This is a genomic window from Sulfitobacter sp. D7 (assembly GCF_003611275.1).
Classification (GTDB): Bacteria; Pseudomonadota; Alphaproteobacteria; order Rhodobacterales; family Rhodobacteraceae; genus Sulfitobacter; species Sulfitobacter profundi.
In genome coordinates, this window is record NZ_CP020698.1 from 1 (window position 1) to 85,454 (window position 85,454).

73 protein-coding genes and 4 pseudogenes are annotated in these 85,454 nt (G+C 57.5%); 43 read left to right on the top strand and 34 right to left on the bottom strand.

What is annotated here, in order from left to right; genetic code table 11:
- Positions 1-100: 100 nt before the first annotated feature.
- The 6 genes from repA to B5M07_RS19535 all read left to right on the top strand — a co-directional run bounded on the left by repA (position 101) and on the right by B5M07_RS19535 (position 7,116).
- Positions 101-1,294 carry a plasmid partitioning protein RepA gene (gene repA / locus B5M07_RS18535; protein ID WP_120352559.1) on the top strand — a complete coding sequence of 398 codons (1,194 nt, stop codon included), beginning with the start codon at positions 101-103 and terminating at the stop codon, positions 1,292-1,294.
- Positions 1,278-2,210, top strand: coding sequence for a plasmid partitioning protein RepB (repB, locus tag B5M07_RS18540; RefSeq protein ID WP_120352560.1), 933 nt, complete (start codon positions 1,278-1,280; stop codon positions 2,208-2,210). Before repA ends, repB begins: the two co-directional genes overlap by 17 nt.
- A 213-nt stretch (positions 2,211-2,423) precedes the next feature.
- A complete protein-coding gene (repC, locus tag B5M07_RS18545; RefSeq protein ID WP_120352561.1) occupies positions 2,424-3,638 on the top strand; it encodes a plasmid replication protein RepC in 1,215 nt (404 codons plus the stop codon).
- 169 nt (positions 3,639-3,807) lie between these two features.
- Positions 3,808-5,991 (top strand): ParB/RepB/Spo0J family partition protein, encoded by a 2,184-nt coding sequence (locus B5M07_RS18550; RefSeq protein ID WP_120352562.1) that lies wholly within the window; start codon positions 3,808-3,810, stop codon positions 5,989-5,991.
- Between the two features lie 99 nt (positions 5,992-6,090).
- On the top strand, positions 6,091-6,564 hold the full coding sequence (locus B5M07_RS18555; RefSeq protein WP_120352563.1) for a hypothetical protein: 474 nt from the start codon (positions 6,091-6,093) through the stop codon (positions 6,562-6,564).
- A 387-nt stretch (positions 6,565-6,951) separates the two neighbouring features.
- Complete coding sequence (locus tag B5M07_RS19535) at positions 6,952-7,116, top strand: hypothetical protein (RefSeq protein ID WP_162931916.1); 165 nt, start codon at positions 6,952-6,954, stop codon at positions 7,114-7,116.
- A gap of 164 nt (positions 7,117-7,280) precedes the next feature.
- Here B5M07_RS19535 and B5M07_RS18560 read toward each other — a convergent pair whose 3' ends face one another.
- The 3 genes from B5M07_RS18560 to B5M07_RS19635 form a co-directional block, all read right to left on the bottom strand.
- Complete coding sequence (locus tag B5M07_RS18560) at positions 7,281-8,624, bottom strand: IS1380 family transposase (RefSeq protein ID WP_120352564.1); 1,344 nt, start codon at positions 8,622-8,624, stop codon at positions 7,281-7,283.
- A 258-nt stretch (positions 8,625-8,882) separates the two neighbouring features.
- Complete coding sequence (locus B5M07_RS18565) at positions 8,883-9,977, bottom strand: Fic family protein (RefSeq protein ID WP_120352565.1); 1,095 nt, start codon at positions 9,975-9,977, stop codon at positions 8,883-8,885.
- A 203-nt stretch (positions 9,978-10,180) separates the two neighbouring features.
- On the bottom strand, positions 10,181-10,336 hold the full coding sequence (locus B5M07_RS19635; RefSeq protein WP_240910506.1) for a hypothetical protein: 156 nt from the start codon (positions 10,334-10,336) through the stop codon (positions 10,181-10,183).
- Between the two features lie 432 nt (positions 10,337-10,768).
- Here B5M07_RS19635 and B5M07_RS18575 point away from each other — a divergent pair.
- The 6 genes and pseudogenes from B5M07_RS18575 to B5M07_RS19640 all read left to right on the top strand — a co-directional run.
- Positions 10,769-11,169, top strand: a pseudogene (locus B5M07_RS18575) (single-stranded DNA-binding protein).
- Between the two features lie 157 nt (positions 11,170-11,326).
- Positions 11,327-11,581 carry a type II toxin-antitoxin system ParD family antitoxin gene (locus B5M07_RS18580; RefSeq protein WP_120352621.1) on the top strand — a complete coding sequence of 85 codons (255 nt, stop codon included), beginning with the start codon at positions 11,327-11,329 and terminating at the stop codon, positions 11,579-11,581.
- Complete coding sequence (locus B5M07_RS18585; RefSeq protein WP_302649205.1) at positions 11,523-11,870, top strand: type II toxin-antitoxin system RelE/ParE family toxin; 348 nt, start codon at positions 11,523-11,525, stop codon at positions 11,868-11,870. Before B5M07_RS18580 ends, B5M07_RS18585 begins: the two co-directional genes overlap by 59 nt.
- 61 nt (positions 11,871-11,931) lie before the next feature.
- Positions 11,932-12,318, top strand: a complete 387-nt coding sequence (locus B5M07_RS18590; protein WP_120352567.1) for a hypothetical protein — start codon at positions 11,932-11,934, stop codon at positions 12,316-12,318.
- Between the two features lie 213 nt (positions 12,319-12,531).
- Complete coding sequence (locus tag B5M07_RS18595; protein WP_120352568.1) at positions 12,532-13,422, top strand: cation diffusion facilitator family transporter; 891 nt, start codon at positions 12,532-12,534, stop codon at positions 13,420-13,422.
- Between the two features lie 192 nt (positions 13,423-13,614).
- Positions 13,615-13,889 (top strand): annotated as a pseudogene (locus B5M07_RS19640) (DUF932 domain-containing protein); the annotation flags it as partial.
- Positions 13,890-14,043: 154 nt separating this feature from the next.
- On the opposite strand, the gene wrbA reads toward B5M07_RS19640, so the two are convergent.
- From wrbA to B5M07_RS18630, 6 genes are all read right to left on the bottom strand, one after another.
- The gene (wrbA, locus tag B5M07_RS18605; protein WP_120352622.1) at positions 14,044-14,637 is read right to left on the bottom strand and encodes an NAD(P)H:quinone oxidoreductase; all 594 of its coding nucleotides are present in this window, start codon (positions 14,635-14,637) and stop codon (positions 14,044-14,046) included.
- Positions 14,638-14,684: 47 nt separating this feature from the next.
- Positions 14,685-15,593 carry a pirin family protein gene (locus B5M07_RS18610; RefSeq protein WP_120352569.1) on the bottom strand — a complete coding sequence of 303 codons (909 nt, stop codon included), beginning with the start codon at positions 15,591-15,593 and terminating at the stop codon, positions 14,685-14,687.
- A 121-nt stretch (positions 15,594-15,714) separates the two neighbouring features.
- Positions 15,715-16,692, bottom strand: a complete 978-nt coding sequence (locus B5M07_RS18615; protein WP_120352570.1) for a glutathione S-transferase family protein — start codon at positions 16,690-16,692, stop codon at positions 15,715-15,717.
- Between the two features lie 39 nt (positions 16,693-16,731).
- The gene (locus tag B5M07_RS18620) at positions 16,732-17,559 is read right to left on the bottom strand and encodes a VOC family protein (RefSeq protein ID WP_120352571.1); all 828 of its coding nucleotides are present in this window, start codon (positions 17,557-17,559) and stop codon (positions 16,732-16,734) included.
- Positions 17,560-17,621: 62 nt separating this feature from the next.
- Complete coding sequence (locus B5M07_RS18625) at positions 17,622-18,065, bottom strand: DoxX family protein (RefSeq protein WP_120352572.1); 444 nt, start codon at positions 18,063-18,065, stop codon at positions 17,622-17,624.
- Positions 18,066-18,094: 29 nt separating this feature from the next.
- Complete coding sequence (locus B5M07_RS18630) at positions 18,095-18,673, bottom strand: NADPH-dependent F420 reductase (RefSeq protein ID WP_120352573.1); 579 nt, start codon at positions 18,671-18,673, stop codon at positions 18,095-18,097.
- Positions 18,674-18,800: 127 nt separating this feature from the next.
- Between B5M07_RS18630 and B5M07_RS18635 the strand changes: the two genes are divergently transcribed.
- Positions 18,801-19,697 carry a LysR family transcriptional regulator gene (locus B5M07_RS18635; protein ID WP_120352574.1) on the top strand — a complete coding sequence of 299 codons (897 nt, stop codon included), beginning with the start codon at positions 18,801-18,803 and terminating at the stop codon, positions 19,695-19,697.
- A gap of 12 nt (positions 19,698-19,709) precedes the next feature.
- Here the strand turns inward: B5M07_RS18635 and B5M07_RS18640 are convergent.
- A pseudogene (locus B5M07_RS18640) lies at positions 19,710-19,894 on the bottom strand (transposase); the annotation flags it as partial.
- A 52-nt stretch (positions 19,895-19,946) separates the two neighbouring features.
- On the bottom strand, positions 19,947-20,339 hold the full coding sequence (locus B5M07_RS18645) for a hypothetical protein (RefSeq protein ID WP_120352575.1): 393 nt from the start codon (positions 20,337-20,339) through the stop codon (positions 19,947-19,949).
- Positions 20,340-20,701: 362 nt separating this feature from the next.
- Here B5M07_RS18645 and repC (B5M07_RS18650) point away from each other — a divergent pair, with 362 nt between their 5' ends.
- Positions 20,702-21,007, top strand: a complete 306-nt coding sequence (repC, locus tag B5M07_RS18650; RefSeq protein ID WP_254694026.1) for a replication initiation protein RepC — start codon at positions 20,702-20,704, stop codon at positions 21,005-21,007.
- 302 nt (positions 21,008-21,309) lie between these two features.
- A complete protein-coding gene (locus B5M07_RS18655) occupies positions 21,310-21,816 on the top strand; it encodes a hypothetical protein (protein WP_254694024.1) in 507 nt (168 codons plus the stop codon).
- On the opposite strand, the gene B5M07_RS18660 is transcribed toward B5M07_RS18655, so the two are convergent.
- Positions 21,762-22,442: an IS6 family transposase gene (locus B5M07_RS18660; RefSeq protein ID WP_120352576.1), complete on the bottom strand. Its 681-nt coding sequence runs from the start codon at positions 22,440-22,442 to the stop codon at positions 21,762-21,764. The two genes, B5M07_RS18655 and B5M07_RS18660, sit on opposite strands and share 55 nt — an antisense overlap.
- 102 nt (positions 22,443-22,544) lie before the next feature.
- On the opposite strand from B5M07_RS18660, the gene tsdA reads away from it, so the two are divergent.
- Genes tsdA through B5M07_RS18675 form a run of 3 tightly spaced genes read left to right on the top strand, consistent with a single transcriptional unit; the run spans position 22,545 to position 25,454 of the window.
- A complete protein-coding gene (tsdA, locus tag B5M07_RS18665) occupies positions 22,545-23,531 on the top strand; it encodes a gamma-resorcylate decarboxylase (protein WP_120352577.1) in 987 nt (328 codons plus the stop codon).
- A gap of 1 nt (position 23,532) precedes the next feature.
- A complete protein-coding gene (locus tag B5M07_RS18670) occupies positions 23,533-24,615 on the top strand; it encodes a maleylacetate reductase (RefSeq protein WP_120352578.1) in 1,083 nt (360 codons plus the stop codon).
- The gene (locus B5M07_RS18675) at positions 24,612-25,454 is read left to right on the top strand and encodes a dioxygenase family protein (RefSeq protein WP_120352579.1); all 843 of its coding nucleotides are present in this window, start codon (positions 24,612-24,614) and stop codon (positions 25,452-25,454) included. The genes B5M07_RS18670 and B5M07_RS18675 overlap by 4 nt, the downstream gene beginning before the upstream one ends.
- Before the next feature lie 15 nt (positions 25,455-25,469).
- Here the strand turns inward: B5M07_RS18675 and B5M07_RS18680 are convergent, their stop codons facing one another.
- The 3 genes from B5M07_RS18680 to B5M07_RS18690 form a co-directional block, all read right to left on the bottom strand.
- Positions 25,470-26,330, bottom strand: a complete 861-nt coding sequence (locus tag B5M07_RS18680; RefSeq protein ID WP_120352580.1) for an alpha/beta fold hydrolase — start codon at positions 26,328-26,330, stop codon at positions 25,470-25,472.
- 69 nt (positions 26,331-26,399) lie between these two features.
- A complete protein-coding gene (locus B5M07_RS18685) occupies positions 26,400-27,908 on the bottom strand; it encodes a GMC family oxidoreductase (RefSeq protein ID WP_254694025.1) in 1,509 nt (502 codons plus the stop codon).
- 75 nt (positions 27,909-27,983) lie between these two features.
- Complete coding sequence (locus tag B5M07_RS18690; protein WP_120352532.1) at positions 27,984-28,676, bottom strand: IS6 family transposase; 693 nt, start codon at positions 28,674-28,676, stop codon at positions 27,984-27,986.
- A gap of 50 nt (positions 28,677-28,726) precedes the next feature.
- On the opposite strand from B5M07_RS18690, the gene B5M07_RS18695 reads away from it, so the two are divergent.
- A complete protein-coding gene (locus B5M07_RS18695) occupies positions 28,727-28,963 on the top strand; it encodes a hypothetical protein (RefSeq protein ID WP_120352582.1) in 237 nt (78 codons plus the stop codon).
- A gap of 15 nt (positions 28,964-28,978) precedes the next feature.
- On the opposite strand, the gene B5M07_RS18700 is transcribed toward B5M07_RS18695, so the two are convergent.
- Complete coding sequence (locus B5M07_RS18700) at positions 28,979-29,791, bottom strand: ABC transporter permease (protein ID WP_120352583.1); 813 nt, start codon at positions 29,789-29,791, stop codon at positions 28,979-28,981.
- Between the two features lie 91 nt (positions 29,792-29,882).
- Here B5M07_RS18700 and B5M07_RS18705 point away from each other — a divergent pair, with 91 nt between their 5' ends.
- The 4 genes from B5M07_RS18705 (at position 29,883) to B5M07_RS18720 (ending at position 34,184) form a co-directional block, all read left to right on the top strand.
- A complete protein-coding gene (locus B5M07_RS18705; protein WP_120352584.1) occupies positions 29,883-31,130 on the top strand; it encodes a sugar transporter in 1,248 nt (415 codons plus the stop codon).
- Positions 31,131-31,146: 16 nt separating this feature from the next.
- Positions 31,147-31,815 (top strand): ABC transporter ATP-binding protein, encoded by a 669-nt coding sequence (locus B5M07_RS18710; RefSeq protein WP_120352585.1) that lies wholly within the window; start codon positions 31,147-31,149, stop codon positions 31,813-31,815.
- Positions 31,816-31,905: 90 nt separating this feature from the next.
- Positions 31,906-32,691 (top strand): sulfotransferase, encoded by a 786-nt coding sequence (locus tag B5M07_RS18715; RefSeq protein WP_120352586.1) that lies wholly within the window; start codon positions 31,906-31,908, stop codon positions 32,689-32,691.
- Positions 32,688-34,184, top strand: coding sequence for a glycosyltransferase (locus B5M07_RS18720; protein WP_120352587.1), 1,497 nt, complete (start codon positions 32,688-32,690; stop codon positions 34,182-34,184). The genes B5M07_RS18715 and B5M07_RS18720 overlap by 4 nt, the downstream gene beginning before the upstream one ends.
- On the opposite strand, the gene B5M07_RS18725 is transcribed toward B5M07_RS18720, so the two are convergent.
- Entirely contained in the window at positions 34,181-40,246 is a 6,066-nt protein-coding gene (locus B5M07_RS18725) for a glycosyltransferase (protein ID WP_120352588.1), read from the bottom strand. The two genes, B5M07_RS18720 and B5M07_RS18725, sit on opposite strands and share 4 nt — an antisense overlap.
- A 117-nt stretch (positions 40,247-40,363) precedes the next feature.
- Between B5M07_RS18725 and B5M07_RS18730 the strand changes: the two genes are divergently transcribed.
- From B5M07_RS18730 to B5M07_RS18745, 4 genes are all read left to right on the top strand, one after another.
- Positions 40,364-41,140, top strand: coding sequence for a hypothetical protein (locus tag B5M07_RS18730; protein WP_162931918.1), 777 nt, complete (start codon positions 40,364-40,366; stop codon positions 41,138-41,140).
- 90 nt (positions 41,141-41,230) lie between these two features.
- A complete protein-coding gene (locus B5M07_RS18735; RefSeq protein WP_120352590.1) occupies positions 41,231-42,094 on the top strand; it encodes an SMP-30/gluconolactonase/LRE family protein in 864 nt (287 codons plus the stop codon).
- Positions 42,095-42,132: 38 nt separating this feature from the next.
- On the top strand, positions 42,133-43,305 hold the full coding sequence (locus B5M07_RS18740) for a hypothetical protein (RefSeq protein WP_120352591.1): 1,173 nt from the start codon (positions 42,133-42,135) through the stop codon (positions 43,303-43,305).
- A 63-nt stretch (positions 43,306-43,368) separates the two neighbouring features.
- The gene (locus B5M07_RS18745; RefSeq protein ID WP_120352592.1) at positions 43,369-44,496 is read left to right on the top strand and encodes a hypothetical protein; all 1,128 of its coding nucleotides are present in this window, start codon (positions 43,369-43,371) and stop codon (positions 44,494-44,496) included.
- Positions 44,497-44,513: 17 nt separating this feature from the next.
- On the opposite strand, the gene B5M07_RS18750 is transcribed toward B5M07_RS18745, so the two are convergent.
- Positions 44,514-45,002, bottom strand: a complete 489-nt coding sequence (locus B5M07_RS18750) for a hypothetical protein (protein WP_162931919.1) — start codon at positions 45,000-45,002, stop codon at positions 44,514-44,516.
- A gap of 129 nt (positions 45,003-45,131) precedes the next feature.
- The gene (locus B5M07_RS18755) at positions 45,132-45,902 is read right to left on the bottom strand and encodes an SDR family NAD(P)-dependent oxidoreductase (protein WP_120352594.1); all 771 of its coding nucleotides are present in this window, start codon (positions 45,900-45,902) and stop codon (positions 45,132-45,134) included.
- A 231-nt stretch (positions 45,903-46,133) separates the two neighbouring features.
- On the opposite strand from B5M07_RS18755, the gene B5M07_RS18760 reads away from it, so the two are divergent.
- The 9 genes and pseudogenes from B5M07_RS18760 (at position 46,134) to B5M07_RS18800 (ending at position 58,515) form a co-directional block, all read left to right on the top strand.
- Entirely contained in the window at positions 46,134-47,096 is a 963-nt protein-coding gene (locus B5M07_RS18760) for a glycosyltransferase (RefSeq protein ID WP_120352595.1), read from the top strand.
- Complete coding sequence (locus tag B5M07_RS18765; protein ID WP_120352596.1) at positions 47,071-47,739, top strand: acylneuraminate cytidylyltransferase family protein; 669 nt, start codon at positions 47,071-47,073, stop codon at positions 47,737-47,739. The genes B5M07_RS18760 and B5M07_RS18765 overlap by 26 nt, the downstream gene beginning before the upstream one ends.
- Entirely contained in the window at positions 47,736-48,665 is a 930-nt protein-coding gene (locus B5M07_RS18770; RefSeq protein WP_120352597.1) for an NAD(P)-dependent oxidoreductase, read from the top strand. Before B5M07_RS18765 ends, B5M07_RS18770 begins: the two co-directional genes overlap by 4 nt.
- A gap of 24 nt (positions 48,666-48,689) precedes the next feature.
- Positions 48,690-49,709: a UDP-glucose 4-epimerase GalE gene (galE, locus tag B5M07_RS18775; protein WP_120352598.1), complete on the top strand. Its 1,020-nt coding sequence runs from the start codon at positions 48,690-48,692 to the stop codon at positions 49,707-49,709.
- A 26-nt stretch (positions 49,710-49,735) separates the two neighbouring features.
- Positions 49,736-52,615, top strand: a complete 2,880-nt coding sequence (locus B5M07_RS18780) for a 6-hydroxymethylpterin diphosphokinase MptE-like protein (protein ID WP_120352599.1) — start codon at positions 49,736-49,738, stop codon at positions 52,613-52,615.
- Between the two features lie 95 nt (positions 52,616-52,710).
- Positions 52,711-53,886, top strand: a complete 1,176-nt coding sequence (locus tag B5M07_RS18785; RefSeq protein ID WP_120352600.1) for a hypothetical protein — start codon at positions 52,711-52,713, stop codon at positions 53,884-53,886.
- Positions 53,887-53,908: 22 nt separating this feature from the next.
- The gene (locus tag B5M07_RS18790) at positions 53,909-55,744 is read left to right on the top strand and encodes a class I SAM-dependent methyltransferase (RefSeq protein WP_162931920.1); all 1,836 of its coding nucleotides are present in this window, start codon (positions 53,909-53,911) and stop codon (positions 55,742-55,744) included.
- 444 nt (positions 55,745-56,188) lie between these two features.
- On the top strand, positions 56,189-57,214 hold the full coding sequence (locus tag B5M07_RS18795; RefSeq protein WP_120350619.1) for an IS110 family transposase: 1,026 nt from the start codon (positions 56,189-56,191) through the stop codon (positions 57,212-57,214).
- Positions 57,215-57,571: 357 nt separating this feature from the next.
- Positions 57,572-58,515 (top strand): annotated as a pseudogene (locus B5M07_RS18800) (IS30 family transposase).
- Between the two features lie 400 nt (positions 58,516-58,915).
- Here B5M07_RS18800 and B5M07_RS19690 read toward each other — a convergent pair.
- Positions 58,916-61,168 (bottom strand): calcium-binding protein, encoded by a 2,253-nt coding sequence (locus B5M07_RS19690; RefSeq protein ID WP_120352602.1) that lies wholly within the window; start codon positions 61,166-61,168, stop codon positions 58,916-58,918.
- 536 nt (positions 61,169-61,704) lie between these two features.
- On the opposite strand from B5M07_RS19690, the gene B5M07_RS18810 reads away from it, so the two are divergent.
- Positions 61,705-62,900, top strand: a protein-coding gene (locus B5M07_RS18810) for an IS3 family transposase (RefSeq protein ID WP_441351389.1) whose coding sequence is annotated in 2 segments (ribosomal slippage) — positions 61,705-61,957 and positions 61,957-62,900 — 1,197 coding nt in all. Because the reading frame shifts where the segments join, the coding sequence is not laid out codon by codon here.
- A 221-nt stretch (positions 62,901-63,121) separates the two neighbouring features.
- The gene (glf, locus tag B5M07_RS18815) at positions 63,122-64,231 is read left to right on the top strand and encodes a UDP-galactopyranose mutase (RefSeq protein WP_120352603.1); all 1,110 of its coding nucleotides are present in this window, start codon (positions 63,122-63,124) and stop codon (positions 64,229-64,231) included.
- A gap of 76 nt (positions 64,232-64,307) precedes the next feature.
- On the opposite strand, the gene B5M07_RS18820 is transcribed toward glf, so the two are convergent.
- The 5 genes from B5M07_RS18820 to B5M07_RS18840 form a co-directional block, all read right to left on the bottom strand.
- Positions 64,308-65,756, bottom strand: a complete 1,449-nt coding sequence (locus B5M07_RS18820) for a mannose-1-phosphate guanylyltransferase/mannose-6-phosphate isomerase (protein ID WP_120352604.1) — start codon at positions 65,754-65,756, stop codon at positions 64,308-64,310.
- Between the two features lie 23 nt (positions 65,757-65,779).
- The gene (gene fcl / locus B5M07_RS18825) at positions 65,780-66,751 is read right to left on the bottom strand and encodes a GDP-L-fucose synthase (RefSeq protein ID WP_120352605.1); all 972 of its coding nucleotides are present in this window, start codon (positions 66,749-66,751) and stop codon (positions 65,780-65,782) included.
- 1 nt (position 66,752) lies between these two features.
- Positions 66,753-67,874, bottom strand: coding sequence for a GDP-mannose 4,6-dehydratase (gene gmd, locus B5M07_RS18830; protein WP_120352606.1), 1,122 nt, complete (start codon positions 67,872-67,874; stop codon positions 66,753-66,755).
- A gap of 115 nt (positions 67,875-67,989) precedes the next feature.
- Positions 67,990-68,859, bottom strand: coding sequence for a hypothetical protein (locus B5M07_RS18835; protein WP_120352607.1), 870 nt, complete (start codon positions 68,857-68,859; stop codon positions 67,990-67,992).
- Positions 68,856-69,215, bottom strand: a complete 360-nt coding sequence (locus tag B5M07_RS18840; RefSeq protein ID WP_120352608.1) for a hypothetical protein — start codon at positions 69,213-69,215, stop codon at positions 68,856-68,858. Before B5M07_RS18840 ends, B5M07_RS18835 begins: the two co-directional genes overlap by 4 nt.
- 167 nt (positions 69,216-69,382) lie before the next feature.
- Between B5M07_RS18840 and B5M07_RS18845 the strand changes: the two genes are divergently transcribed.
- Positions 69,383-69,937: a hypothetical protein gene (locus tag B5M07_RS18845; RefSeq protein ID WP_120352609.1), complete on the top strand. Its 555-nt coding sequence runs from the start codon at positions 69,383-69,385 to the stop codon at positions 69,935-69,937.
- Between the two features lie 51 nt (positions 69,938-69,988).
- On the opposite strand, the gene B5M07_RS18850 is transcribed toward B5M07_RS18845, so the two are convergent.
- From B5M07_RS18850 to B5M07_RS18860, 3 genes are all read right to left on the bottom strand, one after another.
- Entirely contained in the window at positions 69,989-72,091 is a 2,103-nt protein-coding gene (locus B5M07_RS18850) for a M10 family metallopeptidase C-terminal domain-containing protein (RefSeq protein WP_162931921.1), read from the bottom strand.
- A 152-nt stretch (positions 72,092-72,243) separates the two neighbouring features.
- A complete protein-coding gene (locus B5M07_RS18855) occupies positions 72,244-72,678 on the bottom strand; it encodes a hypothetical protein (protein WP_120352611.1) in 435 nt (144 codons plus the stop codon).
- A gap of 120 nt (positions 72,679-72,798) precedes the next feature.
- Positions 72,799-73,815, bottom strand: a complete 1,017-nt coding sequence (locus B5M07_RS18860; protein ID WP_120352612.1) for a replication initiator protein A — start codon at positions 73,813-73,815, stop codon at positions 72,799-72,801.
- A gap of 465 nt (positions 73,816-74,280) precedes the next feature.
- On the opposite strand from B5M07_RS18860, the gene B5M07_RS18865 reads away from it, so the two are divergent.
- The gene (locus B5M07_RS18865) at positions 74,281-75,669 is read left to right on the top strand and encodes an AAA family ATPase (protein ID WP_120352613.1); all 1,389 of its coding nucleotides are present in this window, start codon (positions 74,281-74,283) and stop codon (positions 75,667-75,669) included.
- 139 nt (positions 75,670-75,808) lie between these two features.
- Complete coding sequence (locus B5M07_RS18870) at positions 75,809-76,816, top strand: ParB/RepB/Spo0J family partition protein (RefSeq protein WP_120352614.1); 1,008 nt, start codon at positions 75,809-75,811, stop codon at positions 76,814-76,816.
- Between the two features lie 47 nt (positions 76,817-76,863).
- Here the strand turns inward: B5M07_RS18870 and rfbA are convergent, their stop codons facing one another.
- From rfbA to rfbC, 4 genes are read right to left on the bottom strand one after another with little or no spacing between them, the layout of a single operon-like run.
- On the bottom strand, positions 76,864-77,736 hold the full coding sequence (gene rfbA / locus B5M07_RS18875) for a glucose-1-phosphate thymidylyltransferase RfbA (protein WP_120352615.1): 873 nt from the start codon (positions 77,734-77,736) through the stop codon (positions 76,864-76,866).
- A complete protein-coding gene (gene rfbD / locus B5M07_RS18880) occupies positions 77,733-78,575 on the bottom strand; it encodes a dTDP-4-dehydrorhamnose reductase (protein ID WP_120352616.1) in 843 nt (280 codons plus the stop codon). Before rfbD ends, rfbA begins: the two co-directional genes overlap by 4 nt.
- Positions 78,572-79,609 carry a dTDP-glucose 4,6-dehydratase gene (rfbB, locus tag B5M07_RS18885; RefSeq protein WP_120352617.1) on the bottom strand — a complete coding sequence of 346 codons (1,038 nt, stop codon included), beginning with the start codon at positions 79,607-79,609 and terminating at the stop codon, positions 78,572-78,574. Before rfbB ends, rfbD begins: the two co-directional genes overlap by 4 nt.
- Entirely contained in the window at positions 79,606-80,175 is a 570-nt protein-coding gene (gene rfbC, locus B5M07_RS18890) for a dTDP-4-dehydrorhamnose 3,5-epimerase (protein ID WP_120352618.1), read from the bottom strand. Before rfbC ends, rfbB begins: the two co-directional genes overlap by 4 nt.
- A gap of 135 nt (positions 80,176-80,310) precedes the next feature.
- On the opposite strand from rfbC, the gene B5M07_RS18895 reads away from it, so the two are divergent.
- Positions 80,311-81,186, top strand: a complete 876-nt coding sequence (locus tag B5M07_RS18895; protein ID WP_254694023.1) for a glycosyltransferase — start codon at positions 80,311-80,313, stop codon at positions 81,184-81,186.
- Here B5M07_RS18895 and B5M07_RS18900 read toward each other — a convergent pair.
- Together B5M07_RS18900 and B5M07_RS18905 are read right to left on the bottom strand one after the other, a co-directional pair.
- Positions 81,138-81,830, bottom strand: a complete 693-nt coding sequence (locus B5M07_RS18900; RefSeq protein ID WP_120352532.1) for an IS6 family transposase — start codon at positions 81,828-81,830, stop codon at positions 81,138-81,140. The genes B5M07_RS18895 and B5M07_RS18900 overlap by 49 nt on opposite strands.
- Positions 81,827-84,448 carry an SNF2-related protein gene (locus B5M07_RS18905; RefSeq protein WP_162931922.1) on the bottom strand — a complete coding sequence of 874 codons (2,622 nt, stop codon included), beginning with the start codon at positions 84,446-84,448 and terminating at the stop codon, positions 81,827-81,829. The genes B5M07_RS18900 and B5M07_RS18905 overlap by 4 nt, the downstream gene beginning before the upstream one ends.
- Positions 84,449-84,526: 78 nt before the next feature.
- Between B5M07_RS18905 and B5M07_RS18910 the strand changes: the two genes are divergently transcribed.
- On the top strand, positions 84,527-85,411 hold the full coding sequence (locus tag B5M07_RS18910; protein ID WP_120352620.1) for a recombinase family protein: 885 nt from the start codon (positions 84,527-84,529) through the stop codon (positions 85,409-85,411).
- Positions 85,412-85,454 lie beyond the last annotated feature (43 nt).

Here is an 85,454-nt window from a genome sequence, read left to right on the forward strand (position 1 = left end):
CATATCTAGAAAGAGCTTGCACGAATCTGATAGCTCGGGCAATAGTCTCGATAAATAACGCGCGGTCATATAAAAAACGCGCCCACGAATCGAGGCAGAGATGAGCGAAGCTGAGCAGGACCTAGACATTGCCATCGGGCACTACGCAGAGCTTCTCGCGTCAAACCTTCATGCGCAACGTGCGGCCCGCTTCCCTCCCGACGCCAAGAAAGTCATGCGCAGCCTGACTAGCGGCGAGGCGGCAGAGTTGCTTGGCGTCGATCATACCTACCTTCGCAAGCTTCATCGAGAAGGAAAGATCGCTGACGTCGAAACCACTGCGGGCAGCCACCGTCGGTATACACTCGATGATATCTGGGAGATCCGCCACGCCCTAGAGGCAAACGCGAAGAAGCCTGGGACCTACGTGCCGGGGCGTCGTGCCGGTGACGAGCTTCAGATTGTCTCCGTTGTGAACTTCAAAGGCGGCTCGGGGAAAACGACAACATCAGCTCACCTTGCGCAGCGCTTGGCTCTCAAGGGATATCGTGTCCTTGCGATCGATCTGGACCCCCAAGCATCCTTTTCCGCGCTGCATGGCATCCAACCTGAGCTGGACCTGATGGAGGGTGGAACGCTGTATGACGCAGTTCGCTATGATGAACCGGTCCCGATCTCGGAAGTAATCCGTAAAACCTACATCCGAGGCCTCGACCTTATCCCCGGGAACCTAGAGCTCATGGAATTCGAACATGAGACGCCGGCTGCCATCCAGCGAGGCGGCGCCCGCGCGTTCTTTGCCCGTGTGCGTGATGCGCTCGATAGTGTTGAAGCAGACTATGACGTCGTCGTCATCGACTGTCCGCCGCAGCTTGGCTTCCTGACCATGTCTGCCTTGTCGGCGTCCTCCGGGGTGCTTGTCACCGTTCACCCACAGATGCTCGATCTCATGTCTATGTCGCAGTTTTTGCGCATGACCGCTGATCTGCTTGGCGTCATCCGGGACGCCGGCGCAAACCTTCGCTTTGACTGGCTGCGTTTCCTGCCAACTCGCTACAAGGTGGGTGATGCACCGCAAACTGAGGTCATTGCCTTCATCCGGGGTCTTTTCGGCAGGTCCGTTCTGACCAATCACATGGTCGAATCGACTGCGATTTCGGATGCGGGGCTCACAAAGCAGACGCTCTATGAGGCCGACAAGAAGGAATTCACGCGCCAGACTTTCGATCGCGCGATCGATTCCATGAACGGCGTCAACGACGAGATCGCTGCGATCATTCAGAACACGTGGGGACGCAATGGCAAGAAAGCCTAAACTTGGTCTGCCCTTGCAGACCCTGCGCAACGCGCCCGACGCTCTTGAGGGGCGCAGGCTCCGAGGTGGTGTTTTCGAAATCGACCCCGGTCATATCGAGACTGCAGGTCGGTTAGATGACCGACTTCAGATCGAGATCGAGGGTCTGAGGGCATCGATTTTCAAGAACGGCCAACGTGTTCCGATTCTAGTGCGCCCACTTGAGAGTGATCGCTACAGCCTGATCTATGGCCGCCGTCGCCTTGAGGCTTGCAGAGAACTTGGGATCAAGGTCCGCGCAATTGTCACGGAAATGGAGGGTGATCAGGCGCTTCGCGATCAGTTGCTGGAAAACCAGGAGCGGCGAGATCTGAGCTTTATCGAACGCGCGCTCGTAGCCGCTGCCTTGCTTGATGGGGACCACCTGGGCGAGTCAGAGCGCACCAACAAGGGCGTTGCCGAGGTTCTCAATCTGACCGAGGCTGGGGTTTCGCAGTTGTTAAGCGTTGTCCGCACCGTAGGAGAAGATCTTGTCCTGGCCATCGGTGCGGCACCTGGGATCGGCCGACCCCGATGGGAGGAACTCAAGAAGTGTATTGGGGCTGCAGATGTGGACCACGAGCGACTCGCAGCCTTGGCCAATGAAACCAAGTCAATCCATTCGGGTGGAATAGATGAGAAGTCCGACCGGGCATTTTTGGCAGTCCTTTCTGCGGCAGGGAAGACCGAGCACTCCACTTCCTCGATTCGCTCGCGCAGCCAGCCTGAAACGGTCATTCCAGGGGTCGGTGCTGCAACCGTCACGACCGGACGCCGTGGCAAGCAACTCAAGCTCGAGTTGAAGTCCGAGGATACTGAATTTGTCAGCTGGCTTGAGGGCAACGCCCCGCAGCTGCTTACCGAGCTTCATGAGCGCTGGAAGCGCTCAGAAGACTGAGGAAGAGCAACCAACAAAAAGGAGGCACGATACAGGCAAGAATGAAAAAGGCCCCGAGAAGCTAGCTTCACGAGACCTTAATTAGGTTTCGAACGGGACCAGCCCGCTACAAAACTTCAGTTTTCGCACCTCTGAATGTAGCGATCTGGCCCCTCTCCCGCAAGCGCAAAGCGATTCGCGGGCCACTCAAATTTTGCCTTCGTGAATATTTTCATGGAGTACACACCAATTTCGCCGTTTATGCGGCCGATATCGCACGCCCATCTGCGCGTGATCGAGCGGCCCGAGGCATCTGTTCCAGGCAAGCCCGTCAACAAGTGGGAGCTCCTCCGCGAGTTGTCCAAGGCGCAGGCAGCCTTTGGGGTTTCCGAGCGCGATCTGACCGTTCTTCAGGGACTTCTCAGCTTCTTTCCGGGCGATGCGCTTGGCGGGAACACCGAAATGGTCGTCTTCCCATCCAACAAGGCGATCTGCGAGCGGCTGAACGGCATGCCTTGCTCGACGATGCGCCGTCACCTCGCCCGGTTGGTAGACGCAGGCTTGCTCATGCGGCGCGATAGCCCCAACGGGAAGCGGTATGTGCGCAAGCGTGGCGAAGATCGCGTGGCCTTCGGCTTTGATCTCTCCCCGCTCTATTGCCGGGCAGAGGAGATTGCACGGGCCGCAGAGGCTGTGCGTGAGGCTGAGGACCGTGTGCGGCGACTGAGGGAGGTGGTGAGCCTCATGCGTCGCGACCTGGCCGCTCTGGCGGAGTTCGGCGAGGAGATCCAGCCCGGGCTTGGCCTATGGGACCAGCTCAGCGATACGGCCTCCCTCACAGCCCGCGCTCTTCGCCGCAAGCTTTCGCTTGAGGATCTGTCGGCATTCCGGACTGAACTGGAGACCCTCCTTGACCAGGCGCGTAATGTCATAGACGGCCCTGAAACAGAAGAAATGAACACCAATGATGCCCAATTTGAGCGTCACCATCATAATTCAAATAAAGAATCTATAGATCTTGAACCTGCCTTAGAAAAAGGCGGGGCGGCGGCGAGTGGCGCGCCTGATATTGATACGGATGAGCCTGTGGCTGACGTTGAAGAGCCTGACACGAGGCGGGTACCGAAAATCCCACTCCACCTGGTGATCGCTGGCTGTCCCTCGCTCAAGACTTTCTATCAGGGCGACGTTCGACACTGGCACCAGCTTTTCGACGCGGCTTGTCATGTACGGCCGGCCATGGGGATCAGTGTTTCCGCTTGGGAAGAAGCGCAGCGCTGCATGGGACCAGAGCAAGCCTCGATCGTCGTCGTGGCCATGCTGGAACGTTTTTCCGACATCAGATCACCGGGTGGATACTTGCGGGCGCTGACGTCCAAGGCCGCGGCGGGCGAATTCTCTTGCGGTCCGATGGTCATGGCTTTGATCGGACGGCGAAGTGCGGCTTAACAGCTGTTAAGTTTCGACGTCGTCGGTGCTCAGTTGGCCAGACTTAACAGCTGTTAAGTCGCCTCTTGGCAACCATCCGATTATCGAGAGGCAAAGGAGTGTTGGTTTGAGGGTGACGGGAAGTGAGATCGGGAGAGCGGCTTCCGGTGCCTGTCGTGGAGAAGATCTGATGACGAAAACTGTCCAGAAAATCACCCTGTCCCCGTCCCGGGATATCCCTTTCGACAAGCTGGTGCTGAGCCAGTCCAACGTGCGGCGTATCAAGGCTGGCGTGTCCGTTGAGGAACTGGCCGAAGACATCGCACGCCGCGGCCTCTTGCAAAGCCTGAGCGTGCGGCCCGTGTTGGACGATGATGGGACCGAGACCGGCAAGTTCGAGATCCCCGCCGGAGGCCGTCGGTTCCAAGCATTGGCATTGCTGGTGAAGCAAAAGCGGTTGGCGAAGACCACGCCCATTCCCTGCATCGTGCGGGATGCGGGGTCCGCGATTCTGGTCGAGGACGATTCCCTTGCAGAAAACATGCAGCGCGTCGCCCTGCACCCGCTCGACCAGTTCCGCGCGTTTGTGTCACTGCGTGACAAGGGTCAGAGCGATGCAGAGATTGCTGCCGCCTTCTTCGTGACGCCGCAGATCGTGAAGCAGCGCCTCAAACTCGCTTCCGTCGCCCCTGCCCTGCTTGAGATCTATGCCGAGGATGGCATGACGCTGGAGCAGCTCATGGCCTTCACCGTGAACCCCGATCACGCGCGCCAGGTTCAGGTCTGGGATGTGATCCATTCATCCTGGAACAAGGAGCCATTCCAAATCCGGCGCATGCTGACCGAGACCTCGGTCCGGGCGTCAGACCGGCGTGCGGTCTTTGTGGGTATTGAGGCCTATGAAGCGGCTGGTGGCACGATGCTGCATGACCTCTTTCAGGGCGATGACGGTGGCTGGCTCGAGGATCCTGCCCTGCTCGATCGGCTGGTGACGGAAAAACTCCAGGCCGAGGCTGAGACAGTCGCGGTTGAGGGCTGGAAATGGATCGAGGTCGCGCTTGACCTGCCCTACGGCTACAGCCACGGCCTGCGGTCTCTGTCCGGTGATCCGGCGCCAATGACGGATGACGAAGGAGCGGCCCATGCCAAACTGCTCGCCGAGTATCGGGCGCTGGAAGAGGAATACGCGGGACAGGATGAAATCCCCGATGAAATCGACACGCGGCTTGGCCTGCTGGAAGCAGAGATGGAAAAGATCGAGACCCGGCCGTTGATCTTCCACGCGGAGGAGATCGGGCGGGCAGGGGCGTTCGTCACGCTCGACCGCTACGGCGCGCTGGCAGTCTATCGCGGCTATGTGCGTCCAGAGGATGAGCCCGTTGAGGAGACCGCGGTCCAGGATGGTACTGATCCTGCGGTGGCGGGGCAGGGGGCTGATCGTGATCTCACCGATGGCCATGGCAGTGCCGCTCATGGCGGAACCGTCATCATGTCGGGTGGCCAGCCGATCGGAGCTGACTTGCCGGAGGATGAGGACGACGGGGCGTTGAAGCCGCTGCCCGAGCGGTTGGTGATGGAGTTGACGGCCCACCGGACGCTGGCGCTGCGTGAAGCGATCGGGCGCTCGCCCGATGTCGCGCTGACGCTGCTGCTTCTGAAGCTGGTGACGGACACCTTCCGCACCTCCTCAGCTTCGGGAAGCTGTCTCGAAGCCTCAGTGCGTCACGTCTACATGTCGGCGCAGGCGCCCGATCTGAAGGACAGCGTGGTGGCAAAGCTGGTCGACGAGCGTCACGCGGAATGGGAAGCCGATCTGCCGCTTGGCGATGATGCGGCACTCTGGGACTATCTGACGGTCCTCGACCAGGGCAGCCGTCTGGCTTTGCTGGCGCATTGCCTCAGCTTCGGCGTCAACGCGCTGCATGAGAAGGTGAACCCTTACGGGGCAGGCATCTCCGCAGGAGGTCTGACCCGGCGGATGGCGCATGCCGATCTCGTGGCGCGCGCCACAGGTCTCGATATGGTCGAGGCGGGATGGGAGCCGACGGTCGACACCTATCTCAACCGCGTGCCCAAGGCCCGCATCCTCGAGGCCGTGCGGGAGGCGAAAGGGGAGGTGACTACCCAACTCCTCGATCACCTGAAGAAAGGCGAGATGGCCAGTGAGGCCGAGCGCTTGCTGAAGGGCAGCGGTTGGTTGCCCGAGGTCCTGCGCCGGAACGATCTCGTGGCGCTGGACGGTGAGGACTGTGCCGAAGGGCAAGGGGCGGATGTCGATGCCGAAGTGGCCGACAGCGTCAGTGAGGCTGACCTTCCCGCGTTCCTGACGGATGACCTGCCTGCTCAAGGCGCGTCGATGCTGGCCGCGGAATAACGTGATCCAGCGGGGGGCGGAGATTCCGCCCCCAATCACACTATAGTGTAACAATATCAATAAGATGAGTGCGATTACTCGCATTCGGAATGAGGAATCATGTCTGCACCAACCATCATCGACACCGCGCCCCTCGGGGCGCTCATTCGCTACACTGACGGCAGTCCCAAGCCGCCAGCACGCTTCACAAAGAAGCTGGCGGCCTGGGAGCGTTCGAACGGTGTCGGCCGCCTTGTGAAAAAGGAGCCACCCCGGCCTTACGCGACCTGGACTGCTCCCGCGTCGTTCACGCTGCATGAGGGTAACCTCTCCTCGGACGGGGTGATCCTCGTCACCATCATGCGCAGCCATTCCGCTGACAGCGCCCTCGTCTTCGAGGTGGCCGAGGAGCCGAAGCCCGGGCAGGTGCGCGTGCTCCTCGACTTCGGCGGCAACACCGAGCTGCTGCATCTGGCGGAATCCATCACCGCGGCCGAGCTTTGGATCGCCAAGGAAGGATACCGCAACGCGCGACTTGAAATCGTCAGCGATGAAAATAGCGAAAGGGCAGGGGGCGCGGACCTAGCCGCCTGAGCCCAACTGAAACCGAGCGGCCCGCCCAAGCGCGGGCCTCTCAACCATCACAACCTTGTCCTTTGAGTTCGCGGGGCACCAAAGGATCCATCCCCACGGAAGGACGTCTTCAACCAAGAGCGTGGCCGGGAGGCTGGCGGCGTTAGAACATCAGCGGGACAATCGGCTCCTGACGTTGGGGGACCATCCCCCGCTCGCCATTCCCTTCCTTGCCCCGAATTCTGTCTTCGAGATCAACCCGCGAGGGGTCGGACTACGGGCAAGCCCGTGCCGCCGGATGGATTCGGACGAGCCGAACGCACCCGGTGATGTCAGCCAGTCTTCGGGCCTGCGGGGTCCTGTCGCGCGAGGGATGGTCCCCCGCCTCCAAAGACGGGAGCCAAACAGATGTCCCGCAAAGACGCACACGCCTTCGCCGCCTCCCTCGCCGCCACGCTCATGGTTTCGATCGTCGTCTTCCAAGTTGGGGATGGAACCTTCGGCGCCGTCCCTGCCGATGAAATCGACGGCGACGAAGTTCAGGTACTGGTTGAGGTTGACCCGTGGGCTTAGCCGCAATAATTCATGAAGCTGCAGCTTTCTGCTTGGGTAGTTGGTTTTCCGGGCCTGGGGGTTCTCGCGCGCATCCGATGTCGGCGTCCGGTTGACAGTCCGGCCGGCGACTTGGTCTTGGGTCATATGGATTGATGTTTCGGGGTTGTCGGGGCGCGCGTGCGTCAGGCTGGCCCTGGCGGGGCGAGGGCATCGAAGAGCAGGCGCAGGAGGCCTTGCTGTGGGCAGGATGCTGGCAGCGTCACGATGATCCGGGTCTTCTTCTCGACGATGGTGGCGGCCAGCTTGGCGAGATACAGGCGCAGCGTGTCGAACTGGGCACGGCGCCACGGAGATTTCTTTGGACAGGCGGCGCGCAATTTCCACCAGATCCAGTAGGCGGCACCGTGCAACATCAGACGCATCTGGTTGGCGGTCGCCTTCGAGCACGAGGTCCGGTCCGAGGCGAGATGGGTTTTCCACGCCTTGATGTGGTTCTCGGGCTGACCGCGGGCGGAGTAGAGCTTCTCGTAGAGGTGCTTGCCGCGCCCGCCCTCGAGATTGGTGACGATGTAGCGGGTGTCGCGCCCATTGGGGCTGACCTCGACCCGGGCGATGACGCGGCGCGTTTTCGACCAGGACCGGGCCGCATAGAAGAATGTCTTGAACCGGCGCAGCTTCTGGCCGGGCTTGCGGGCATAGCGCGCGGCCGTCGAGGTCTCGAGGGGCAGGATGTGCTCCGCCAGACGGCTGTTTTTGGGCAGGCCGAAGACATAGCGCAGCCCGAGCCTGTCACACAGGTCCAAAACCTGGGGGGTTGCGTAGTGGCCATCAGCGCGCAGCAGGATCTCGGTCTTGGGCCAATGCCTGCGGATCTGCCGGATCAATCGGCGAATGTGGGCTGCGCTTTCAGCCCCCTTGGGCCTGCGCGCCGGGCGTAGCAAAGCTCCGACGAGCCGCCCGTCGCCGTCAAAGACAACGATGGGCTGGAAGCCGTATTCGTCGTAGTAGGCATTGAACAGACGCAGCTGCTGATGGCCATGCACCGCGTCGAACGTGTCGTCGATGTCGAGGATGATCTGACCGGGCGGCTGCGCAAAGGACTGGCAGTAAACCCGGACCATCTCCCGACCCATCCGGATCAGCGCGCGCATATCGGCCAGGTTCTCCATCCGCGAGATCGTGGGTTGGGAACACAGCGCCGCCCCGGTCTCGGGGCCGCGCTCCAGGGCCAGCTTGAAGCCGGGATCGTGCCGCAAAGTGGCGGCATCGTTTCCGTCCTCATATCCTGCGGCAATCATCATGATCCGGAAGCGCATGATCTCGGCCAGGTTGTGTTGAACCTTGGCCGGATCACGCGGATCAACCATGCACGAAGCAAGACGCTGTGCCAGACCTGCTTGACGCTCGATCTCGCGCAGCAGGGTCAGCCCGGCATCAGAACTCATGTCCGCGCCATCAAAACCAAGCAGGATTGGCTTGCCATTCACAGGTGACAAACGGGGGTGAGAGCGTGTAGATTTGTCCATGGTGAGAAGTGGCTCCTCGAAATCCAGGATTTTGGCTTCAACACTCAAAATCTACACGATCTCAAAACCTTACACCACTCTCACCGCCTCTTCATGAATTTTCCGGGTTAGGCCCACGGTTTCCGCCAAGGTTCAGGTTCGGCGCAAGGGCGCCGACCTGAGTTCTACGCCTGCCAGTCGCCGCAGCTGAACGAGACAGAGTGCCGATGCAGGCCGGCAGATCGTCACCTTCCTCGAATTGTCAGGCTAGTCAGAGCCCTACGGGCCGCCCGAGACGTCTAGGAAGAGTTTCACCAAGGCGACGTTGATGAAGTAGTTATTCTTCCCAGACCGGTGCTTTTCCACAAAGCCCCGCTCCGCCAAGGTGTCGAGATACTTCGCAGCGGTTTGTCTGCTGACATCCAGATCCTTCTGCAGGTATTCGATCCGCGTGTAAGGGTGGCGGAAGAGATTGTTCAGCAGTTCCTGGCTGTAGATCTTGGGCAACTCATACCGCAGCCGATGCTTGACGTCCGCCATTTGCTGCCGGATACCGGTAACAATCTCGAAGGTCGTCGCAGAGGTCTCTGCAACGGCCTCGAGCATGTAGATGACCCAGTTCTCCCAGTTTCCGGTATCACGCACATCCTGCAGGTGCTGATAGTAGTCCGCCTTGTTGCGAGTAATGAAACGCGACAGGTACAGCACGGGGATGTCGAGCAACCCGGTGCGGGTAAGGTAGAGGACATTCAGAATGCGGCCGATTCGCCCGTTCCCGTCTGGAAAGGGGTGGATGCTTTCGAATTGGTGGTGGATGAGCGCCATCTTGATCAGCGGATCAAGGTCGCTGAGACCGTCATCGTTGATAAACCGTTCCAACGCGGTCATGTGGGTGACGATCTCGCGCGCATCCTGAGGCGGCACAAAGACGATCTCTTCGGTCTTCTCGTTCTTCAGGGCGGTTCCCGGTGTTACTCGAAACCCGTCACTACGCCCTTTCAGCAGACGAAACATGTCGATGATCGCCGAGTTGGGAATCAGGCCGCCGGTTTCACCCAACCGTGCATAGCCAAGCCGGAGGGCATCGCGATAAAGGGCGACCTCTTTGGCCGCAGGGGATTGCGGGTCGTCGGGGAAGATGTCCGCCTGAAACAGCTCATCTTGCGTCGTGACGATGTTTTCGACTTCGGAGGAGGCCTTGGCTTCCTGGAGCGCGAGGGTATCGATCAAAATGCCCTGATTTGGGATAGTCTTTGCCTGCCCCTTCAGGTCGGCAAGCGCACGGCTGGCTCGGGCGAGCGCTTTGAGCACAGTAATAGTTTCGATTTCCGCCGTCGGGGGCAGGGTGGGGATGATATAGGTCGGCTTTAACATGTTCCCTGCCTCGTGTTAAGAAAGTGCCGCTTTGCTAACATGATCTTCGTGTCATGTCAGTAAAAAGCTGTTCTCTTAACTTGGGTCTGTGCCCGCCTTGAATGCGTCAACGAACCACTTCGGGTCACGCCCACGGATAGACCGGATGAGCATAGGGTTCTTAGGTGGTGAGAAATTCGCAGCGGATTGCACACGGCTGGTTTTCACCTTGGAGCCGACAAGTTCGGCAAGAGAGTAGCCCAGTTCCGGCGCAGGCTACCGCCTTTTGTCGATCTTGATAGGTGGAAGCCGCCTTCGACATCCTTCTGCATTTTCTTCAGCTCGCTGAGCGACAGGGCCTCGAGATCGAAATCAGCCATTGGTGCGGTCCGTGTCCTGAATGTTCCGATATTGATAGCCCGTTGCAGCATAGGCCCGAAACTTCCGGCAGGCAGGGGCAGAAGGGCGCGAGTCGATGATCGTCACTTTCGTCACCGCCAGAGAGGTGCTGGGATTAGGTTCAGATAAGTTCGACTGGCAAGGTGACAGGGTCTGGCATGGGCTCCCCGTGCCTCTCTGTCCTCTGGGTCCTTCGTTCGACTGACAATCCCCTAATCCCGTTCGGTCTCCTGCGCCCAACCCCGCGTCAGTCCGGGCCGTGTTGGCCGCCTGTGGCGTCCTGCCCGCTCCACCCCGGTCCTTTGGAGGGATTCCGGCGTCCGTGCCGTCCGCCGTGCACGCCTCACCCGACGGGCTTTTTCGGGTCTTGTCGAAGGGACGGTCCCGAAGACAGGAAACACAGGAGCTTACCCATGCAGAGCATCGTCATCCTCGCCGGCAACATCGGTCAGAACCCCGAAGCCCGCACCACGAAAGGCGCGAGCACCCAGATCACCAACTTCAGCCTTGCCACCTCGCGCTCCCGCCTCTCGGAAGGTCGCGTGATGCGCGACGACAACGGCTACCGGGTCATGGACACGGAATGGCACCGCATCACCTGCTTCAACGGTCTCGGCAAGACGGTCACGGAGCATTGCGAAAAGGGCATGAAGGTCCTCGCCCACGGCCGTATCCACTACAGCAAGTGGATCGATAGCATGGGCATTGACCGCTACGGCTGCGAGATCATCGCCGAAACTTCCTTAGCCGTCCGAAATCAGCCGAGGGCCAAGACCCCGAGCTGGTCGACCGCGACGACGAGATCCCGTTCTGAGGGTGGGTTCACCCGCCGGGTCTCCCCCTCGGGCCCGACGGGACAACCCGCCGGGTTCGGGGAGCGCCGTAGCCGGTTAGGTCCAGTCTGGCGCTGGCGCACTTATTGACAAACTTTGGCAATCTATGCCATCTTCATGACAAAGGAGATCAAGACCATGGCCACGATGAATGTCTCATTGCCCGATCCGATGAAGATCTGGGTCGAGGCACAAACCAAAGATGGGCGTTATAGCAACGCCAGTGATTACGTGCGTGATCTGATCCGCCGGGACCAGGACCGCCACCGCGCCATTGCGGAGCTGCAGCAGCTCGTCGATGAGGGCATCGCCAGTGGTCCCGCGCGGCATTTGGATGTCGAGGCATTCCTTGCCGGCAAGCGAGAACATAATCCCGACACCACCGGTCACTGAATACAGGCTGTCCCCCGCAGCTTTGAGCGATCTGGACGCGATCTGGGATTATACCGTGCGCATCTGGTCTGTTGGCCAGGCCGAAACCTACATCCTCGCGATTGCCAGCGATATGTCCCTGCTGGTCCGACACCCGGAAATCGCGCGCGAACGGCTCGAAATTCGCCCACCGGTGCGGGTGTACCGCTCAGGGTCCCATCTCATCATCTATCGGATCGAAGCCAGCTGGGTAAGCGTGCTGCGTATTGTGCATGCGCGGCAAAATTGGACGGCTTATCTCAACGAATGATCCTGTCCTTGTGTCACACAAGCCGACAGTCGATATTTATCTACCACATGAGGATTTGACCATGAAACCCGCTGACGAAGACCGCATCGCGGCCAATCTTGCGAAGATCATGGCCATGATCTGCATCCGCAATTCGCGCCTCGAAGACCTGCACGCAGGCACGGTGCCAACAACCAAGACGGGGGATTATTCCGATGTCCTCGTGATCGATGCGGAGGGCCGCGAAATACCATGGCTTGAGGCCGCCCATATCGACGACGCCCAGATGGCAAGCCTGATGCGGGACATCGTCAACCGCCTGTTCACGTTTCACATCAAGAGCGATGATCCGGGTTTCCGGGAGGACCTTGATCGCTGGATGGCCGTCGCTGGCAGATGGGACGATCCGGTGCTGGATCAGGCCTTCCTTGATGCGATGGCCAGCTTGAAGTCTCGCCCGAACAGTTAGGTCAGCACCCGGTGTCACTGTGCCTGCGCCGGGCTGCTTGCCAACAGGCGGTACTTCGACCTCGGCCTGCGTTTGAGAGTCAGAGAGGTGTTGGTTGATTTAGCGACCGGTGTGCTTCCTGTTCGGAGTGAGAGGCATTATCATTGGCAAATTCAATAGGTTGAATAGTTCATTGCCGACCTGTAATTCAAATGCCTTTATATCGGAGCAAAAATGCATTCTGCGCTCAAACTTGCTTTTGGAAGTCTTGTCGTTGGGAGCATTGTTCTAGCGTTAAAGACACTGGCATGGCTGATGACAGGCTCCGTGGCGTTGCTCTCGGACGCGCTCGAAAGCACTGTGAACCTCGCAACTGCGTTCGCCGCGCTCGTTGCGATACGGATCGCGGCGCGACCGCCGGACGCAAATCATCCCTTTGGTCACCACAAGGCGGAGTTCTTCAGCGCCGTCCTAGAGGGGGTGATGATCATCGTAGCGGCGATATTCATCCTGCGGGAGGCGTACGAAGGCTTCCTAAGCCCTCGCGCGCTTGGCGCTCCGATAGAGGGCCTTCTGGTGAACGGAACGGCCACGATGCTCAATGCGATGTGGGCCTTCGTGCTGGTTCGAAGAGGGCGTCTACTGAAATCTCCAGCGTTGGTCGCCGATGGGAGGCATCTATGGACCGATGTCTTTACGTCCGCAGGCGTCGCGATGGGAGTTCTTCTTGCACTTGCTACCGGATGGTGGGTCCTTGACCCGCTTATGGCTGCATTGGTTGCGATCAATATCATATGGTCTGGTTCTCGCGTCGTGAAAGAGTCGCTGAGCGGCCTGATGGATGAGGCGGTTCCAGAAGAGATTCTGGCCAGCATACGTGAAGCCATCTCAATCGAAGCGGCCGGAGCGGTCGAAGCGCACGATCTCAGGACCCGTCATGCGGGCAGTGCGACCTTTGTAGAATTTCATCTTGTGGTCCCAAGCGAAATGACGGTTTTCGACGCCCACGAGATCTGTGACAGAGTTGAGGTTGGTATCGCCAAAGCGGTTCCAGATGCGCGCATCACCATCCACGTTGAACCTGAGCATAAGTCAAAGCGCACTGGAATTGTCGTGTTAGAATAGAGCGCGTTGAATGACCATCACATCATCTCAACTGAAAGAATGCTTGGCATGGTGAGCGTTCGGCAAGCCACGTTTCGTCGCAAAAATTTTCCATCAAGCTGCGGAGTTAACAGTCAAAGAGGTGTTGGTTGCTTTCGCGACGGGTTAAAGGCTGGGAGAGTGGCTTCCAGCGCCTATCACGGAGGAATGCCGATGGGTGTTGTGGAATTCTTGGACGCTGTACTACCAACAAGGGCAGGTGGCTATAAGGTAGATGTCAGCCGGGGCGAGCGGAACGGGCGGATGTCGCCCGAATGATTCAGCCGACCCGATGACGAGCAGTATCTTTCACTGGACGATCTCGCAGCCAACGTGCAAGGTCGCTACGCGCGCAGCCGCAGCCGGGTGTTGCAGACCGGCGATATCCGGGTCGAGGCGGTGCGCGACGGCCCCGCCGGTTGCAGTTGATCCTGCCGAAGGGTAAAAAACTGCTGAACTTATTTGTGCAAAACGACATTAACGACTTCGCAACAGCAGTCTTCTTGTCCCACGAACTGATATTTTTGCTGCGTGTGGCCGGTTTCGCGGGCGGTGGGGCGCGCTGGTTTGCGCCGCGATATCGCCCGCGATCTGCCGTCTCGATCAGCCGGTGATCTTTGCGGTCATCTCGACCAGGCGCTTCGCCTGATGGGCCACTGCCGCCTTGCCGGCATCGTCAAAGCCATTGGCGTTGGTCGAGAAGCCGTAGGGGTTGCCGCCGGTGTCATAGATCGACTGATCGGTAAAACCCGGCGCGACAATGATGGCGCCCCAATGCATCGCCGTCGTGTAGAGGCTGAGAATGGTCGCTTCCTGACCGCCATGCGGATTCTGGGCGCTCGTCGTGGCCGTGAAGGTCTTGTCGGCCAGCTTGCCGGCACCCCAGAGCCCGCCCAGCGTATCAACGAAGGCCCGAAGCTGGCTGGCGGCCACGCCGAACCGGGTCGGTGTCGAGAAGAAATAGCCGTCGGCCCATTCCATGTCGTCGGCCGTCGCTTCGGGGATATCGCCCATCTTGTCCAGCTGCGCTTTCCAGGCGTCCTGGGTCTCGACAACCTCTTTCGGGGCCGTCTCGGGAACGCGGCGAAGGCGGACATCCGCGCCTGCGTCGCGGGCTGCCTCTGCCGCCGCCAAGGCGACGGCATGGTTGGTTCCGTAGGTCGAGTAGAAGATAATTGCGACCTTGGGCTGTGCCATTGTCTTTTCCTTTTCAGTTGGTTGGTTTTTCGTATCGGGCGGCATCCTCACGCGTGCTTTATGAAGGTGCCGTTGTTCAGTTCGAGGAGTGCCTGGCGCAATTCCTTCTGGGTGTTCATCACGATGGGGCCATGCCAGGCGACAGGTTCCTGAATCGGTCTGCCGGTCATCAGCAGGAAACGGATGCCTTCGTCGCCAGCCTGAACCGTGATCTCGTCGCCGGATCCGAAACGGACCAACGTGCGGTTTCCGGTCTGGTCGCGGATGTTCAACTCGGTCCCGCGATATTCCTTTTCAACCTTGATGCCTACAGGATCGCTGGCATCGCGGAACGTGCCGGAGCCAGCAAAGACATAGGCAAGCGCATTGGCCCGCGTGTCCACCGGAAGCACCTTACGCCGCCCGGCTGGGACCGAGACATCGAGCAGCATCGGATTGGCCGCGATCCCGTCCACCGGGCCGGTCTTGCCCCAGAACGAGCCAGTGATCACCTTGACCACCGTGCCGTCGTCATCGCCCTCGACGGGGATGTCGCAGGCGGTAATGTCCTGGTAGCGCGGCGCCGTCATCTTGAGCGACGCGGGCAGGTTGGCCCAGAGTTGGAAGCCGTGCATCTGGCCCTTGGCGTTGCCCGCAGGCATTTCCTGATGCACGATGCCCGATCCGGCGGTCATCCACTGAACGCCGCCCGGGCCGAGCAGGCCGCGGTTTCCAAGCGAATCGGCATGTTCGACCTGACCGTCCAGAACATAGGTGATCGTTTCGATCCCGCGATGCGGATGCCAGGGGAAACCCTTGGAGTAAAGCCGTGGGTCATCGTTGCGAAAATCGTCCATCATCAGAAACGGATCGGTCAACGACGGATCGTCGAATCCGAATACGCGCTGCAGATGCACGCCCGCACCTTCCAGTGCGGGTTGTGCTCTGCTGGTGGATGCGACCGGTCTGAACGTCATGAGAGGCTCCTTTGTCCTTATGCATCCAAGATGGGCCTTGGTGGCGAAATCGTTATTGGCGAGGATGTGACATCTGCTGTGCGATAACGCGCAGATCTCAATGCCGAGCAAGCAGGTGCTGTCAGTCGGCCGCGACTACGTCAAGCAAACGCCGGACATGCGCCGGGCCGGCCGGCCGGATGCCCGTCGGATTCAACGCCTTGATCGAATAATAGCCTCGCGTGATGTGATCCATGTTCACCGTTTCCGCGACGCCCGGCAGCCGCAGCACGCGTTCCATATGCGCTGAAAGATGCGGGTAATCCGCGATTTGCCGACGGTTGGTCTTGAACAATCCGTGATAGGCCGCGTCGAACCGGATGAGCGTCACGAAGGCACGAATATCGGTTTCGGTCAACTCGTCGCCGAACAGATACGGGCGGTCGTCACCGAGGCGCGTCTCCAATTGGTCCAGCATCGCGAACACCCCATCGACGGCCTCGTCATAGGCCTCTTGGCTGGAGGCGAACCCGGCCTTGTAGACCCCGTTATTGAGGCTTTCGTAAATCTGCCTGTTCAGCACGTCGATCTCGTCGGCCAAAGCGGCGGGATAGAGACGCAGATCGGATGGGGCGATCGCTTCGAAGGCGGTATCAAACATGCGCACGATGTCGGCGCTTTCGTTGTTCACCATGACGCCGCGCTTCATGTCCCACAGCACCGGCACGGTGGCGCGGCCCGAGACAAGCGGGTCAGCGCGAGTGTAGAGTTCATGGATATATTTCGATCCGTAAAGCGGATCCTCATCTGCGCCGGGATAGCCGCCAAATTGCCAGCCCTGATCGGTCAGCGTCGGATTGAGCACCGTGACCGGGATCATATCCTCAAGCCCCTTGAGGCGGCGTGCGATCAGAGTGCGCGAGGCCCAAGGACAGATCAGCGCGACATAGAGCCGATACCGCCCAGCCTCGGCCTCGAAGCCACCCTCGCCCGTGGGGCCGGGGCGTCCGTCGGGGGTGACCCAGTTCCGGAACTCCGAAACCTGGCGTATGAAACGCCCTTGTTCATCAGCCTTCTGGACCGGCTGCCAGTTCTCGACCCATCTTCCATTCACAAGCATGTCTTGTCTCCTTTTTTACTATCAGCTTCGCAAAGCGCATCACTGCGCCAGCGCGAAGGCGGTGCCCCAGAGATCAATGAAGCGGTCGCCGCCAAGGCGCTGCGTGATCGCCTGCCGCGCCGAGGGATCGACGCCAAGAGTGATCTCATCGAGTCCCGCTTCCGAAGAATCCCGCTTGCCGGCCCGGCGGCTGTTCCAGATATTGCCGGCGAGATGGTGGTGGTAGCCGCCACTGCCGTAGAAGCTCGCGCCCGGATACGACGCGGCGATGTCAAAGCCGAGGGCATCTCGGTAGAAGCGATCCGCCTCTTTCGTGTCGCCGACCTGCAAGTGAACGTGGCCGATGATGCCGCCTTTCGGGAAACCGGCCCAAATCCGACCTTGCGCTGTGCGTATCAGATCCTTGAGGTCCAACGGGTCCGTGGCCATGCGGATATCGCCGGCGCTATCGCGCCACTGGCTTGGCGGTCTGTCGACATAGACCTCGATGCCATTGCCTTCGGGATCGGCCAGATAGAGCGCTTCGCTGACGATGTGATCCGATGCGCCCTGCAGCCGCACGTCCGTTTCGGCCACATGGCCAAGCCAGCGGGCCAGATCGCCGCGCGAGGGCAGCAGGAAGGCGGTGTGAAACAGCCCTGCCTGTTTGGGATCGCGTGGGCGCAACGCCGGGTCGCCATCAAGATGGAGCAGCGGTGTTTCTTCGGTGCCCAGTGTGACGCTGCTTCCGGCCTCTGCCAGCGGCACCAGCCCCAGAACGTCCTGGTAGAAGGATGAAACGGCATCGAGATCCCGCACCCTGAGCCGAACGGTATCGATGCGGATCGGCGCGGCATTCATATCGAACTTTTCGGTTGAATTGGTCATCGTGAAACCTCTTTGCGGAAGCGTGCGGGGCTGATTGCCCCGCACCATGAGGACGGATCGGATCAGGTCCGGCTGCGCTTGAGTGCATAGGCGCCGTCGCCCAGCAGGGCCTGCACGACCAGTGTGATCGCCCAAAAAGCCGGATACTCCCAGCCGCCGCCTTCATTCGAGAAGAAGAAGCCGGCCGCGCCATGCGGCGCGTAGATCGAGCCGAGCAGGACCGGCACCAGAGCGAGCGACACCCAGCGGCTCCAGACGCCGAGGATCAGCGCCACGCCGCCGGCAAGCTCCGCCGCCATCACGAGATAGGCAAGCGCACCCGGAAAGCCGAGGCTTTCGAAGAAGGCGGCGGTTCCAGCCGGCGTGAAGATCGCCAGTTTCAGCCAGCCATGGGCTATGAACAGTATTCCCAGAGTCACGCGCAGGATTGTGGCTGCCAGATCGGCATTTGCCACGCCGGGGATCACCGGCGATTGGGGGGCGTTTTGAAGGTTTGCGTTGGACATTGTCTTTTTCCTTTGTTCGGGAGGTTGGGTCAGGCGGCAAACTGCCAGCGCGGCGCGATCTCGGTGCCTTTTCCATGCACATAGCCGAACTGGATATTCAGGAAGCCGAGCGGCTCCAGCTGCCGGGCGGTGGACAGGGGGCCGGCATCGACCGGCTCGAATCCGGCCTCTGCGGCCAGCGTATTCACGGTGTCGCGCGCCGTCTCGTCGTCGGCGGCGACAAAGGTCTGCAATGGCTGACCGTCCAGCTTGAGATCCCCGGCATAGTGCTGGGCGAAGATCGTGTTGAAGGCCTTCACGACGAACGCTCCCGGAACGAGCGCAGCGATCGCCTCGGCGGCCGACGTGGTGGTGCCGAGTTGCAGGGCCGAGAAATCCTCGGTGACGGGGTTGGACACATCGATGACGATCTTGCCGGTGAAATCTGCCTGCTCTGCGAGTTCGGCAGCCGCCCCATAGGGCGTCGCGAGAATAACGATATCGGCCTCATTCACGGCGTTTGCCACATCGTCGGCGCGGCCAAAGGTCCCGACCTGATGTTGCGTTTTGCTCAGGACATTTGCCAGACCGGATCCGACATTGCCGTTGCCAATGATTGCGATTTTCATGACTTGTTCCTTTCAGGGCGCGCCTTCAGGCGCTGTTTGATCTGTCAGGAAAATACGCCTTGTCTTTAGTCAATGAAATGGCGAATATATGGAATGACTATCTACGAAATGTTCCAAGTTATTTACCATGGATATCGTCGATGAACTCCGGGCCTTCGTGGCCACCGCGCAGACTGGTTCGTTCACCGCAGCGGCCCATCAGTTGGGCGTGTCGAACCGGCTGACGTCCAAATATGTGGCTGCGCTCGAGCAACGCCTTGGCGCCCGCCTGCTGCAGCGGACCACCCGCAAGGTGGGGCTGACACCGGCGGGTGAGGACCTGATTGCGCGGGCGCCCGCACTGCTCGATGATCTAGATGAGCTGCTCGGCAGCGTTGCCGAAGGATCGCGCGGCCTGACCGGCGTCATTCGCATCTCGGCTCCTGTAACCTTCGGCGAAGTCTACGTCACGGGGATGCTGGCACGGTTTGCCCGACAAAACCCGGATCTTACACTCGATTTGCGGCTCGATGACCGCTATGTCGATCTGGCCAGCGACGGCTTCGACCTGGCTTTTCGCATCGGCCGGTCCGACATGCTGTCACTCAAGACGCTCAGGCTTGGCACCTTCAGCAGCCTTCTGGTGGCCAGCCCGGACTATGTCCGAGCACACGGAAAGCCCGGCTCACCCGAGGAACTGGCTGACCATACCTGTATAGTGGACACCAACCGGCGGGTTCCGCACAGATGGATCTTCGTCAGGAACGGGGTCGAGACAAATGTTCAGATCCACGGGCGGTTCCAGGTCAACTCCGCGCGCGCGGCCATGGATCTGGCCATCGGCGGCCTTGGGATCGCCAACATTCCGCGCTTCGCCCTGAGCAACGCCATCGAGACCGGATCGTTGGTCCCCTTGCTGGAGGAGTTCGGAGGCGACAGCGGTCCTGTCAGCGCGGCCTATCTCGAGGGCCGGGCCTTGCCCCGCAAGATCCGCGCACTGATCGACTTCGCCGCCGAGGATATTCGGTCTACCACGACCCACTAGAGCATCGAGCCTTTAACTTGATCCATTTCCTGCTTCGCAGAAGTAATTCCAGCATTCAGGCGGTGTGAACAGATCGCAGACTCCGCGAATGCGTCGAAAATCTGGTAGAATGTTCTGGCCCCTGTCCGTCGCAAGTGCGCCTTGAGTTTCGAGAGCGCCATTTCGATTGGGTTCAAGTCGGGTGAGTACGGCGGCAGATTGTCAATCTGCATCAAAACTGGGTTAGAGCCGATCATCAATGCCGACGGCTCAGTTTGTGAAGGCATCGATAAGGTTGATGACGGACAGGATCTTTCTGGTGTCACGATCAACCCGATAGGCCCGGTTGCCCTCGCGATAATAGCGCCAATCGTCACGCGGTTCTAGATTTAGCCTACGGGGATCGCGGATAACCACGTAGTCACCGATGCGAAGGACATCCCCGATTCTAGAGCCGTAGTGATCATAGGACTTGCGTGCCTGCCCCGGCGGCACACAGGGCGGGTTCTTTTTTGCAAGTCCCGGCGGGCAATGTCCTGCAAATCCGTTGTGGTGATCGCCGCGCGCCTTGCCCTTGCCGTGCCCAGGGTCTGCCGATGCAGGCACGGCGGCCATCGATACGGCTGCAATCGCCATTACGGCCAGTGTTCGAGAAAATCTCATAGCTCGCTCCGCTTCAAGTGTTGCCGGATAGATAGTGCTGAGCGCGACAGAAGTCAGGCATAACGAACATCACCAGGCCATAATGCGGCAGAAACGGCGGTCTTCCGCCTGCCTCGTTGCCGCCTGCGAACAAGGCCAGGATGGCTTGATAAACCTGCCCGGCCCGGCTTTGAGCTAAGTCAGTTTCGCACTCGGCATGATGCGGGCTGGCTGGTACGTGGCGCTCGCGGCCTTAATCGCTTATCTCGGTGCGGTGCTGGAGCCGAAACCCAATAGCGTGTCCGGTGCAATCATCATGCTTCTTGCGTTGTTCCTGCCTGGCTTTGCGCGAGAACAGGACCGCGCTTGATCTGCCGACAAGCATGCAGGCGTGTCCCGAGTTCGCGTCTTGGGCGCGCAACACGGGCGGATTTTTCAAGGATTGGGGTGATCTGCATCGGGTTGCTGAACCACTCAGGCCGATGGTGGGAATTTCGGAGCATGCCTGGAACGTGGCGCAGGAGCCAATGGGCACACAGGTGGCAACGGTGGCGTTTGCGCTCGTGTTCGAAAAGCATGGCACGGGTGAGGTTGCTTCGCCGGGCGGATATCTGCGCGGCGTGGTCGAGAAGGCGGGGGGCAAGAGATCTGCACCTCGAATACTGCTTCTATTGCAGACTTGGCGGTAAGGCAACGTGAGGCTTCAAGATTGAAAAATGCACCGTGTTCAGAGTTGTAAGCAGGTCTTCAGGGAGATTTCTGCCTATATGCGTTGACGATCTTGCCTGCCGATCTGAATTGGCTGTGCCAAATCAAAGGTGTCTGGAGACGACACGGTGTTGAGCATTTTGTTGAGGGCCCGTTGGTTTTGAGAAGGACAGGGTCCGTACCCAGGAAAAGTGAAAGTGTTCTTTGGGTTTTGTGACTGACGGATGAGGGCCTTTGGGGTCCCTCAGATGGGTCCGGGCCGGGTTCCGGTCTGCCGTTCCTGATGGAGGGCCTTCCCATGCAAACAGGTGTCTTGCGCGTGTTGCGCGCAACCGCTGCCTCCTGGTGGCGGCATCGAGAGCTTCGCCGAACCGGTCAGCTGGGGCTGGCGAAGCGGCTCGAAAGCGAGACCGTCATGCGTGATCTCGGCCATCTCAGACAGGCGGCGACTTTGCCAAACGCGCATGTGATCTGCGGAGAGGGTGGGACGTTCCTCCATCTCGGTTGGACCACCGTGTCGACCTTTGCGCCGATCGAGCGCTTTCCCTTGGCCACTCTTGCGGTCGCACGCGGCACGCCATTCATCGATATCCGACCCGTCACCGATGTCATCACCTTCGCGAACCTGCCGCGGGTGGCGCGGGACGGATCGGTCGACCCTGACTCTTCGGGTCCCGGCAAGGGTTTTGTCGCAACTTTCAACCTTGGGCGGAAGAAACCTTTGATCGCTTTCATTTACGTGGCGAGTTCCGCGAACTGGGCAAAGGGACAGAGTCCGGATGTGATCTGACCTTTGCGGATCATGTTCGCGACCTCGATGCCCTCGAGCGTGGCGGAGGCCGACGCGAAGGACTTGAAGCCAAGCATCGGTCGGATCCGTTTCTTGATCGAACGGTGGTCCTGCTCGACCATGTTATTGAGGTATTTGATCCTGACCATCTCGATCGGGATCCGGCAGCCGAACGACTTTAGCATTCGGTTGATTGCGGTTATCCCCGCCGTGTTCGCCCCGCTTCGGTCTATCACAATCTTACGCGGCAGGCCGTTCACCTCCAAGGCTCGGGCGAAGAATTTTGTCGCTGCCGACTTGTTGCGCCGCTTCGACAGCATGAAATCAACCGTTTTGCCGAGCTTGTCGACGGCGCGGTAAAGGTAGACCCACGCGCCTTTCACTTTGATGTAAGTCTCGTCCATGCGCCAGGATCGGTCGACAGGCGCCTTCCGACGCCGGGCTGTATTTGCGATCAAAGGCGAGTACCTCGCGACCCAGCGATTGAGGGTGGCGTGATCCACGCTCACGCCTCTCTCGGCCATGATCTCCTCCAAGTCCCGATAGGACACCGCGTAGCGGACATAGAAAAACACGGCGAAGAGGATCACCTCTCTCGGAAACTGCGCACCCTTAAACGAGATCATCTTGCGTCCTCCAAATACGCGATGCTGGAAGCTAGAACCCTCATTCCTTCAGGACACTTCGGTCAAGAACCAAAGTTTGCGACAGAACCCGGAGGACATATCATGCAGGGTAAAATCGCACTCGAAGAGCACTTCGCCATTCCCGAGACGCTTGAGGATAGCGCGGGCTTCGTGCCCGGCAGCTATTGGGACGAATTGCAGCATCGGCTGCTCGACATTCAGGACACGCGCCTTGGCCTGATGGACAAACACGGGATCGAGACGATGATCCTGTCGCTCAATGCCCCCGCGGTGCAAGCGATCACCGACCGCAAGAAGGCGATCGAGATTTCCAAACGCGCCAACGACGTGCTGGCCGAGGAATGCGCGAAACGTCCGGACCGCTTCCGCGCCTTTGCCGCGCTGCCGCTTCAGGACCCGGAGGCCGCCGCCGAGGAGTTGAACCGCTGCGTCAAGGATCTGGGATTCGTGGGCGCACTGGTGAACGGGTTTTCGCAGGACGCCGAACAGGGGGAGGGGCAGGAGCTTCTCTATTACGACCTGCCGCAATACCGGAGCTTCTGGGCCGAGGTCGCGAAACTCGACGTGCCCTTCTACCTCCATCCCCGCAACCCGCTGCCGCAGGACAGCCGGATTTACGAGGGCCACCCGTGGCTCATGGGGCCGACGTGGGCCTTTGCACAGGAGACCGCCGTTCACGCCCTGCGCCTGATGGGATCGGGCCTCTTCGACGAGCACCCCTCGCTCCAGATCATTCTGGGCCACATGGGGGAGGGCATTCCCTACATGTTGTGGCGGATCGACCACCGGAACGCGTGGGTCAAACTGCCGCCGAAGCATCCGGCGAAACGCAAATTCGTGGATTACTTCAACGAGAACTTCCACATCACCACATCGGGCAATTTCCGCACCCAGACGCTGATCGATGCAATTCTGGAGGTGGGCGCGGATCGCATCATGTTCTCGACCGATTGGCCGTTCGAGAATGTGGATCACGCCGCCGATTGGTTCGATGCCGCCTCGATCTCGGAACCCGACCGAGTGAAGATCGGGCGCACCAACGCGGCGAAGCTCTTCGGGCTGGACTGAGATGTCTCGGTTCTTCGCAGGGTTTCAGCCGGGGGACCCCCCGGTTTCGGTCCGCTTCGGCGTCGGCACGCGTCACGATCTGACGCCGGAGTTGGAGGCGCTCGGGGTGACCCGGGCGCTGATCCTGACCACGCCGGAGCAGGCGGACGCGGGCGCGGCGCTGACACAGGACATGGGCGCGGTAGCGGTCGGCGCGTTCAACGGGGCCGCGATGCATACGCCCGTCACGGTCACGCAGGAGGCAATGGCGGTGCTGTCGGGTTGCAAGGCCGACGGGATCGTCGCGATTGGCGGCGGGTCGACCATCGGGCTGGCAAAGGCGCTCGCCTATCGGAGCGATCTGCCGCAGATCGTGCTGCCCACGACCTATGCCGGGTCCGAGGCGACCCCGGTTCTGGGCCAGACGGAGAACGGGGAGAAGACCACTTTTGCCTCGCCGAAGGTTCAGCCGGAGGCCATCGTCTATGACCCCGATCTGGTGGCGAGCCTGCCGGTCGGATTGACCGTGACCTCCGCGCTCAACGCCATGGCCCATGCGGTCGAGGCGCTCTATGCGCGCGATGCCAACCCCCTGTCCTCGGCCCTCGCGATGGAGGGGCTGCGCGCGTTTCACGGCGCGTTGCCGGGGGTTATCAGCGACCCTGAGGATCGCGCCACGCGCGAGGCGACGCAATTCGGCGCATGGCTGTGCGGGACGGTGTTGGCGCAGGTGGGCATGTCGCTTCACCACAAGCTTTGTCACACGCTCGGCGGGTCATTGGGCCTGCCACATGCGGACACCCACGCGATCCTGTTGCCCCATGCGATGGCCTATAACGAGCCTGCGACCCCCGCGCTCGCCCCGGTCGCGGGGCTGTTTGGCTCCGACACGGCGGCGGGGGGCCTGTGGGATTTCGCGCAGTCGCTCGGCGCGCCTTTGCGTCTACGGGACCTTGGCGTCACCGAAGCGGACCTTGACCGGGTGGCCGAGGCCGCCGTCGCGAAACCCTATCCCAATCCCCGTGACCTGACCCGCGCGGGCATTCGGGAGATGTTACAAGGCGCCCTCGACGGGACGCGCCCCAACGCAGGAGATCACAGATGACCGGATTTTTCAGCGAGGATACCTCGGTCGAGACCGTCAACGCCCGGATGGGCGCGGACATCGACCCAAGGATGGCGGAGGTGTTCGCTGCCGTCATCAAGCACACCCATGCGTTGGTCAAGGAGATCGGCCTCACGCAAGCCGAGTGGGAACAGGTCATCGGGTTCCTGACCGCCACCGGGCAAATCTGTTCCGACGAGCGGCAGGAGTTCATTCTCCTCTCCGATGTCATGGGCCTGTCCATGCTGGTCGATGCGATCAACAACCGACGGCCCGAGGCGGCGACGGAGAACACCGTGCTCGGCCCCTTTCACGTCGCGGGTGCGCCGGAGCGGGCGATGGGCGAGACCATATCGCTCGACGGTAAGGGCGAAAGCTGCCTGTTCGAGGGACGTGTGCTGGACCTCGACGGGCAGCCGATCGAAGGTGCGCGGATCGACGTGTGGTCGGACAACGCGGATGGGTTTTACGACGTGCAGCAGCCGGAGGTTCAGCCCAAGTGGAACAATCGCGGCGTGTTCACCACCGGCGCGGATGGTGCCTATGCGTTCCGGGGGATCAAGCCGGTGAGCTATCCGATCCCCGATGACGGGCCGGTCGGCAAGCTCCTTGCCGCACTCGGGCGTCATCCGTATCGGCCTGCGCATATCCATTTCATCGTCACCGCGCCGGGGTTCGACACGCTGGTCACGCATACCTTCGCGGGCGAGGACGACTACCTCACGTCCGACGCCGTTTTTGGCGTGAAACAGAGCCTTGTCGCCCCATACGAGCGGCGCGAGGATGGGGCAGAGACCACGTGGCGGTCGCCGTTTGATTTCAGTCTGACGCGGGTGTGAGCACGGGGCGCGCGCTTAGGCAGGCTCGGACAGCTTCGCGTCCTGCGCTTGGACAAAGGCCGAAAGCTCGGCGTTGAAGCGGTCTTTGTGCTCCAGTTGAGGGAAGTGACCGCAGGCGGGATAGACCGTAACGCCCGCCTCTGGAAGCCGTTCGGTGACGAAGGCTGCATGGCGCGGGGAGATGAAGGTGTCGTTCTCGCCCCAGATGCTGTGGAGCGGTTGGCGCAGTTCGTGCAGCCAGCCGTGGATGTCCGAGATCGCGGCGCGGCGAAACCCCGATAGCCCGACGAAGCCACGCAGGGTTTTCAGGAATGCGCGGTGGTTGCCTGGGCGTTTGCCGAAGGCGACCCGCTCGGCGATCATGTCCGAGGTGACGAGGCTGTCGTCATGGATCGCATCGCGCATGAGCATCCGCGTGCCCATCGGGTTGGGGTAGGTGAGCAGTTCGCCCAAGCCCGGAAGCGTCGACAGGCGGAACATGATGTTGGTGTCGAAGCCGATCCCCGCCGGGGCGACCAAGGTGATGGAGGCGACGCGCTCCGGCGCGATCCGGGCGAGGCTGAGCGTCAGGCGACCGCCGAGCGAATGGCCGACCACATGCGCCCGGTCCAGCCCGACCGCCTCCATGAAGGCCGCGAGAAACCGCGATTGGTTTTCGAGCGAATAGTCGAAGTCAGCGCGGGCTTCGCTCATCCCGCAGCCGGGCAGATCGACGGCCCAGACGCGGGCCGTGTCAGACAGGGGCCCGAGGTTCGCGCTCCAATCCTCGATGGAGGACGAAATGCCGTGGACCAGCAGGATGTCCGGCCCGGTGTCGCCGCGCTGTTGATAGCGGATGTTCAGGCCCATAACGGAAATGTATGTGTCAAAGCTCATAACGAAATCTCCCCACCGTGATCTTAGGCGAAATCCGCGCCCGGAGAAGCCCCGGACGCGGATATGTCCTCAGCCGATCAGGATGTCGGCCATGCGCTCGCCGATGATGACGGTCGAGGCCATGGTGTTCCCGGTCGAGACGCGCGGCATGGCCGAGGCGTCGGCGATCGACAGTTTCTCGATCCCGTAGACCGAGAGCGACCCATTCACGACCGACATCTCGTCGGTGCCCATTTTACAGGTGCAGCTTTCGTGGAAGTAGGTGCCGGCCGCGTTGCGGGCGAAGTCCTTGAGGTCCTCGCCCGACAACGCTCCCGGCATCACCTCGCGCTTCACGAACTCGGCCATCGGGGAGGAGTTTCCGATTTCGCGGCACAGTTCGATACAGCGGGTGAGCGCGGTGAGATCGGCCTCTTCCTTCAGGAAGCCGCCGTCGATGGAGACGGGATCCTCGGGGTTCGCGCCGGTGAGTTTGACCTCGCCCGTCGATTGCGGACGCACGATGCCCGGTGCGATGGTCCATGTCCCTGCGGGCACCTCGTAGGCGCCGCCGTGAACCTCGGAAACATAAGGCACCTCGATCTGGAAGGGCTGCAAATCCGGGGTGTCCAGACTGCTGTCCGATTTCCAGAAGAAGGTGGCCTCCGCCGCCGAGTTCTTGGGCGGGAGCGGGGTGTTGTATTCCCAGACGCAGCCAGCGGCGAGGATGTGGTCCTGAAAATTCTGGCCGACACCGGGCAGGTCGTGTTTCACCTCGACCCCGACTTCGCCCAGATGCGCCGCCGGACCGATCCCCGATTGCATCAGGATCTTGGGCGTGTTGATCGCGCCAGCCGACAGCACCACACGCTCGTTCGCGCCGACGGTCATGACCTCGCCGTCTTTCTCGAAGGTGACGCCGGTCACGGTGGTCCCGTCCAATTCGATCCGGTGAACGGTGGCCCCGGTCAAAAGCGTGATATTGGGCTGCTTTAGGGTCTCCCACAGGTAGTCCGAGGGGATGTTGCGGCGCATGCCGTCCTTGATCCGGACGTTGGCGAGGGCGGCGCCGCCTTCGCCTTCCATCATCTCGCCGTTCATGTCGTCATAGGCGGGGATGCCCACGGTTCCACAGGCGTCGAGGAAGGCGGGCGCGATGGGGTTCGGGTCCTGCACCTGATCGACGAACAGCCGCCCGTCGGTGCCGCGCCGGGTGTCGTCGGGGGTGCCCTGCCAGTTTTCGATCCGTTTGTAGATCTCCAAGACGTTCTCGTAATTCCACGCCTCGTCCCCGGTCTCGGACGCCCAGAAGTCAAAGTCGTTCTTGTGCCCGCGCGCCCAGATCATCACGTTGATCGAGGACCCGCCGCCCACGACCTTGCCCATCGGTAGGATCAGCGAGCGACCGTTCACCTTGTCGGACGGCTCGGCCATATAGCCCCAATCGCGTTCGGACATGATGTTGGTGGACCACATCAGCGGGTTCAGAACCGCGTCGATCTGGTCCGTGCCGCCCGCTTCGAGCACGAGCACGTTGGCGTCGGTTTCCGCCGCCAGCCGCCCGGCGACGACCGCGCCGCCCGAGCCGGAGCCGATCACGATGTAGTCGTAGCTGTCTTGCAGGCGTTGTCAACTTAACTCGCTGGCGCCGAGGAAATGGCCTGTTTTAGAGCGTCAGATGCTCGCGGCGCCCTTCCAAGCGTCGAAGGCTTCGATTCGATGATAGCGTGTTGCGTTTGCGGAACGGCGGCTGGCGGGAACTGAGAAACGGTTTCGGACGGCAGTGTGGCAGGCTACAAACCGTTGCAACCCGCCCGGAGAGCGAAATCCTTGCATGCAACGCTCTCGTTTTCGAAACGGTAGATGGCTGTTTTCCGCCCTGTTGTTCAAGCCCTTGTGGGAACGATGTTCGAGACCGGATGCGACTTCACGTTTGGCCGCTCCGTAGGATCGCAGCTTGTCTGTGACGATCCGTTTGGGCAAGCCAAACCGCTTGATCAGCGCCTTCAAAAGACGCTTTGCGGCACGCTTGTCGCGTCTGGATTGCAGGATTTCCTCCAGAACAAGCCCGTTCTGATCGACCGCGCGCCAGAGCCAGAACTTCCGCCCCGATATCGTTACCACAACCTCATCGAGATGCCAGATATCGCCGGGACGGGCCTGGCGTCGACGCAAATTCCGGGCAATTTGAGGGGCAAATTTCGCCGCCCAACGCCGGATCGTCTCATAGGAAACGTCGACGCCACGGTTCAGGAGCATTTCCTCGACCTCGCGTAGGGAGAGGTTGAAACGCACATAAAGCCAAACCGCGTGCGTGATGATCTCTGGCGGAAAACGGTGGCGCTTGTAGCTGACAGTCGTACTCATGCGTAGCAACTACGAAAAATATCCAACGCTGCCAACGGACCCGTGTTAACGTGACAATTCCCTATTATTACACGCGCAACCTGGTGATGGTGTACCGTCTGGCCGCGGGCTGGCTGTTCTGGCCGATCCTGCCGCTGATCTCGCTGAAATGGTTCCTTAAGCTGCGCCATTACGAGGGCGCGCGCTGGCGATATCTGGGGCTGTTTGGCCGTGCGTTGCGCGACGGGTTGTTGCGGCGCACGAAGGTCAGCCACGAGCGGGTAAAAGCCTGGGCGAGCGAAAACTGAAGCAGCCGCCGCCCGTCAGCCGTTGTTGAGAATATCGCGATGATGTCGCCCCATCAGCACGACCCCCAAGAAGAGACAGACCAAAGAGACAGTCAGCACATAGGTCGCGCTGATATAATCCCCGCGATAGGTCGGGTAGAAACCTTGTCGCATCAGCCCAGTCACATGCACAAGCGGGTTGTACCAAAGGATATCTTGGGCAAAGGCGGGCATGTCATCATAGAGAAAAATAACCCCCGAGATCAGAAAAAGGGGCCGGGTGACGATAGACCAAACCTGCATCCAGACCGGGAAGAGACCAAAGATCACACAGTTCAACATGCCCACGCCCAACCCAGTCAAGATCGCAAGCCCTAAGGACAGTAAGATCGGGCCGATGTCGATCAAAACACTCGCTTCGATGACGCTTAGAATGCCGGTAATCAAAAGCAACATCGCCAGCACATCAGTAAGGGAATTCAGCACGAAACGCGCGATGACTGCATCTACCCACGTTACAGCAGGATAGAACAGCAAAGCACGCGAGAAGTTAATGCTGCGTGCCACGTTGTTAGACAGGTTCTGATAGATTTGGAATGGCAAGAAGCCGGTTGCGAAGAACAACACGAAACTATTGCCCAAAGGCGGGGAGCGCACAATGATTGCCATGCCGACCGACAGGATAATCACCCCGCCGAGCGGCTCTAACAATGCCCAAGCATAGCCGCCGGGGGAGCGGCCATAGCGTGTAGCCATCTCGCGGATCATCAGCGCCATCACGGCGCGCAACGTAGCAAAGCGCCGGTTCACGCCGCTGCCGGGGCCGGGTTGCTGGGCGGGGAGAGACATGGCGCGGACGCATCCTATGCTGGTAATCCAAGATCCCATTATGTAAGAGTAAGAGGTGGAATTCAAACTGACTTTGGCCGGATGACCCTTCATGAATGACGCCTCTCCCGGTGCTGCAAAGCCCGCGTCCGAGCCCCAGAAGCCCAGCAAGCCCGCACCTCAGGAAAAGTCTGAGGTCGCTAAACCTGCAGCCTCCGAACCTAAGGTCAATGCCACGGTGCCGCCCGCTGCGATGAAACGTCGCCACTGGGGGCTGATCGGGTCTTTCCTACTGATCGTAATGATGCCCCTTATGGCAGTCGTGCTCTATATGTGGATGGTGGCGGTTGACCAATATAGCTCCGTTACAGGTTTCACCGTGCGCCAAGAAGAGGGCGGCGGCGCATCGGAACTTCTTGGCGGGCTCGCGGCGCTCACAGGCTCTACAGCGTCGGCTGACAGTGATATCCTGTATGAATTCATCCAAAGTCAGGCGCTTATCCAAGCAATTGATACCCGTCTTGATCTGCGTGGGCACTATTCTGCCCTGTGGAAAAAAGATCCGGCTTTCGCACTTTGGCCCGAGGCAAGCACCGAGGATCTAGAATGGTATTGGCAACGGATCGTACGCATTTCGCAATCGTCGGGATTGATCGAAGTGCGGGTTCTGGCCTTTGATCCAGAGATGGCGCAGGCCATCGCTCAGGCAATCTTGGAAGAGAGCCAGTCGATGATCAACGCGCTGAACAATCAAGCGCGTGAAGATGCGATGCGCTATGCCCGTGAAGACCTGGAAGAGGCTGTGCTTCGGCTCAAGGCGGCGCGCGAAACCCTGACTGCTTTCCGCACCCGCACCCAGATCGTCGACCCAGAGGCCGATATCCAAGGTCGCATGGGGGTGATGAACAACTTGCAGCAACAGCTGGCTGAAGCGCTGATTGAACTGGACCTGCTGCGCGAGACCACCAATGACGGCGACCCCCGGTTGGTCCAGGCGCGGCGTCGGATCGAGGTGATCCGTGACCGTATCGCCGATGAACGGCGCACCTTTGTCAGTGACACCACCGAAAATGGCGCTGTGGGGGAAGATTATCCCAGTTTGATCGCAGAGTTCGAAGGCTTGATGGTGGATCGTGAATTCGCCGAAGGAACCTATCGCGCCTCGCTTGCCGCCTTGGATTTGGCGCGGACCAAAGCCGCTCGTCAGAGCCGCTATTTAGCGACCTATGTGACCCCGACACTCGCACAAACAAGTGAATTCCCTCAGCGTTTCACCATTGCCGGGGTGGTTGGGTTGTTCTTATTGCTCAGCTGGTCGGTGATCGTTCTGGTCTATTACTCGATCCGCGACCGCAGTTGAGCGGGCAGGGGGCAACGTGATCCGGTTCGAGAACCTGACCAAAAGTTACCGGGTGCGTGGCATGCGCAAGGTGGTGATCGACAACCTCAACATGGAGTTGCCTACGGGCCATTCTCTGGCGCTTTTGGGGCGCAACGGGGCAGGGAAGTCGACCCTATTGCAGATCATTGCAGGCACATTGCGCCCTGACAGTGGGCAGGTGGTCTCCAACGGGTCTATCTCTTGGCCCGTGGGGTTCGGTGGCTCATTTCACCCCGATCTGACGGGCGCGCAAAACGTGCGGTTCGTGGCGCGTATCTATGGTGTCGATACCGATGCGCTTGTCGATTTCGTTGAGGACTTTGCTGAGATCGGTAAGCACTTTCATATGCCAGTGCGCAGCTATTCGTCAGGTATGAAATCGCGTCTGGCCTTTGGGACCTCTATGGGCATTCAGTTCGACACCTATCTCGTGGATGAGGTCACCGCCGTTGGCGATGCGGCGTTTCGCAAAAAGAGCCAAGAGGTCTTTCGCGAGCGGATGAAGGTCTCAAGCGCAATTCTGGTCAGTCATGACATGGGGCAGGTGCGTGAGATTTGCGATACCGGTATCGTTCTGGCCGAAGGCAGCCTGCGCTACTTTGACAATATCGAAGAGGCGGTAGAGGCCCATCTGGAGATCGTGGCGCAGCGTTGGAAGAGCTAATTTCAGAAGTGTTTTGCCAAGACGGGGCGGTTGAACCCCCTTATCGTTCCCGGATAAAGGGAGGAGTAACGATGCATAAGGAGCCTTCTGTTGGCCTCAGTTCTTAGGAAGCTTGAAACGCTGCGCAGTTCTAGCGGCGAAGCGGCTCAGCATAAGTTCCTCATCATCGGTTTGCCCCGTAGCGGCACCACCTATCTGATGACTCTGCTCAATGCCCATGCCCGTATTTCTTGCGAAGGCGAGCATTATAACCCCTACGCCGTCATTCAGGATGACCATGACAGCAGCCATGAAGCCGTGGTTGGCCGTGACAGCGATCCTGTGGGGCATATGGAGCAGTTCTTTGCCCAACCTCAGGCCGTGGGCGTGACCCATGCCGGGTTCAAGTTCATGATCGGACATAATGTACGGGTGCTTCAGCAGCTTGAACAGATGCCTGATGTTACCTTGATCTATGTCTGGCGGGAAAACCGGCTGGCGCAGGTGTCATCTTTGATGCGAGCAGCGCGTGACCAAAAGTGGGCGGAAACTGGAAAGCAGGCACGCAAAAAGCATGATCCAAACCTGAAGATCGAAGCCAACCCACGGCAAATCAGCCACCGTTGGCATGAATATGCGACATTTGATCATCTGTTTCGCGGCTGGCTGGCGGCGCGGCCCAACCCGCGTTTCACGGTTGAATATCGCGAGATGTTCCGGCCCGGCTTCAAAGAAAAGATCTGCGCCCAACTGGGCGTGGAAGTGGACCCGGCCATGGAGAGCCCCTTGGTCAAGCAAAACCCCAATACCATTGCCGACCGTTTCGCAGAGCCGGGCCCAATCCGCTATTATTTTAAAAAGATCGGCTATGGCGGCTGGTTAGACGACGAATTGTGACCGCCCCATTGCGTATACTTTATTACAACTGGGTTGATTACCTTGATGACGAACGCCGCGGGGGCGGGGTGACCGTCTATCAGCGCAACCTGATGGCGGCGCTGGATGATCAACCGGAGGTGAAGGCATATTTCCTCTCTGCTGGAGTGGCGCATGATCTGCGCAGCGGGCCGCCCCGCTGGGAGCAGCAGCGTTTTGGCCCCGATACCGACCGCGCACGGCGCTTTGAGATCATTAATTCCGCAGTTCTGGCGCCCGCGCATCACGGCTTTGGCAGTGCGGCGCAGATCACTGATCCGGTGACCGAGGCGGTGTTTTTCGATTTTATCGAAAAGACGGGTCCCTATGACGTGGTGCATTTCAACAATCTTGAAGGGCTGCCCGCAGCGGTTCTAAAGATGAAAGAGCGGTGGCCGCAGACCCGCGTCGTGCTGTCGCTTCACAACTACTATCCCTTTTGCCCGCAGGTGAACCTTTGGCATCAAGAGCGTGAGACCTGCGATGATTTCGACGCGGGACGGGCCTGTGTGAACTGCCTGCCGCATGTGCATGACGCGCGGCATATGCGGCTCTCCGGCGGGGTGTCGCAAACACTCAAAAACCTCGGGCTGCGCCCCGGCAGTTGGTCCTATGACAAGGCCTATCGTTGGTCGATGCGGCTCGGAGGGCGCGGAGCACGGGCATGGCGGCGGGTCAAGAAAGCCCGGCCAAGGCGCCGGGCGCCACCGGGGGAGTTGCAGCGGATCGCCCCTGTTGATAGCAGCGCCTATGTTGCGCGACGGCGCGAGATGGTGGCGCTGATCAATGCCCATTGCGATACGGTTCTGTGTGTCTCCGACGCGGTGCGGCGGCTAGCGCTGGCGCATGGGTTGCGCGAAGAGATCACCCATACCTCCTATATTGGCACCCGTGAGGCAGCGGCCTTTGAGCGGACCACGCCCCGGGATTTTCCTGCGCGGAGTGACGGCACGCTGACGCTGGCCTATCTGGGCTATATGCGGCGCGACAAAGGGTTCTATTTCTTGCTGAAAGCACTAGAGGAAATGCCCGCCGCGATGGCCGCGCGTCTGCGGCTGGAGGTGGCAGCACGGCGCGGGGACCGGGCGGTCATGGCGCGGCTCAAAGACCTTGCCCCGCGTTTGGCGGCGCTGACCTATGCCGATGGCTATGCGCATGATGATCTTGACCGGCTGCTTGGCCCTGTTGATGTCGGGCTGGTGCCGGTGTTGTGGCATGATAACCTGCCACAGGTGGCGATTGAAATGCACGCGCGCCACATTCCCTTGCTTACCGCTGACATGGGCGGGGCACAGGAATTGGGCCGCTGCCCTGAGATGGTGTTCCGCGCTGGCGACATTGCCGATTTCCATGCGCGGGTTGCAGCACTTTTGGCGGGCGAAATCGATATGGATACCTATTGGCAGGGGGCAATGGCCCCGGTCGGTATGGCCCAGCATATGGAAGATCTGATGGGCCATTATCGCCCGCTTTAGGCTCTGTTGTCGCTCCGTAGCACGGACTGGACAAAGGGGCTGTCGCGCCAGGCCACTGAAAGATCGGGGTCAAAGATACGGTCACGGCCTTCGGAGGTCAGTGCGAGGTATTTACGGTATTCCTCGGCATCATTGAAATGTTGGCGCCGGGTGACTTCGGCGCGCGCTTTGCGGCGAAAATCAGCATTGTATTTGAAATGCCCAAAGATCAATTCGCGCTTTGACAGTGTCACATCGCCAACGAAATGCAGCCCAGCCGAGAGCCGCATCCACGGTCGATAGCGCAGCAGGGCGATCTTTTGCGCGACAAACAGATCGGGCCGCGCGCCTTGGATCAAACGGTGGCGCAGTGCGCTGGTCCAGGTGGGCATGTTAGAGAATGGCCCGCACCCGTGCCATGTGCTGAGGAAAGGCGTGCGGTCGCAAAAGCCGGCCTCGGCAAAAGGATCACCGCTTGCAAAATTCGCCGTCTCCAACTGCCCTTCGGGATACATATCCAGCATGAAGAGCCGCGCGGCATCTACGTCTTCGAAGGCATCCGAGGCCAAAAGCTCAGGCAGGCTCTCGCGTTGGTCGTCTTGCCAGACCAGCAGCTCATCAGCATCGGCCACCAGCGACCATTTCCCCGGGCGCACCGCGGCCATCATCGCCTGTTGCCACGCAACGCCATAGCGTGACAGCTTGTAATCCGTATCGACCGAGAAGAGGGCCACATCCGGTTGCTCGGCCAGATATTCACGGGTGCCATCGTCGGAGACATTATCGACGATTAAAAAGGCTGTGACCCCAAGTTTGCGGTAATGAGCCAGAAAATGCGGCAGCATGAACATCTCATTGCGCATACAGGCCACCACGGCGACCTCAGCCTTTGCTGCCGCTGCGACGGAGGCCTCAGAGGTGATCAGTTCCAGCGCGTTGCTTTGATAGCCTAGGGTGACATGCTGATAGCTTGGCCATATTTTGCGCGGCCAAAGACCATGGCGGTCAAGCCTTGCCAAGGCTTCATGCTGGCCCTCGTGGGTATCCATATGGGCCTGCATCACCGGGGCGCTTTTGCTGGGCATAAAGCTGTTTTGCCAAAAGGCTACCGGGGTGGCCGCGCCAAAGCTGCGGCGGCGGATCGTGGTGCGGTAGTCGGTATCATCCACATGGATGCCCCGTAGCGACAGCAAATCGCCCAACAGTTTGTCTTCCATAAAGGAGGTTTCGATCAGGCGCTGGCCTTCGGGGCTTTGGGCGGCGTCAAGGGCCGCGTCTATGGCGTGGCGCGAGAGGGCATAGCCCGAGCCACCATCGGCATAACTTGAGGGTTCGGGCGATTTATCGAGGTCGAACTTGCCACGATCAGCGGCGGATTTCTGTTGATGCCAGACCCTGTCAGTCTGGGCCAACCCGCGGCGCAACTTGCGGCCATAGTAGTCACTGGCGCGGTAGTTCAGGCTGTTGAACAACAGTGGCGCATTGACGAAGCAATCGTCGTCGATCTTATACATATGCGCGAAATCACTGTGATCACGCACCCACGCGATGGTCGCGAGGGTCTTGTGTGGCAGTCCTTCATAGTCATCGGGCGCGTCAAGATGCAGCACGTCGCCCTCTAGTCGCCCGTCGCCATTGCCCACGATGATAACATAAGGAATGCCGAGATCTTTCAGCAGTCCCAGCCAGCCGTCGCGCAGGGCGGGGATACGCGTTTCAAGATAGGGCGCGCAGGAAAATACCGTGACGATCGTATCGTAGAGCGGGTTTTCGGCTTTCAAAACAGTCTCTACCGGCAGTTTGGGTAGGGGGCTATTCTCAAAAAAACCTTGAAGTATTTCGGCTTGTGGCAGGCCGCTGGCCTGCAGCTTTATCCACGCCATGCGCGGGGCGGTGGCTTGATCAAAGGCGGTACTGTGATCCGGGCCAAGCCCTTTGATACGGGCCGCAGCCCAAATGGCGAGGCGCTGCGCCAACTCGGGCTGGGCTTGCCCCCAGATGGTCACGAGGGTGAGGCCCAGACCGAGGCCCAGAAAACGCGCAGAAGGGTCGGCAAGCCGGTCCAGACGCGTCAGCAGAGCTGGAAAATCGGCGGGGGGTGCTGTGGGGTCAGCTGTAAAGCTGGCGATCTGCTGCGCAAGGGCGACCTGAAGGTCGGGCTGGGATGCGCGGGGCAGGTCAGGATAGAGATCGGCCACTGTTTGCGCGACCAAAGTGCCGACTTCGTCGCTCACAGGGCTGCTACAGGGGGCCGCCATATGGCGCAAAGCGGCGCGGCCGCTGGATTGTGTGGCCGGGATCGGCAGGTGCATCAGTGCTTCTATTTCAAGTGGGGCGTCGACTGCTTGGGGCAGGCCTGCTGGACCAAGCAGTTCACGCCGTACACGGAGCACATCTTGGGCACCGAGCGCCTCAAGTTGGCGTAGCGCCGCATCGATACGCTGACGATCTGCGGGGGTTTGGGCGGGCTGACTGGCCTGCAAGTCAGCAAAGGCCGCGCGGGCCTGTATGATTTCGGGCGGCAGGGGCTGCGCCGAATCGCATTCTGCCTCCAGCATCTGCCAGAACTGCCGTGATAGTGCGTAGGCAGAAAGGCAGAAAGCTATGGCCTTGCGGTAGAAGGAATTCGAAAGTGCCTCGCGGTTGCACAGCAGTTGCGTCGCCATGCGGGTTAGCTCAGCACAATGGGTACGCTCCCAGTAATTGGCACTGCGGTGGGAAACAAATTGCATCACGGCATCTAGGATTGCTTCGCGATCTTCATTGGGCAGCCCTACCGCGTTCATGGTCTCGCGCCCGACCCAGGCCAGCGCGGGGGTTACGACCCAGCCCGCACCAGGCTCCGCCAGTGCCCTTAACAGCGAGCGCAATTCTGCAATGCGCCCCTCGGCCATAAGATAGGGAGCCATGGCTGAATTGGACCAGCGGTCTTGGCTAGGGGTGAAAGGGGGAAGTTTCTCGGCTCGTGCCATCTGCGATAGGGCATGGAAATCTTGGCCTGCGCGACAGAAGGGCTCACTGAGCGCCAGAAAGAACCCCTGACGCGCGGTGGGTGGCAGGGCGATATCGGCCACCACGCGCAGCGGATCTGCGGGCGGTGTTTGCCGCTGGCTCAGAGCAAAGCGGGCCACTGCGGTTTGGATGAGAGAGGCGGTCTGATCCGGGAGGAGTTTGACAGGCGGGGCGACTTGGGCATTGGTGGTAGGGCTATCGGGTGGCTCAAGGAAATCTGACAGATCAAATTGCCGCGCCAGCGCCCGAGCATCGCTCTGCGCTTGTAGGGAAAGAAGGGGCATCAGAGCGCCGTGGCGGATATGTTCGATCAAGGTAAGCACCAGCGTGCTGTCCGCGACAGAAGGATCTTGAGCCAAAAGGGTCTCAATGCGGTTTGCCATATCCGCGCGGGTCAGGTGCAACGCAGCGCTGCACAGGACCCCCTCGGGGTCATTCAATTGCAGGACAATTGTGGCCTCTGGGGGGAGGTCGCGCCAGATCCGACCCGGCAACAATGCCTGTAGCGCTGCTTGGCCGTTCACAGCTGCCGCGGGGGTCAGTGCTGGCGCTGTCACCGTCTCTGGTGTGGCGTGCAGATGGTGGTCTGTAACCTTTCCGACTGCGCGCAACACCAGCCGGGGGTCCAGTATCAGCCCGCCTTCTGGTGCTTGGGGCATCAGGTCAAGCGGCTGGACTGCACCTTCTACATGTAGATAGGCGATGCTCTCCACGCCGCGTAGCCCTTGGCGGTGGAGGAAATTGCGTGCGCCTATATCAAACAGTACTTCGGCACCCAGTAAGACACGCACCCGCGGCGGGATGAATTCGATGGTCAGCACGGCTCCTTGACGGGGCAGGGGATGCACGCGTTGGCGTTCAGCACGCCAGTTCCCATCGGCGCGGCTGTCGTTGCAAACCGCCAGCCCTTCTTCGAAGCGCAGCGACAGATGAAAGGGCACATGGGTACGGTCCGGCCCGAAAAAAGTGATGTTGCCATAGGGGCTTTCATGAAAATCCAGCTGAAAGCGAAAGAGCCCGGCCTTTTGAAGCGGAAAGAGCATCAGCGCCGGGTGGCTTTCAGGCAAGGTGCTGCGCGCAGCGGACCGGGGCAAAACGGGCAGGGCAGGCGGTGTGTCTCCGGCGAAAGCGGGGCGACCGCGGGCGCGGCGCCAGATCGCGCGGGCGGCGCGCATTGGATCAAGCAGCGCCAAAAACCGTGGGCCGATCATCGGATCGAACCCTGCCGGGCCGCTGCCGCCATGGCTGAGCCCGCGCAGGGCCGCGGCCGCGGCCGCACGCAACAATTGTGGGGCTTGTTTTATCAAACGTGGCCGAGGGGCGAGGGGCGAAGTGGGGTTGAGTTGCCGCCAGAGGGCACGGGCATAGAGCCTGCGCTGCCAGCCTTTCGGAAGCTGTTGTGCCAGCGCCCGTGGCAGGCCCCGGCAAAGCGCATCATGCCCGCGCCAAACAGTAGAAAACGGAGCGTGTTTGGGCAGGGCGCGGGTGATGCCGGCCCAAGGCGTATGCGCGACCCCTTTAGAGGTCAGCGCCGCAGCAAGAGAGACCGCAGGACCAGAGGCCAAAGGGCGCTTCCCTGTCAGTTCAGCATTTTGCAGCGCTGCCCGGTCAAAAATTTTTCCTGCAAGATCAAGTTCCAGCCCAAGTGCCTGCACTGGGCTGAGCGGGATGTCGGAAACCATGAGATCGATCCCGCCGGGCAGCAAGCGGGGATCGGCGAAGGCGGGGTGATAGACAGGTGCCTCGACTCCGGCACCAGCTTGCCCAACAGGCGACACGCCAAGGACGGCATCGCTGCGCAACATCGCTTCGGTCCAAGCGAGCAGCGCGCCGGGGTGTAATGTATCCCCAGCGTCTAGAAAAGTCAGATAGCGCCCTTGGGCCGCAGCCACGCCGCAGGCTCGCGCGTGGCCCGCGCCGTGCCCTTTTTGGGTCAGGACTTGGACATGGGGTGCGGCGATTTCCTGCGCTGCTTTGGCGGCTTTGTCTCCCTCACAAACCAGCAGCACTTCATGCCCCGGGCCATGTTGAGCGGCAAGGCTGCTTAGGCTTTCGAGCAGTGCCTCTGCTTTAGTGCCATCCCATGTAAGGATCACGCTAAGGGGCAGTTGCCCGGCCATCTCCAGCCCCCAAGCGCGGCTGATGTCTTCGTCCCAATCAGGGGTATAGGTCAGCCCCTCCTCTTGCATAAACAGAGCGGCGGCATCGGTGAAACGCGCGCGGCGGGCGGGGTCATGCAGCGCCGTGCTGCGTTCAAACAACAACCGCGAGGCGATGGCTGCAAAAGCAGTCTCTGCACCGGGTTTTTCGCTGTCTTGCATCAGGGCGCGCATCTCATGCAGCACTGGGAATTGGTCAAAGATACGGTCATCATCACTGGCAGTGATTTGACCAACGCGGCCCCGGGTCTGTAGGTAGAGGGCTTGGGGCAGATGCAGCAGGTGGTCGCTGCGTGATGCCGCGCGGTAAAAGAACGTGTGATCCTCAAACCAAGTGCCTACATCAAAACGCAGCCCCTCAATCAGGGAGCGGCGGTAGAGCTTGTTCCAAGCCGATGGGAAGTGCACGATCACATCATTCCAAGTCTCCAGCCGGTAGCGCCGTGTCACCGGATGCATGGTTAAATCCTTGGCCCCATGGATCGCCGAGTGGGTCAGCCCGCTGCCATCGACAAAACATTCCTGCAGACCACAAGCGACCCAATCGGCGCCGCTGTCTTGCAAGGCCTGCCAAAGCTGCATGAGGTAATCAGGCATCACCCGATCATCGCTGTCGACAAAGGCGATATAGGCACCGCGCGCGGCTTCAAGTCCGGTGTTGCGTGCCGCCGAAAGACCGCCGTTTTCCTGTGAGATCAAATGAAAGCGCGGGTCGTTCCCCGCAACGGCCTGCGCCCGTGCGGCACTGTCATCGGTGGCACCGTCATCGATCATCAGCACTTCGAAATCTGTGAAGGTCTGGCCCAACAGGCTGGCGATACAGGAGCCGACATGATCCGCCACATTGTAAATCGGCACGATCACCGAGATTTCAGGGGCTGCGGACAGGGCGGAGGGGTGTTTCATGCTCATGGTCAACTTTTCCTCTACCCCAAGAGTAAGGACAAGCCCCGCAGCCCTGCTTGCTCTACAAAAGCGGCGATGATACCAGCATTCGGGTTCAGAAGTGGCGACCAAAAGGATCCAGACGTGAGTTACCCTTATATTATCTGGACCATGCGCCGCACTGGGGGCACCACCCTTGCCGCTCTTTTGGCCACCCTGTCAGAACATCCCGGCGTCGCTCATGAGCCTTTCAACCCTGACCGTTTGTTCGGCGCGATTGCCACGGCTTGGGCGCAGGACCCTGACCCAGAGCGTTTGCACGCGGAACTGACCGAAGTGCTGGCCCGGCGTCCGCTAATCAAACATTGCTATGAACTGCACCCTGCGCCTTTCAATGAGATCCTGCTCGAGGTGGCCACAGGTCTGGGTTACCGCCATATGGTGCTGGACCGCCGCGCCGAGGTTGACCGTATCCTATCGCTGGAACTGGCCAAGATTACCGGCGTCTGGGGTCCGGATGAGGCCGAGGCGGCTTATGACCGTATCGCGCGCGGTGAGGAGGTTTTGGCACCGATCCCGGTACCTCAGGCGGTTCAACACATGCGTTTTTGCGCTTCTGCGCGGGCGCGTCTGACGGCACAATTTGACGCCCTTGGGGTCGATCCGCATGTGGTCTTTTTCGAGGATGTCTATGCTGGTCCGGATCCCGAAGCAGGCATAAGCCGGGTTTATGCAATCCTGCGGTTTTTGGAAATTGATCCAAAGGCGCATCCTAAGTCCTATGCGATGATCGTGGATGCTTTGACCAATAAGGGCCAAAAAACCCGGCGGATTATGGATGCGGTGCCTAATCTGGATGAGGCACAAGCGGCGCTTTGCGCAGAGATGCCGTTTGAGGGCGGCCATTTTAGAGCGTCTTAGACTGCACTCAGACTGCGTGTGATGTTGCTGATCTCAAGATGAGTGCGACCATTTTGGCAAAACCGTAAGACCTATTACAGGCCTAGAATTATGACAGATACGATAAACGCCGAATGTTTTGATGCGCGCCAATCCGTCTTGGGAGAGGGGCCCTTGTGGCATCCCCTGCGCCAAGAGCTGTTTTGGTTCGATATTATCAACAAACGCATGATGTCTCGAAGGGGCGAAGAGACATCCTCTTGGCAGTTCAAAGAACATGTGTCCGCCGCCGGGTGGGTCGATGAAGAGACTTTGTTAATCGCTTCCGAAACGGGGCTGAGGACATTTTCACTTTCCTCGCGGGAAACTCATTTGATCACGTCGTTGGAGGCTGAAAACCCAGTGACCCGGTCCAACGATGGACGTGCGGACCCTTGGGGGGGATTTTGGATCGGAACAATGGGAAAATCCGCCGAGACGGGGGCAGGCAAGATTTACCGTTATTTCGAAGGCGCGCTTACGGTGCTTTTCGATGGTCTTACCATTCCCAATGCGATCTGCTTTTCTCCAGATCGACATACGGCCTATTTCACAGATACCCCCCGCCAGAAGATAATGGCGCAGCCGCTTGATGATCGTGGCTTCCCCATAGGGGCCGCTCGTCTTTTCTTAGATTTAAGTGCCGAGGGGCTTTTCCCCGATGGAGCCGTGGTGGATCGGGAGGGGTGTCTCTGGAATGCGCAATGGGGCGCTGGGCGCGTGGCACGTTATGCGCATGATGGGCGCTATCTGTCACAGGTCAGCCTGCCCGCCCCACATGCCAGTTGCCCGGCTTTTGGGGGTGCACAGATGACAGAGCTTTTCGCGACTACCGCCACAGAGGGTATTACTGTCCCGACGGCCCAAGATGGGCGGGTTTTTTGCTGCACTGTTTCCCATCAAGGGCAGGCTGAACCGCCAGTGCAGTTAGGATAGGCGTTTTCATCGGCCTCCGCTTCGGCTAGGCTTTTGCTATGGCCCCGCAAGCCGGATCGCCGTTTGATGAAACCCATTCCGATATTGCAGTATTGCGCACGCTCTTGTCTTTTCCTTTGCCTGCTTCCTTTATTGATGCCTGTTCTGCTAAGCGTGCAGAGCGGGGGTTTGTCCCTTTGGACATGCTTTTTGCCACGCTGCCTGCGGCTACGGTTGTTGCTGATGCGCAAGACCATGCCCGCAGCGTCGCACGGATGTTCAATGGGTCTAATGCAACGCATGAGAAGATCTGCATGGCTTCCCGGTCAGGTGATCAAGAGGCTGCCAATCTTAAGGCGTGGCTGAGCCTGAATGGTATCTGTCCCGCCCCGGTGCATGTATTACCTGCCGAACGGGCGCAGGCGTTGGAGCAAGAGATGCTCCCCGATCCGGCCGGGTATCTTGCGCGCGCTGACCGACCCTATCCCTATTCAGTTAATGAGCAGCATTGGGGCTTTGATATTGGTTGGGTGAACGCGCTACTAGAGCGGGGGCGGACGCGGCTGGAGCGTTTTGCTGCAACTCGGCAAAGAGATGTCGCCGTTCTGGTGGGTAATGGCCCCTCGCTAAAGCAAACCGATCTGAGCCTGCTTCACGGGCATGATGTTTATATCTCGAATTATGCAGTCAACCATCCGACCCTTTCTGCCGTGGCGCGGGGCGTGGCGGTCAGCAATTACTTCGTGGCAGAACAAGCCCCGGAAGTGTTTTTCGACCTGCCCTATTGGCGCGTACTGCCTGTAGGGCTTTCCCATGTTCTAAGGGATGATGAGAATACCATCTGGCTCAACGCCCTTGGCGGCCCGTTATTTTTCTCTGAAACGCCCCAAACGCATATCGCATGGCATGCCACGGTTAGCTTTTTCTGGCTACAGGTTCTGCTGGCGGTGGGCTACCGCAAAGTGCTGTTGATTGGCGTTGATAACAGTTACCGCCAACCTAACGCCGTACGCGAAGGCACGTTGCTTCGCCAAGCTGAAGACGATGAGAACCATTTTGACCCCGGATATTTCAGAGGAAAGCTCTGGCAAGCTGCAGATACGGATCACATGGCTCGCACTTATGAATTGGCGAAGTCTGTTTTTGAGGCCGCCGGGGCGGAGATCGTTAATTGCACGGTGGGCGGCGCTTTGGAGAGCTTTCGGCGCGCGCCCTTGGGGCAAGAGCTTTGAGAACCCACAGGATGCAAGCGTGTTGGATATTCCTGCTGGAACCTTCGCGCAGGAGAACGCAATATGCCGAAAGCAAAGCCAGAGGTTCCCGTGTCTAAAACCAAGACTGACAAAAAAGATCTTCCCGTCGTTATTGAGGCGGAAGAAATATTTGCCCCCGTGATCGAGGGCCACATGAAGTCTTTGTTCTGGCAGGCTCTACATGTCCATGAGGCGCTGTCTGAGGTGGCAGAGGATAGAACTCTGCAGGTGCTTGTGGTCCTTGTGCAGCCTGTCGAGGCCCTCGCGCGGCGTTTGGATGCGGGTCTTGCCTGTGCTGAGGCGCTGGCAGAATGGACAGCAGAAGCAGAAGCGCTTTTGGGGGCAGCACGCCGCCGCCGGCGCCAGCTTGTGCTGGTTGACGCAAGAGCCTTGCTGTCAAACGATTCCGAGTTGCTGACAGAACTTGATTTTGAAATGCACAGCAATGCGCAGCCTTCCGCGGGGCCCGTATTGCCCGACCCAAACTATCTTATTCTGGCAGAAACGCTTTTGCGCCAGGATGAGGCGGCTACCCGCTTGTTGCAAGAGATTGCAGCCCTGCGTCGCGGCCCCCATGAAAATCTGCCTAACGCAACCCACCTCGAAGAGGCCCTAAGTGACCTGCAAGCGTTGAAAGACGGGCAAGCTGAGTTGGAAAGCTATAAAGAACAGATTGCCTCGGCGAGCGAAGAAGCCGAGCTTTTGCGCGAGAACCTGTCGCTTAGGGTGGAGGCTGACACTGCAAGTGGTGGTGCCGTGAGCTCTTATTTGAAGGCGGCAAAGGAAGAGTTGGAGCTTTTGCGCGAGAATGTCGCTTTGCATCTGAACGCGGCAAAGAATTCGGGGACCAGACTGTCGGAGCTTGAAGAGGAATGTGAAGCTCTACGTCAAGCTGCGATGGACCGGCATGCGCTCAAAGCGAAATCCGACGCTCTGGAGCATCGGCTCAAGCAAAGTGATACCAAACGCGCTCATCGTGAGACGATCTTGGCGCGGGTCATGCTGGAGGATCAAAGAAAGCTTCAAGCCGCCTATGCCCGTGGTGATGCGCTGAACCGAGAACTTTCAGCCGCCCGGGATGAGTTGTCAGGCGTTTACGGGTCGCGCTCTTGGCAGGTTACCAAGCCGTTGCGCGCGGTTCGCAGGCGAGGAAAAGTGCGCCCGCACTAAGCCTGCGCCGACTCTCGTTACACCGCTTCGAGGGTTTGGCTATGTAGAACCCGCATGTCGCGCAGCGTGAATGAGCTGCTCCGCACAGACAAAGGCAAGACCAATGTGTGATAGCCTGCGCCCTCAGCCAGAGGATCGCCGAGAGCGACTTGATGCAAAAGCGTGCTCACGGTCGGCGCTGTCTCAAAGCTCAGGGCTTCGCTGAAGGGGGTGTCATATTCGATACCCGCGCGGAAGCTGCGAATGAAAGGCCAGACGGTAAAGGGGTCTTCTGCTTGGGTCTCGGCTAGCAGTCCCAGGGTTTCCTCGACGGCAAAGCTGCCCTCCCCCAGCTCAATATTGAGCGACAGCCACTGCGGCGTGCCTGTAACGTCGGTTGTTGCCTGCAAAAGGCTGCCTTCGGCGTCCTGCAAAGTGATTTTAACGTCGCTTTGCGAAAGATCGGCGCTGAAATAGACCCCTGGCAGCAGATGCTCCCCCGGCGCGACAGGGCCTGTTGCTTGCATGTGACCCAGGCGTTCGAGGGTGCTTGTTGCAGCGGCGATGCAAGGATGAATCACTTTGTAGCCTTTGGTTGAATTGTAGTTATTTCGTTATAGGGTGACCGACATTTTTTCAGGATGCTAGCCTTTAGATCATCCGGTGACCACCACGCCGCCGTCGATGACCATGGTTTGACCCGTCATCATCCGGCTTGCATCGGAAGCGAGAAACAGCACACCGCCGGAAATATCCTCAGGCGCCAGTGTCTCTTTCAAACATTGGCGGTCAAGCTGGCCCTGCAGTGCCTCAGGTGTCACCCACATGTCGAGCTGCTTTTGGGTCATGACCCATCCGGGCGCCAAAGCGTTCACTCTGATTTTATCAGCACCAAACTCGCGGGCCAGCGCACGGGTCATGCCGTTGATCCCGGCATTTGCGGTAACATAAAGCGGATAGCCGGCATTGCCCATCATGTAGCTAATGGAGGAAAAGTTAATAATCGACCCGCCCCCCCTCGCCTGCATATCCGGAATGGCGGCCTGAGCTGCCATAAAATAGGCTTTGAGGTTTACCGCCATTAGCCGGTCCCAGTCGGCATCATCTGTGGTGAGCGTTTCATGCCGCTGATCATTGGCGGCATTGTTGACCAAGACGTGAACCGGCCCTTGGGTGTCCGAGGTCTTTTTGATCGCTGCCTTCAGCGCGGCGGAATCTGAGATGTCACATTGCAAAAAGGTAGGGCGGTTGCCGGTCTCCTTAGCGACGGCATTTTGGAAATCCGTGGCATCCGACCGTTGCACAAATGTGACCTCCGCCCCTTGCTGTAAAAACGCGCGGGTCAGGGTGGCGCCGATGCCACTTCCGCCTCCGGTAATGAAAACAGAACGGTTCTCAAGGTCGGGGAAAATAGGGGGCAATAGCAATAGAACGCTCCACTTCTGTTAAGGTTTTAGCCATACCGCCAAGAATTTCAGTTTCAATGGCAAGGTTTCCCCCAAGATACAACCTGCTCGGGGGTCATGCTGGACAGAAACAACCGACTTAGGTTAAGAGGCTCGAAGATGAGCTGCCAAGCGGTTCTCTTTGATTGCATCAAGGGGGTAGGGGAGTTTCGGTAATGGGCTAATCTTCCGGTAGCGTTAATGAGGTATCGAATGCGAGCAAGCATTGTCATCAGAACATTGAATGAAGCCCAGCATCTTGATGATCTGATGCAGGTGATCGCGGGCCAAAAAGCGGAAGGGATCGAAGTCGAGACCGTTTTAATCGATTCCGGATCCACCGATGGCACAGTGACCATTGCCGAGGCCCATGGCGCCCGGATCACCAACATCTCAAAAGCCGAATTTTCCTTCGGGCGTTCCCTCAACCGGGGATGTGATTTCGCCACCGGAGATTTTCTGGTGTTCATCTCTGGCCACTGTGTGCCGGTGGATGCGCATTGGCTGCAAAGGCTTTGCCAACCGCTGATCGACGGCACTGCGGACTATACGTATGGCCGGCAAATTGGCGACGATACCAGCAACTACAGCGAACGCCGCATCTTTGCCAAATACTTCCCCGACACCTCGCAGGTGCCTCAGGAAGGGTTCTTTTGTAACAATGCGAATTCCGCGATAACCCGTACAGCTTGGAAGCGGTTCGGCTTTGATGAGGAGCTGACGGGGTTAGAGGACATGGAACTGGCCAAGCGCATGGTTCAGGCCGATTACAAGATTGGCTATGTCGCGAACGCGCCTGTGTTCCACCACCATCAGGAAAGCTGGCGTCAGGTGCGCCGCCGTTTTGAACGCGAAGCGATGGCTCTGCGCCAGATCATGCCAGAGGTACATCTGTCTTGGTTCGATGTGGGCCGTTTTACAACGGCCAGCATCTGGGGGGATTGGCGCGCGGCACGGCGCAACAAGATTACCTCGACCACATTGATGGATATGGCGCGCTATCGCTGGAACCAGTTCATTGGCTCCTATAAGGGCAACCACCAACACAAGGTTCTTTCGCAAAGCGCTAAAGAACGTTTTTTCTACCCACAAGTTTCCAAGAAGGCAGATCAAGATGAGTGGCTCAAGCCGGTGCGTCGTACTTCTCCCCATGAAGGCCAACAGTCAAAGGGTTAAAGGCAAGAATTTCCGTCTGCTTCACGGCAAACCCTTGTTTCGCTGGATCTTGGATTCTCTGTTGTCGATCGAAGCAATTGACGAAGTGGTCATCAACACCGATGCCCGCGGTATTCTGGCCGAAAACGGGCTCACCGATGGGAAACGTGTGCGCATTCGTGACCGCAAGCCCGAGCTTTGCGGGGATACAGTGTCGATGAACCTGATACTGGCTGATGACATCGCCGCGGTCGCGGCAGACACCTATATGATGACCCATACCACCAATCCAATGCTGACCCCTGCTACCATTCAAGCAGCGCTTGCAGCTTATAAAACGGGTGTGGCTGAGGGCCGGGCGGATTCACTCTTTACCGTAAATAAGATCCAGACCCGCTTTTACCGCGCGGATGGCAGCCCGGTGAACCACGATCCTGGCAATCTGATCCAGACCCAAGATCTTGAACCGTGGTATGAGGAGAACTCCAATCTCTTCATCTTCTCCCGCGAAAGCTTTGCCAAGACCGGCGCGCGGATTGGCAAACAACCGATCCTGCATGTGATGGACCAGATGGAAGCCGTCGACATCGACACTCCCGAAGATTGGGCGCTGGCCGAAGCGGTCGCGTCTTTGCAAACCACACAGAAAGCCGCCGCATCATGAAAGATATCCTTGTTACGTGCCCTCCTATGCTGGGACAGTTCGACCGTTTCACCAATTACGCGGCCGAGCGGGGATTGAAACTTCATCGGGCCGAAGTCACTCAGACCCTGAGCCAGGATAAGCTTTGCGCGCTGCTGCCGGACTATGACGGTTGGATCATTGGGGACGATCCGGCCACACGCCGGGTGTTTGAAGCCGCACAAAAGGGACGTCTCTCCGCAGCCGTGAAATGGGGCATCGGCATTGATAATGTAGATTTTGCAGCTTGTGAGGATTTGGGCATCCCGATCATCAACACGCCAATGATGTTCGGCGCAGAAGTCGCGGATGTAGCGACAGGCTTTGTCATCGGACTGGCACGGGAATTGTTTTTGATCGACCGAGGCGTGCGTGCGGGCAGTTGGCCCAAGCCAGCGGGGATCAGCCTTTTGGGAAAACGCGTGGGTGTCATCGGTCTGGGCGATATAGGCCGCCATACCGTGAGCCGCATGCGCGCTCTTGGTATGGACGTTGTGGCCTATGATCCCGGTGTTGAAGGCGATGCGGGTTTTGAAGGTTTAGAACGTGCCGTATGGCCCGAGGCAGTCGAAACGCTCGACTTCCTTGTATTCACCTGCGCGTTGAATAAGCACAATTTTCACATGCTTGACGCCGAGGTTCTGACCCGATGCAAGTCCGGACTACGTGTGGTGAACGTTGCCCGCGGACCGCTCATTGACGAAGCTGCCCTCATTGCTGCACTGCAATCGGGGCAGGTGCATTCTGCGGCGTTAGATGTCTTTGAGGAAGAGCCGCTGCCAATGAACAACCCCCTGCACGACATGGAACGCTGTATTTTCGGATCGCACAATGGGTCCAACACGATTGATGGTGTCATTCGTGCCAGTCATACGGCAATTGAGCGGTTAGCCGGATTTTTTAAGTAGTGAATGAGTGACGAAAGGAAGCTTATGCGGGTTCTACTGACAGGCGGCGCAGGGTATATTGGGACGCATACGATATTGGAGCTTCTTGCCCAAGATCATGAAATATGTGTTGTAGACAACTTCTCTAACAGCTCCCCCGAGGCTCTGAAGCGTGTAAGGAGCCTTTCAAACCGAGACTTCAAAGTGATCCAGGTGGATATCCGGGACCGCAATGTGCTCTTGACGGCTTTTGAGGACTTCCGTCCAGAGGCAGTAATCCATTTCGCGGGGCTCAAGGCAGTCGGAGAAGCTGAAGAGCATCCGCTGATGTACTACGATACGAATATCAACGGCACGCTCGTACTTCTGGACGTAATGACCCAGACGAATTGCTCACGGATAATATTCTCATCCTCCGCTACTGTATATGGCGAGCCCGACTACCTGCCAATTGACGAAGACCATCCGCTAAAGGCAAGCAACGTATACGGTCGTACGAAGCTCATGGCAGAACAAATTATATCAGACTGGACGCGTTCTAATGCCGGGACTTCAGGCGTTCTTCTGCGATACTTTAATCCAGTCGGTAGCCATGAAAGTGGAAGAATAGGGGAGGACCCGAAAGATATCCCAAATAATCTTATGCCTTACATATCACAAGTTGCAGTAGGCCGCCGCTCTCATCTGGAAGTATTTGGGACTGACTACAAAACTAGGGATGGTACGGGAGAGCGTGATTACATCCATGTCGTAGATTTGGCAGCGGCTCACGTCGCGGCATTGGACTATGCTGAGGCACATAGCGGAACAGATGTTTTCAATATCGGTACAGGCAAAGGCAGTACGGTCTTGGAAATGCTCGCAGCATTCTCGAAAGCTTGCGGCAAGGAATTACCCTTTAAAAATGTTCCGCGGCGCGCAGGGGATATCGCTGCCTGTTTTTCCGATCCAAGCAAAGCTAATAGGCTTTTAGGATGGAAAGCGACACATGGAATGGAGGATATGACGAAAAGCTGTTGGAAATGGCAATCGCAGAATCCCAATGGCTACGCCCTATCAACTTAATATCTTTCTAATTTACGAGAACTACAATGCCCCAAATTTTTGCGGAAAAGAAGAAGGTCCTTCTATTTACGGATAGCCGGGGTCAACATAAGCCTGCCGGCCAGACCCATGATATCTTTGCTGAGCGTTTGGCAAAAGATAGCAGGCTGGATGTCGACCTCTATCTCTGCCCCATGAAGTGGACCACCACCCTAGATTTTCTAGAGCAGTTCAATCCGGAGAAACTTAAGGAATACGATGCTGTAATTCTATATACGGGTATTGTTGAGTGGTCTCCCCGCCCTGCGAGCAGCGCAGAAAATGACCTTTACGATAATCAGAATACATCTAATGGAGACGGAATAGGTGCAAATACTCGCGATTACTCTCGCAAAATAGTGAACAATAAGAAATCAATATTTGATAAGGTCTTTGGCAAAACCGAGATGACCGCACACTTTAGTACGCCGTTAAGTGTTATATATGAAGGCGAAAAAACTAATAATATGTACAATTTGGAAATGGCATATAAGGTTATTGATAGCCTCAAGTCCATTCCAAACTTACTATTCATTTCTGCGAACCGCTTTGTTTCAGGGTGGGAGGGAGACTTTAAACGTGGTCGCCCCAAGAACATCTCCATTACGCATTCCTACTCCAATATTTTCGCTTCCGAATTGAAAGCATCAGGTGTCTCGGTCATCGACTTACGCGAATGGAGCGATACTGATATCAAGAAGTACACTTGCGATAACATTCACCTAACGAAAGATGGAAGTGACTATATCTATAGCGAGATTATGAATAGTCTAGAACTTGAGGAAACCCACATGAACCCTACAGCCGAGTTCTCGATTCCCGATTGTCAGTTCTCTGAATTTCCGCGCATTGAACGAATTATCCGCGCCAAACACGACGCGATAAAGAAAAGCGCCGGTACTACAGATGAATACCTAGCGACGCTCGTCATTGGTGCGCGGCATAACCGTCGCGACCCTAAGAGACTGGAAAATCTGAAATTTCTCCTTCGCTGGATCGACTACCATTATGAGAGCCTGTTTGACGTTCTTATCATAGAGCAAGACTCGGACAGTCATATCTCTTTGCAAGAACTGGGAGCCAAAGAATATGTGAGGCACGAGTTCATTTATAATCCTTCGGAGTACAACCGAGGCTGGTGCTACAACGTCGCTGTTAAGCATTTCTGCAAGGATGCTAAAGTCGTCGCCCTAATGGACGTAGATGTACTTACCGGCGCTAACTTTTTGCGCGACGTAATGGATTGCCACTCTCGGATTGATGTCGTTTCTCCATATTTGAATATTTACTATACAGATAAAGAAGAAGCGAACAAAATCATGGAGAGCATGTCTCTCGCTCACCTTTCGGACGACGGGAAGATCAAGAACCCGGTGACAGTGGCTGGAGGCGTTGTCATTTGGAATCGGTCTTCCTATCTCGCGATAAAAGGCTTCGAACAGTATATAGGTTATTCATGTGAAGACCGTGCGATGGACGTTACCATATTCAATCATATTAATAAAGACCGCATTCGGATTTCCCCTCAAACATATGTCCATTTGTATCATGACAAGGACGATGATGCGCGAGTTCGCTTTAAGGAGATCTATGGTCATTTAACTGCTGAGTATAAATGCCAGTATGACCCCAAACTTGGTCCATTCGATTTTATTCATACGAACTGTCAGCACTCATCTAGAGAAAAGACGCTCGAATTGTTGCTCGCACGCTCAGAGGATTTTGGTGATCCAGAATTATATAGAAGTGGGGGGCCTCTAACAGTCAACGGACTGAGGGTAACCTCTCCCGCCGTGCATATTTTGGATAATGTCGTTCTCCCGCCTGATTTTGAGGGCCTGAATGGCTACAAAGAACGCGAAGTCTATAAGAGCGTCCCAGAACCGGACCGAAGTGAACTTGCTCAGTTTCACAATCGCTATCTAGGTAAAAGATGCTTCATTATCGGGAATGGCCCATCTTTAAATAAACATGACCTGTCGCTACTCGAAAATGAGTATGCGTTCGGGGTTAATTCCTTCTACTATAAGACAAGGGAATCCGGATACCGACCCGACTTTTATGTGGTGGAAGACAGTTCGGTGATGAAAGAGAATATCGAAGAAATTCGGGCATATGATGCCCCTTTCAAGTTCTTCCCCACAATCTATAAGAATCTTCACCCAAAGAGCGCCAACACATTCTTCTTTGAAATGAATCGTGGATTCTACGAGAAAACCTCCCCCAATTATGCTGTCCCGAGGTTCTCCACGGACGCGACAGATGTTCTATACTGTGGGCAATCGGTGACGTACATTAATTTGCAACTGGCCTACTTCATGGGTTTCACGGAAGTTTACCTGATCGGCATGGACTTCGATTATGTGATCCCTATAAGCCATAAACGGACAGGTGACGTTCTTCTGTCAGACACGGACGACCCAAACCATTTCCATAAAGACTATTTTGGCGCTGGCAAAACCTGGAAGGATCCAAAGCTTGATCGGGTTCTAATGAACTATAAGATGGCGGACCTGGCCTTCTCTGCCGTCGGGCGGAAGATCTATAATGCCACCGTGGGCGGTAAGCTCGAAGTGTTTGACCGTGTTGACTATGAGACTCTGTTAAGAAGCTCAGACTTCAGCGGTGAGGTGCCGCTTTTCAAGCCTAACTCTGCTCATACATTGCCAAATTCTCATCTTGAGGGGGCCGAGAGAGGTTCAGCGTCAGAGACTTTGCGCCAGATCGCAAGTGAGTTGCTTTTGCACCCCAATACAACATCCAACAGGATCCTGAATGGCGATTTGAAGGCAACTGTAGAGACGGCGCTGTCTCAAGTCCCCGCGGGAGATCCTGTTCGCCTTCACTTTCAAAAGGTTAAGTTACATGTATCGCATGCCAGCCAGTAGAAAGCATCAAATGGTCTAGAACCACGTCAAAACAGCGGGCAGAAATGGTCGTTTTTCGTAGAACAGGGAATACTCGCCCAGTAAGGTAATCTACCGTGAACTCACATATTGCATCTGGTTACGGCTCCCTCGTGGTTTTCTCTTGGGGAAGCTTTGACCGTCTCAAAACCCAACTATCTGCGCTACCCATACGCTGGGAGAAAGCCTTTTGGGTCGACCCGTTCGCAGAGGCCCAACGGATCACCGCTTTTGACAAGGCGCTGCAACACGAGCGGATTGGCGCTGTTCTAAGCACAGGAAGTGGCGATTTAGAGCTTCGCAAATACTCCCTGCCCGAATTATATAGCCTGACGTCCGAAACTTCGGCCTTGAAGTCCCTCCTGCCGGGGTTGAAAGCCACTGGCATGATCAGCGTTCCGGCGGTGACCGGCGAGATTCTGGCGTCACGACTTAAGGATCTGCGTGAACCCTTTACGGTAATAATTGACTGTCCAGGTCAGGAACACGTGATCTTGGCGTTCCTAGAAACCTCTGGCCTGATGCAGAAGGTCGATACGCTCTATCTTCGCGCGGGGGACGAGCCCTTTTTTGAGGGTTCCCATGCTGCCGTTGATCTGGTGCAGATGCTTGAAAAGCAGGCGCTGTCAGCTGGCGAAATCTATGATGACGCAGACCCTAATTGGCCGGTTTACCGATTCAAATCGGACCAGCGTACGCGCTTGGTGAATAACCTGCGTGCGCAGCTGGATGATTTGGCTCAAGACATCAAGGTTCGCGACAAGGAAGCCGATCGCCTGACGACTGAACTAGCGGCCCATGATGAGATTGTATCTCAGCATAAACAGAGTGCAGATTTGCGGGCTAAAGAAATTCAGCAATTGACTAAAGAGCGGGATGCGGGACATGGAAAAGTCGCGCAGATGGAAGAGGCGCTGAAAAAGTTACGCAAGGACAATACGGTCCAGCATGCTCTGAGCACTGAGAAAACCACGCGCTTAAGCTATGAAGCTCAGCAGTTGCGTTTGGACCTGCGCCGCGCCACAGCCGTTCAGGAAACCTTGCAATCTGAGAAGGATATTCTCAGATCAAGCAACAAGGCCATTGAGGAGGAGAACCAAAAACTCCGACAGTTGCTACAGCAATTGACCCCCAAATTACGCGAAGCTGCCGAACAGGTTCGAAAGATAACCTCTCCCACCCAAGCCTCTTCGATTTTAAACAAAGAGTCGACCAAGTCTCCGAAAACGAAGGCAGGAAATATCAATGAATAGAAGAAACGCGCGGGGCAGGGCGGTGACTGATCCCTCTGCCAATGAAGCGTTGGCCCTGTTTGAAGACCTGTTGATTCTGATCGACCAAGAAGGCACAGTCCTGGACCGTGCGCCCACGCCACCGGCTTTGCCGCTTGCCAGTTTGCTGGAGCAATGTGAGTCCTTTGTTGGTAACATTTCCAAGAAAAACGGCCATTTCGCTATGCTTTGGGCCATGCCGGGGGCGCCCGAACTTTCCCGCGCGTGGTGGGCGTCTCGGTTCCCCGCGGTCGCGGTGTGGCGAATGAGCGCGCAAGAAGATGACAGCGCGGGTCTCGCCGACTGGGTGAAACAGCAGCGTGGGGCGCAGCGACCTTTCGTCGTGATTGCAACGCCTGATATAGTCCTGCCAAAGGAATTGAGCCCCGATGCGGGGGCTCTATTGCTACGCCATCCTTACACGGCATTCCACACAGCGACGCTGGGGGGAACCACGCTTACTTCATTTTGTGATAAGCTTGCAGAGGGGCTTGCTCACCTTGAAGGAATTGACAGTTTCCAATCTGACGGGGCTGTAGATGTTGATGAATGGGTCAGCGGCGCGTTGAATCTTCCGCGCAGTGCTCAAGCTGTTTCAGAATCCCCCCCATTTGAAACAGGTCTAATTCACGTACCGCCATACTTCAATGGTGGGGAGAGCTATGAGTTCCTTTGCGAGCGATTGGGGTACAAAGCCGATCGATTGCCAGAGCTTCCGGCGCGGGCACCAGAAGCACCTGTGCTTTACAGCTCCTACAATTCCTCTTCGCCAGAACGCCCGGCGGTCATTTCGACTTTTCTCGAGCGTGCGGCTTTCGTATATAGCGCTTATAATCCCGATTCTTCGCCTCTGGATCTTTCGGCGGTGCGCGATGTCCTTGATCACTGTGCGACAGATGAGGGCAAAAATTTCCTAGATACTTTTGACCGCGTCTGTGATCAGCTCACCCGCGTTGATCAAGGACTGGCTCATCTGGCTGCGGCCGAGCATTTCTCACTATTGGGTGAAAGGATGAACGCGCTCAGTTTTATCGGCAGCGCGCTTTCCTTTAGCTCTCCCAAAGCTCCTTGGTTAAGCATTCTCGCCGCCGCTGCCTATGCGGATTTGAATGTGAAGAGAGGCACACTGCGCGCGCTGGCAGCCGATGCCCTCGCACCGGGCGTGCTGGATACCACAACAAAAGAGAGCCTATCTGGGATTGTCACATCCACCTCGGGAGAGGACACCAAAGACCATGGACATAGCCTATTGATGTCAGGGCTTTCTAAAGAAGACTTACTACATGCGGAACGCAAGAAGCTTCTTGTCGAAATCGGAACCACGCGCGAGTTAGTGCCGGGTCAGGGATCGACGCAAAAGCTTGCCCAGTTTTGTCTTCAGAATGGGTTAGACTTCTTGACGGTTGATATGGATCCGCGTAACACCCGCAACGCCGCGCGCATGTTCTTTCACCAAGGACTTCCCTTCAGAGCAATTTGCGCGAAGGGCGAAGACTTTCTGAAGCAATACGATGGGGTGATTGATTACATCTTTCTCGATGCCTATGATTTTGACCATGGTAACCATTCTGAGGTCCGGCAGGATCGATACGTCAAGTTTCTTGGCTCCCGCATCGACGAAATTGCCTGCCACGAAATGCATTTGCTCTGCGCCAAGGAATTGAAAGAGAAACTGGCACCTGACGGGCTAATTTGCTTTGACGATACGTGGGTGTCTATTGAAGGTACTTGGTCTGCCAAAGGCACCCTGGCTATGCCTTACCTTCTTGAAAACGGCTTTACTGTGATTTCTGCAAAGAATAATGCCGCACTCCTACGTAGAGCGTGTAAGGTCAGTTAAGTTTTAGGGGGTGTCCGCAAATCGTGTTGGTCAAGCACCGAATAGCCCCTTGAAATGCCCCTAGTTTCCTAGACACCTGCCTTATTCAGTTTAATCGCCGGGACACCTCCCGAAACGGATACCCCCGCACCGTGATCTGATGCACCGCATCGCGCTTTAAATCGTCGCTGTAATTGCTTGTCACCATGTCGGCCTCCTCGCATCAAAGTTAGGGGGCAAAGCGTCTACAAATCTAGAAGCACCTCAGTTCGAGCACTCAATTGGTACCGCTGCCTATATTTCCAACTTCTCAGATAGACGCTTTTACAATAGCATAATTAACCCTATAGGCAGTTTCTATGTAGCGAGGGCACATTCTAAACTGATGGATTGGATGCCCCTCCTGCTGGTTCATTATAGAACCGTCCGAGCCATGGTGGTGCGGACGTCTTGCAGGAGGAACAAATGTCAGAAGCATTTATCATCGGTATCGACCTGGCGAAGCGCGTTTTTCAAATACACGGCGCTGATGCCGCAGGTAAAGTCTTATACCGTAGAAAGCTGAGCCGGCCTCAGTTCAATAAGTTTCTAAATGAGCACCCAAGTTGCATTTTTGCGATGGAAGCGTGCGCGTCCGCCCATCATTGGGGGCGTGAAGCGCTTGCTGCAGGTCATGAGGTTCGATTGGTACCGGCACGATATGTGAAACCGTTTGTCAAACGCCACAAGAGTGATGTTGTCGATGCAGAGGCCATTGCAGAAGCCGCGATGCGTCCCTCAATGCGCTTCGTCCCAGTGAAAGCCCCGGAACAGCAAGCACAGGCGATGTTGTTTCGGACGCGCGAATTGTTCGTGCGGCAGCGCACCCAGCTTATCAATTCGCTTCGCGGATACTTGGCGGAGTTTGGGATTGTGCTGCGGCTACGCATTCGGAACGCTGATATTCTCAAACGAGAAGTAGAGGAACAGGCACATAAACTGCCCGACGAAGCCAAAGGCTTGGCGGAACGGCTCCTAGCGCAGATCGAGACTATCAGCGCAGAAGTCGAAGGTCTGGATCATTCCATCAAGATGCATGCAAAAACGTCAGAGGAAACGCGGCTTATGCAAACGATGCCTGGCGTCGGCCCGATGTCCGCCATCGCAATTTCGGCCTTCTGTCCTCCCGCCAAAAACTTTCGCACGGGGCGGGATTTTGCAGCATGGCTTGGTCTTGTACCTCGACAGCATTCGACAGGTGGTAAGGAACGGTTGGGGCGAATTACAAAAATGGGCCAGAAAGATGTGAGGCGGTTGCTGATCATCGGTGCAATGTCCGTCATCAATTCCATCGAACGATGGAAGCGTTGTGCCGAACCATGGTTAGCGCGTATGCTTGAAACACGCCCCCGTATGGTTGTTGCTGTTGCTTTGGCAAACCGCATGGCTCGGAGGCTTTGGGCCATGTTGATGACGGGCCAGATTTATCGCATTCGCGGGGCCGTCGCTTAGCGGCAGACCCACGGATACCGGCAGGTATGTGAGGACGAAAGGATCGACTAAGGAAAGCGGATCGACGAGAACGAACATGGAAAAACCAGTGCAACCCTTCGCGGCTTCGAGCCCGATAAACTGATTTGGAGCCAAGTTCGCGCATCTCCATAAGGGCCAGCAGCCAAGTGTGCTGCACAAACAGGCCGGACACGTGACTGCACCCGATCATGCTATCTAAACGTCGAAACAATCACCCACATAAACCGGGGCATCCACACGTGGGTTGCGACAAATCCCCTATCTTGCTGGAAAGCAAGAAGAACGGACACGGCCCACACAGAGTTAGGATTGCGTGAAAGACGCACGATTGAAGACATGTTGAACGCGAAGATGTCAGTGAACAAGATTGCAGTTGAGATTGGGAGACATCGTTCGACCGGGTTTCGTGAGATCAAGCGGAACAGATACATTGATAAAGAGCTCCCCAATCTTAGTGGTTATTACGGTGTGACCGCGCAGAGGTCCGCCGTCGACCGGCGCGCGCGTCGGCGCAAGCTGGTGCGGTTTATTGAATTGCGAGATGCCGTGATTAAACAGCTCAAAGTTGGCTGGTCTCCGGAACAGATCGCGGGTCGACTTCAGTTGGACGGCCAGAAACTTCGTGTCAGCCACGAGACGATCTATGCCTACATTTACGGACCCGATGGCCAGTCCGAAGAATTGGCGCGGTATCTACCGCATCGCCGTAAGAAGCGGCAACCAAGACGCAGGCGAACACCTCGAGGTCTTGCTTTCCCACCAGATCGGTCGATTCACCAGCGGCCTGACTATGTTAAAACCCGCGAAACATTTGGTGAATGGGAAGGCGACCTCATGATTTTTGAGAGAGCGCAGGGTAAAACCAATATTGCGTCGCTGGTGGAACGCAAAACCCGCTTTGCCGTTCTGTTCCGCAACAACGACCGCAGTCGACGCATTTAATGAACAAGCTGATGGGTGTGATGGAACCCCTGCCCCAGCCTGCGCGAAAATCGATCACCTTTGATCGAGGGATCGAGTTCCGCGACTGGCGCAAGCTGAAGCCCGGTATCGGAACCGAGGCGTGGTTCTGCGATCCGCAGGCTCCGTGGCAAAAGGGTGCTGTCGAGAATTTGAATAAACGCGCACGGCGGTATCTGCCACGCGATGCACCTGTGGCCACGCTCTCAAATCGAGACATGAAGTCGATTTGCGACCGCTTGAATGGCACACCAAGAAAGTGCCTGAGCTGGCGCACACCAACGGAAGCCTTCAGAGAAGAACTGATGAAAATGAGATAGAGGAGCGCGTCGCAACGTGTCTTGAGATTCCACAGGCGCGCGCTACCCTCAAGCGCGACTCTTGTTAGAAAACAGTGGTTTATCTAATCAGAGGAATCGGTATGGGAACCGTTTACAAGAAACTCAGTATCACAGAACGACGCATGCAGACGCTATGGCGATACGCTTACACAATATCAGGCCGCACCCTTCGTTCGAGAACTAAACATCCTGGCAAGCGTGGCGGGCGCTTGCGATATTTGAAGGCTCGCCGCCCGCCGCGCTTGCCAAGCCCGAAACTAACGATTACCAAAATCAAATCCGCAGACTTTTATCATAAGCAAGAGGTCGGCAGGGGCATATCAAGAACCGCGCCCTTTTCTATGAAAGGACGCGGACAACGTTTGACTTTAAGCTAACATCAAAAAACAAAGTGATCGGCTGCGAGGTCTTCTACTCTTACACCTTGTATTTGTATTGTGTTCCCTAAATCATCATTAATTACAGCTTGCCCATCAATATTCCGAATGTGGTTGTTTAATAGGTCATCAAAGCTTGATATCGATGATATTAACCCCAAATTGATTACTTCTCCGCTTTGGTCCAACTCAAAATCGGATATTAAATCTTGGCCAAAGCCTTCGCGAAAGACGAAGGTATCAGCACCTCTGCCGCCTGCAAGAATGTCATCCCCCCCGCCCCCGTCAATGCTGTCATCACCCCAAGCGCCATCCAGACGATTGTCTGAACGATTTCCAATGAGGGTATTATTTCGGGCATTCCCGGTGCCGTCGATGCTATCTGAGCCAAATAAGGTTAGCGTCTCAAGATGCTGACTTTGGCTTCGCAAGGAGAACGATACTGACGCTTCGACATGGTCATTTCCTTGCCCTTGAAGCTCTACGATCCGGTCTTGAGCGTGATCAATGCGATAGGTGTCATTTCCGGTCCCCCCAACCATCTGGTCTGCACCGCCGTCATCTCGAAAAGTGTCATTGCCTGCACCGCCGATCAGGAGGTCATTCCCCCAGGCGCCATTTAGCACATTGTTTCCATCATTTCCTCTAATAGTATTAGCTCGCCCATTCCCGGTGCCGCTTATGTCATCGGCACCTGTGAGACACAGTGTTTCTAAATGTTGGCTGTGAGCTCGCAGAGAAAACGAAACGGATGCTTCAACCTGGTCATTTCCTTGTCCTTGCATTTCAACAATTCGATCTTCGCCGTGATCAACAAAATAAATATCATCGCCGCTGCCTCCGAGCATCCGATCTGCGCCGCCATCGTCTCTAAAGGTATCGTTTCCGGCACCTCCGATTAGGAGGTCATTACCCCAGGCGCCATTTAGAAGATTATCCCCTCCATTCCCCGTGATAGTATTAGCTTGGCCATTTCCGGTAGCATTAATGTTACTTCTGCCCGTTAGCGACAGTGTTTCGATATGCTGGCTATGAGACCGAAGCGAAAACGACACGGAGGCATCAACATGATCAGTTCCTTGGCCCCTAAGTTCCACTACCCGATCACCGATGCTATCAACCCTGTAAGTGTCATTTCCCACCCCCCCGAGCATACGATCTGCACCACCGTCATCTCGGAAAGTATCATTGCCTGCTCCCCCGATAAGTACATCATTTCCCCATGCACCGTTTAGGACGTTATCCCCATCGTTTCCTTGAATGACGTTGGCTTGGCGGTTCCCGGTGCCTGAAATATCTTCGGTACCGGTTAAGGTCAGTGTTTCTAGATGCTGGCTGTGGGCTCGTAGGGCGAAAGAAATTGAAGACTCAACTCGATCTTGACCTTGTCCAAGCCGCTCAAAGATCCTGTCTCCAAAGCTATCTACCACATATGTATCGTTTCCCGTCCCTCCGAGCATATCATCCGACCCGCCACCGCCAGATAGTGTATCATGCCCATTTCCACCGAAGATCGTATCTTCGCCACTCCCACCAGACATAGCGTCATTCCCGTCACCCCCCCAAATTTGGTCATTTCCAGAAAAACCATGCACAATGTCATCGTTTAATCCGGCGGCGATAAGGTCGCCGGATATGGAGCCTTCGATTACCTCGAGGACATCCTCCATGCTCGAATCAATGTCATTCACCGTGATCCCCCCATCGGCTGCATACCCAGAAGGAACGAAATTTTGAGGGTCTGCATATGTCACATCGCTAAGTGCGGTAAAGTCAGGAAGCTGATGCTCCATTATAAAATGCCGCTCGTGGTTACCCGAATTTGATTCACCATTTCCATCCATATCAACTCGGGCACCCTCTAGTGCATAAAAAATATGTCCACCCGATGGAGTTGCAATTAAAATCCACTGCTGCGCCTGCGCATTGACATCGTCATGACTACCGTTGAATTCAACGAGTCTCACATTACTTGGTAAGTTATCAAGATGAACTAGTTCACCCTCTATTCTAATATCGTCACGCGAAGGATCAAAATCTTCCAAGCGTCCAACAATGATAGAGGATACATTACTTATGTTGCTAAAGTTGAAAGTGTCATAACCTCCCCCAGCCCTTGCATGATGCCCGTGAGAAAAATCGGTAATACGTGAAAAATCAAGGTTATCCCAATGATCTAATTCCCAGTTTATCCCAGACCCGAAGGTATGAATTTGACTCGTGCTATTCGTAGCTGTGAATGTTCTTTCAAGCATCGTACCCAATCTCACCTATTGTTCCCAAGGACTATCCATACAAGTGAAGTCCTGAAAATATTCTGAAGGAGCCACACTCAATTTGATAAGCGGAGATTGTGCGATTTTAGATAGGACTAAGTGGGTAGATGTAATGTTAGAAGATGATCATGCTATTCGATTTATGGTTTTATCATAGATATGGTTAATGAGGGTGTACTTTTGGGTAGTGGCATAAGCCAAATGAATAATTTTTATTTACCATCCTTAGTGCAACTAATATGGGGATTTAACATGGGATTTTTGAATTTTCCGTTTACATTGAAGTGAATCAATACGGCTGCAGGAGTTTACCATATGATCTATTTCATCTAGCCTTCTTAGAAAGTTTAGATGAAATGTATTCCATGTTATCTAGTAATTTCCCTATTGAGCTTGGAAAATTTAGTTAGGCCCATTTCTACATTTCTGACTAGATGAGCTACCCCCCGAACATCGGACACTGACGTAAGCTGCGATTTGTAGTTTGCTGATCTTCAACACGAAGGAGATCAGGAATGTCGAAACGGAAGCAACATCACCCAGAATTCAAAGCCAAGGTGGCGTTGGAAGCGCTGAAAGGCGAAGAGACTGTCAGCGAGCTGGCCAGTCGGTTTGGAGTTCACCCGACGATGATCCATCAATGGAAACGTGCATTGCTTGAGGGCGCATCTGGTGTGTTCGAGCGAGGTAGCCGGAAGGCACCGGAAGTCGATGAAGAGCAGGTCAAAGGCCTGCATGCCAAGATTGGGGAGTTGGCCGTCGCCAACGATTTTTTGGCCAGAAAGCTCAAACCCTGGACCGGCAAGTGAGGTGCAAGATGATTGAGCCGAACATTCCGGGTCTGTCCGTCGGCAAGCAATGTTCCCTGCTGTCGATCTCGCGGTCGTCATTTTACTATGAACCCAAGGGTGAGAGCGAGATGAACCTCGATCTGATGCGCGTCATCGATAAGCAGTTCTTGGAAACCCCGTTTTACGGTGTGCGCCAAATGACGTGGCACCTGCGCAATGAACAGCATCTGGTGAACGAAAAGCGCATCCGACGCCTTATGCGGTTGATGGGTCTCATGCCGATCTACCAGAAACCCAACACGAGCAAGGCGGCGAAGGGTCACAAGATTTACCCCTACCTGCTGCGGGGGCTACGCGTGGATCGGCCAAATCAAGTTTGGTGCGCCGACATCACATATCTACCGATGCGGCGCGGCTTCCTTTATCTGGTGGCCATCATGGATTGGCACACGCGCAAGGTTCTGGCGTGGCGCATCTCGAACACGTTGGAGGCTGGCTTCTGCGTTGATGCGCTGAATGAGGCGATCCACAAGTTCGGCCCGCCAGACATAATGAACACGGACCAGGGCAGCCAGTTCACGTCTTTCGCTTGGACGAACAGGTTGCGGAGCGCAAACGTGCGCATCTCAATGGACGGCAAGGGCCGCTTCCTCCCCTCTCGGGACATCGCTGCGCGATACCCTGCCGGGCAAGGGATCAATATCTTTGTCGAACGGCTGTGGCGGTCACTGAAGTATGAATGCGTCTACCTGCATGCCTGGGAAACCGGGTCAGAGGCCCGAGATGGCGTCAGAAAATGGATCGAGTTCTACAACCACAAGCGCCCGCATTCTGCCCTTGGCGGCAAACCACCTGCTGTGGTCTATTGGCAGAGAATTGAAACAACCAACCACGATCAGCAAGTGCAAAGAGTAGCTTAAACTACGCCAGATCCTGTCCAACAAATGGGGAGTAGCTCACTCGACCTTGGACAGAATAATTGCCGACGGTTGGAAATAACACCAGACCGGCCATTATGGTAGTTAACCCGAGGGTTGTCTGTGCCACCTCTAAAAAGCCCATAGCCTCCAAGCGCTTAAGTAATTTTACTACGGATCGTTTCTATTTTATGGTGAAGAAGCGTCAAAATAGGTTCTCTTACATGCATATATTCATCATCGGTGCTGGCCTGTCCGGTGCCGTTACCGCGCGGACATTAGCCGAAGCTGGACATAAGATCACCGTGGTGGAAAGCCGCGATCATCTCGCCGGCAATTGCCATACCGCCCGCTGTGATCAAACCGGGGTCATGGTGCATCACTACGGGCCGCATATTTTCCACACCGATGACGTTGAAGTCTGGGATTACGTCAACAGCTTTGCGCTCTTTCGCCCCTATCGCAACAGGGTCAAAAGCACCGTTGACGGGGCCGTCTACTCCTTGCCGGTGAACCTGCATACGATCAACCAGTTCTTCGGCAAAACCTTCCGCCCCGACGAGGCCCGCGCCTTTATCGAAGAGACACAGGCCGATCGTACCATCACCGATCCGCAAAGTTTCGAAGAGCAGGCGCTACGTTTCGTAGGCCCCGCACTCTATGAGGCCTTTTTCAAAGGCTATACGGAAAAACAATGGGGCTGTTCGCCACGCGACCTGCCGGCATCAATCCTCAAACGTCTGCCACTGCGCTTTAACTATGACGACAATTACTTCGCACATACGTTCCAAGGCATGCCCGAGGCAGGCTATACTGCTATGGTTGCTGCTATTCTCGACCATCCCGGCATCGATTTACATCTCAACACGCCCTATTCGGAAGATATGGCAGACCGCGCCGACCATTTGATATGGACCGGCCCGTTGGATGGCTACTTTAACGCGAAGCTTGGGCGGCTTGGCTACCGCACGTTGGATTTCGAGCGGTTCACCCATGAGGGTGATTACCAAGGCTGCGCTGTGATGAACTATGGTGATGCTGAGGTGCCTTGGACCCGGATTACCGAACACAAGCATTTCGCTCCTTGGGAGAGCCACGAAGGATCAGTGCTTTACCGCGAATCTGCCCGCGCCTGTGGCGAAGATGATATCCCCTATTACCCAATCCGTCTGGTGGAAGAGAAAGCGCTGCTCAGCCAATATGAAGCGTTGGCCGCAGCGGAAGATGGGGTGAGCTTCCTCGGGCGGCTTGGCACCTACCGCTATCTTGATATGGATGTAACAATCCGCGAAGCGCTGAATTTCGCGAGGAGATTTGTTGCGGCACGAAGCTAACGGCAATGTACTGATAGAAAGAGGCCGAGAGGTGGGCAACTGTCCCACCTCTGGTGTCAAAGGACACCGATAGGATTTACCCCTTCGCCCCCTGCCCGCGTGCATAGACATCCTCATAACGGATGATGTCATCCTCACCCAGATAGCTGCCAGTTTGCACTTCGATCAGGACCATCGGCACCTTGCCGGGGTTCTCCATTCGGTGGGTCACGCCAAGCGGAATATAGACCGACTGGTTCTCGGTCACGAGTTGCACCTTTTCCCCTACAGTCACCTGCGCCGTGCCTTCGACCACGATCCAATGCTCCGCACGGTGGTGATGACTTTGCAGGCTAAGAGCGGCACCGGGATGAACAACAATACGCTTCACCTGGAAACGCGATCCCACGACGAGGCTTTCAAACCAGCCCCAAGGCCGATAATCACGCGGCAAGGTTTCGGCTTGAGAAGCCCCCTTGGCCTTCAGCGCGGCCACGGCTTTCTTCACGTCTTGTGCGCGGTCTTTATGAGCAACCAGCACCGCATCGGGCATGGCCACGGCGATAATGTCGGTTAGCCCTATGCCCACCAATTGCTGTTGAGGATCGTCGGCGCGCAGCAGGGTGTTCTCGCAATCAATTGCTGTGGCCGAGTCCGTGGTGACCACCCCGGCCTCATCCGGCCCCGACTCACGCCAAACGGCATCCCAGCCGCCTAAGTCTGACCAGACACCACCATAGGGCACAACGCTCAGGTTATCAGCCTTCTCCATCACCGCGTAGTCGATCGAGATATCTTCGACCTGCGCCCAAGCATCGGGTGCCAGGCGAGTGAAGCCGAGATCCTGTGCTGCCTGATCAACAGCCGTGCGCACCTGTGCCAGCATCTCAGGGGCATAGGTCTTGAAAGCGGTAATGATGGTCTGCACTGAAAAGAGAAAAATACCTGCGTTCCAAAGATGCTTGCCGCCCTCAAGCATCGCTTGGGCAGATGCGCTATCGGGTTTTTCGACAAAGCGTTTCAAAGGCTGTGGCTCAGGGGCAAAATCTGCACTTGGCGCCTCGCTCATCTCCAGCCAGCCATAGCCGGTTTCAGCCCGGTCAGGGCGAATGCCAAAAGTCACCAACTGACCTGCCTGTGCGGCATCAGTCGCGCCTTGTACGGCGGCGCGGAAGCCTGCCGCATCAGGGATCACATGGTCAGAAGGCGCGACTAGCATCAGCGCTTTGGGGGCGCGGACCGCAAGGTTAAGCGCAGCAGCGAGGATCGCAGGCGCCGTATTACGCCCCTCAGGCTCTATCAAAATACCCGTAGGCGCAATTTCGACAGCGGCCAATTGCTCAGTCACAATGAAACGGAAATCCGACCCAGTGAGGATCACCGGCGCGGCAAAGCCTTCGCCCGACAGCCGCAGAACCGAAGCCTGAAACAGGCTCTCATCCCCCATCAGCTTGGCGAATTGCTTAGGGTAGCTTTTGCGCGACAACGGCCAAAGCCGTGTGCCAGAGCCGCCAGCCAGAAGAATGGGATGAACAATATTGGTCATGAAATATCCTTGGAGAATGCTGATCAGTGGCGAATGCTATTTTGGTTTTTCATAAACCAGTCATAGGTGTCCTGCAGACCTTTATCGAGGTGAATTGACGCCCGCCAGCCCATGTCCGCCAAACGGCTCACATCCATCAGCTTGCGCAGGGTGCCATCCAGTTTGTTGGAATCACTGGTAATGCGTCCCTGAAAGCCAGTCACTTTGGCCACCATCTGTGCCAGCTCCATGATTGCGACATCGGTACCAGTGCCCACGTTAATGTGGCTCAACATCGGTTCGGTGTTGGCGGCATAGGTTTCAGGGTCAAGGCCGAGCACGAAAAGGCTCGCTTCGGCCATATCGTCCACATGCAAAAACTCCCGCCGCGGCTTTCCTGAACCCCAGATTTGCACCTCTTCATCGCCTGCTTGCACCGCCTCATGAAACCGCCGGATCAGCGCGGGCAGCACATGGGAATTCTCCGGGTGGAAATTGTCGCCGGGACCGTAGAGGTTCGTAGGCATGACCGAGCGGTAATCCGTACCATGCTGCCGGTTATAACTTTCGCAGAGCTTGATTCCGGCAATCTTGGCAACCGCATAGGGCTCATTGGTGGGCTCAAGCACGCCGGTTAGTAGTGCATCCTCTTTCATCGGTTGCGCCGAGGCACGCGGGTAGATGCAGCTTGAGCCGAGTTGCAGCAGTCGCGTGACACCAGCAGCAAAGGCCTGATGGATGACGTTACATTCAATCATTAAATTGTCGTAGATGAAGTCCGCCGGATAGGTGTTATTGGCATGAATGCCCCCCACCTTCGCCGCGGCGAGGAACACAACATCTGGGTTTTCGGACTGCATGAAGTCGCGCACCGCAGCCTGATCCGTTAGGTCTAGCTCCGCATGGGTGCGCGTCACCAAGTGAAGGTCTTCGCCCGCCGCTTTACGCGCCTCAAGCCGGCGCAGGATCGCGCTACCGACCATGCCGCGATGCCCTGCGATATAGATTTTCTGCATGTTAGCTCTGCTCCACGCTGATCGGCAGTGCATAGCCATGCTCTTTCAGCAGCGCATGCCGCCGCGCTGTGCGCAGGTCTTCGACCACCATCTCGGCACACATTTCCTGTGCGGTGATCTCGGGCACCCAGCCCAGTATCTTTTTGGCCTTGGCCGGGTCACCCAGCAGCGTCTCAACCTCTGCTGGACGGAAATAGCGCGGGTCAATGCGCATCACCACATCGCCGACCTTCAAACCTGGTGCCATGGAGCCTTCGATGTTAGTGACCGTCGCGATTTCGTCGACGCCTTCGCTGCTGAACTCCAGCGTCAAGCCCAGTTCCTTACCGGTCCAAGTGATGAATTCGCGCACCGAATATTGCACACCTGTGGCGATCACGAAGTCTTCGGGCGTGTCTTGTTGCAGCATCATCCACTGCATCCGAACATAGTCTTTCGCATGGCCCCAATCGCGCAGGGAGTCGATGTTGCCCATATAGAGACAAGGTTCCAGCCCTTGAGCGATATTGGCCAAACCGCGGGTGATTTTACGCGTCACAAAGGTCTCACCCCGGCGGGGGGACTCATGGTTAAATAAGATGCCGTTACAGGCATACATGCCATAGGCTTCGCGGTAGTTTACCGCGATCCAATAGGCGTACATTTTCGCCACCGCATAGGGACTGCGTGGGTGGAAAGGCGTCGTTTCGGTCTGTGGCGTTTCCTGCACCAGACCGTAAAGTTCAGACGTTGATGCTTGATAGAACCGCGTGGTTTTTTCCATTCCCAGAAATCGGATCGCTTCGAGCAGGCGCAGGGTACCGATAGCGTCCACATCGGCGGTGTATTCGGGGGCCTCAAAACTCACGGCCACATGGGACTGCGCGCCGAGGTTATAGACTTCATCGGGGCGCACTTCGGCGAGAATGCGAGTGAGGTTTGAGGTGTCGGTTAGATCGCCGTAATGCAGTTTGAACCGGGTGTGGCCTCCATGTGGGTCTTCGTAGATATGGTCGATACGTTGAGTATTGAAGGATGATGCCCGGCGTTTAATGCCATGCACCTCATAGCCTTTGTTCAAGAGGAATTCCGCCAGATAGGAGCCGTCCTGCCCGGTAACCCCTGTAATGAGTGCTTTCTTCATTCTTTTGGACCCTCTAGAAACGCTATGAACCACGGATGTAAGCGCGCGTAGACCCGCGTATCCGTTTGGACCTTAACAACTTTACTCGGGCTTGGCCTATCCCATCCTACGCATCTCAAAAATCCTCCCCGCTGCGCTCAAAACAGCGACCGGGGCGGGCGAGCCGTTGGGCAAGATCTGAAAACGAACTCCAAGTGCTGGCCAGAAAATGATCCGCCGCCGTCAGCAACAGAAGATCAGCGAGTGCATATTGTAACTGCACTGCAGAGCGGTCGTAATGCGCCCGTGGCAGCACCGCCACCCTGTCGCCATAGCGTTCGGTAAAGGCGGCATAGGTTTCAGGCAGATCGGCAGCAAGGAAGATCGTCTGGGCCTCTCCGGCGGCGATCAACTGATCGATCCGGGCGGTAAAATGTCGCGCATGGCTGCGGGCGCGCCATTCGCTCAATTCGCGGTGACGCTCGGCAGGCCAGTTTTCAGGAGATTCCCACGCCAGATGGTCATGTGCAGGTCCGGTGCCCATACGCACATGTACTGCCAGTTGATTGGGATGGCGCACGCCCGCCAACAGCTCCAACACCGGAACCGCCGGTACGAGAGAGCGTAGAAACCTCTGCTCGTCTTCATGATGTCTGAAAGGGCTCACCAACGTATAGGCCGAGCGGATGTAGATGTCCTGACCAGCCAGAACCTCGGCCTCTTCCCCAGCCAGAATAGGTTCGTCGAAATGTGAACCCGGCTCGATTTCCATGTAGTTATAGACCCGCGCCGCAAGGTATCGACATAGATCGGCAGTCTGTGCGTCTTCAATCACCGGTCCGGTGTAGTCGATCAGGTCCGACAAGCGGCAATCGCAATGGGCATCTGCCTGCCAAATCACCACCAATTCACGCCCCGTGGCACGGGCGATTGCGGCCCCTGAAGCCATGGCGCGTAACCGGTTGCACAGCCCGTGCTGCGCATCGAGAAAAAGCCGGGCGGTCATGAGTGGTCCGCCCGGCGCAAGAACCGGGTAAAACGCCAAAGACGCGAGGTGCGGATCTGGTCAAGCTCGGCTTTGATCTGTTGCGTGATTTCATGATTGGCAGCCAAAGCTTTCCGAACCGCCGCCAGTTCCGCTACGGCGGCATCACGTTCGGTAAGGGCCTCGCCTAACGCAGCCCCCTCTTGGCGGCTGTCTATCAGCGCGCGTGCCAGTACCGCTTCGCGCTGGCGCATCTCTTGGGTTAGCTGCACAGCCCATCGAGCCTGGGCAGCCTCTTCAACCGATTGCAACCGGCACTGGAGCTCCGTGTGCGCTTCGGTCACGGCCAAAGCGGTCTGTTCCAAAGGCGGGGCCATGGGTGCTTCCTCTGCAAGGGCCAGTCTAAGGCAGACGGCGCATGGGTCTGTGAAACCACAGCTTTCGGGCAAGGTCCAGACGACGGCTCAGATCATCGACAAGCTTCCCATGCCCATGCTAGCAACGAAGCCAAAGCCCGCCTCTCTCCTCCAATGCCGGATCCGATATGTCGCAGACTGTATTTCTTGCCGCGCAAAGTTTGGCACAGCTTCAAGGGCAGACCTATCAAGGTCCGGCCTCTACTACGACACCGCTGGTCGAGGGCATCTATTTCAGTTGGGATAACGAGAAGGAAGCGGTAGCGCTCGAGGTGCAATCCCCCCCCGGACAGCTTTGCCATATAACCGGGCGGATCAGCGGGACGCCGGGGTGGCTGACGCTGAACATTGCCTTGGGGGTCTTGGATTTCGCGCCCGGTGATACCTTTGGTATAGTAGCCAATGTCAGCGGGGCGCCCTGCACTCCCTATTTACGCAGCTGGCACGGTGAGACGCTTTTGGATACAGAATTGCAGGACGGCATGAGTGAAGGCGCGCAACCTCTGCTACGTACATTTGATGCGCATGATGGGGCCATTGGTCGAGGCGGTTTTCACACATTGGTGCTGCCCTTGCCCTTACAAGACTTCGCTTGGACACTCCATGACATGGCCATTTTTGCGCTCCCGGCTAGCATGGGTCTGCGCAGTGCGCCATTGACCCTGTCGAGCTTTGCCAGCTAAGACAGGCCACGCATTTAAGCGCTGCCTGTCTCGATACTTGCCTATCCTCGCTCAGAGAATATCGATCACACCCGCAAGACCGGCGCTTGTGGTGACCCCGTCCAAGATGAACTGCTCATTCGCCGAGAAGCGCAGAGCAAGGCTGCCATCTGACATCGTAACGAGGAATTGATCGACCACCTGCTGCGTGCTTAGACCACCGCCCCAAAGCGCGTCGTCGAGCCACAGCCGGTCGCCTTCGCTGATGTTGAAGTCAGTCAGGGTATCGCGGCCAAAGTTCTCGTAGAAGATAAAGGTGTCAGCCCCCACGCCGGCATCGAGTTCATCATTCCCGCTGCCACCGACCAGTGTATCATTGCCCCAACTGCCGCGCAGCGTGTCATCGCCCTCGCGCCCATAGAGCAGATCGTTCTGGCTGCCGCCGCCGATCAGATCATTGCCGCTGCCGCCATCCAGAACATCATTGGCCCAGCTACCCCAAAGCGTGTCATTGCCTGTGCCGCCATTCATAACGTCGCCGCCGCCACCACCGCTCAGCTCATCGTTCTCGGTGCCGCCATACATGGTGTCGTTACCATCGCCCCCCCAAAGAACGTCATTTCCAAGTTCGCCGTACATTAGGTCATTGCCATTGCCGCCGCCGACTGTGTCTTGGCCGTCGTTGCCATGCAGAGTGTCGTTACCGGCAGCTCCCCAGACTTGATCGTCGCCCGCCTCACCCCAGACCAGATCATTGCCGCCGCTGCCGCCGACCGTATCATTGCCCGTACCGCCATAGACAACATCATTGCCGCTGCCGCCATAAACACCATCGGCACCATTCTCGCCATAAAGCGTATCGTTGCCGTCGCCACCGTAGATGGTTTCCTCTCCATCGCCGCCCCAGACTTGGTCCCAGCCGCCGCCTGACACTATTAAATCGTCGCCGTCATTTCCGCGGATTTCATTCCCCGCCCAGTTGCCTGAGATTGTATCATTTCCAGAGCCTGCGTTAAGGTTCTCGATCAATGTACCGCGCGCGATGCCCAAGTTACCAATCAGCCCGCCCACGTCTGAAAAACTACCACCACTGAGATCAATCCGGTCAGCCGTGGTCGAAAAACTCAGATCAAGCAGATCGGTGCCGCCCCGGTCAAAAATGGTGAAGCTAATTGCCCGCCCACTATAGACCGAGCTGCTGCTGGTGCTGCTTAGGGCATTGGAGAAATACCCCGACAGGTTGGTGCCCTCGCCCCAAATGGTATTACCTTGGGTCACATTAGACGCGCCATAGAGGTTCTGGATCGCGATGATATCAACCATTTGCGCGCCTACGACGGCAGCATAGCTGGCGTTCACCGTCGTATTCTCATTCTGGTTAAAATACGACATTACCGACAGCTGCCAGCTGTCATTTGAGAAGGTCTCATCAGTGCCATAAGTGGCACTGCCATTATAGGCCCCTTGGTGACCCAGACCCAAAGCATGGCCAATCTCATGGATGTAAGTGGCGAAAGAATAGCTGTCGATCGTGGTGCCGTAGCTGCTGAGCCAACTGGTCGAAATATTCACTGTTGCAGATTGGATCACGCTGCCAATCGTCGAAGACGAGGCATAGGCACCGGACGCATGATCTTGGAAGGTCATATCGGCGCTGAAGCTACTGGTGACTTGGAACTCCAAATCGGCCACGAGTTCCCAAGCTTCAAATGCCCATCGGGCCAGTTGCTGTCCTTCGGCTGTCAGGCCGCTGATATTGACGGTGATGATATTGTCGCTGCGGGTGTCATAGCTGCGGCCTGACCGACCGGTGGATTGCCAATACCCATCGGTCAAGAAATCAGCCATTTCGTCGAGCGTCCCGGGTGCTGGCGGAACATCCACCGAAGTCTCAAGAGTATAAGTGCCAATTTGCGAAGAATATGCATCTGCCGCAATATAATAGGTTCCCGTGCTGGATGCCGTAAAGTTCATTAGAGCATTGAGCCCTGTCCCGCCATCGTCATTGGAAGCAAGCAACCGGCCGGTGCTATCATAAAGCTTTAAGTAAGGGTCGCTGAGTGTAACTCCGTTGAGCGCGAAGGTGTAGCTTTCTCCAGCCGTCAATTCGATGGCCACCCAATCCTCATCGGTAGTCGAGCTGATTGTACCGTTGAATGTATCGCCAACATCCATTCGATACCCTGTCGACGTTCCACCGGGGGCATCGCTACCTTCATGAATCACAGCAGCATCGCTGCCTACGGGGCCATCTTCTGGTCCATGGAAATCAAACGAGGCGATGGCGGTTTGGGAACGAGGCATGAGAGAACTCCGGAAGAAAGAAACTAGTTAGAAGAAAAAAGAGCGCCGCTGGCCTTCACGAGGTCATTGGCAAATTGAGCGAGCAAAGAGGGCGAAAGCCCACTGTCCATCACGTCAAAATCCAGCTGGGGCCCCATGGCTGGACCATTACCCCCCGCTTCGCGGGACAAACGGCCTGAGATCGCATGAGCGGTATAGGTGCTTACCTCTAAAGCCAAAACGGTATCACCAGCCCCAGAAGGTGCTGCCCCCATATTTACAGGAGCAGGCTGTGCGGCCCGCAAAGCCTTGGCTACGGCATTACAAAGCGCGGGATCCGCCGATGCATCACAGCGCAGGATCAACTGGCCATTCGCGCCCCTGCGGGGCTTATCGGACATGGCAGAGGAAGCTGATGAGAAAACGATCATCCCCCCCATAGTGATGATGCCAACTAAGGCGGAAATTAAAGCTCGCATGACACTCCTTTTAACGGTTTTCCGCATATCGCGCTATATCTTAATGCTAGCTTCACGGTCTGCGGGAACTTTTTTCCAAGCTGCGCGTTCTAGGGCCGGCTTTGCCAAGATTTTATCTTGTTACCGTGCCCGCTTGGCACGAGTTTCAACCCAGCCGAGAAAGGCACGGTCTGGCGCCATCAACCGCCGCCGCCCGCTTTCGCGCCACCACGCCTGCCATTCGGCCTCAAGCGCATGAACATCTTCGCCCGGCATTAAGATCCGCGCTTGGGCCAATGTGTCAGAGCTGAGTAGCGGCATCTCCCCCGCCCCTGGCTCCACCACTTGGCCACGGCGGGTAAAGAGTATGATATCGCCCGGCTCTTCACTGATCTCATAATCGGGCAGCCCTTCTGCGATCATCTTGCGCACCGCTGCGCGAAACACCCGCACCGGGGCGGCAGAGCCGGATTTCTTATGCAGTACAGACACGGAAATGCGCCACTCCGGTTGACGCCCGCAATGTTTGCGCGCCAATTCATAAAGCCGCCGCTCGAGCGGCTTGCGCAGGCCAAAATAAGCACGGCTCAAAGTCAGGACCGATTTGTTCATCACCGCGCGAAACAACCATTCCGACAGCACAACCGTGACGCTTAACATCCGCCCGCCCCGGCCCTGTCGGGCGATCTCCCAGCTTTCGATGAGGCCGAAACCTTGGGTTACTTCAATGCCACCGGTGGTCATATTTGTGGTGATCCTTGTGCCGGCCAACCGCTCGAAAGCGTCGCGCAGCCGGGCATAGCTATCGCCGGAAGTATCGCGGTTGGTCGCGACCAAAAGGTCATGCGCCTTGAGCGTCAGCCGCCGCGAGATCTCGCGGCCTGCATTCAGCCCCGCCATCAACTGGCTGACACAATAAATCAGGATGTCTTTGTCATGGATCGTCGCGCGGCCTTTCACCGATGGCACCACATCAACAGTCGTATCATTATGAGCATAGCTTAGGATGCGACGGTCAGGCCGGGTCGAGAGCGAAAAAATCGGATGCTCCATCGTACCCAGGTCGTCCTTGGGCGCGGCATCAAAAATATCGCATACAAAGAAATCGCCTGACCCTCGGGGAGCGGACAAAGGTCCGCCTGCCGCTGCTGCTGTCATCGCCTGTCGCCTCACTGCGGGCGATGGGCATATGCCGCTCACCCCTGCCTCTGCTCATGCCCCCGTTTCGGGGTGCGTTTGCTGCCCCCGATTCTTCGGGGTTTCAGTGACACCCAACTTAAAGTTATCCACATCCCCCGTCCAGCGTTCCCTCCCCCGCCAACGTGGGATCAGAGTCGCAGCTTCGGGGGATCAGAGTCATCTCAACGTGGTTTCAGAGTCGGACGGCTAAATGAAATCGGAAAATAAGTTAAAGAACTCAAGACATTGCCGGAAGCACCCTCGCACTGTAACGTACTATTAACAAATTTATAACGTAAAAAAGAGGACTGTAGCCCCTCAACAGGCCACCATAGGACCTGAAAAATCTCAGGTTTCTTCAGAAAATGCGATGTAAGGCCACTCTTTCCTTACATGTGCGCTCTTTTATGATACGTTTGCCAAAACCCCGCACATGAGGCGAGAATGGCAGTAGAGACTTCGGGCAAGCCCCCCTATTTCAACATCGACCCCGATAAGGCCCAGAGCGCTTTAGGCGCGGCCACCACCACCGCCAGTTTCGAAGCCATCGCTCGTGCCTGCAAGGCGGGGCGTAGCGATCTAGAAAGCCGGGGGCTTGAGGCTACAGGCGGGCGCAGCCTACGCCGTTTCTCCACTTGGGAGATCACCCGCTATCTGATCCCCGTAGCGACTGGCCATTTCCGTCGCGTGCTCAAGAACAATCCAGAACTCCCGCAAGGCCTGTCTGAGACCGAAGGCGGTGCCAAATGGTTCACCCTTGATGAGGTGCTGCGCCTGCGCGCGCATTTCGGACAGGAAGGGTCCAAGGCCAAAGAGTACCTGCCCTATCGTCCTGCGGGCCAGCCGGCGAAAATGGTTGCTGTTGCCAATTTCAAAGGTGGTGTGGGCAAAACCTCGACCGCCGCGCATCTGGCTATGTCAGCCGCTCTTGATGGCTACCGGGTGCTGGTGGTCGATCTCGACAGCCAAGGGTCAATGACTTCGATCTTTGGTGGCAAGGTAGAGGACGAATGGCAGACGGTCTTCCCACTTTTGGCGCGCCACTACGCAGGCCACCAACGGATCGAGAACCAACGCCGTCTTGACCGCGGCGACCCGCCTGTGCCACTGGACGATACGCTGAGCGACGCGCTGGAGGTTCACAGCAACAGCCTGATTCAAGAAACCCATTGGCCCAATATTGACCTGATCGGCGCCCAGCTGAACCTCTATTGGGCTGAGTTCCAAATCCCTGTCTGGCGCATGTCGGGGCGAGGTTGGAAGCTTTGGGATGCGCTCACCGACACATTCGAGGCCGATGGCGTGTTGGATCGTTATGATGTGATTTTCATCGATACGCCCCCTGCCCTTGGCTATCTGACCATCAACGGTCTCGCCGCGGCTGATATCCTGCTGGTCCCGCTTGGCGCATCGTTTCTTGAGTTCGATTCCACCGGCCGGTTCTTCGACATGCTCCATGCGACCTTTGGCTCGATTGAAGAAGCAGAGAATATGGCCGCCCGTGCTCTTGGCCGGGCTGAGTTGAACTTTGAATGGGATGCTGTGCGCGCCGTGGTCACCCGATTTGACGGCGCACAACAGGCTGAACTTGCAGCCCTGATGCAGGCCTATCTGGGCAATACACTGTCACCGCATCGGCAGGATTTCACGGCTCTAATCGGTCAAGCCAACGAACAGGTCCAAGGCATTTATGAAGCCGACTACCGCGACTTTAACCGCGAAACCTATGTGCGTGGGCGAGAGACTTTTGATGCGACCTATGCCGCTTTCAAGCAGCTTCTGATCGGTGCATGGCGCCGCGATGAGCTTGCCGCGCGCAGGGCCGCGGAATGAGAAGTGCGTTCCTAAATGTTTCGCGCGCGAAACATTTACCTCCCCTGCCCCATCGCATTCGTTGCAACGAACGCCGCCCTAACCCTTCGTTCAGCCCGCGCCGCCAGACTGCTGGCGTCCCGTTATAAGGAGCCACCCCATGGCCAAGCGCAAACGTTTAACCCCCGCCAACCCCGCCTACCTCGGTGCCGCGCCTGAGACGAAATCTATGTCACCGCTCGGCCCTACCACTCTGCGTGCCCCCATCGCGGATGTCGCATCAGAGGCATCCGCGACCGCTGCATTGGCGCAGATGAGCGATGAACTGGCCAATGCCCGAAGCTCTGGCCGGATGATCGCAATGCTGGATCTAGCACAGGTTAAAATGGATTACCTCGTCCGCGACCGCGTCGCCGCGGATGACGAAGAGATGCAGACCCTGATCGCCTCGCTCCGTGATAGAGGCCAGCAAACCTCAATCGAGGTGGCGGATCTCGGTGGGGGCTCCTATGGATTGATCTCTGGCTGGCGGCGTTGTCAGGCGCTGATGCGGCTTAACCGTGAGGATGGTGAGACCCGTCGGGTATTGGCCCTGCTTCGCAGACCTGCCGAAGCCTCCGACGCCTATTTGGCAATGGTAGAGGAAAACGAGATCCGGGTCGGTTTAAGCTACTTCGAGCGCGCCCGCATCGCCGCCAAAGCGACGGATCAAGGGGTCTACGACAGTGACAAAGCTGCCCTTTTGAGCCTGTTTCGCGCAGCATCTCGTGCCAAGAGATCCAAGATCCGGTCTTTTCTGCCAGTGGTTCGTCAACTCGACGGCGTGTTGCGTTTCCCCCAGGCTTTGGGCGAACGCATGGGTCTGCAGTTGGGCAAGATGCTTGAGGAAGATGCCAGTTTTGCAGCCCGGTTGACCAAGCGCTTGCAGGAAGCAGAGGTAACGGACGCGCGAGCAGAGCAAGCGGTAATTGCTCACGCCCTTACCCCAGAAAAAGATGCGAAGGCGCCGAAGGCCAAGACAAGCGCCGTTGCCTATACAGAGACTGAAATTCGCCCCGGACTGACCCTGCGCGATCATGGAAAAGACAAACGCATTGAGATCTCGGGCGATAACCTGACGCCAGAGCTCCGGCACCGCTTGCTCTACTGGCTGAAATCTCAGCATTAGAGCCAAAATCCAGGATCTGGAAATGTTTCGCGCGCGAAACATTTCGTCTATTTTAGCAGACCTAGAAGGTAATCCCCGTAGCTGTTCTTTGCAAAAGCCTCGGCCCGCGCGCGCATGTCTTCGGCACTGATCCAGCCTTTACCAAAGGCGATCTCTTCGGGGCTGCCCACTTGAAGCCCCTGCCGCTCTGAGAGTGTTCGCACAAAATTACCTGCGTCCAGCAGGCTGCCATGCGTGCCAGTATCAAGCCACGCAAAGCCACGGCCCATTTGTTGAACCGAGAGAGCCTCATCGGCCAGATACATCTCTAAAAGCGAGGTAATCTCCAACTCCCCCCGCGATGAAGGGGTAACGGTACGGGCCCGGACGGGCGCGCTGCCATCCAGAAAATAGAGGCCGGTTACCGCGTAATGGGAAGGTGGGACTGCCGGTTTCTCGACAATCGCGCGCACTTTACCATCAGGGGCGAAATCCACCACGCCATACCGCTCGGGGTCTGCGACGCGGTAACCAAAGACGGTCCCACCGGTCTGCTGCGCATCGGCTGCGGCAAGCGCTTCGGGCAGGCCATGACCAAAGAAGATATTGTCGCCCAGCACCATGGCCGAGGGCGCGCCGTCTAGGAAATCTTCGGCCAACAGATAGGCCTGTGTCAAACCCTCTGGGCTGGGTTGTTCGATGTAGGTGAGGCTTAGCCCCCATTGTGCGCCGTCGCCCAAGCTGCGTTTGAACTGATCGGCATCTTGCGGCGTGGTAATCACCGCGATTTCACGGATGCCAGCCAGCATCAGCACTGACAGCGGATAGTAGATCATCGGTTTATCATAGATCGGGAGCAGCTGCTTTGAGATGCCCATGGTGATGGGGTAGAGCCGCGTTCCAGATCCTCCAGCCAGCAGGATACCCTTGCGTGTGCTCATGTTAATTCCTTCATGATATCTTGCAGCGCCGGGCGCCAATCTGGTGGGGTGATGCCAAAATCAGTCTCTAAAATTGTACAGTCGAGCCTAGAGTTGAATGGTCTTCGTGCCGGGGTTGGATAGTCTGATGTGGGGATCCCGGTTACGTCAACGGCACGTTTTGCACATGAAAATGTTTCGCGCGCGAAACATTTCCAGGAGGTCGCTGGATGGCCTGCCAAGTGATAAGTGCCCCCGCCCTGCCCCGCCACCATGGCGCCTGCCATCTGTAAGAGCGCCTCGGCAATGGCTAGTACCGGTGTTGGGCCGCCAAATTGATCATCGACCACGTTTAACGCATCTCGGGTTTCGGAAAGGCGCAGCATGGTGGTGACAAAATTGCTTCCGGTGGCGGAAAATACCCAAGAAGTTCGCAGAATCGCATGATGCCCTCCCGCTGCACGCACCGCGGCTTCGCCTGCCGCCTTGCTGCGCCCATAGGCATTTAGGGGGGCGATTTCATCGCCGGGCTGCCAAGGTCGTGTTCCACTGCCGTCAAAAACATAGTCGGTAGAGACATGGAGAAAGGGGATATCCAGTTCCGCACAGGTTTGGGCCATGGCACCGGGGGCATCGCCATTGATGATATGGGCCAGCGCCTCTTCCTCTTCGGCGCGGTCCACTGCCGTATAGGCCGCCGCATTGATTACAGCAGAGGGGCGGGCGGCGTGGATCGCTTCGATGCAGGTGGTGGGAGAACTGAGATCAGCGCCCTCCCTGCCGAGGAACGTGGCATCTTGGGCAATTTTTTGCAGCGCCAATGCCAACTGCCCAGTGCGTCCGAAGACCAACAAGCTCATGCCCGACCCAGCCTTTGGCCAACACCATCGCGGACCTGCAAGGCCCGCCACCAATCGGCATTGTCGAGATACCAGCGCACCGTGCGGCGCAACCCTTCCTCCAAGGTCACTGAGGGCTGCCAGCCCAGTTCATCGCGGATGCGGCTGGCATCAATGGCATACCGTGCGTCATGACCGGGGCGGTCTTCGACATAGGTGATCAGCTTGTCGTAAGAGTGTTCTGCTGGGCGCATCTCATCCAGTAGGGCGCAGATCATCCGCACCAGATCGATGTTGCGCGTCTCGGCATTGCCGCCGATGTTATAGCTGCGCCCCACCCGACCCTTTTGCAGCACCATCAGCAGAGCCTCGGCATGATCTTCGACATAGAGCCAATCGCGCACATTCTCGCCCGCACCATAGATTGGGATCGGTTTGCCCGCGAGCGCGCTAAGGATCACCACAGGGATCAGCTTTTCGGGAAAATGGTAGGGGCCATAGTTGTTTGAGCAATTGCTCAGCAGCACCGGTAGACCATAGGTTTCTCCCCAAGCACGAACAAGGTGGTCCGAGGCGGCTTTGGAGGCCGAATAGGGACTGTTCGGTGCATAGGCCGTCTCTTCGGTGAACAGACCCTCAGGGCCGAGCGACCCGAAAACCTCATCGGTTGAGACATGATGAAACCGAAATGTTTCGCAGCGGTCCTTGTGCAGCCAATAGGTGCGGGCGGCCTCAAGAAGCTGGTAGGTGCCGGTCACATTGGTATCGATGAAAGCGCCCGGCCCGTCGATGGAGCGGTCAACATGGCTTTCCGCAGCCAGATGCAACACTGTATCGGGGGCATGATCCGCAAATATTTGGGCGAGCGCTGCGGCATCGCGGATGTCGGCTTGCTCAAAAACATAGCCGGGCAGGGCAGCCACATCAGCCACATTGTCCAAACAGGCGGCATAGGTCAGGGCATCGAGGTTCACCACCTCATGCCCCTGCGCCATAGCGCGGCGTACCACAGCAGATCCGATGAACCCGGCCCCGCCAGTTACGAGAATTTTCACGTCGCGCCCTCCCAGTGGAAATGCGGCTCTAACTCGGTCAGTGGCGGCGCTTTGGCATCCTTGTTTGACAGGATCGGCGTACGATCTCCCAGCCCCCAATCAATACTAATGTCAGGATCATCCCACCGCACCGCCGCGTCACAGTCCGCCGCATAGGTGTCGCTGCATTTATAGACAATCTCAGTCATCGGCTCACGGGTCACGAACCCATGCAGGAACCCCGCAGGGATCAGCAATTGCCGACCATTCTCAAAGCTAAGATCAACTCCGACCCATCGACCAAAGCTGGGCGAGCCATGGCGGATATCCACCGCCACATCGAATAGCGCACCGCGTCCACAGCGCACCAGTTTGGTCTGAGCATGAGGCGGGGTCTGGAAATGCAAACCGCGTAGGGTGCCCACCGTTTCAGAGAGAGAGTGATTGTCTTGCACAAATTCATAATCCAGCCCGGCGGCGGCCATGGTTTGTGCATTCCAGCTTTCACTGAAAAAACCCCGCGCATCACCGTGGCGAGTAGGGGTCAGGATCAATACCCCGGGCAGGGCGGTCTTCGTGATCTGCATGGCGCACCTTGCAATTAAACGTTGATTTCTTGTGCCACAGGAACGCGCCGCCCGTCACCCTGCCATGGACAAGGTTTGACAAGTGATTACCGTTGTGACCTTTGCGCCCCAAGCAAAACGGCCAAGGCGATGAAAATGGACAGTGGTTTGACAGCACAGCAACAAGGGGCAGGGCGCGTAGTTGCGGTGGTGGTCACCTACAACCGATTGGCCCAGTTACAGGTGACTTTGCCCCGGCTTTTGGCTACTGCGCCTGAACATTTGGAAGTGGTGTTGGTGGTAGATAATGCCTCGACCGATGGCACGGGCGATTGGCTGGCCACCCAGACAGACCCGCGGTTGAAAGTGTTGCGCTGCGCGACGAACCTCGGCGGTGCCGGCGGCTTTGAGACCGGGATGCGGCAGGCCATGTCGCAGTTTAACCCGGATTGGGTCCTGGTCATGGACGATGACGCACGGCCAGAGCCTTCAGCGTTAGAGGTTTTTCATGCCCATGACCGCCGCAAGGCCGAAGCTTGGGCCGCAGCGGTCTATCACCCCGATGGTCGGATCTGCGATATGAACCGTCCTTCGGTTAATCCCTTCTGGAACCCCGTCGTCTTGCGCCGCACGGTTACCGGAGGCGGGCGCAACGGATTTCACATTGGCCGGGCCGAGTATGAGGCCGCCAGCCCTACTTCTATTGATGGCGCGTCTTTTGTGGGGCTGTTCATCTCCCCTGCGGCCATTGCGCGGGTTGGCTATCCGGATGGGTCTTTGTTTATCTATGGAGATGATGTGCTATACACGCTAGGATTGCGAAGGGCAGGGGGGGAGATCCTTTTTGATCCGGCGCTGCGCTTTGAGCATGATTTCAGCTCTATCGGTGAAGATACACCCCGGATCACGCCCCTGTGGAAGGTCTATTATTGGCGTTGTCAACTTAACTCGCTGGCGCCGAGGAAATGGCCTGTTTTAGAGCGTCAGATGCTCGCGGCGCCCTTCCAAGCGTCGAAGGCTTCGATTCGATGATAGCGTGTTGCGTTTGCGGAACGGCGGCTGGCGGGAACTGAGAAACGGTTTCGGACGGCAGTGTGGCAGGCTACAAACCGTTGCAACCCGCCCGGAGAGCGAAATCCTTGCATGCAACGCTCTCGTTTTCGAAACGGTAGATGGCTGTTTTCCGCCCTGTTGTTCAAGCCCTTGTGGGAACGATGTTCGAGACCGGATGCGACTTCACGTTTGGCCGCTCCGTAGGATCGCAGCTTGTCTGTGACGATCCGTTTGGGCAAGCCAAACCGCTTGATCAGCGCCTTCAAAAGACGCTTTGCGGCACGCTTGTCGCGTCTGGATTGCAGGATTTCCTCCAGAACAAGCCCGTTCTGATCGACCGCGCGCCAGAGCCAGAACTTCCGCCCCGATATCGTTACCACAACCTCATCGAGATGCCAGATATCGCCGGGACGGGCCTGGCGTCGACGCAAATTCCGGGCAATTTGAGGGGCAAATTTCGCCGCCCAACGCCGGATCGTCTCATAGGAAACGTCGACGCCACGGTTCAGGAGCATTTCCTCGACCTCGCGTAGGGAGAGGTTGAAACGCACATAAAGCCAAACCGCGTGCGTGATGATCTCTGGCGGAAAACGGTGGCGCTTGTAGCTGACAGTCGTACTCATGCGTAGCAACTACGAAAAATATCCAACGCTGCCAACGGACCCGTGTTAACGTGACAATTCCGTGTCCAAAGGTCTTGCAGCGAGTTTTCCAGCGGCGTGCCGGTCAGCGCCAGCCGCCCCTTGGCAGGAATGTTGCGCAGGCTCTTGGCCATTTGCGACGCAGGGTTCTTGAGGGTTTGCGCTTCGTCCAGGATCACCAGAGGCCACTCTGTCGCTGTCAGCCAGTCTTGATCACGCGCCAGCAACGGATAGGTGGTGACGACCAGATCGGCGCGCAGAGCCTCGTCGCGCAGCGCCGCCCGGCCTGTGCCATGCAGGACCACGAGCCGAATATCCGGTGTGAATTGCGCGGACTGCATCTGCCAGCCATGCAGCAGGCTGGTCGGTACGATCAGAAGCGCCGGGCCAGCTGCTCCTGCTTCGCGACGTGCCTGCAAGAGGGCCAACACCTGAATTGTCTTGCCCAGCCCCATATCATCCGCCAGAACTCCGCCAAAACCGGCTTCGAGCAAGCTGCCCATCCAGGCGGAACCATAGGCCTGATAGGGGCGCAACTGCGCGCGCAATCCCTTTGGTGGAGCAAAACTCTCGGCCTCGGCCAATGCCTTCAGGCTACGAGCCAGCGGAATGATCCCGGCGTTATCGGCGAAGTGTACCGAGCTGCCTGCCAGCGCCTTTTCTGCCAACCGAGCGACATCGGCATCCGACGGGTGCAGCGCGCCCAACTCGGCATAATGCGTCAGCACCAGATGGAGTAGGGGTGCCAGCGGACTGAGGTCCAGGGGGGCATAGCCCGCCTTGCCCCGGTTCAGGTAAACCGGCTTATCGGACAGATGCTGCGACAGGACGTCGACATCCGGCACGGCGTCCCATTCGTCACGCACCTGTTCAAGAAAGGCCGCGATCAGGGGCGCGACATCCACTGGCTTGCCGCCGATCTCGGCTTGAAACCCCAGCGAGAACCAGTCGTTGCCGTGGAATGCGTCGCCTGCCTCGGCCTGTGTTGCAACCGTCAGCGCGGCAGCTTCATCGCTCAAACGGAAGGGCCACTTTGATGTTTCAATGATTTCCCAGCCTTCGGTCCGCAACCCGGGCAGCGTCCGGAACGCAAACTCGAGACCATCGCGCGACGACGGGAGGCGCATACTGTTCGCGCCCATCTCCTCCTCAGCGAAGACGAAATCGCATTGCAGCATTCGAGCGCTCGGCAAAAGATAGTCCATTTCGTCAACGGGTATCGCCCCTGCATCCATCAGCCGGATGACGCAAGCAGCTTCCCATTGATGATCGCGCGTCAGCGTTACGACCTCGTTGTTTTCAACGACCCGGGGGTCGGCGTCGCCTTCCCAAACCTCCTGCCCGTCATAGACAAAGCGCAATGTCAGTGTTGGCAGAGTGACAGAAACGCTGTCCCAACGCCTATAGCCGTCACGCGCGCTCTCCGCTCCAAGCGTCAAACGAGCGATGCGTTTATGGGCCGCGCGCCGTCTCTGTCGCGCCACATGCGGCGGCGGCAAGGCCAGTCCAGCGAGCGTGGCGGGCATCTCCGCAGCCAGGGCCGCCGCTTCATCGGGCGCGACTTGGGGAGCGCTCTGGACAAGCTGCAGCGCCTCAATCTGCACCGGCTGTGCCAGCGCCCCGATCTGACCGTGCGCGGTGTTCACCCATAGCGCTGCCCCGTCCAACGCCCGCAACTCCAACTGTATGCCGTCTGCGTCCTCAAACCCCAGGCTCTGACTGCCATCCGCCGCCATGCGCCAGGCCAGTCTGGCCTTTGGACACGCTTCTGACCAGCTCAACTCCGCGTCCGGAGAATTGTCATGGAGGAAGCGACCCGTGTCGCACAAGCGCCGGATCAGGGGCAAAGCATCCTGCCCCTTTGGCTTGAACATACCGGGCAGGCCGTAGCTATAGTGCGTTTCCCACAGTTGGGTCTGCGCCAGCGCAGACAAAAGCTCCAGATCGGTCGGTCGGATGAATTTTGCCACAGCGTTGCTGCGCAGGGCATGCAGCGCATCATAGCGCCGGATCGCCTTGTTCAGGCCCGTGCCAGCAGCATTGATACGGCCCTTGTAAATGTCGATCCTGACTTTTGTTTCATTCGGGATCAGGACATAAAGCAGGCGTTCCTTCACCTTGTCCGGATAGTCCTCGGGACGTGCCTCAGGCGGCACTAGGGCTGTCGGCTGCTGCTTGACACGGGTCAGCCAACCCCGCACCGGTGCTGCCAGTTGCGGGGAGCTGGAATCGCGTTCCGCCGATGTCATCAAAACAGCGACCACGTGCTTGCAATTATGCCCCACCGGGCAAGAGCAAATCCCGTCCACAAAGCTGTTGCTCAGGGTAATCCGCTGTTGGTAGCTTTCCCCGCGCCCATTCAACACGCGCCCGCGGATACTCCCATCCGGCAGAGGCTCGACCGTCGCGACCAGACCGCGATGCGCATAATCTTCACCGCGTTGCAGCGTGCCGACATCAAAATAATCCCTCAACCGTAAGTCCATGCAACACCCCAATGCCCGCCCCGCAGACCCGGCCCACAGGTCTCCCGCATATTCTTCCAGATAGCGGTTTTCCATTGCGCCGCCTATGTGGAACTTACAGAAAAAAGGTGGCACCAACCTCCGAAACGTTATTCTTCTGCCATCAATCGGTCGTTTATTAGTAATATATGAAACTGCAAAAGGCAGAATTTGATGCCCCTAATCGGTTATGCCCGCGTATCGACCGAGGATCAGACCCCCCTGCCCCAATCGCAGGCCCTGAAATCCGCGGGTTGCGCCGAGATCCATGAAGAACAGGCCTCGGGCGGCAATCGTGCGCGGCCGGTGCTTGCGCGGGTGTTGGAACGCATCGGCAAAGGCGACACGCTGGTCGTCGTTCGGATCGACCGACTGGCGCGGTCGCTGTCGCATCTGCTGGAGGTGATCGAACGGCTTGAGGCAAAGGGCGCATTCTTCCGCTCGATCGAGGATCCGATCGACACCGCATCCCCGCAGGGCAAGTTCACGTTGCAAGTACTGGGGGCTGCGGCCGAGTTCGAACGCGCCCTGATCCGGGAACGCACCAAGGCCGGCCTTGCCAGCGCACGCACAAAGGGCCGCATTGGCGGGAACCCTGGGCTGCGGGCCAAAGACCCTGCCGCTCTTCGCAAGGTGCGACTGGCGCGACAGGACGGCTACATTGAGCGTCTGAACGAAACGGCACAAGATTGGGTGCCTCATGTGCGCCGGTTGCGCCCCGACTTGGCCTGGGAAGACGTGTTGCGCATCATCAACGGCCCCCTGCCCGAGGCGCGTCGCTGGAACCAAAGCCGCCTTCAACGCGCCGTGAAGGCCTATGTCCGCGACGGCTTCCTGCCCGAGACAGTTTTGGCCCGCGCCGGTCGCCGCGAAACCGACGACCGTCTGCCCGCCATCGTCGCCGCCATCAAGGGCGCGGATCCCGGCATTACGCTCCAGGCGATCTGCACCCGGCTGGAAGCGATGCGCGAGCGCACGCCCCGCGGAAGGTCCAAGTGGCAGCCGTCATCGGTGAAAATGCTTCTGGAACGCGCTGAGAAACTTGGGTTGCTTGACTGAATTGAGTAGTGCCTGCGCTTGTGTCTGTGTGGTTGAACCACAC

Coding starts and splice junctions, on each gene's coding strand:
- B5M07_RS18820 (WP_120352604.1), bottom strand. CDS start 65,756: ATGACCAATATTGTTCATCCCATTCTTCTGGCTGGCGGCTCTGGCACA.
- gmd (WP_120352606.1), bottom strand. CDS start 67,874: ATGAAGAAAGCACTCATTACAGGGGTTACCGGGCAGGACGGCTCCTAT.
- B5M07_RS18635 (WP_120352574.1), top strand. CDS start 18,801: ATGGATATCGTCGATGAACTCCGGGCCTTCGTGGCCACCGCGCAGACT.
- B5M07_RS19690 (WP_120352602.1), bottom strand. CDS start 61,168: ATGCTTGAAAGAACATTCACAGCTACGAATAGCACGAGTCAAATTCAT.
- galE (WP_120352598.1), top strand. CDS start 48,690: ATGCGGGTTCTACTGACAGGCGGCGCAGGGTATATTGGGACGCATACG.
- repC (WP_120352561.1), top strand. CDS start 2,424: ATGGAGTACACACCAATTTCGCCGTTTATGCGGCCGATATCGCACGCC.
- fcl (WP_120352605.1), bottom strand. CDS start 66,751: ATGCAGAAAATCTATATCGCAGGGCATCGCGGCATGGTCGGTAGCGCG.
- B5M07_RS18610 (WP_120352569.1), bottom strand. CDS start 15,593: ATGACGTTCAGACCGGTCGCATCCACCAGCAGAGCACAACCCGCACTG.
- B5M07_RS18795 (WP_120350619.1), top strand. CDS start 56,189: ATGTCAGAAGCATTTATCATCGGTATCGACCTGGCGAAGCGCGTTTTT.
- B5M07_RS18865 (WP_120352613.1), top strand. CDS start 74,281: ATGGCAGTAGAGACTTCGGGCAAGCCCCCCTATTTCAACATCGACCCC.
- B5M07_RS18660 (WP_120352576.1), bottom strand. CDS start 22,442: ATGATCTCGTTTAAGGGTGCGCAGTTTCCGAGAGAGGTGATCCTCTTC.
- B5M07_RS18620 (WP_120352571.1), bottom strand. CDS start 17,559: ATGACCAATTCAACCGAAAAGTTCGATATGAATGCCGCGCCGATCCGC.
- B5M07_RS18845 (WP_120352609.1), top strand. CDS start 69,383: ATGTCGCAGACTGTATTTCTTGCCGCGCAAAGTTTGGCACAGCTTCAA.
- B5M07_RS18735 (WP_120352590.1), top strand. CDS start 41,231: ATGACAGATACGATAAACGCCGAATGTTTTGATGCGCGCCAATCCGTC.
- B5M07_RS18850 (WP_162931921.1), bottom strand. CDS start 72,091: ATGGATGTTGGCGATACATTCAACGGTACAATCAGCTCGACTACCGAT.
- B5M07_RS18780 (WP_120352599.1), top strand. CDS start 49,736: ATGCCCCAAATTTTTGCGGAAAAGAAGAAGGTCCTTCTATTTACGGAT.
- B5M07_RS18725 (WP_120352588.1), bottom strand. CDS start 40,246: ATGAGCATGAAACACCCCTCCGCCCTGTCCGCAGCCCCTGAAATCTCG.
- B5M07_RS18770 (WP_120352597.1), top strand. CDS start 47,736: ATGAAAGATATCCTTGTTACGTGCCCTCCTATGCTGGGACAGTTCGAC.
- B5M07_RS18560 (WP_120352564.1), bottom strand. CDS start 8,624: ATGGACAAATCTACACGCTCTCACCCCCGTTTGTCACCTGTGAATGGC.
- rfbD (WP_120352616.1), bottom strand. CDS start 78,575: ATGAGCTTGTTGGTCTTCGGACGCACTGGGCAGTTGGCATTGGCGCTG.
- rfbA (WP_120352615.1), bottom strand. CDS start 77,736: ATGAGCACACGCAAGGGTATCCTGCTGGCTGGAGGATCTGGAACGCGG.
- B5M07_RS19535 (WP_162931916.1), top strand. CDS start 6,952: ATGTCCCGCAAAGACGCACACGCCTTCGCCGCCTCCCTCGCCGCCACG.
- B5M07_RS18655 (WP_254694024.1), top strand. CDS start 21,310: ATGGAGGGCCTTCCCATGCAAACAGGTGTCTTGCGCGTGTTGCGCGCA.
- B5M07_RS19635 (WP_240910506.1), bottom strand. CDS start 10,336: ATGGCTGATTTCGATCTCGAGGCCCTGTCGCTCAGCGAGCTGAAGAAA.
- B5M07_RS18670 (WP_120352578.1), top strand. CDS start 23,533: ATGTCTCGGTTCTTCGCAGGGTTTCAGCCGGGGGACCCCCCGGTTTCG.
- repA (WP_120352559.1), top strand. CDS start 101: ATGAGCGAAGCTGAGCAGGACCTAGACATTGCCATCGGGCACTACGCA.
- B5M07_RS18625 (WP_120352572.1), bottom strand. CDS start 18,065: ATGTCCAACGCAAACCTTCAAAACGCCCCCCAATCGCCGGTGATCCCC.
- B5M07_RS18910 (WP_120352620.1), top strand. CDS start 84,527: ATGCCCCTAATCGGTTATGCCCGCGTATCGACCGAGGATCAGACCCCC.
- B5M07_RS18750 (WP_162931919.1), bottom strand. CDS start 45,002: ATGCAAGCAACAGGCCCTGTCGCGCCGGGGGAGCATCTGCTGCCAGGG.
- B5M07_RS18855 (WP_120352611.1), bottom strand. CDS start 72,678: ATGCGAGCTTTAATTTCCGCCTTAGTTGGCATCATCACTATGGGGGGG.
- B5M07_RS18745 (WP_120352592.1), top strand. CDS start 43,369: ATGCCGAAAGCAAAGCCAGAGGTTCCCGTGTCTAAAACCAAGACTGAC.
- B5M07_RS18585 (WP_302649205.1), top strand. CDS start 11,523: ATGTCGAGGCATTCCTTGCCGGCAAGCGAGAACATAATCCCGACACCA.
- B5M07_RS18895 (WP_254694023.1), top strand. CDS start 80,311: ATGGACAGTGGTTTGACAGCACAGCAACAAGGGGCAGGGCGCGTAGTT.
- rfbC (WP_120352618.1), bottom strand. CDS start 80,175: ATGCAGATCACGAAGACCGCCCTGCCCGGGGTATTGATCCTGACCCCT.
- B5M07_RS18630 (WP_120352573.1), bottom strand. CDS start 18,673: ATGAAAATCGCAATCATTGGCAACGGCAATGTCGGATCCGGTCTGGCA.
- B5M07_RS18675 (WP_120352579.1), top strand. CDS start 24,612: ATGACCGGATTTTTCAGCGAGGATACCTCGGTCGAGACCGTCAACGCC.
- B5M07_RS18740 (WP_120352591.1), top strand. CDS start 42,133: ATGGCCCCGCAAGCCGGATCGCCGTTTGATGAAACCCATTCCGATATT.
- B5M07_RS18900 (WP_120352532.1), bottom strand. CDS start 81,830: ATGAGTACGACTGTCAGCTACAAGCGCCACCGTTTTCCGCCAGAGATC.
- wrbA (WP_120352622.1), bottom strand. CDS start 14,637: ATGGCACAGCCCAAGGTCGCAATTATCTTCTACTCGACCTACGGAACC.
- B5M07_RS18680 (WP_120352580.1), bottom strand. CDS start 26,330: ATGAGCTTTGACACATACATTTCCGTTATGGGCCTGAACATCCGCTAT.
- B5M07_RS18690 (WP_120352532.1), bottom strand. CDS start 28,676: ATGAGTACGACTGTCAGCTACAAGCGCCACCGTTTTCCGCCAGAGATC.
- B5M07_RS18595 (WP_120352568.1), top strand. CDS start 12,532: ATGCATTCTGCGCTCAAACTTGCTTTTGGAAGTCTTGTCGTTGGGAGC.
- B5M07_RS18840 (WP_120352608.1), bottom strand. CDS start 69,215: ATGGCCCCGCCTTTGGAACAGACCGCTTTGGCCGTGACCGAAGCGCAC.
- repB (WP_120352560.1), top strand. CDS start 1,278: ATGGCAAGAAAGCCTAAACTTGGTCTGCCCTTGCAGACCCTGCGCAAC.
- glf (WP_120352603.1), top strand. CDS start 63,122: ATGCATATATTCATCATCGGTGCTGGCCTGTCCGGTGCCGTTACCGCG.
- repC (WP_254694026.1), top strand. CDS start 20,702: ATGCAGGCGTGTCCCGAGTTCGCGTCTTGGGCGCGCAACACGGGCGGA.
- B5M07_RS18860 (WP_120352612.1), bottom strand. CDS start 73,815: ATGACAGCAGCAGCGGCAGGCGGACCTTTGTCCGCTCCCCGAGGGTCA.
- B5M07_RS18645 (WP_120352575.1), bottom strand. CDS start 20,339: ATGAGATTTTCTCGAACACTGGCCGTAATGGCGATTGCAGCCGTATCG.
- tsdA (WP_120352577.1), top strand. CDS start 22,545: ATGCAGGGTAAAATCGCACTCGAAGAGCACTTCGCCATTCCCGAGACG.
- B5M07_RS18700 (WP_120352583.1), bottom strand. CDS start 29,791: ATGTCTCTCCCCGCCCAGCAACCCGGCCCCGGCAGCGGCGTGAACCGG.
- B5M07_RS18870 (WP_120352614.1), top strand. CDS start 75,809: ATGGCCAAGCGCAAACGTTTAACCCCCGCCAACCCCGCCTACCTCGGT.
- B5M07_RS18705 (WP_120352584.1), top strand. CDS start 29,883: ATGAATGACGCCTCTCCCGGTGCTGCAAAGCCCGCGTCCGAGCCCCAG.
- B5M07_RS18565 (WP_120352565.1), bottom strand. CDS start 9,977: ATGTTAAAGCCGACCTATATCATCCCCACCCTGCCCCCGACGGCGGAA.
- B5M07_RS18835 (WP_120352607.1), bottom strand. CDS start 68,859: ATGACCGCCCGGCTTTTTCTCGATGCGCAGCACGGGCTGTGCAACCGG.
- B5M07_RS18550 (WP_120352562.1), top strand. CDS start 3,808: ATGACGAAAACTGTCCAGAAAATCACCCTGTCCCCGTCCCGGGATATC.
- B5M07_RS18760 (WP_120352595.1), top strand. CDS start 46,134: ATGCGAGCAAGCATTGTCATCAGAACATTGAATGAAGCCCAGCATCTT.
- B5M07_RS18580 (WP_120352621.1), top strand. CDS start 11,327: ATGGCCACGATGAATGTCTCATTGCCCGATCCGATGAAGATCTGGGTC.
- B5M07_RS18555 (WP_120352563.1), top strand. CDS start 6,091: ATGTCTGCACCAACCATCATCGACACCGCGCCCCTCGGGGCGCTCATT.
- B5M07_RS18615 (WP_120352570.1), bottom strand. CDS start 16,692: ATGCTTGTGAATGGAAGATGGGTCGAGAACTGGCAGCCGGTCCAGAAG.
- B5M07_RS18765 (WP_120352596.1), top strand. CDS start 47,071: ATGAAGGCCAACAGTCAAAGGGTTAAAGGCAAGAATTTCCGTCTGCTT.
- B5M07_RS18590 (WP_120352567.1), top strand. CDS start 11,932: ATGAAACCCGCTGACGAAGACCGCATCGCGGCCAATCTTGCGAAGATC.